This window comes from Pseudolabrys sp. Root1462 (assembly GCF_001426945.1).
GTDB lineage: Bacteria > Pseudomonadota > Alphaproteobacteria > Rhizobiales > Xanthobacteraceae > Pseudolabrys.
Window position 1 is genome coordinate 1,806,802 of sequence record NZ_LMFS01000001.1, and the last position, 114,593, is coordinate 1,921,394.

Here is a 114,593-nt window from a genome sequence, read left to right on the forward strand (position 1 = left end):
AAAAAGCCTATGTGCCACGTCCATGTGCTCGTGGTTTGATACATACGCCGGCTTGCTACGAGAGGTAGGGGGAGTTCAATGATCGGTCGTCTCAATCATGTCGCCATCGCCGTGCGCGACATCGCCAAAGCTGCGGCGGTTTATCGCGACACGCTCGGCGCCGATGTCTCGGAGAAGGTGGCGCAGCCGGATCACGGCGTCTTCACCGTGTTCATCAATCTGCCGAATACGAAGATCGAATTGCTCGAACCGATGGGCGAGGGCTCACCGATCGCCAAGTTCCTCGACAAGAACCCGGACGGCGGCATCCATCATGTCTGTTACGAGGTTGACGACATCATTGCCGCGCGCGACACGCTCAAGAAGCAGGGCGCACGCGTGCTCGGCGACGGCGAGCCGAAGATCGGCGCACATGGCAAGCCGGTGATGTTTCTGCATCCGAAGGACTTCTGCGGCACGCTCGTCGAACTCGAACAGGCATGAATCGCGCCTGACCGGGAAAAGCGGGTGCCGGTTTTCTGATAAGGCGATGCGCAAGGGAAGATCATGAGCACAACGACCATCGTCGCGATTTATGTTCTCATCTGGTGGGTGACGTTGTTCGCCGTACTGCCTTGGGGCGTGCGCAGCCAGCACGAGGCGGGCGCTTTCGAAGCCGGTACGGATCCAGGCGCACCGGCGACGCACACAATGTGGCGCAAGATTCTCTACACAACGGTGATCGCGACCGCGATCTTCGGCGCGCTCTACGTCGCTTATACGCGCGATCTCATCCCGTTCGGCTTTCTCGAACGAGTTTCCCAGCCGCCGCATTCGTGAGTCGGCGGGCCACGGCGCCAGGCGCGATCGTGCACGCAAAAAAAGAGCAGGGCACTTGCCCTGCTCGGTCTTCTGTAGCTGTCTCTCAGCCTCGATTTAATTGGCTTTTTTGAGCTTTGTTATCGAGGCGGCTGCGGTTTCGCGCCGGAGACTTTCCTCCCAAGACTTGGACCGTTTGTCGGAGCGCTGGTCTTGCTGCCAGCCATCCTGCCACTCGGCTTGAAGAATGCTAACGGATGGAATCAGGTGTGTCACCTGCATTCGTTGCTGCACTGCGTTATTACAATCGGCGCGTCGAGTACCGTCGCCGTGCCTTTTCTTTCGATGATCACGCGAGCGGTCCACACGCCAGGCGATTGTATACGCAGGTTCTCAATCACCCATGTTCCGTCTGGTAATTGCCGGGCATCGTGCCGGATACCGGCTGCACCGGAAAAGGTCGGATCGAGCGCCAATTGCACGCGATCAGCGGCAAACGGCGCGTAGTCCTCGTGCCACAATCGGATGATCGCGGCCGAGGTGCCGGCGTAACCGGGGTCGATGGTGAGATCGGCCATCACCACCTCGGTGTGGATATGGACGAAAGCTGCATCCGGATTAATCGCTGCCGTCGGCTTGTGCAGGTGGCTGGCCGGGGCAAGCGTGCCGAGAATGCCGACGAGCACGAGAATTCCCAGTCCCAACACGGTCTCGACCAGAGTTGTGCCGGCGAGGGCGTCGAGCGCGCCCCGCCCGGGCAGCCGCGAGGTGAGCCGGTAGCGGTTGAACGCCGCCAACCCCAGCATGGCCGCGAACAGCGCCAGTTTCAGCACCAGCACGCGGCCGTAGGCGGACGCCAGGAGGTCCGTCGGCCACCCTAACAGTACGGCGCTGTTGATGATGCCGCTGGTCAGGAGCGCCAGAACGCAGCCGATCGCCAGCAGCGAGAAGCGCCGGGTCACGCGGGCGGCCAGATCGCCCGGCGCCGGGGCGCCGCGGCTCCAGACCAGCAGTGAGGCGAAAGCCGGCAGGCCGCCGAGCCATAGACTGGCGGCGATCAGGTGCGCCACATCGGAAATGAGGTGAACGGCGCCGAGCAGCCCGGTCCCGGCGCCGGCATGGCCGGTCCAGGCGATCGCCCCAGTCAGCGCCGTTGTCGCCCCGACCGCCGGCCAGCGTCCGCGCGGCAGGGCCAGCGCCGCCGCGGCCAGCACGACGAGCGCCAGCCGGATGATGGCGATCCGTCCGAACCGGGTATCGGTCACTACCGAGATGAGGCCGCCATCGCCGAGTGCCTCGCTGACCGGTAAGGCGAGGATGCGCGCGGCAACGAGGGCGAACCACAACACGCCCGAGAGAAGCGCCACCGCGAGCGCCGCCGCCGCGAAACGGCGGAACTGGCGATCGAGGCCGTCGAGGCGGCCGACGAGCAGCATAAACGCGGCCGTGCCCAACGCCGCCAAGCAGGCGGCGAAGTGCACGGCACGAACGATGGCGAGCGGCTCGGGCATCGGCATCGGGTCGGCTAGGGCGCGACGGTGAAAGTGAAGCTGCCCTGGCTGCGGTGGGTGTCGACCGAGAGCACCTTCCACACCACCTTGTAGGCACCGGCTTGCAACGCTTTCAGCTTCACCTTGAGCACGGCGGCGTTGTCGGCGGCGCCGGTAGCTTTGCCGTCTTGCACCGCGGTGCCTTTGGCGTCTTGCACCACGATCGAGGAGAACTTCGGCTCGACCGCTTCGGTGAACCACAACGACACCTCACTCGGCGCTTGCGCCACCTTGGCGTCGACCGCGGGCTGGGCGTGGTCGAGATGGGCGTGCGCCAGCGCAGCGCCTGGCAGGAGCGCAAGTAAGATTCCGCCCAACAAAATTCGTATGACGTTTCGCATGGGGTCAGTGTCCTTTGCTGGCAGCGGGGATGAGCTTGATGGCCGGCGCCGGTTCGCCGAGATGTTCGTCCGGTTTGCCGGCCGATGGAACCTGCACCCAGCGATGCTCGCCTTTCTGACAAGTCTGAGTCACAGGAAAATACAAGGTCGTTCCCGGCGTCAGTTCGCCGGCGACGAAGGTCTGCAGAATAAACTCGTCGAAATAGCCGTCCGGCAGCGCGCCGCCCGACCAGACGATCTCCTTCGGTCCTTCGGTGAACTTGGCGCCGTGCAGGAAGCTGTAGGGCTTGGCGTAGGCGCCTCGTTTGATTTCGATGGTCCAGCCTGGCTTGACCATCGGCTTTACCGAGATCACGCCTTCGGGAATCTGCACCGCGATCTTGACCGTCGGCGAACCGTCGCAGCCATGCGGTACGGTGAGCACGGCCTTGTAGAACGAGCCGATAGCGACTTCCTTCTTGTCGAGTGTGACATGCGCGGAAGCGATGTTGAACGTGCTGAGCGAGAGAACGGCAACGAACGCGCATGACGGCATGCGGCCGCGCCAACGGATGTTGGTCATGAGTTCAGTCCTGTTCGATGAGCTGTGATGAATGCGGCGCAAAAGCCACAACGACAATCACGCGCTCAGCGGAGGACCTCGGGCCGAATGCTGATGAGAAACGACGCCGGTCGAGCGTGCTGCGTCCACCGGACGCAGCACGCGCAGCAGTCTGCCGGGCTCGAGGACGCCGGCGAGCACCGCGTCCGCGGCACTCGACGCCACCGGCGCGACGCCGCATAGCGTGCAGTGATCGCAGGCCTTGCTCGGTTTTGCCGGCTGACCGGCTGGCGATTGATCGCCTTCAACTGTCGCCTGATCAACGATGCTGTGGCAGATGGCGGTGAGGGGATCGAAGCTGGCGCCGACGGGCACCGGGCCGAGCGCGGCCCACAGAATCGCATTCAGCGCGACCGAATAGATCGCCAGTACCGATACGATTTTGCGCCAACCGAAACGCATGATTGCTCGTTCCACCGGCCGGTTACCTATCATTAACTTTTCAATACTGCCAGCCTCCGGTTTGGCTTCGCTGCAACGTTCTCGATAAGGCTGGATAACACTGCGGTTAATCGGCAGTTAACTCGGTTCCGCCTAAGTAAACGCATTCTAAATGACGCGCTGATTCCAGTGGCGTCACGGCAGGATGCAGGGTCCTTCGGCATGTGCGGATTTGCGGTCGCGATCGGATGGCCCGAGGCGGAGACAACCGTGGCCCGCCTGATCGACGGCATCCAGCACCGCGGCGACGTCACCGATCCGCTGCTCACCCCGCTGCCGAACGTCGCGATGTGCACGCGCCGTCTACGCATCGTCGATGCCGAGCACGGCACCCAGCCGCAGATTTCGTTTTATGGCCGTCTCGCAGTGTCGTTCAACGGCGAGATCTATAACCACGTCGAACTGCGCCACGAGATGGAAGCGCTCGGCGTCGGCTTTCGCACCCATTCTGACACCGAAGTGCTCGCCAATGCGCTGCAAGCCTGGGGCTATCGCGCTCCGGAGCGGCTCAACGGCATGTACGCCTTTGTCGCCGTCGATCTTACGAATGGCGAGTTTCTCGCCGCGCGCGATCCATTCGGCGTCAAGCCGCTTTACGTCATGCAATCCGGCACGGGCTTCCTCTTCTGCTCCGAAATGAAGCCTCTGCTCGACACCGTGCCGGTCGGCGACGTCATGATGCTGCCGCCGGGCTACGCGCTTTCGCGCAAGAACTGCGCGCGCTACCGCTCGCCGGTGTTTCCGCGGCTCGATGCGCCGGTCGAAAGTTCGCCCCAGGCGCTCGATGCCATCCTGCGCGGCGCAGTCGAGCGGCGCATTCCGCCGGGCCTGCCGGTCGCCACTTGGTTCTCCGGCGGCATCGATTCAACCTTGGTCGCGCATTACACGCGTCAATTCCGCCCCGAGGCGCCCGGCTATTTCGTCGGCGGGCCGGACGCGCCGGACTATCGCTACGCCGAGGCTTATGCCGAAAAGACCGGCTACGACCTGCGCATCGTGCCGTTCGATCCCGACAGTGCCGACACCTCCGGCGCCATCGACGATGTCGTGCTGGCGACGGAGTCTTTCGAGCCGAATCTGATCCGCGGCGCGCTGGGTTCGATGGCGGTGAGTAAGGCCATGCATCGCGACGGCTTCCGCGTCGGCCTGTGCGGCGAGGGCGCCGACGAACTGTTCTGCGGTTACGCGCCGCTCGAGATCGCTTTTCACGACAGCCCGGCCGACGGTGTCGTGTTCCGCGACGAATGCCTGTCGCTGATGCACCGCGTCAGCCTGCAGCGTGTCGATCGCGCGTCGATGCGTCAGTCACTGGAGATGCGCGAGCCGTTCCTCGATCCCGCCGTGGTCAATTACGCGCTCGGCCTGGCGCCCTCGGCGCTGGTGCGCGAGGTGAACGGCCTGCCGAGCGGCAAGATGCCGCTGCGCGAACTCTATGACCTCTATCCGGATGAACTGCCGGCCACGATCCGGGACCGTAGCAAGATCGCCTTCGGCGAGGGGGCGGGCCTCGAGACCGGGAAGGACGGCTGGGCGCGTCGCTTCGAGGAGTTGGTTTCCGACGCCGACTTCCGCGATGGCCAGCGCCAGTTCGGGGCCTTCCGGGTCCAGTCCAAGGAAGAGCTGTATTACCTACGCAAGCTCGCAGAGGTCATCGACGTCAACCGGGTCCCGTACCTGAAGGACCGCGCCTGGATTTCCTTCCCGGTGAAGGAACACCTGGAAAAACTCAAGGCCTACGCGCATTTCAGTTTGTAGCCTTGTCATTCCGGGGCGCGGTTCTTTAGCCGCGAGCCCGGTATCCATACCCGCGGTGCCGGCGATTATGGATTCCGGGCCCGCCACTTCGTGGCGTCCCGGAATGACATCTTAGGCTTGTCTTTTCCGCCCCGATCCGCTTTCACTCACTCCCTGTTTCACTCAACAAAAAGCCGGCTCCGATCCCATGCGCCTGTCCCGTTATTTCCTGCCCACGCTCCGCGAACCGCCGCGCGAGGCCGAGATCGTTTCGCACCGCCTGATGCTGCGCGCCGGCATGATCCGTCAGGAGGCCGCCGGCATCTACGCCTTCCTGCCGCTGGGGCTGCGGGTGCTGAAGAAAATCGAGCAGATCGTGCGCGAGGAGCAGGACCGCTCCGGTGCCATCGAACTCTTGATGCCGACCATGCAGTCGGCCGAGCTGTGGCGCGAGAGCGGCCGCTACGACGCCTATGGCAAGGAAATGCTGCGCATCAAGGATCGCCACGAGCGCGAGATGCTGTTCGGGCCGACCAACGAGGAAATGATCACGGAGATCTTCCGCGCCTCGGTGCGCTCGTACAAGGATCTGCCGAAGAACCTCTATCACATCCAGTGGAAGTTTCGCGACGAAGTGCGGCCGCGTTTCGGCCTGATGCGCGGACGCGAATTTCTGATGAAGGATGCCTATTCGTTCGACGCCGACGAAGCCGGCGCACGGCACTCCTACAACAAGATGTTCGTTGCCTACTTGCGTACTTTCAAGCGCCTCGGTCTCACCTCGATTCCGATGCGCGCGGATACCGGCCCGATCGGCGGCGACCTGTCGCATGAGTTTATCGTGCTCGCGGACACCGGCGAGTCGCAGGTGTTCTGCCACAAGAACTATCTGGACATGGCGGTGCCGGACGCGAACGTGAACTTCGACGACATCGCCGGCCTGCAGAAGACGGTCGATCAGTGGACGTCGCTCTATGCGGCGACTGAAGACATGCACGAAGCCGACAAGTTCGCGGCCGTGCCGACGGATGCTCAGGTCTCGGCGCGCGGCATCGAAGTCGGTCACATCTTCTACTTCGGCACCAAGTATTCTCTGCCGATGAAGGCGGTCGTCGCGACAGCCGACGGCAAGGAAGTGCCGGTACACATGGGCTCCTACGGCATCGGCCCGTCGCGGCTGGCCGCGGCGATCATCGAGGCCTCGCATGATGACGCCGGCATCATTTGGCCGGAGCCCGTGGCGCCGTTCAAGGTGGCTCTCTTGAACCTCAAGCAGGGCGATGCCGCGACCGATGGCGCCTGCGAGCAACTGTACGCCGAGTTATCGGCCAAGGGTGTCGAGGTTCTGTATAACGACGTCGACGAGCGCGCCGGCGCCAAGTTCGCCAATGCCGATCTCATCGGCCTGCCGTGGCAGGTCATGGTCGGTCCGCGCGGGCTCGCCGAAGGCAAGGTCGAAATCAAGAACCGCAAGACCGGCGAAAAGGAACAGATTTCGCCGGCTGCCGCCCTGGATCTGCTGACGCGCTGATCCGCGGCCCGGGGAACCTAGCCCGAAAAAATGGCTCGAAAATTTTCGCCCGCCGTGTCGAATCCGGCCGGGCCCATTCGTCGTGGGGATAGAGAGGCTGAAAACCGGCCTCCGAACCAACGGAGATAAGACAATGCGCGTGATGGTTATGGTCAAGGCCACCAAGGATTCCGAGCAAGGCGTCATGCCGACCACGGAACTTTTAGAGGCCATGGGCAAGTACAACGAAGAGCTGGTGAAGGCGGGGATCATGCTGTCCGGCGACGGCCTCAAGCCGTCATCGCAGGGCAAGCGCATCGCCTTCGACGGCCCGAAACGGTCCGTCATCGACGGGCCTTTCGCGGAGACGCGGGAACTGGTCGCCGGCTACTGGATCTGGGAAGTCAAGGACATGGCCGAAGCCGTCGAATGGGCGAAGCGCTGCCCGAACCCGATGCCGGGGCCGAGCGAACTCGAAATCCGCCCGTTCTACGAAATGGCCGATTTCGGTGAGGCCGCGACGCCGGAGATCGTCGACCGCTTCGAGCGCCTGCGCGAGCAGTCAAAGAACCGCTAGAGCCATCTGAGCCAGCCGCCAGGGAGATGCGACAATGCGCGTTATGGTGATCGTCAAGGCGACGCAGGACTCCGAGAACATGGGCAAGCCCAAGGCCGCCGATCTCGCAGAGATGGGCAGGTTCAACGACGAACTGCGCAAGGCCGGCGTCCTGCTGACGGCCGACGGGCTCAAGCCATCGTCTACCGGCAAGCGCGTCGCCTTCGACGGCGCCAAGCGAACGGTGACCGACGGTCCCTTTGCCGAGTCGCGCGAACTGGTGGCCGGCTTTTGGATCTGGGAGGTCAAGGACATGGCCGAGGCGGTTGAATGGGTGAAGCGTTGCCTCAATCCGATGCCCGGACCGAGCGAGATCGAAATCCGGCCGATCTGGGAAATGTCGGATTTCGCCTGAGCCCGAGACCCGCTTGCCACGCACCCCGCTTGTCACTTAATCGGGGTGCGTGGCCGACACCGATATCCATCGCAGCGTCGAAACCGTCTTCCGCATCGAGCAGGCGCGGCTGATCGCCGGCCTGACCCGCATGGTGCGTGATGTCGGTCTGGCCGAGGAACTGGCGCAGGACGCGCTGGTGACGGCGCTGGCGGAATGGCCATCTTCCGGCGTGCCGGATAATCCGGGTGCTTGGCTAATGGCGGCCGCCCGGCGCCGTGCCATCGACCGTCTGCGCCGCGCCAAAATGCAGGAACGTAAGCACGCCGAAATCGGCCGCGACCTCGACGAGGGTCGTGACGCCGTCGATCAGATCGACGCCGCGCTGGATGACGACATTGGCGACGACCTCCTCAACCTGATCTTCATCGCCTGTCACCCGGTTCTGTCGCCGGATGCTCGTGTCACTCTGACGCTGCGCCTGATCGCCGGCCTGAGCATCGCGGAAATCGCACGCGCCTTTCTCACCACCGAGCCGACCGTGGCGCAGCGCATTACTCGCGCCAAGAAGACGCTTCAGGAATCAGGCGCTGCCTATGAAGCGCCGCGGGGCGAGGAGCGGGCGCGTCGTCTCACCTCGGTGCTCGAGGTTATCTACCTGATCTTCAACGAAGGTTATGCGGCCACCGCCGGCGACGATCTGATCCGGGCCGATCTGTGTACAGAGGCGCAGCGGCTCGGTCGTATCCTCACCGGCATCGCGCCGCACGAGCCGGAGGCCTTCGGCCTTCTGGCGCTGATAGAGATCCAGGCCTCGCGGTTGAAGGCCCGCGTCGGTCCGGACGGCGCGGCGATCACGCTGCCCGAGCAGAACAGGGCCCTTTGGGACCAGCTTTTGATCGGCCGCGGGCTCGAGGCCCTGGCGCGTGCCGAAACGCTTGGCGGCGCCGACGGCGCCTACGCGCTGCAGGCCGCAATCGCCGCCTGTCATGGCCGGGCGCGCACCGCCGCGGACACCGACTGGCGCCGCATTGCGTCGCTCTATGACCGGTTGCAGGAGGTCATTCCGTCGGCGGTGGTCGATCTGAACCGTGCGGTCGCCCATAGCATGGCCTTCGGTCATGAAGCCGGGCTGGCGCTGCTGGCGCCGCTCGAACAACAGGAGATTCTGCGGGACTACCTGCCGCTGCCGGCCGCCAAAGGTGACTTTCTGTACCGTGCCGGGCGTTATGCCGAGGCGCGCGCCGCCTTCGAGGCGGCCGCCGCACTGTCGCGCAATGCCGCCGAGCGGAATTTCCTGTTGAAGCGGGCTGCCGCCTGCGGTCCGGCGCGGCCGGTGACCTTGGAATAAAGCTGTGACCCGGCTTGGGTTTTCCGCCCACGAAACCGCCCGAATCGTGTGAAAACCCAAGCCCCATGGGACCCATATTCAGATGACCGAGCCCACCGGCACGCGGCCTTTCTCACAGTTCGAATGGATGCTGTCGCTGCGCTATCTGCGCGCGCGCCGCAAGGAAGGGTTCATTTCGGTCATTGCCGGGTTTTCCTTCCTCGGCATCATGCTCGGCGTCGCCACCCTGATCATCGTCATGGCGGTGATGAACGGCTTCCGCGCCGAGCTGCTCGACAAGATCCTCGGCCTCAACGGCCATTTGTTGATCCAGCCACTGGAAAAGCCGCTGACCGACTGGGACGAGGTTGCTCAGCGCATTTCGCAGGTGAAGGGCGTGCGGCTGGCCGCGCCGATCGTCGAAGGCCAGGCGCTGGCATCGTCGCCATTCAATGCCGGTGGCGTCCTGGTGCGGGGTATCCGCCTGAAGGACCTCGAGGGCCTGCCGTCGGTCGTCAACAACGTCAAGCAGGGCACGCTCGGCGGCTTCGACGACGGGCAGGGGGTCGCCATCGGCCGCCGCCTCGCCGATCAGCTGTCGCTGCGCGCCGGCGACAACATCACGCTGGTGTCGCCGAAAGGCGCGGTGACGCCGATGGGCACGACGCCGCGCATCAAGGTCTACAAGGTCGCGGCCGTGTTCGAGATCGGCATGTCGGAATACGACAGCGCCATGGTCTTCATGCCGTTGAAGGAGGCGCAGGCCTATTTCAACCGTGCCGGCGACGTCACCGCGATCGAGGTCTATACCGACAATCCGGACAAGGTCCTGCAATACCGCAAGGAAGTGCAGGACGCTGCCAAGCGGCCGATCTTCATCATCACCTGGCAGCAGCGCAACGCCACCTTCTTCAACGCGCTGCAGGTCGAGCGTAACGTCATGTTCCTGATCCTGACGCTGATCGTGCTGGTGGCGGCGCTCAATATCGTCTCCGGCCTCATCATGCTGGTGAAGGACAAGGGCCAGGACATCGCTATTTTGCGCACCATGGGCGCCAGTCAAGGCGCGGTGATGCGCGTCTTCCTGATCACCGGCGCCTCGATCGGCGTGGTCGGCACGCTGTTCGGCTTCCTGCTCGGCATTGTGGTGTGCAAGAACATCGAGAGCATCCGCCAGTTCCTGTCCTGGCTCACCAACACCGAACTGTTCGACCCGACGCTGTACTTCCTGTCGAAGCTGCCGGCCCAGATGGATGCCGGCGAGACCACCGCCGTGGTGCTAATGGCGCTGATCCTGTCGCTGCTCGCGACACTCTATCCATCCTGGCGCGCGGCGCGTCTCGATCCGGTGGAGGCGCTGCGTTATGAGTGACGTCATGGTCGAGACCGAGGAAGTGACGATCGAGGCCGAGGCGCCGCAGGACATCCCGATCCTGTACCTGCATCAGGTCGAACGCCATTATAACCAGGGCGAGACGACGCTCGACATCCTGCGCGGCGCCGAGCTGGCGCTGTGGCCGGGCCAGTCGGTGGCGCTGGTCGCGCCGTCGGGCGCTGGCAAGTCGACGTTGCTGCACATCGCCGGTCTGCTCGAACATCCAGATCATGGCGAGGTCTATATTGGCGGCCAGGCGACCGCCAACCTGCCGGATGCCGAACGCACGCGCATCCGTCGCACCGACATTGGCTTCGTCTATCAGTCGCACCACCTGTTGCCGGAATTCACGGCGATGGAAAACGTCATGCTGCCGCAGCTCATTCGCGGGCTCGGCCGCAGCGAGGCGAAGAAGCGGGCGCAAGAACTCCTCGACTATCTGGGGCTCAAAGCCCGCGTCAGTCACCGGCCGGCGGAAATGTCCGGCGGCGAGCAGCAGCGAGTCGCCATTGCCCGCGCCGTGGCCAATGCGCCGCGCATTCTTCTCGCCGACGAGCCGACCGGTAATCTCGACGTCAAGACCGCCGAGCACGTCTTCGCCGCGTTCAATCAGTTGATCCGCGCCTCGGGCCTGTCCACTATCATCGCCACGCACAACATGGACATCGCCGCGCGCATGGATCGTCGCGTCACGATCAGCGATGGGCTGGTGGTGGAGCTGGACTGAGCGTCAGGTCTGCCGGAAATACGGCTGGCTTTTCAATTTCAGCAGCAGCACCGGGAACGCCATCAGCAGCGCGCCTGCGATAAACGCCGATAGCGCGGTGCCGAGGGTCAGCCGGCCTTCGGCGTGGGCCCGCGCGAACATGGCGACGCCGAGCGGATAGAAGAACAGGACGGCCGTCGTCAGCCCGGGCGAATAGCGGCCGCGCGTACGCAGAAACGGCCAGACGTGGAAGAACGTCGCGTTGATCAGCATGAGCGCCGCGTAAGCGAGCGGTCCCAGTACGAAGGTCGGCGCCAATTCGGCCCGGGCGAAGCCGAGGATCACGACGACCGCATTGGTCACGTAAAAGTCGGACCACTCGACGGGCAGGCCGACGACCGCGCGGGCCCAGTTGCGCCAATCGAGGCTGAATTCTTCGAGGATGTGGGCGGCGTAGGCGGCGAGCGCCAGCCAGGCGAGCTCGGTGAGCGGCATTCCGGCAAATTATCAGATTCGATAGAATCTCCGTGGTCGCTCAGAGCGGGCCATAGGCCAATACGCAGCGGTACCGTCAGAGGGCAAACGGTATCGCTTGGCGCGATTGACCCGCCGTTGGCGCACAAAGTGTCATTATTTCAACTACTTAGATAGACCGCAAGATTCAATTTGACAAAAGAACAGACCGCGAACTATGTTCTCTCTACGTTCTTGTTGGAGGGTGTCATGTTCAAGATCGTCGTTCAGGAAGCCGCCACGCTCGCCGCCCTGTCGCTCTTCGTCGGCATGGTCGCCATCTGGTCCCAGGTGATTGGAAACCTGTGACCCGGGAATTTTGACCGGCAACCTCTGCAACGGAATGCGCCGGGCTCTGCCTCCCGTCGTACTCCCAAGTTCGTTCTGCGTCCTGTCTGCCTTTGCTGCCTGTTCTGTGTCTGCTGCTTCTGTCCCCTGTGCGTAGCGTAGCCCGCGTCTAGTCATGTCCGGCCGGCGTTCCCCGACGCTTCCGCCGGCATGACGGGTCGGCCTCCGAAGGCCGGTGTCAAAGCCGGTTTCGGAATGCCGGTTTCCAAGTAACGGTCTGGGGATCGGACCGCTGCATGGAACCGGCTGACGCCGGGGTGGGATTGGGGGCGGCTGTGTAAAAGCCGCATAGGCGGCTGCCTTGCCGCCGCGAGGGTGGACGAGGGCGCCGCACGTCCCCACTGTGGGTTGGCCGAGAGAATCATTCCGGCCGCGAACCTCACCTTCTGACTTGCCATCGGACTTGCCAAATGGCCGACCTCGATTTCGTGCATCTGCACGTCCATTCCGCCTATTCGCTGCTCGAGGGCGCGCTGCCGATCGTCAAGCTCGCCGACCTCGCAAAGGCCGATAAGCAGGCCGCCATCGCGCTCACCGACACCGACAACATGTTCGGTGTCCTCGAATTCTCCGAGAAGATGGCGGGCTCCGGCATTCAGCCGATCGTCGGCTGCGCCCTGGCGATCGACTTCGGCGACACCGAGAACGGCCCCCGTGCGACCCTCGCCGCCAATGAGCGCCAGCGCATCGTGCTGCTGGCCGCGAGCGAGGAGGGCTATCGCAGCCTGATGCACCTCAACTCGCGCGCCTTCATGGAGTCGCCGCCGAACGAGCCGCCGCGCGCCAAGTTTGAGTGGCTCGAGGAGGAGCGCGACGGCATCGCCAAGGGTGTGATTGCGCTGACCGGTGGCCCGAGCGGTCCGCTCGACCGCGTCATCGCCGCCGGGCAGAGCCAGGTCGCCGCGGCGCGGCTCGACCGGCTCACCGCATTGTTCGGCGACCGCCTTTACATCGAACTGCAGCGCCATGGCACCGCGGTCGAACGCAGCGTCGAGAAAGTCCTGATCGATCTCGCCTACGACCGCGACATCCCGCTGGTCGCGACCAACGAGCCGTTCTTCGCCAAGGCATCCGATTACGAGTCGCACGACGCGCTGATCTGCATTGCCGAGGGACGCTACGTGTCGGACAGCGACCGGCGCCAGCTCACGCCCGAGCACCGCTACAAGACCCGCGCCGAGATGGTCGCTCAGTTCGCCGACCTGCCGGAGGCGATTGCCTCGACGGTCGAGATCGCCCAGCGCTGCTCGTTCCGCCCGAAGACCCGCAAGCCCATCCTGCCGCGCTTCGCGGCCGGCGAGGCCGCCGACGAAGCGACTGAACTGCGCCGGCAGGCCGAGGCTGGGCTCACCGGGCGCATCGCGACCGCGGGCATCGCCGAGGGTTTCACCGAGAAGGACTACCGGGACCGGCTCGACTTCGAGCTCAACGTCATCGAGAAGATGAAGTATCCCGGCTACTTCCTTATTGTTTCTGACTTTATCAAATGGGCCAAGGATCACGGCATCCCGGTCGGTCCGGGCCGTGGCTCCGGCGCCGGCTCGCTGGTGGCCTATTCGCTGACTATCACCGACCTCGATCCGTTGCGCTTCGGCCTGCTGTTCGAACGCTTCCTCAATCCGGAACGCGTGTCGATGCCCGACTTCGACATCGACTTCTGCCAGGACCGCCGCGAGGAAGTGATCCGCTACGTCCAGGATCGCTACGGCCGCGATCAGGTGGCACAGATCATCACCTTCGGTACCTTGCAGGCGCGCGGCGTGCTGCGCGACGTCGGCCGCGTGTTACAGATGCCCTACGGGCAGGTCGACAAGCTCTGCAAGATGGTGCCGCAGAACCCGGCTGCGCCGATCAGCCTGGCCAAGGCGATCGAGGACGAGCCGAAGCTGCAGGCCGAAGCCGAGAACGACCCGACCGTGGCGCGCGCCTTCGCCATCGCCAAGAAGCTCGAGGGTCTCACGCGCCACGCCTCGACCCACGCCGCCGGCATCGTCATCGGCGACCGGCCGCTGAACGAACTGGTGCCGCTCTATCGCGATCCGAAGTCCGATATGCCGGTCACCCAGTTCAACATGAAATGGGTGGAGCAGGCGGGGCTGGTGAAGTTCGACTTCCTCGGCCTCAAGACCCTGACCACCCTGAAGACCGCGGTCGAACTGCTCAAGAAGCGCGACATTCACATCGATCTCGGGGCCATCCCGCTCGATGACAAGAAGACCTACGAATTGCTGGCCCGCGCCGAAGCGGTCGGCGTGTTCCAGTTGGAAAGCCAGGGCATGCGTCGCGCGCTGCTCGACATGCAGCCTGACCGCTTCGAGGACATCATCGCGCTGGTCGCGCTCTATCGGCCGGGCCCGATGGCGAATATTCCGACCTATTGCGCGCGCAAGCACGGGCTGGAGACGCCCGACTACATCCACCCGAAACTGGAGCCGGTGCTGAAGGAAACCTTCGGCGTCATCGTCTACCAGGAGCAGGTGATGCAGGCGGCGCAATTGCTCGCCGGCTATTCGCTAGGCGACGCCGATCTGCTGCGCCGCGCCATGGGCAAGAAGATCCGCGCCGAAATGCAGAAGCAGGGCTCGATCTTCGTCGAAGGCTGCGCCAAGGCCGGTATCGAAAAGGCGCAGGCCGAGGCGATCTTCGAACTGCTCGAGCGTTTCGCCGATTACGGCTTCAACAAATCGCACGCCGCCGCCTACGCGCTGGTCGCCTATCAGACCGCCTACATGAAGGCGAATTACCCGGTCGAATTCCTCGCCGCGTCGATGACGCTCGATATGGGCAACACCGACAAGCTGTCGGAATTTCGCGCCGAGGCCGAGCGTCTCGGCATCAAGGTCGAGCCGCCGTCGGTCAACCGCTCCGCCGTCGAGTTCGGCGTCGAGGGCAACACCATCATCTACGCGCTCGCGGCGCTGAAAGGCGTCGGTCGTCAGGCCGTGGAGTCGATCCTCGAGGCGCGCGGCAACAAGCCGTTCGCCGATCTCGGCGATTTCGCCGCGCGCATCAACCCGCGTGCCGTCAACAAGCGCGTGCTCGAAAGCCTGGCGCAGGCCGGCGCTTTCGACGAATTCGACAAGCACCGCGCCCGCGTCTTCGGCGCGCTCGACAAGGTCATGGGCATCGCGCAGCGCACGCATGAAACGCAGGCCGTCGGCCAGAACGATTTCTTCGGCGGCTCCGGCAAGGCCGAGCCGATCGCGATGCCGAATGTCGAACCCTGGCTGCCGGCGGAACGGCTCAAGCGCGAATACGAAGCGATCGGTTTCTTCCTGTCCGGCCATCCGCTCGACGATTACGCCGCCGTGCTCAAGAAGATGCGGGTGCAGAGCTGGGCGGAATTTTCCAGAGCCGTCAAAAGCGGCGCCACCGCCGGCAAGGTCGCCGGCACCGTGGTGTCGCGCCAGGAGCGCCGCACCAAGACCGGCAACAAGATGGGCATTTTCGGCCTGTCCGATCCGACCGGCGCCTATGAAGCGGTGATCTTCTCCGAAGGCCTTGCCGAATATCGCGATCTGCTCGAACCGGGGCGCGCCGTGCTCATGGTGCTGTCGGCGGAAGTGCAGGGCGACGATGTGCGCGCCCGCATCCAGTCGGCGGAACCGCTCGACCAGGCCGCTGCCAATCTGCAGAAGGGCCTGCGCGTGTTCCTGCGCGACGGCGCGCCGCTCGAGGGCGTCGCCAAGCGGCTGGAGCCGGTGCCTGCGCGGGCGAGCGGCGCCGGCGAGGTCAGCATGATCCTGATGCTCGCTCAGGGCACGGAAGTCGAGGTCAAGCTGGATGGTCGCTACAAGGTCTCGCCGCAGATCGCCGGCGCCATCAAGGCGGTGCCCGGCGTGGTGCAGGTCGAGGCGCTGTAGGGCCGCGTCGATGGCACGGTGGGCTATGGGTCCCGGGTCTCGCGGCCGTGCTAGCCCGGGACGGGCCCCTCGACCTTGCTTCCCGCGATTCCGACCTATATAAGCCCGGCACATCACTCACGCGGATGGTTGGCTCGCGGTCCCGACAATGGACCGAAAGAGCCGTCCGGTGGCCAGATTTCCTTTGATAATCAAAGGCTAATCCATGGCTCACACACCCTCCGCGGCGGATCAACCGGAGAATATCTATGGCTCTTCCTGACTTCTCGATGCGTCAGCTGCTCGAGGCTGGCGTGCATTTCGGCCACCAGTCGCACCGTTGGAACCCGAAGATGGGTCAATACATCTTCGGCACCCGCAATAACATTCACATCGTCGACCTCGCCCAGACCGTGCCGATGCTGCACGCCGCGCTGCAGGCCGTGTCGGATACCGTCGCCAAGGGCGGCCGCATCCTGTTCGTCGGCACCAAGCGCCAGGCGCAGGACGCCATCGCCGATGCCGCCAAGCGCTCGGCGCAGTACTACGTCAATTCGCGCTGGCTCGGCGGCACGCTGACCAACTGGAAGACGATCTCGGGTTCGATCTCCCGCCTGCGCAAGCTGGAAGAGATCCTGAACTCGGCGGACGCCGGCGGCTACACCAAGAAGGAACGCCTGACGATGCAGCGCGAGCGCGACAAGCTCGACCGCTCGCTCGGCGGCATCAAGGACATGGGCGGCGTGCCGGACCTGCTGTTCGTCATCGACACCAACAAGGAAGACATCGCGATCAAGGAAGCGCGCCGGCTCAACATCCCGGTCGCCGCGATCGTCGATACCAACTGCGATCCGGCCGGCATCACTTACGTCGTTCCGGGCAACGACGACGCCAGCCGCGCCGTCTCGACCTATTGCGACCTGATCGCCAAGGCGGCGATCGACGGCATCGCGCGCGCCCAGGGCGAGCGTGGCGTCGATATCGGCGCCTCGGAAAAGCCGATGGCGGAAGTGGTGCCGGCCGCGCCGGCCTCCGCCGGTCTCGGCTTCGAGCCGCTGCCGGGTCCGCGCGGCGTCGCCGACGACCTCAAGAAGCTGCCCGGCGTCTCGGGCGCGATCGAAAAGCAGCTCAACGACCTCGGCATCTTCCACTATTCGCAGATGGCCGAACTGTCACCGACCGCTGCGCATAATGTCGGCGAAGAAGTCGGTCTGCCGGGCCGCGTCGATGGCTGGGTCGCCAAGGCCAAGTCGATGCTGGCGGAAGCCGAATAACAAATCGAACGGCGCCGGCGCCCCCATCGGGCGCCGGTCTCTCGCTTCCCGGATTGGATGACGTCACCGGCCAAAGTTCTCTTTGCCGGCATTGACGGTCGAAGGATTGAATTGATGGCAAATATCTCAGCACAGATGGTCAAGGAGCTCCGTGAATCGACGGGCGCCGGCATGATGGATTGCAAGGCCGCGCTCAGCGAGACCGCCGGCGACATGGCCGCGGCGCAGGATTGGCTGCGCAAGAAGGGCCTGTCGAAGGCCGCGAAGAAGGCCGGCCGCGTCGCCGCCGAAGGCCTGATCGGCATCACGGTCAGGGGCGCCAAGGGCGTCGTCGTCGAGGTCAACTCGGAAACCGATTTCGTTGCGCGCAACGACCTGTTCCAGGGCCTGGTCAAGATGAGTGCGGACGTCGCGTTCGACGTCGGTACCGATGTCGAGAAGATCAAGGCGACCAAGGTCGGTTCGATCACCGTGGCCGACGCGTTCAACGACACCATCGCCAAGATCGGCGAGAACATGACGCTGCGCCGCGCGGCTGCGGTGGAAGTGTCGAAGGGCGTCATCGGCTCCTACGTGCATACCTCGGTGTCGGAAGGCCTCGGCAAGATCGGCGTTCTCGTCGGTCTGGAATCGCCCGGCAGCACCGACGAGCTCCAGGCGCTTGGCCGTCAGCTCGCCATGCATGTCGCGTCGTCGAACCCGATCGCGCTGGATCCGTCGGGCGTTTCGGCCGACGTCATCAAGCGCGAGAAGGACGTGCTCGCCGACAAGTTCCGTCAGCAGGGCAAGCCCGAGAACATGATCGAGAAGATCGTCGAGTCCGGTCTGAAGACCTTTTACAAGGAACAGACCTTCCTCGAGCAGCCCTTCATCTTCGACGACTCCGGCAAGAAGAGTGTTGCCCAGGCCGTGAAGGAGGCCGAAGGCAAGGTCGGCGGTCCGATCAAGATCACCGGTTTCGTGCGCTACGCCCTCGGCGAGGGTATCGAGAAACAGGAGTCCGACTTCGCCGCCGAAGTGGCGGCGGCCGCGGGCACCAACTGATGAAATGGAGCGGCGGTGCTTTCAAACACCGCCGCTTCCGCAAGAAGAGGGCTGCGGCCGATGGCTGATCCCATCTACAAGCGCGTCATCGTCAAGTTGTCTGGCGAGGCGCTGTCCGCCGACAAGGGTTTCGGCATCGATCAGCCGACGGTCGAGCGCATTGCCACCGATCTTGCGGCGACCGCGAAGCTGGGTGTCGAACTCGGCGTCGTGGTCGGCGGTGGCAACATCTTCCGCGGCGTTGAAGTGTCAAGCCGTGGCGTGCCGCGTCCGGTCGGCGACACCATGGGCATGCTTGCGACTGTGATGAACTGCCTCGTGCTGGAAGCCGCCATCGAGCGCGCCGGCTGCGAGGCGCGCACCCTGTCGGCGCTCGCCATGACCGCTGTCTGCGAGACCTACAACCGCAAGCGCGCGGTCAAGAACCTTGCCAAGGGCCGGGTTGTTCTGCTCGCCGCCGGTACCGGCAATCCGTTCTTCACGACCGACACCACCGCGGTGCTGCGGGCGGCGGAACTGGACTGCCAGGCGGTGCTGAAGGCGACCAATGTGGACGGCGTCTACACCGCCGATCCGAAGAAGGACCCGGCGGCGAAGCGCTACGAGCGCGTCAGTCATCAAGAAGCGATCGAAAAGGATCTGCGGGTTATGGATGGCGCCGCCTTCGCGCTTGCCCGCGAGAACCGGTTGCCTATCATTGTCTTCTCGATGGCGGACAAGGATGCGATCGGGAAGGTTCTGCGCGGCGAGGGGCGTTCGACGCTGGTCGGCTAGTCGAATCTTCGGGTTCGATCTAAAGCCGGCCGGAGGCCAGTGCGGGTTGCCAACCTGACAATTGTCGCGCTTGTTTCCGCGGCGGCTCAAAAAGTAGAGGAAGCGTCATGGCCAATGCCACTCATGACATGAACGAGATCAAGCGCCGCATGGCCGGCGCCAGTGCCGCTCTCAAGACCGAACTGTCGGGTCTGCGTACCGGCCGCGCCTCGGCGCATCTCCTCGATCCGGTGATGGTCGAGGCGTACGGCCAGCAGATGACGCTCAATCAATGCGCCAGCGTCACCGTGCCGGAGCCGCGGCTGATCGCGGTCAACGTCTGGGACAAGTCGTTGGTCAAGGCGGTCGAAAAAGGCATCGTCGATTCCAATCTCGGTCTGTCGCCCGCCACGGAAGGCCAGACCATTCGCCTGCGCATTCCGGAATTGAACCAGGACCGCCGTAAGGAACTGGTCAAACTGGCGCACAAATATGCCGAGGCCGCGCGGGTCGCGGTGCGCCACGTCCGCCGCGATGCGCTCGATACGCTCAAGAAGCTCGAGAAGGATCACGGCAAGGACGAGATCGAGCGCTTTACCGCCGACATTCAGAAGGCGACCGACGCCGGCATCGCCGAGGTCGATCAGTTGCTCGCTGCCAAGGAAAAGGAGATCCTCACGGTCTGAGGTCGCGCCAGCATGTCCGACGCCCCGCATACGCCGATCGCCGCTGCCGATGTGCCGCGGCACGTCGGCATCATCATGGACGGCAATGGCCGTTGGGCGGCATCGCGCGGCCTGCCGCGGGTCGAGGGCCATCGTCGCGGCGTCGAGACGCTACGCCGTACCATCCGTGCCGCGGGCGAGATCGGTATCAAGTTCATCACCATCTTCTCCTTCAGCGCCGAGAACTGGTCGCGTCCGGCGAGCGAAGTCGGTGAGCTGATGGGGTTGTTGCGGCGCTTCATTCGCAACGACCTCGCCGAGCTGCACAAGAGCGGCGTGCGCGTGCGCATCATCGGCGAGCGCGACGAACTCGAACCGGACATTGCCCGCCTGCTCACAGAGGCCGAAGAGCTCACCAAGGGCAACACCAATCTGACGCTGGTGGTGGCGTTCAATTACGGCTCGCGGCAGGAGATCGTGCGCGGCGTGCATCGCGCGATGAAGGCGGTGGCCGAAGGCCGGCTCAAGGCTGACGACATAACCGCCGACACTTTCTCGGGCTTTCTCGACGCGCCCGACATCCCCGATCCGGATCTGATCATCCGCACCAGCGGCGAACAGCGGCTCTCGAATTTCCTGCTGTGGCAGGCTGCTTACAGCGAGTTCGTTTTCGTCCCGACTTTCTGGCCGGACTTCGATCGCGCCGCGTTGGAAGCGGCCATCGGCGAATTTCGCCAGCGCGAGCGCCGCTTCGGCGGCCTCGTCGCCAAGACGGGATCCTGAAATCGTGCGGCCGGTCGACGATGCCGCACATCCGCTCTCTGGGCCGGCTCAGCACGATACGCCTTCCGCTGCGAAAAAAGCCGGCGTCAGCAATCTGGTTCTGCGCGTAGTCTCCGCCGCAGTGATGGCACCCATTGCGCTTGGCGTCGCCTATTGGGGCTCGTGGCCGTTCGCGGTGTTCTGGGCCGCGGCCGGCATTGCGGTGTTGTGGGAATGGATCACTTTGGTCGCCGGACGCGATCATAAGTTGATGCTGTCGTCTTGCGGCGGTGCCGTCGCAGTCGCGGCGGTGCTGGCGTGGCGCGAGCGGCCGCTGGTTGCGCTGCTCATCGTGGCGCTTGGCGCGCTGGCGTCATCGATCGTCGCACCGCGCAAGGACCGCTTCTGGATACTCGCCGGCATCGCTTATGCCGGGACCATGATGCTGGCTCCGATCGTGCTGCGCGGCGAAGAATGGCTTGGCTTCATCGCTATCGTGCTGATCTTCACCATCGTGTGGACGACCGATGTGCTGGCTTATTTTACCGGCCGCGCCATCGGCGGTCCGAAACTGATGCCGTCGGTGAGCCCGAAGAAGACCTGGTCTGGCGCGATCGGCGGCACCCTGGGCGCTATCATTGCAGCGGTTCTTGTCGCCGCGCTGTTCGGCGGCTTGAACAAGACGGCGATTGCAGGACTGGCGCTGGTTCTCTCGGTGCTGTCGCAGGCCGGCGATCTGCTGGAGTCACACGTCAAGCGTCACTTCGGCGCCAAGGATGCCAGCACGCTGATCCCGGGCCATGGTGGTGTGATGGATCGGCTCGACGGCTTCTGGGCCGCCGTGGTCGCAGCGTGTTTGATCGGTTTGTTGCGCGGCGGTCTCGATGCGCCCGCGCGCGGACTGTTGCTGTGGTGAGCGACGTGAACGTGATGGGCAAGGGCGGCTTGGCTTCGCCGAGGGTAGCGCCCGCATCGCCGCGGCAGGTCGCAGTGCGTAGTGTCAGCGTGTTCGGCGCCACCGGTTCGATCGGCGCCAGCACCATCGACCTCATCAAGCGTTCGCCCGAACGTTTCCGCGTCGAGGTGGTGACGGCACACCGCAACGTGCAAGCGCTGGCGCGCATCGCGCGCGAGGTCGGGGCCCGCATGGCGGTGCTGGCCGATCCCGCGGGCTTCATTGAACTCAAGGATGCGCTCGCCGGCACCGGAATCGAAGTCGCGACCGGCGAGGCGGGGCTGATCGAAGCGGCGCAGCATCCGGTCGATTGGGTGATGGCTGCGATCGCCGGCTCGGTTGGTCTGAAACCGACAATGGCGGCTATCGAGCGCGGCGCCACAGTGGCGCTTGCCAACAAGGAATGCCTTGTCTGCGCCGGCGCGCTGTTCATGCGCCGGGCCAAAGCCTCCGGCGCGACCGTGCTGCCGGTGGACAGCGAGCATAACGCGGTATTCCAGGCGCTGGGCGCCGGGCGGCGGGACGATGTCTCCAAGATCATCATCACGGCCTCGGGCGGTCCGTTCCGTACCTGGACGCTCGATCAGATCCGCGGCGCGACCCTTGAACAGGCGCTGCGCCACCCGAACTGGTCGATGGGACCCAAGGTCACCGTCGATTCCGCGACCTTGATGAATAAAGGCCTCGAAGTCATTGAGGCGCACCACCTTTTCAATCTCGGTCCGGACGAGATCGAGGTGCTGGTGCATCCGCAATCGGTCGTCCATGGCATGGTCGAATTCCGCGACGGTTCGGTCGTAGCGCAGCTCGGTCCGCCGGATATGCGGGTACCGATTGCGCATTGTCTGGCCTGGCCGGAGCGCATCGATGGCCCGGTAAATCGCCTCGATCTGGCGGCACTGCGCGATTTGACCTTCGAGAAGCCGGATTTGGCACGATTTCCGGCCTTGGCGCTCGCCTGGCAGGCGATGGCCACAGGTGGGTCGGCGCCGACGGTTCTTAATGCCGCCGACGAGGTGGCGGTCGCCGAATTCATCGCCGGCCGCATTGGCTTCCAGACCATTCCGGCGCTGGTCGAAAAGACGCTCGAAGCGGCTGACAGGCGCGGGCTTCTGGACGAGCCGGCAAGCGTCGAGGCGGCGCTCGCCATTGACCATACTGCGAGAACCCTGGCCCGGGATCTCTTGCTCAATAATGCCGTAAAGGCATTCTAGTCACCTTTGCGCCATATTGGCGCTTCGCGCCTTGGGACGAGGAATTACGATGGGCATTCTGGAGCAACTGGGCGCATTCGGCGGCGGGGCCGCCGGCTATATCGTGCCGTTCCTGTTCGTCCTTACCATCGTGGTCTTCTTCCACGAGCTCGGCCACTTCCTGATCGCCCGCTGGTGCGGCGTCGAGGTCACGGCGTTTTCGCTCGGCTTCGGCCCGGAAATCATCGGCTTCAACGACCGCTATGGCACGCGCTGGAAGCTGTCGGCCATTCCGCTCGGCGGCTATGTGAAGTTCGTCGGCGATGACAACGCCGCCAGCGTGCCAGATTTCGACGCGGCCGCGGCCATGACCGAGGAACAGAAGCAGGGCTCTTTCGCGCATAAACCCGTGTGGGCCCGCGCTGCCGTCGTCGCCGCCGGACCGATCGCCAATTTCATCCTGGCCATCGTGATATTTGCCGGCCTCTTCATGGTCGTCGGCAAGCCGAGCATGCTGCCACGAGTCGATCAGGTGATTGCCGGCGGAGCGGCAGAGGCGGCCGGATTCAAGCCCGGCGACCTCGTGCTGTCGATTGACGGCGAACACATCGGCAGTTTCTCGGACATGCAGCGCATCGTCAGCATGAGCGCTGCTCGTCAGCTCAAGGTCAAGGTCGAACGGGACAAATCGATCGTCACCTTACAGGCGACGCCACAGCTCAAGCGCGACAAGTTCGGCAACGAACTCGGCGTGCTCGGCATCAGCCGGTCCGTCGCGGCCGGCGACATCACGACGCAGAAGTTCGGACCGGGCGAAGCTGTGGTCGAGGGCGCCAAGCAGACCTGGATGATCGTCGACCACACCTTCTCGTACATTGCGGGTATTTTTTCCGGGCGCAACTCCGCCGATCAGCTCGGCGGCCCGATCCGGATCGCCCAGGTCTCGGGGCAAGTGGCCGCCAACGGATTCGGCCCCCTGATCAACCTGGCGGCCGTCCTGTCGGTATCGATCGGGCTGCTGAACCTGTTCCCGATCCCCTTACTCGATGGCGGCCACCTTTTGTTCTACGCCGTCGAGGCCGCCCGCGGCCGTCCTCTGTCGGAAAGGGCCCAGGAAGTGGGGTTCCGCATCGGACTCGCGATCGTTGTCATGTTGATGATTTTTGCAACCTTTAATGACATCCTGCACTTGGCCACCTCATAATCGTTGCCCTGGGGCAACTTGATGAGGGGAAAGGGAAAGTTCGGCCGGCGGTTTCGTTTGCAGTGCTTGCAAAACGCTGTAAAAAGCTCCGACGACGGGCCTTGAGAGTCGGTCGGGCCATTTGCGGTGACGGCCGCAAGGACAATAAAGGGCGCGTTGCGCATGGGACTTTGTGTGCGGGTTGTTCGGGGACTGACCCTCTCTCTGTTGGTCCTCGGTGGAATCCTTGTTGGTTCCGCCGGGCTGGCCGTTTCGGCGTCCACTGTTGCCGTCGCGCAGTCGGCGAATTCCATCGTGGTCGAAGGCAATCGCCGGGTCGAGACGGAGACCGTGCGGTCCTATTTTAGGCCCGGCCCCGGCGGCCGCCTGGGGCCTGCCGAAATCGACGAGGGGCTCAAGGCGCTTTACGCGACTGGCCTGTTCTCGGACGTCCGCATCAACCATGCCGGCGGCCGCCTTGTCGTTACCGTCGTCGAAAACCCGGTCATCAATCAGGTCGCGTTCGAAGGCAACAAGAAGGCCAAGGACGACCAGCTCAAAGCCGAAGTGCAGTCGAAGCCGCGCGGCACGCTGTCGAAGCCGACCGTGCAGGCCGACGTCCAGCGCATTATCGACATCTATCAGCGCACCGGCCGGTTCGACGTCAGCGTCGTGCCGAAGATCATCGAATTGCCGAACAACCGCGTCAATCTCGTGTTCGAAATCAAGGAAGGCGAGAAGACCGGCGTCAAGGAAATCCGCTTCATCGGCGCCAAGGCTTTCTCGTCAGGCCGCCTCAAGGACGTCATCAAGACCGTCCAGACCAACTTCCTGAGCTTCCTGCAGACCACCGACATTTATGATCCGGATCGCGTCGAAGCCGACCGCGATCTCCTGCGCCGCTTCTACCTGAAGCACGGCTATGCCGACGTGCGCATCGTTTCCGCTGTCGGCGAGTACGATCCGGCCAGGAAGGGCTTCGTCATCACCTTCACGATCGATGAGGGTGCGCAGTACCACGTCGGCACCGTCGATGTGATCTCGAACGTGCGCGTGCTCGACCCGTCGCTGCTGCGCAGCAAGGTCAAGCTGTCGCCCGGCAACGTCTATAATGCCGATCTCGTCGAGAAGAGCGTCGAGGGGATGGCCATCGAAGCGGCGAAGAACGGCTATGCCTTCGCCAACGTTCGCCCGCGCGGCGAGCGCAAGCCCGAGACCCACACCATCAATCTCGCTTTTGTGGTCGAAGAGGGCACGCGCGCCTACATCGAGCGCATCAATGTTCGCGGCAACATCCGCACGCGCGACTACGTCATCCGCCGCGAATTCGATATCGGCGAGGGCGACGCGTATAACCGCGCGCTGATCGACCGCGCCGAGCGCCGGCTGAAGAACCTCAACTACTTCAAGACCGTGAAGATCACGACCGAGCCAGGCTCGGCCCCCGACCGCGTCATCGTCAACGTGAACGTCGAAGAGCAATCGACCGGTGAATTCTCGATCGCGGGCGGTTATTCGACGGCCGACGGCTTCATTGCCGAAGCCAGCGTCGCCGACCGCAACCTCATGGGCCGTGGTCAGTTCGCCAAGGCGGCGGTGACCTGGGGTCAGCGCACCCGCGGCGTCGAGTTGAATTTCGTCGAGCCGTACCTGCTTGGCTACCGCATGGCGGGCGGCGTCGATCTGTTCGCGCGCAAGAATGATGCGTCGAACTCGGTCTCCTACGACATCACGACCTACGGCACGAACCTGAAGCTCGGCTTCGCGCTCACCGAAGAGCTGTCCTTCGCGCCGCGTTACTCGATCTATCGGCAGGAAATCACCCTGCCGGACCAGTACAATAACTGTATCTCGACCTCGACGGCGATGTTCTCGCCAACCCCGGCGGGCTTCCATTCGCACACGCCCGGCGCGGTGCGGCCCGGCGACGAGTGCTACAGCGACGGCGAAGCTTCGCTGGCGGTTCGCAAGGAACTGGCCAACGGTCCGGTGACTGTGTCGATGCTCGGCTACACCACCGCCTACAACACGCTCGACAACAACAAGAACCCGACCAGCGGCCTCTATGCCGAACTGAAGCAGGACTATGCCGGCGTCGGCGGCGACGTGAACTTCATCCGCACCACCGCTGAAGCCCGCACCTACTACGAAGTGGTGCCGGATGTGGTCGGCGTCCTGAAGGTCCAGGGCGGCAACGTCTCGGGCTGGGGCAGCAAGGATCTGCGCATGCTGGATCACTTCCAGATGGGTCCGAACCTCGTCCGCGGCTTCGCGCCCAGCGGCCTCGGTCCGCGCGATCTGACCGCTGGCACCAACAACGACTCCCTCGGCGGCACGCACTTCTGGGGCGCCAGCGTCGAATTCCAGACGCCGCTCTACTTCCTGCCGAAGGAAATCGGGATCAAGTTCGCCACCTTCGCCGATGCGGGTAACGTCTGGGGCTATGAGGGACCGACGTCGTGGAACGTCACCGGTGAAACTCTCAACGTCGGCCTCGACGGCATCAGCAAGACTCGCGCCTCGGTGGGTGTCGGTTTGATCTGGGATTCGCCGCTCGGACCATTGCGCTTCGACTTTGCCTACCCGCTGAAGAAGTACTGCGAGAACTCCCCTGGTGGTGGCGAAGTTTGCGACCGCACGCAGGTGTTCCGGTTCGGCGGCGGCACGAAGTTCTAATCGTAGCTCCGCCGAAAGAGCCGGGCGACACGGAAGTCTGGATCCGGCGGGATCGCGGCATTATTGGCTGTGATCCCGGCCGGCCCCTGCAGTGGGTGTCGGACTTTCAGCGTGGCATGGCGGCAAGAGCAAATGAGCGAGCCGGTATTCCTCCGCGAGTCGGGCGGTCTGACGCTTGATGAAATCGTGCAGCTGACGGGCGCCAAAGCGCCCGACGGCGCTGTTGGCAGCCGGCGGATCGTCAATGTCGCCGCTCTGGATCGCGCTTCGCCCTTCGATATTTCATTTTTCGACAACAAGAACTTCGCCAAGGATGCAGCGGTCAGCCATGCCGGGCTGTGCCTGACGCGGCCCGAGCTCGTTTCGCTGCTGCCGCCACGGGTGACCGCCTTGACCGTGCGGGACCCTTTCCGCGCCTTCGTGCTGGTGTCGCGGGCTCTGTTCCCCCATGCACTGCGCCCTGTGTCGCTCGCGTCGTCCGGCGCCACCGCGGGCGCACACATCCATGAGACCGCCCGGCTCGAAAGCGACGTCATCGTTGAGCCCGGTGCCGTTATCGGCAGCGGCGTGGAGATCGGCAGCGGCACCGTGATCGGCGCCAACGCGGTGATCGGCACTGGCGTGCGCGTGGGCCGGGATTGTTCCATCGGCGCGACCACCGTGCTCAGCAACGCACTGATCGGTGATCGCGTGATCATCCATCCGGGCTGCAAGATCGGTCAGGACGGTTTTGGCTTCGTCATGGGCGGCGGCGGCCATCTCAAGGTCCCACAAGTCGGCCGCGTCATCATTCAGGACGATGTCGAGATCGGTTCCGGGACGACCGTTGACCGGGGGGCAATCAGGGATACGGTGATCGGCGAGGGCACCAAGATCGACAACCTGGTGCAGGTCGGCCACAATGTGTCCATAGGACGGCATTGCGTCCTGGTGGCTTATGTGGGTATTTCCGGCAGCGCGACGCTGGAAGATTTCGTTGTTTTTGGCGCCCGGGCCGGTGCGGTTCCAAGCGTTACCGTCGGCGAGGGTGCGATGATCGCGGCCAGCAGTAATGTCGCGACCGATGTTCCACCCGGCGTGAAATGGGGTGGTTCGCCGGCCAAGCCGATGCGGCAATGGTTGCGGGAAATCATGTTGGTCAAACGGCTGGCGCAGGCCAAAGGCGATGACGCTGCGGCTGCCGATGAGTGAGAATATTAGGATGGATACTATTGCCACGACGCTCGAGGCGGCCGACATCGCGACAGTGATGGAGCTGTTGCCGCATCGCTATCCGTTTCTTTTGGTCGATCGCGTTGTAGATATTCGTTCGGACGAATATGGCTGCGGCATCAAGAACGTCACGATCAACGAGCCGCATTTTCAGGGGCACTTCCCAGGCAATCCGATATTCCCCGGTGTGCTGATGATCGAAGGCATGGCGCAGACTGCGGGCGTTCTGTGTATTGCCGCGACGTCGTCGCGCCAGCCCAAGTCGGTCTACTTCCTCACCATCGACAATGCCAAATTCCGCAAGCCAGTGCGTCCCGGTGACACGCTCAAATATCACATGACGCGCACCGCGCGGCGCAAGGACATGTGGTGGTATCACGGCGTCGCCAAGGTCGGTGACGTTGTCGTGGCCGAGGCAGACCTCGGCGCGATGATCTCCGACCGCTAGGCGCCTCGAAGGCATCATCATGGGCGATCCTAAGGCCGATCCCGGCGCCGCGTCGGCAACCGACATCGATCCAACGGCGCGCGTCGCGTCCGGCGCCGTTATCGGCGCGGGCGTGCGCATCGGACCGTATTGTACCGTCGGTCCCGACGTGAAACTCGGCACCGGCGTCCGTCTCGTCTCGCATGTCAGCGTGACCGGCCATACCTCGATCGGCGAGCGCACCGTGGTTCAGCCGTTCACGTCTCTCGGCACGGCCCCGCAGTCCTTTGGTTATCGCGGCGGCCCTACGACGCTGACGATCGGCGCTGAATGCGACATCCGCGAACACGTCACCATGAACATCGGCACGGAGGATGGCGGCGGCGCCACCACCGTCGGCAACAAGTGTTTCTTCATGGTCGGCAGCCATGTCGGCCACGACTGCCACGTCGGCAATAACGTCGTCGTCGCCAACAACACGCTGCTCGGCGGCCACGTCGAAGTCGGAGATTTCGTCGTGTTCGGCGGCGGTGCCGCGGTGCGTCAGTTCGTGCGGATCGGCGAGGGCGCCATGCTGGTCGGCCTCTCTGGTATCCGCGCCGACGTCATTCCGTGGGGCATGGCGCAGGGCCCGCTCGCCTTTCTGGTTGGCCTGAACGTGGTCGGCATGCGCAGGCGCGGCAAATCGAAAACCGATATTCATGCCCTGCGTTCGGCCTATCGCGCACTGTTTTTTGGTGACGGCGAATTCCGCGATCGCCTGCCTAAGGTCGAAGCCGAATTCGGCGGCAGTCCGCTGGTCGATCGCATGTTCGAATTCATCCGCGCCGGCAAGCGGCCGCTGACCATGGCGAGCCATCGCGATGAGGCGGACGGCGAGCCATGAGCGTCGTCGTGGCCGCGCCGCAAGACGGACCGCTGGCCATGATCTGCGGCGGCGGCAGCCTGCCGATGGCGGTTGCCGACCTGGTCCGCGCTCGGGGCCGGGAGGTCGTGCTGTTTCCGCTGGTGGGTGCCGCCGAGGGATTGCCGGTCGAGCGCTATCGGCATCACTGGATCTATATCGGCCAGATCAGCAAGTTCATGAGACTTGCCCGCGCCGCCGGTTGTCGCGACGTCGTCTTCATCGGCGCGGTGATCAGGCCGTCGCCGTGGCACACCCGTTTTCAGCTGCGCGACCTTTTGTTGTTGCCGCGCGCGCTCAAGGCGTTCCGCGGCGGCGATGATCATCTGCTGTCGGGCATGGCCCGGCTCCTGGAGGACGAAGGTTTCACGCTGCGCGGGGCGCATGAGGTGGCGCCGCAGATTCTCGCACCCGAAGGCGTCATGGGCGCCGCTCAGCCGGGCGAAGCCGATCGCACCGATACGGCGTTCGGCATGGCCTATCTCGATGCAGCGAGCCCATACGACATCGGTCAGGCGGTGGTGGTCGCCAATCGTCACATCCTCGCTGTCGAAGCGGTCGAAGGCACCGATCAGATGCTGACGCGGGTCGCCGAACTGCGCAGCAACGGCCGCATTCGCGCGGCCAAGGGTGGCGTTCTGGTGAAGGCGCCCAAACGCGGGCAGGACCGTCGCTTCGACCTGCCGTCGATTGGACCGCAGACCGTTGAGGGCGCCGCGCGCGCCGGCCTTGCCGGCATCGCCGTTGTCGGTGGCGCCACCGTTGTCGCCGAGGCCGACACGCTTGTGGCGAATGCAGATCGGGCCGGTATCTTCATTCTCGGCTTGCCGCCGGGGTCATCGCCATGACGGCGGTGGCCCGCAAGCCGCAGGTCTATTTGGTCGCGGGCGAGGATTCCGGTGACCGGCTCGGCGCGGCGCTGATCCGCGCGCTGCGCCGGGCCCGCCCCGACATCGAATTCTCGGCGGTTGGCGGCAGCCATATGATCGACGAGGGCGTGCCAAGCCTGTTTCCGCTCGGCGAGCTGGCCATTATCGGCTTTGCCGCGATCGCCAGGAGCCTGCCCGCCATCCTCAAGCGCATCACACAGACGGCCGACGCCGTCGTCGCGGCGAAGCCGGATCTGCTCGTCATCATCGACAGTCCGGAGTTCACGCACCGTGTTGCCCGCAAGGTGCGAGCCCGAGCGCCGGAGATTCCAATCATCGACTATGTCTGCCCGTCGGTGTGGGCGTGGCGGCCGTGGCGGGCGCGTTCGATGCGCGCTTATGTCGATCATGTGCTGGCGCTGCTGCCGTTCGAGCCGGAAGCCATGGCGCGGCTCGGCGGGCCGCCGACCGATTTCGTGGGTCATCCCTTGGGCGAGCAGGTGAGCGAACTGCGTCCTGAGGCGGGGCCGGCCAGCCGCCTCACGGGACAGCCCCTGCTTCTGGTCTTGCCCGGGAGCCGTTCGGGCGAAGTCCGACGCTTGGCGGACGTTTTTGGCGCGGCGCTGGGCCAGCTGGCGGCCCGGGTCGGGCCGTTCGAGGTGACCGTGCCCACCGTGCCGCGCCTGGAGGCTGTCGTCCGCGAATCCGTGGCGCGTTGGCCTGTCCCGGCCCGGATTGTGACCGAGATCGGCGATAAGCACGCCGCGTTTCGACGCGCGAGGGCAGCCCTCACCAAATCCGGCACGTCGACCCTCGAACTGGCCCTGGCGGGGGTGCCGATGGTGGCGGGCTATCGGGTCTCGCGGCTGGAGGAGTGGGTGGCCCGTCTCATGATCAAGGTGCCGTCCGCGATCCTCGCCAACCTGGTCCTTGGGGAGAACGTCGTCCCTGAGTTTCTGCAGCAGGACTGTACGCCAGAGCGGCTCGCTGGGGCCCTGGCGCCGCTCATGAGCGACACGCCGGAGCGGCGGCGCCAGGTTGAGGCCTGCGCCGGGCTCGACCGCATCATGGGCCTCGGGCAGGGCGCACCGAGCGACCGAGCGGCCGCCATCATACTGGCGGCGCTGCCCGAATTTAACCTTGAACCCCGCGAAAAAGTAGCATCCGGTCCGCGGACGGCGTAGTTTGAACTTTCCGTTCCACACGTTATGTCCCTGGCACACGAAACTGGAACCGAGTCCTTTGCCTGTCCCCTCCCGCGCGTCCATCACCGCCGTTCATGGCTATGTCCCCCCGGACGTGCTCACCAATGCCGACCTTGCGCAGATGGTCGATACGACCGACGCCTGGATCACCGAGCGTACCGGCATCAAGGAACGGCACATCCTCAAGGGTGAGGGCCTCGGCACCTCGCACATGGGTGCGGAAGCGGTCCGCGGGCTGCTGCAAAAGACCGGCACCCACCCCAGCGAGATCGACCTCCTGATCTGCGCGACGACGACGCCGGACATGCAGTTCCCGTCGACCGCGAACCTGATCTGCGACATGGTCGGCATCAACAATATCGGTTCGTTCGACGTGCAGGCCGCGTGCTCGGGCTTTCTTTATTCGTTGACCATCGCCTCGCAGTTCATCGCCACGGGCACCGCGCGCAAGGTGATCGTGGTCGGCGCCGACAAGATGTCGTCGATCATGGACTATCAGGATCGCGCGACCTGCGTCATTTTCGGCGACGGTGCCGGGGCCGTGCTGCTCGAGCCCAACAATCAGGGTTATGGCATCATGGATGCGCTGATCCGTTCCGACGGTTCGGGCTCGATCCACTTGCACCAGAAGGCCGGCGGCAGCCGCTTGCCGGCGAGCATCGAGACGGTCACGAAGCGCCAGCACTACGTCTATCAGGAAGGCGCGGCGGTTTATAAATACGCCATCGCCAAGATGGCCGAGGTGTCCGGCGAGATCATGACGCGCAACAACCTGCGCGGTGATCAGATCGACTGGCTGGTGCCGCACCAGGCCAACAAGCGCATCATCGAGTCGACGGCCGAACGTATGGGCCTGTCGATGGACAAGGTGATGGTGACGATCCACAAATACGGCAACACCACCAACGCCACGATCCCGCTGTGCCTGTGCGACTACGAGTCCCAGCTCAAGCCGGGCAACAAGCTGGTGCTGGCAGCCTTCGGCGGCGGCTTCACCTGGGCCGGTGTCTACGTGCAGTGGGGCTATGATGGTGGCAAAGCGCCGAAACTCAACGGCAAGGCCGGCCACGCCTGATCACTGATGATGGTGATGATGAACGGATCGCCAGCGGCATTCTGAAAAAGCCGCGGCGGGGGAAGGAAGCGCTATGGCGAAACATCGCGTCGGCATCATCGGACTGGGCATGGCGCTCAAGCCGCATCTCACGAGCCTCGAAGAACTCTCCGACCGCGTCGAGATTGCCGCCTGCTTCACGCCATCGTCCGAGCGGCGCAAGGCGTTCGCCGCAGCCAGCCCGCATCCGGTTGTTGATAGCGTCGATGCTGTTCTCAACGACAAGACGATCGATGTCGTCTTCATCCTGACGCCACCGATGTCGCACCTCGATCTGGTCGAGCAGTGCGCCGCCGCCGGCAAGCACGTGCTGCTCGAAAAACCGATCGATTTCACCAGCGAGCGCGGCGCAAAACAGGTTGCGGCCATGTCAAAGGCCGGCAAGAAGTTCGCAATCATGCTGCAGCATCGCTTCCGCGATGCCTCGCGCAAGTTGCGTGCGGCGGTGAAAAGCGGCGAGCTTGGCGAACTGGTCTCGGCCTCGGCCTCGATCCGCTGGTGGCGGACCCCGGAATATTTCGCCCAGCCGGGCCGCGGCATGAAGGCACGGGACGGCGGTGGCGTGCTGATCACGCAGGCGATCCACACGCTCGATTTATTCCAGAGCCTGACCGGGCCGGTCGCGCGTGTCACGGCGTTCGCCAAGACCTCGCCGCTGCGCAAGATAGATACCGAGGACATCGCCGCGGCCGCTGTCGAATTCGGCAACGGCGCCATTGGCACCATCGATGCGACGACCGTGTCCTATCCGGGCTTTCCGGAGAAGCTCGAGCTCGCTTGCGCCAACGCCACTGCGGTACTGAATGCCGAAACGCTGGATATCTATTACAAGAACGGTCGCCACGTGCATCACGAAGGCGCGGCGTCAAAGAGCGGCGGCGCCGATCCGATGGCCTTCCCGAATGACGCTCACAAGGCGCTGATCGTCGATTTCCTTGACGCCATCGACGGCAACCGCGAGCCCGAAGTCAGCGGCGCGGAGTCGCTCAAGGTCATGCGGCTGATCGAGGCGATGCTGGCGTCGGCCGAGCAGGGCCGGCCGGTTGCCCTCGGCTGACTTCGACTGCGTCACTGATTGCCATTGTTGCGCTAAATCAACGTCCCCGCGTCGGTATCGGGCTAACCAGCCCGTGCGGCCGTCACACTACGTGACGAGGACCGTGGTTCAGCCAGCAAAGGCATTATAGGCGTGGACAAGACACGAGCCTGGTTCCTGTGGGGCGTCATCGCGGCCGTGATCGTTGCCGCCGGGTATGGCGCGTGGCGCTGGTATGGCGCACCGCCGCTGCCGCCGGGGATTGCCAGTGCCAATGGCCGCATCGAAGCGACCGAGATCGACATAGCGGCGAAGACGCCGGGGCGGCTCAAGGACATCATGGCCGACGAGGGCGACTTCGTCACTGCTGGGCAGGTGCTGGCGCGGATGGACACCGAGGTGCTCGAGGCGCAGTTGCGCGAGGCGCAGGCGCAGGTCAGGCGCGCCACCATCTCCATCGATACCGCGCGCAGTCAGGTGGTGCAGCGGCGGGCCGAGAAAGAAGCGGCCACCGCCGTGGTCGCGCAGCGCAAAGCTGAGCTTGACGCCGCGCAGAAGCGCTTTGAACGCTCCGACCAACTGGCGAAGTCCGGCAGCGGCTCGATCGAGAACCTCGACAATGATCGCGCCCGCTACGAAGGCGCCAAGGCGGCGGTGAGTGCGGCCGAGGCCCAGGTCGCGGCCGTCACCTCCGCGATCAGCGCGGCCGAGGCCCAGGTGATCGATGCCGAAGCCGCGGTCGACGCCACGACGGCGACGGTCGATCGCATCAAGGCCGACATCAAGGACAGCACGCTGGTCGCACCGCGCGACGGCCGCGTGCAATATCGTGTGGCGGAGCCCGGCGAGGTGCTAGGCGCCGGCGGCAAGGTGCTCAACATCGTCGATCTTAGCGACGTCTACATGACCTTCTTCTTGCCGACCGGCTCCGCCGGCCGGGTCGAGATCGGCAGCGACGTGCATCTCGTCATCGACGCTATCCCTCAATACGTGGTGCCGGCGCGCGCGACCTTCGTCGCCGATGTCGCCCAATTCACGCCGAAGACGGTCGAGACGGCCGAAGAGCGGCAGAAGCTGATGTTCCGCATCAAGGCCAGGATCGCACCGGACCTGCTGCGCAAATATATCCGCCAGGTCAAAACCGGCCTGCCAGGCACCGCTTATGTGCGGCTGAACCCCGAGGCGAAATGGCCGCCGCACCTCGAGACCAAGCTGCCGCAATGAACGGGCCCGTGACCCCGGCGCCTGTTGCCCGGCTGCGTGACGTCGGACTGCGCTACGGCGCGGTGCAGGCCCTCGCCGGCATTACGCTCGATCTCGCTGCGGGCCGCATGGTCGGACTGATCGGACCTGACGGCGTCGGCAAATCGAGCTTGCTGGCGCTGGTGGCCGGCGCCCGCCGCGTGCAGAGCGGCGAGGTCGTGGTGCTCGGCGGCGATATGGCGAAGGCCAGCCACCGCGGCGCGGTCTGTCCGCGTATTGCCTACATGCCACAAGGTCTCGGCAAGAACCTCTACGCCATGCTGTCGGTGCGGGAGAATATCGATTTCTTCGCCCGGCTGTTCGGCCAGGATGCGGCCGAGCGGGAGCGCCGCATCGCCGCGCTGACCGAGAGCACCGGGCTGGCGCCGTTCCTTGACCGCCCCGCCGGCAAGCTGTCGGGCGGCATGAAGCAGAAGCTCGGCCTGTGCTGTGCGCTGGTGCACGACCCGGACTTGCTCATTCTCGATGAGCCGACGACCGGCATCGATCCCTTGTCGCGCCGACAGTTCTGGGAACTGATCGGCCGCATTCGCGCCGGCCGGCCGTCGATGAGCGTCATTGTGGCCACGGCCTATATGGAGGAGGCCGCCGGCTTCGACTGGCTGATCGCCATGAATGCCGGGTGCGTCATGGCCGAAGGCACGGTCGACGATCTGTTGCATCGGACGCAGACCACCAGCTTGGAAGCCGCCTTTATCAGCCTGCTGCCGGATGAGCAGCGGCGCGACCATCGCGCCGTGGTGCTCAAGCCGCTGCCGGCGGATCGCACGAACATTGCCATCGAGGCGCGCGGCCTGACCATGCGCTTCGGCGATTTCGTCGCCGTCGATCACGTCAGCTTCAGCATCCCTCAGGGCGAGATCTTCGGCTTCCTCGGCTCCAACGGCTGCGGCAAGACGACGACCATGAAGATGATGACCGGGCTGTTGCCGCCGAGCGAGGGCGAAGCTCGGCTGTTCGGCCTCGCTGTGGATCCGAATGATATGGAGACGCGCCGGCGCGTCGGATACATGTCGCAGGGCTTCTCGCTCTATGGCGAGTTGACGGTGCGGCAGAACCTCGAACTGCATGCGCGCCTGTTCCAGATGCCCGCCGAGCAGATTCCGGAGCGCGTCACGGTGGTCGCGGAGCGTTTCGGGCTTGCCGGCCTCATGGACATGTTGCCCGGGCAATTGCCGCTCGGTCAGCGTCAGCGCCTGTCGCTGGCGGTCGCCATGATCCACAAGCCGTCGCTGCTGATCCTCGACGAGCCGACGTCCGGCGTCGATCCCGTTGCGCGCGACGCGTTCTGGCAAACTTTGATCGACCTGTCGCGCAACGACGGCGTGACCATCTTCATCTCGACCCATTTCATGAACGAGGCCGAACGCTGCGATCGCATTTCGCTGATGCACGCCGGCAAGGTGCTGGCCAGCGACACGCCGGCGGCGCTGGTCGCCAGACGCGGCGTCCGCAATGTCGAAGAAGCTTTCATCGCCTATCTTGAGGACACCGGCGAAGAGGCCCATCCGGATGCCGGACGGCTCTCCCTCCCGGCGGCCACGGCGCGGCCGGCGCCGCGCTTCTTCGAGCCGCGGCGCGTTCTGAGTTATGCCCGGCGCGAAACGCTCGAACTGCTGCGCGATCCCATACGCGCCACGCTGGCGCTGGTCGGCAGCATGATTCTGATGTTCGTCATGGCTTACGGCATCACCATGGACGTCGAGAACCTGACCTTCGCCGTGCTCGACCGCGACCAGACCACCACCAGCCAGAACTTCGTCCTCAACATCGAGGGCTCGCGCTATTTCACCGAGCGGCCGCCGATCACCGACTATGACGATCTCGACCGTCGCATGCGGGCCGGCGAGATCACCCTGGCTATTGAGTTGCCGCCGAATTTCGGCCGTGACCTGCGGCAACCGCGTGCAGATCGGCGCCTGGATCGATGGCAGCATGCCAATGCGAGCGGAAACGATCGAAGGCTACGTGCAGGCCATGCACCAGGAGTGGCTCGGCGCTGCCGGCGGCATGGCCGTGCCGGTCAACATCGCCATCCGCTACCGATACAACCCGGACGTCAAAAGCATCGTCGCCATGGTGCCGGCGGTGATCCCGATGCTGCTGATGCTCATTCCGTCGATGCTGACCGCGCTCAGCGTCGTGCGCGAGAAGGAACTCGGCTCGATCATCAACTTCTACGTGACGCCGACCACGCGGCTTGAATTTCTGCTCGGCAAGCAACTGCCATACGTCGTGCTGGCAATGCTGAATTTCCTGCTGCTGACGCTGCTGGCGGTCACTCTGTTCGGCGTGCCGCTAAAGGGCAGCTTCGCGGCGATGTCCGCCGGCGCGTTGCTCTATGTCGTTTCGGCCACCGCCATGGGGCTGCTGATGTCTTCATTCATGAGGAGCCAGGTCGCCGCCGTGTTCGGCACCGCGATCGTCACCTTGATCCCGGCGACGCAGTATTCCGGCTTCATCGAGCCGGTGTCGGCGTTGGAGGGCTTTGGCGCCATTGTCGGCGCCGTCTATCCGACCACGCATTTCCTGATCATCTCGCGCGGCGCCTTTGCCAAGTCGCTGGGCTTTGCCGAATTGCAGGCGTCGTTCGTGCCATTGGCGCTGGCGGTGCCGGTGCTGATCGGGCTTTGCGCCATGCTGCTGAAGAAGCAGGAGAGCTGACGATGCGGCTAGCCAACATCGTCAATCTCGGCATCAAGGAACTGCGCAGCCTCGGTCGCGACCGCGTGATGCTGGCGCTGATCGTTTATGCCTTTACCGGCGCCATCTACACCGCCGCGACCGCCATGCCCGAGACGCTCAACAAGGCCTCGATCGCCATCGTCGATGAGGACCGCTCGGCGCTATCGACGCGTCTCGTCGCCGCGTTCTACCCGCCACATTTCAATCCGCCGATCCTGATCAGCGCCGCCGAGATGGACGCACGGATGGACAACGGCTCGATCACGTTTGCGCTCGGCATCCCGCCGAACTTCCAGCGCGACGTGCTGGCCGGCCGCAAGCCCGACATTCAGCTCAACGTCGATGCGACGCGGGTCAGCCAGGCGTTCGCCGGCGCCGGTTACATCCAGACCATCGTCGCCACAGAGGTCGCCGCCTTCCTGCAGCATTACCGTGCGGCGACCGTGCTGCCCGTCGATCTGGCGCTGCGCATTCGCTACAACCCGGCCCTCAACAAGTCGTGGTTCGGCGCCGTCATCGAGGTCGTCAATCAGGTCACGCTGCTGTCGATCGTCCTGACCGGCGCGGCGCTGATCCGCGAGCGCGAGCATGGCACCATTGAGCACCTGCTGGTCATGCCGGTGACGCCGTTCGAAATCATGGCCGGCAAGATATGGGCGATGGCGCTGGTGGTGATCGCCGCCTGGACAACGGCGCTGGTTCTGGTGGTGCAGGGCCTGATTGGTGTGCCGGTGCAGGGCTCTCTGGCGGTGCTGCTGGTCGGCGTTGCGGCCAACCTGTTCGCCACCACTTCACTCGGCATCGTGCTGGCCACGCTCGCGCGGTCGATGCCGCAGTTCGCCCTGCTGGTGATTCTGGTCATCGTGCCGCTGGAAATGCTGTCGGGCGGCATGACGCCGCGCGAAAGCATGCCGGCTGTCGTGCAAACCATCATGCTGGCCGCGCCGACCACGCATTTCATCATGCTGTCGCAAGCAGTGCTGTTCCGCGGCGCCGGGCTCGCCGTGGTGTGGCCGCAGTTGCTGGCACTGATCGCCATCGGCGGCGTGCTGTTTGGCATCGCCCTGACGCGCTTCCGCAAGGTGATCGGGGAAATGGTCTGAGCCAAGCGCTCGGCAATAGAAAACGGCCGGGCGATGAGGCCCGGCCGCGGTATCGATGGCGACGAAAGTAGTTACTTGCGCCGTGAGGTCGGCACGTAATCGCGTTCGGTGGCGCCGGTGTAGAGCTGACGCGGTCGGCCGATCTTCTGCTTCGGATCCTCGATCATTTCCTTCCACTGCGCGATCCAGCCGACGGTGCGCGCGACGGCGAACAGCACGGTGAACATCGTGGTTGGGAAGCCCATCGCCTTGAGCGTGATGCCCGAATAGAAGTCGATGTTGGGGTAGAGCTTCTTCTCGATGAAGTACTCGTCATGCAGCGCGATGCGCTCGAGCTCCATGGCGACGTCGAGCAGCGGATCGTCCTTGATGCCGAGTTCAGCGAGGACCTCGTGGCAGGTCTTCTGCATGATCTTGGCGCGCGGATCGTAGTTCTTGTAGACGCGGTGGCCGAAGCCCATGAGACGGTAGCTGTCGCTCTTGTCCTTGGCGCGACGCACGAATTCCGGAATGCGATCGACAGTGCCGATTTCGCTCAGCATGTTGAGCGCGGCTTCGTTGGCGCCGCCATGTGCCGGGCCCCACAGACAGGCGCAACCGGCCGCGATGCAGGCGAACGGGTTGGCGCCCGACGAACCGGCAAGGCGCACGGTCGAGGTCGAGGCGTTCTGCTCGTGGTCCGCATGCAGGATGAAGATGCGATCCATCGCGCGCGCCAGCACCGGGTTCGGCTTGTACTCCTCAGCCGGCACCGCAAAGCACATGTGCAGGAAGTTCGACGCGTAATCGAGATCGTTCTTCGGATAAACGAAGGGCTGGCCGACCGAATACTTGTAGGCCATGGCCGCGAGTGTCGGCACCTTGGCGATCATCCGTAGCGACGCGATCATGCGCTGGGTCGGATCCGAGATGTCGGTCGAGTCGTGGTAGAATGCCGACAGCGCGCCGATCGAGCCGGTCATGATTGCCATCGGATGGGCGTCGCGGCGGAAGCCCTGGAAGAACCGGCTCATTTGCTCATGCACCATCGTGTGGCGCGTGACGCGGTAGTCGAAGTCGGCCTTCTGCGCGGCGGTCGGCAGTTCCCCGTACAGCAGCAGATAGCAGGTCTCGAGGAAGTCGCCGTGCTCGGCGAGCTGGTCGATCGGGTAGCCGCGGTACAGCAGCACGCCTTCGTCGCCGTCGATGTAGGTGATTTTGGATTCGCAGCTTGCCGTCGAGGTGAAGCCGGGGTCGTAAGTGAACATGCCGCTCTGGCCGTAGAGCTTGGAGATGTCGAGGACATCCGGCCCGATGCTGCCCTTGTAGATCGGCAGGTCGTAATTCTTGTTACCGACGGTGATCGAGCCGGTTGCTTTGTTGGCGTCCGTTTTGGCGTCCATGGTCGAACCCTCGGATTTCGGAGCGGCGATGCGCTACTTTATTGGCCTTAAGCCGGACGGGGACGGCGCCAGGGAGGCGCGAGAGGCATCCAGCCTGCATTTCGGTAGCCCATCCGTGTTTGCGCTGCAAGATCGCGCAAACGCAGGGGCTGCCTCGCATATGGGCATGGATTTCGTCGCGGAAAGATTGACGCCGGGAGAATTTAGCCGGTCCGGCGCCGACGCCTCAGCCCGCGGCCTGGTCGCGCAGGCGGGCCAGGCTCTCGATTCGGCCCAGCACGGCCAAAACGTCGAAAATCGGCGGTGAGGTGGTCTTGCCGGTGAGCGCTGCGCGCAGCGGCTGCGCCACTGCGCCAAGCTTGACCGCCGCGGTTTCGGCAAAGCTGCGGACCACCGCTTCGATGGCCGGCCCGGTCCATTCAGGAACCGTCTCCAGCGCGGGGATCAGCTTGCCCAGAAGGGTCTTCGCTTCGGGCGTCAGCAGGCCCCTCGCCTGATCGGTCATGTCCAGCGGCCGGCCGGCCCAGACGAAGCGCGACGCTTCGAACAGCTCGATCAGAGTCTTTGCGCGTTCTTTCAGGCCGGGCATGGCGATCAGCAGCTTGTCGCGCAGTATCGGGTTCATCTTGTCGGCCAGCGCCTGTCCGTTCGGGATGAAGGGCAGCACGTCTTCCAGCGCCTTGAGCAAGTCGGCGTCCGGCATCTGTCGGATATAATGGCCGTTCAGGTTATCGAGCTTGGCCAGGTCGAGCCGCGCCGGCGCGCGGCCGATCGACGGCAGATCGAAAGCGGCAATCATCTCCTCGGTCGAGAAAATCTCCTGGTCGCCGTGCGACCAGCCGAGGCGGACGAGATAGTTCCGTAGAGCCGCGGGCAGGTAGCCGAGCGCGCGATAGGCTTCAACGCCGAGGGCGCCGTGGCGTTTGGAGAGCTTGGCGCCATCCGGCCCGTGGATCAGCGGGATATGCGCCATGGTCGGCACCTGCCATCCAAGCGCCTCGTAGATCTGGGACTGGCGGGCGGCGTTGGTCAGGTGGTCGTCGCCGCGGATGATGTGGGTGACGCCCATGTCGTGATCGTCGACGACGACCGCCAGCATGTAGGTCGGTGAGCCGTCTGAGCGGAGCAGGACCAGATCGTCGAGGTCGGAATTCTGCCAGATGACGCGACCCTGGACCTGGTCCTCGATGACCGTCTCGCCGGTCGTCGGCGCCTTGAGACGGATTACCGGCTTGATGCCCGCCGGCGCCTCAGAGGGATCGCGGTCGCGCCACAGGCCGTTATACAGCTTGGAGCGGCCTTCCTTGCGGGCCGCCTCACGCATGATCGTAAGCTCTTCCTGCGACGCGTAGCAGCGGTAGGCCTTACCGGCGGCGATGAGTTGCTCGACCGCTTCGCGATGGCGGTCGGCGCGGGCGAACTGGAAGATCGGCTCGCCTTCCCAGGTCAGGCCGAGCCAGCTCAGGCCGTCGAGGATGGCGTCGATGGCGGCATCGGTCGAGCGTTCGCGGTCGGTATCCTCGATTCGCAGCAGCATCTTGCCGCCGAAGTGGCGGGCATAGAGCCAGTTGAACAGCGCCGTGCGGGCGCCGCCAATATGGAGGAAGCCGGTCGGGGAGGGTGCGAAACGGGTGACGACAGGTGCGTTCATCGCGCGCCCTGTACCACAGGTCCCGTCACGAGTGGCAAGCCATTTGACATCGAGGTAACCGACACGTCATTGGGGGGCCGGGCAATGCGGCGTCCGGCGGGGCGCGGGCCCGGTCTTGAGCGGCAGGTTTGGAAAAAGCATGGCGAGCGACGACAAGTCTTTGGACAATACCGCGGCGGGCGAAGCCGGCCGCGACTTCATCCGCGATATCGTGGCGGCCGATCTCGGCAGTGGCAAGGTCGGCACCGTGGTCACCCGCTTTCCGCCGGAGCCGAACGGCTACCTGCATATGGGCCACGCCAAGTCGATCTGCCTGAATTTCGGCGTTGCCGCCGAGTTCGGGGGCCGCTGCCACCTGCGCTTCGACGACACCAATCCGGTCAAGGAAGAGCAGGAATACATCGACGCCATCCAGCGCGACGTGCACTGGCTCGGCTTCGATTGGGGCCAGCATCTCTATTACGCCTCCGACTATTTCGAGCAGCTTTACGCCTGGGCTGAGGACCTGATCCGCGCCGGCAAGGCATACGTCGACGACCAGACGCCGGAGGAGATGCGGATCGCCCGCGGCACGCTCACCGAGCCGGGCAAGAACTCGCCGTTCCGCGACCGTTCGGTCGAGGAGAACCTCGATCTGTTCCGCCGCATGCGCGCCGGCGAGTTCCCGAACGGCGCCCGCGTGCTGCGCGCCAAGATCGACATGGCGTCAGGCAACATCAACCTGCGCGACCCGGTGATGTATCGCATCCTGCATGCGCATCACCCGCGCACCGGCACGGCGTGGAAGATCTACCCGAGCTACGACTATGCGCACGGCCAGTCGGATGCGATCGAGCACATCACGCATTCGGTCTGCACGCTGGAATTCGAGGATCACCGGCCCCTGTACGACTGGTTCATCGCCAATCTCAAGGTGCCGTCGACACCGCATCAGTACGAATTCGCGCGGCTCAATCTGACCTACGCCGTGCTGTCGAAGCGCGTGCTGACGATGCTGGTGCGCGACAAGCACGTCTCCGGCTGGGACGATCCGCGCATGCCGACACTGGCGGGCTTGCGCCGCCGCGGCGTACCGCCGGCGGCGTTGCGCGATTTCGTCAAGCGCATCGGCGTCGCGAAGGCCAACAGCACAGTCGATCTCGGCATGTTCGAGTTTTCGATCCGCGAGGTGCTCAACAAGACCGCGCAGCGTCGCATGGCGGTGCTGAAGCCGCTCAAGGTCGTGATCGAAAACTATCGGGAAGGCCAAGTTGATGAGCTGGATGCGGTCAATCATCCCGACGACCCGGCCGCCGGCACGCGCAAGATCAAATTCGGACGCGAACTCTTCATCGAGCAGGACGACTTCATGGAGAACCCGCCGAAGAAGTTCTTCCGGTTGTCGCCCGGCATGGAGGTGCGGCTGCGCTACGCTTATTTCATCACCTGCAAGGAGGTGGTGAAGGACGCTGCTGGCAACATCGTCGAACTGCGCTGCACTTACGATCCGGCGACGCGTGGCGGCAATGCGCCGGACGGCCGCAAGGTGAAGGCGACGATCCACTGGGTGTCGGCGACGGACTCGGTGCCGGCTGAAGTGCGCCTCTACAACCCGCTGTTCGTAAAGCCCGATCCGACCGGGGGCGAGGGCTTCGAGAAAGATCTCAACCCGAACTCGCTCGAGGTCCTGAGCAATGCGCGGCTCGAGCCGTCGCTGGCCGAGATGAATATCGCCGATGCGATCCAGTTCGAACGCAACGGCTACTTCTGCCGCGACAAGGATTCTTCGCCCGGCAAGCCGGTGTTCAACCGCACGGTCGGCCTGCGCGACACCTTCGCCAAGGAAGTTGGCAAGTAAGCCGATCCGTGGGGAGGCAACGCATGGCCTTCGTCGTCAGACGCCTCACCGAGGACGATGCCGAGGCGCTGCGAACGCTACGTCTCGAAGCCTTGCAGACGGTGCCGGAGGCGTTTCTCTCAAGCTACGAAGAGGAAGCCGCCAAGCCGTTCGCATGGTTCAGGACGGTGGCACGCGGCCCCGATCGCAACGCGATTTTCGGCGCCTTTGAAGACGGCGTGCTCGCGGGTATGGCCGGCTTCGTAGCTGGCGAGCGGGTGAAGGAGCGGCATAAGGGCACCCTGGTCGGCGTCTATGTGCGACCCTCGTTGCAACGGCAGGGCGCCGGCCGCGCGCTCGTCGAAGCCGTCATTGCCCACGCCGCGACGCGGGTGACTGTGCTGGAGGCAACGGTGAGCGCCAGCAATCATCCGGCCGTCGCGCTCTACCGGAGCCTCGGTTTCATCCGCTTCGGTACCGAGCCAAAGGCGGTGCAGATCGGCGGTCGGTTCCTCGACAACGACCTGCTGCAAATCGACTTCTCCGGCAGGCCCAGCTAAAGGCGCCGCGCCGGGCCGTTCACAACCGTTCTCCTAGCCACAACCTGTGGCTGCCGTAGCATCGTCTCGGTTGTGGGCGGGTGGCGTCATGGCGGGGCATGCGTCAGGAGGTCCGGGGAAACGAGCGGTCGCCGGCACCATCGCCGCGGGCCGCGGCGCCGGTCAGACCGTGCCACAGGGCGTCGCCTGGGCTCTGCGGGCCCGCCAGACACTTGTAGGATGGGCGGCCACCGAAATCGCGCCGGGCCGCCTCTTGCCGGGGCTACCGGTGGCCTTTGGCGCCGGCATCGCGATCTATTTTACCGCCGATCGGGAGCCCGCCTGGTGGGCCGCCTCGGCTGTGGCAACGCTTGCCCTGGCCATGGTCTTCGCCGCCCGCCGCCATCCGGTCGGATTTCCGCTGGCGCTGGCGGTGGCCGCGATGGCCTGCGGTTTTGCGATCGCGACTTTGCAGACGTTGCGCATCGCACATCCGGTGATGCAGGCCGCAACCTGGCAGGCGCAGGTTGGCGGTTTCGTCGAGATCAGGGAGGAGCGGGCGCGCAGCGACCGCGTCGTCGTCCGCGTCGAGCGCTTCGAAGCGCCACGCATCGCGCCCGCGCCGGAGCGCATCCGCGTCTCGGTGCGGAAGGACACCGCGCCCGCGGTTGGCGCCTACGTATCGTTCAAGGCGCACCTGGCGCCGCCGCTGGCGCCCCTCAGGCCCGGCGGTTACGACTTCGCCCGCGACATGTATTTCCAGCAGATCGGCGCATCGGGCTGGGTCCTCGGCAAGATCATCGTTGAGCCGAAGCGGTCTACGGAAGGCTTGTGGCTGCGTTACGCCGCGGTGCTCGATTCCATTCGCGACGGCATGGACAACCGAATCCGCGCCGTACTCCCGGGCGATCGCGGCTCGATCGCGTCGGCGCTTATCACCGGCAAACGCGACGCCATCTCGCCGCCGGTCAACGACGCCATGTACGTCTCCAGCCTGGCCCATGTGCTATCGATATCCGGCTATCATATGGCAGTCGTCGCCGGCATCGTGTTTTTCGTGATCCGAGCCGCGCTGGCGCTGTTGGCATCGCTCGCCATTCGCAGGCCCATCAAGAAGTGGGCCGCGGCCGGCGCACTGCTGGCTGCGACGTTCTATCTGCTGCTGTCGGGCTCCGAAGTTGCGACCCAGCGTTCCTACATCATGATCGCGATCGTGCTGTGCGGCGTGATGCTTGATCGTCCCGCGGTTACTTTTCGCACCTTGAGCGTCGCCGCGTTCGCCGTGCTCATCATTGCGCCGCAATCTCTGGTGCATCCCAGCTTCCAGATGTCATTCGCGGCGACGTTGGCTCTGGTCGCGACCTATCAGCATTCGCTGCTATGGAAGGTTGATGCCGACAACCCGTGGGCCGCGCGTTTAGCGCTGTGGGGCGGGCGCGAAGCGGCCAGCCTGATCATCGCCTCACTCGTCGCTGGAATGGCGACAACACCGTACGCCGCATTTCACTTCCACCGCATCGCGCCTTACGGCGTGCTCGCCAATCTGCTGGCGATGCCGGTCGTGTCGGTGCTGGTCATGCCGATGGGCATTATCGGCGCGGTGCTGATGCCACTTGGCCTCGATGCCCCGTTTTGGAAATTAATGGGCTTCGGTCTCGACTGGATGATGGCGGTGGCACTGTGGGTCGCGCGTTTGCCCGGTGCGGTAGGCCCGATGCCGGCCTTCGGCATGGGGGCGCTGGCCTTGGCGACCGCCGGCCTGTTGCTGATTTGTCTGCTGCGCTCGCCGCTGCGCTGGAGCGGCGCCGCCGTGCTGGCGGTCGCGATTGGCTGGGCGCTGGCGACTCCGCGGCCTGATGTTCTGATCGCCGCTGATGGCCAGACCGCGGCTGTCCGCGGCAAGAGCGGCCATTGGCTGTTCCTGCAAAAGGCGCGCGACGGCTTTGCTGCGAAAGAGTGGCTACTGGCCGATGGCGACACCCGTCCGGCCGACAGTGCTGCTTTGAACGATGGCGTCCGCTGCGACGCCATTGGCTGCACCGCGAGCCTTCGCGACGGGCGCATCGTAGCCTTTGCGCTCGCCGTCGACGCGTTCGAGGAAGATTGCCGGCGTGCAGCCGTCGTTGTCTCGGCGATCGATGCGCCCGACGATTGCGCGGCGTTGATCATCGATCGTCGTGCGTGGCGACGGGATGGCGCCACCGCGCTTTACGCCGCCGGCGAGCGCTTTGTCACCGAAGTGGCGCGGCCATCGACGGCCGACCGGCCGTGGGCACGTACGCCTGTCGCCGTGAACGAACGTCAGTCATCCATCCGCCGGACCGCGGTGCCGGATGCGACGCCCGGATTAGATGCGATAGAGGCTGGTGACTGAGGCACTGCGTTCATTCCCGGGGACAGCAGGGAATCCAGAACGCCGCCAAGGCAAATCTTGTTGTGGAGTTTGGGGCCCCGCTTTCTCGGGGACGAGCGGATTTTTAGTCTCAATACCGCCGGAACATCGCGACCATCTTGCCCTGAATGCGTACGCGGTTCGGCGGCAGGATGCGGACTTCGTACGACGCGTTGGCCGGTTCAAGCGCGATGGAGGCGCCGCGGCGGCGGAAGCGCTTCAGCGTTGCTTCCTCGTCGTCGATCAGGGCGACGACGATGTCGCCGGTGTCGGCGTTTTCCGAGCGGCGGATGAGCGCGATATCGCCGTCGAGAATGCCGGCGTCGATCATTGAGTCGCCGCGCACTTCGAGGGCGAAATGCTCGCCTGCCGTGAGGAGCTCCGGAGGCATGTTGATGACGTGGCTCTTGGTCTGGATTGCCTCGATCGGCGTACCGGCGGCGATGCGGCCCATGACCGGCACCGAGATCGAACGCGCCGAGTCATCCTCACCTGCAGGCACCGGCCGTACCTTGCCGAGGTTGCCCTCGATGACGCTGGGGTTGAAGCCGCGGGCGCGGCCACTGCCGCCCATGCCGTGAGCGACCGATTCCGGCAGCTTGATTACCTCGATGGCGCGGGCCCGGTTGGCGAGGCGGCGGATGAAGCCGCGCTCCTCCAGGGCCGTGATCAGGCGGTGGATGCCCGATTTCGAGCGCAGGTCCAGCGCATCCTTCATTTCGTCGAAGGAGGGCGGAACACCGGCCTCGGTCAACCGCTCGTGGATGAAGCGCAGGAGTTCGAATTGTTTGCGGGTCAGCATCGCCTGTGGTCTCCCGGTCGCGGATGAGCGCCCCGGTATTAGGCAGGGCTTCTGGGAGGACTCATCCGAAACAAAGCATGAACGGACACTATCTGTTCGATATGTGTTCCGCAACCACTTAATTTGGCGTGAACAACTCTAAAGGCCGCTAAAACGCGAACTTAAGGATGCGGCAGCGTTCGCCGGCCTTGGCCGCCGGGGCAAAAGGCTCGCGAATCAAGAGCCCGCCGGCGCGTGCCAGCGGCGCCATAAGGGAGCTGTCCTGGACCGGTACGGGGGTTGCAATCGGGCCATCCGGACCGGATTCGAGGGTGGCGCGGAGGTAGTCGGCGCGTTCGTCGTTTTCCGGGAGATCGCGGCCAAGAATGGCAAATTCCGGCATGGTGACGACGTCGCTGCGGCCCGACAGCGTGCGGATGAGAGGCGTCAGAAACAGGAAGGCGCAGACATAGGACGACACCGGATTGCCCGGCACGCCGAGCACATGCATGGCGCCCAAACCGTCCCGGGCAAAGCGGCCATGCATCATCGGCCGACCGGGGCGCAGCGCCACGCGCCAGAAGGACAGATCGAGACCTTCCGCCTTCAGCGCCTTCTGCATCAGGTCGTGATCGCCGACCGACGCGCCGCCGCTGGTCAGAAGGATATCGACCCCGGCGTCGCGGGCCCGGCGGATCTTGCCGGCGATGTCGTCGAGGTCATCCCGGGCGATGCCGAGGTCGGTCACCGTACCGCCTTCGGCGCGCACCAAGGCGGACAGCGCAAAGCCGTTCGAATAGACGATCTCGCCCGGCTTCAAGGTGCCGCCCGGCATGATGAGTTCATCGCCCGAGCCGAGCACCGCGACATGCGGGCTTCGGTGCACCGCGAGCCGCGGATAGTTCATGGCCGCCGCCAGCATCAGGTCGCGGTCGCTGAGGCGGCGGCCTTTGGCGAGCAGCGTGTCGCCCTGTTTGAAATCAATGCCGGCGCCGCGAACATTGCGGCCGCTCGCGGTCGGCTTCTGCACGGTGACCTTATCGCCGTCGCGCGCCGTGTGTTCCTGGATTACCACGGTGTCGGCACCGGCCGGCATCACGCCGCCGGTGAAGATGCGCGCCGCCTGGCCCGCGCCGACGGCGCCGTCAAATGGATGCCCGGCCGCGACTTCGCCGATCACCGTGAGCGTCACCGGCACCTGCGCGACTTCGGCGCCGCGCACGGCGTAGCCGTCCATCGCCGAGACCGCGTCGGGAGGCTGCGTGCGCAAGGCGGAGAGGTCAGTGGCAAGGACACGGCCGAGAGCGTCGTCGAGGCTGACGTCCTCGGTCGGCAGCGGCGCGGTGTCGGCCAGCACCCGCGCCAGCGCTTCGGCGACCGGCATCAAGGCCATGACTTCTTCCAATCGCGTATGATCTTGTCCGAAAACCGGTCCCTAATTTTCGGGATCATGCGCCGGCTTCCGCCTTGTACGGCCCCGACTTGCCGCCGGTCTTCTCCAGAAGGCGGATGCCCTCGATGCGCATCGACTTCTCGATCGCCTTGGCCATGTCGTAGATCGTCAGGCAGGCGATCGACACCGCGGTCAGCGCCTCCATCTCGACGCCGGTCTTGCCGGTCACCTTCACCGTTGCCTGGACGAGAAATCCGGGCAGGGAGTGTTCAGGGAAGATATCGACTTCGACCTTGGTGATCGGCAGCGGGTGGCAGAGCGGGATCAGGCCATGGGTGTGCTTGGCCGCCATGATGCCGGCGAGCCGCGCGGCGCCCAGCACGTCGCCCTTCATGGCGTTGCCGGCGATCACCTTGTCGAGGGTCGCCTTGGTCATGATGACCTTGCCCTCGGCCAGCGCCATGCGCTCGGTCGGCGCCTTGGCCGAGACATCGACCATGTTGGCGCGGCCAGACTGATCGATGTGGCTCAACCCCGAGGGCGCAGGGCGCTTGCCGGCCTTCTTTTTCGTTTTCGCCGCGGCTTTGGCTTTGGCCATGGGCTTACTCCGCCGCGGCATGGCTGGAGCGGGTGAGCAGATTGCGGGTCGCCGCGGCGACGTCGGTCTGCCGCATCAGGCTTTCGCCGATCAGGAAGGTCGAAATGCCGACGGCCTCGAGTCGGGTGAGGTCGGCTGGGCCGAAGATACCGCTCTCGCCGACGATCACCCGATCCTTCGGGATTCTCGGGGCCAAACGTTCGCTGACGGCGAGCGAGGTCTCGAAAGTACGCAGGTCGCGATTGTTGATTCCGATCAGGCGCGATTTCAGTTTCAGTGCACGGTCGAGTTCATCTTCCGCATGAACTTCAACAAGAACGTCCATGCCATATGAAAAGGCTGAATTTTCCAGATCCGCGGCCAGACCATCATCGACCGCCGCCATGATGATCAGGATGCAGTCGGCGCCCCAGGCGCGGGCTTCGGCGCACTGATAGGGCTCGAACATGAAATCCTTGCGCAACGCCGGCAGCTTCGTCGCCGCCCGCGCGGCGGTCAGGAACTCCGGCTTGCCCTGGAAGCTCGGGGCGTCGGTCAGCACCGACAGGCAGGTAGCGCCGCCTGCCTCGTAGGCCCTGGCCAGGGCCGGCGGGTCGAAATCGGCGCGGATCAGTCCCTTGGACGGGCTGGCCTTCTTGATCTCGGCAATCAGGGCGTATTCTCCTTCGGCAACCCGGGTCTCGATGGCCCGCAGGAAGCCGCGCGGCGGCGGCAGCGCTTTCGCCTCGGCCTCGAGGTCGGAAAGCGAGCGGGCGCGTTTGGCCGCCGCGATTTCCTCGCGCTTGTACGCCTCGATCTTCTTCAGGATATCGGCCATCGGCTTTGCTACCGCGTGATCGTGTTCAAAACCGGCCGCCACCGGATGGAAGCGGCTATTCCTCGGTTTCGCAGGATACCGCAATCAACCGGTCCAGCCGACCCTCAGCTTCGCCGGAATCGATCGATTTGGCGGCCAGCGCCACGCCCTCTTTGAGGTCGCTGGCCTTGCCGGCGACGATCAGCGCGGCGGCGGCATTGAGCAGGGCGACGTCGCGGAAGGTGCTCGGCTTGCCCTTCAGAACGTCGAGCAGCGCCTTGGCATTGGTGTCGGCATCGCCGCCCTTGAGCGCTTCCGGCTTGCCGCGCGGCAGTCCGGCGTCTTCCGGCGAAATCTCGAAGCTGCGGATATTGCCGCCCTTGAGTTCGGCGACGCTGGTGGTGCCCGAGGTCGTGATTTCGTCGAGGCCGTCGGAGCCGTGGACCACCCACGCCGATTGCACGCCGATATTGTGCAGCACCTGTGCCATCGGCTCGATCCACTGCTTCGAAAAGGTGCCGACCATCTGCCGCTTCACCGAGGCCGGATTCGACAGCGGTCCGAGCAGGTTAAAAATCGTGCGCGTGCCAAGCTCGACGCGGGTCGGGCCGACGTTCTTCATCGCCGGGTGATGCGCCGGCGCGAACATGAAACCGATGCCCGCCTTGGCGATGCAGCGGCCGACTTCGTCGGGCGTGAGGTCGATCTTGACGCCGAGGGCGCCGAGGACGTCGGCGGAGCCTGAACGCGACGACAGCGCGCGGTTGCCGTGCTTGGCAACAGGCACACCGGCGCCGGCCACGATGAAGGCGGCGCAGGTCGAGATGTTGTAGGAGCCGGAGGCATCGCCCCCTGTACCGACGATATCGACCGCGTCGGACGGCGCCTTCACGCCCAGCATCTTCGCGCGCATCGTGGTCACCGCGCCGGTGATCTCGTCGACAGTTTCGCCGCGTACGCGCAGCGCCATCAAAAGACCGCCCATCTGCGACGGCGTCGCTTCGCCCGACATCATGCGGTCGAAGGCATTGGCCGCTTCGTCGCGGGTGAGGCTGGCGCCGGTTGCGACCTTGGCAATCAGCGATTTGAATTCGTCGGCCACGGCGTCTCCTCAACTCGCCAGATGCGCGGGCTCGCGGGAGCCGGCCTGGCGGGCGGCGGCGCTCGATGTCGCGCGGCCTTGTTTCTTGTTCCACTCGGCCGCGATGGCCAGGAAGTTATCGAGCATCAAGTGGCCATGCTCGGAGGCGATGCTTTCGGGATGGAATTGCACGCCGTGCAGCGGCAGTTTTTCGTGCGCCATACCCATGATGATGCCGTCGGCGGTGTCGGCATTGACGCGCAGGCCCGCGGGCAGGGTGGTGCGATCGACGATCAGCGAATGGTAGCGCGTCGCCTGGAACGAACCGTTGATGCCGCGAAACACGCCGGTCGCGTCGTGGCGAATTTCCGACAACTTGCCGTGCATCATCTGCGGGGCGCGGATCACCTTGCCGCCGAAGGCTTGGCCCATGGCCTGATGGCCAAGGCAGACGCCGAGCATGGGGATCGTGGCGGAGGCCTTGGCGATGAGGTCGAGGCAGATGCCGGCTTCGTTCGGCGTGCAGGGGCCGGGCGACAGGACGATCGCTTCCGGCTCCATCGCCATCACGGCGTCGCTCGAGATCTTGTCGTTGCGATGAACGATGACGTCCGCCCCCAGCCCGCCCAGGTAGTGGACGAGGTTGAAGGTGAAACTGTCGTAGTTGTCGATCAGGATGATCATGTTTCGGGCCCGGTCAGGGTCTTAAAGGCTGGGGGCCTGAGGGGTCAAGGCGGCTTCCTCCGCGTCATTCCGGACGTCGCGAAAGCGGCGATCTGGAATCCAGCCATGGGCACCGCGGCTGCGTCTGGATTCCGGGTTCGCGGCAAAAGGCCGGGCCCCGGAATGACGAAATTCAGGCCTTATGAATCGGGTCGATCCACGCGACGTTTTCCGGCTTTTCGACCGGCTCGATGTCGAGATTGACCACGACCGCTTCATTGTCGGAGCGGACCAGAACGCATTCGAGCACCTCGTCCGGGCTGGCATTGATCTCCTGGTGCGGCACGAAGGGCGGCACGTAGATGAAATCGCCCGGACCGGCCTCGGCGACGAACTCGAGGTTCTCGCCCCAGCGCATACGCGCCTTGCCGCGCACCACGTAGATGACGCTTTCGAGCTCGCCGTGGTGATGGGCGCCAGTCTTGGCGTTGGGGTGGATGGATACGGTGCCGGCCCAGATTTTCTGCGCGCCGACGCGGGCGGCGTTGATCGCCGCCTTGCGGTCCATGCCCGGCGTTGAAGCCGTGTTCGGATCGAGCGAGTTGCCCGGGATTACGCGGACGCCGTCGTGCTTCCACTTTGGCTCGCGCGAGTGATCATGCGAGTGATCGTGGTCGTTGCCCATCGATGCTTCTCCTTTATCCGCTCGCCCCGCGAAAGCGGGGGTCCAGATTTCTTCGCCAGCGCTGGATGGCATGAGCGGAGTATATATGAACCGTCTGTCGTTATTGCCCGCGCTTGGCCGTGCTGGCGAAGCGCCGCGCTTCTTCGGCGGCGCGAAACAGGGCTTTGGCCTTGTTGACGCATTCCTGCTGTTCGGACGCCGGATTGGAATCGGCGACAATGCCGGCGCCGGCCTGGACGTACATCTTGCCGTCCTTCACCAGCGCGGTGCGCAGCACGATGCAGGTGTCCATCTCGCCGGCGGCCGAGAAATAGCCGACGCAGCCCGCGTAAAGACCGCGCTTTTCCTTTTCCAGTTCGTCGATGATCTGCATGGCGCGCACCTTCGGCGCGCCGGACACGGTGCCGGCCGGAAAACCTGCGGCGAGGGCGTCGAGCGCGTCGTATTTCGAATCGAGTTTGCCCTCGACGTTCGAGACGATGTGCATGACGTGGCTGTAGCGTTCGATGAAGAACTTGTCGGTGACTTTCACCGTACCGATCGCGGCGACGCGGCCGACATCGTTCCGCCCAAGATCGAGCAGCATCAGATGCTCGGCGCATTCCTTCGGATCGGCCAGGAGTTCCTCCTCGAGCGCCTTGTCCTCATGCGGCGTCGCACCGCGCGGTCGCGTGCCCGCGATCGGGCGAATGGTGACGACGTCATTCGACACCTTGACCAGAATTTCCGGGCTCGAGCCGGACACGGCAAAGCTGCCGAAGTCGAGGAAGTAGAGGTAGGGCGACGGATTGGTGCGGCGAAGCGCCCGGTAGAGCGAGAACGGCGGCAGCGAGAACGGCGCCTCAAAGCGCTGCGCCAGCACGATCTGGAAGGCGTCGCCGGCGGCGACGTACTCCTTGGCCCGCTTGACCATGTCGGCGTATTCCGCCGGCGTGGTGTTCGACACCGGCGGCACGTCGAGCGGTCCCTCATCGTATTCGGCCAGCGATTTGTCGAGCGGCCGGTCGAGCGCATCAACCACCGCTGAAAGACGTTCGGTGGCACGCGTCAGCGCCACCTTGGCATCGACGCCTTTCTCGGGCCGCACCGGGGTGACGACGGTGATCGAATCCTTCACCGCGTCGAACACGACGATCAGCGTCGGCCGCATCATAATCGCGTCCGGGATGCCGATCGGATCCGGCTTGTCGGCCGGCAGTTCTTCAATCAGCCGCACCGTGTCGTAGCCGAGATAGCCGAAGACGCCGGCGGCCATCGGCGGCAAGGTTTCCGGCAACTCGATACGACTTTCGGCGATCAACGCGCGCAGCGCAGACAACGGCGGCTCGGCGCAGGGCGTAAAGGCGTCCGGCCTGGCGCGCGCGCTGCGATTGATCTCGGCCTTGTCGCCATGGGCGCGCCAGATCAGATCGGGCTCGATGCCGATGATCGAGTGGCGGCCGCGCACGGCGCCGCCTTCCACCGACTCGAGCAGAAAGCTCATCGGCTTGCCGCCGCCGAGCTTCAGGAAGGCCGAAACCGGCGTCTCGAGATCGGCGACGAGGGTGGTCCACACCACCTGAGGTTCACCGCGATTGTAACGTTCCGCGAAGGTGCTCTCGGACGGTTCGATCTGCATCGCGGCTTGTCGCGCCTACTGGTTGGTCTGTCCGCCGACGACCTGATTGACCGCCTGCTGATTGATCGACACGCCGACGTCGCTCTCGATCCGGGTGATGTACTGACCGATGATGTCGTCGGCGTAGGAGTTCTGCAGATTGGCCTTGAGCTGTTCCGGGCTCGCGCCCTGCGGATCGATCGGCGGCACGCTGACGTCGGTAACGCGGAATAGGTAGCGGCGATCGCCATTGTCGCTGTCGGCGACGCCGGCTTCACCCTTGCCGGTGCTGAAGGCGGCTTCGGAAACCGCCGGCGGCAAACCGGCGGCGGCGCGGCCGCGCTGCAAGCCGAACGCGGTCTCGACCTTCAGATTGTTCTCGGTCGCGAGCTGCGCCAACGGCGTGCCCGACTTGAGCTTGCCGAGCATGTCCTCCGACGTCGCCTTGAGACGCTTGGCGATCTCATCGTTGCGCCAGCGCTCGGTCACCTGGTCCTTGACCTCGTCGAGCGTGCGATCGCGCGACGGCGTGACGCCGGTGACGTCGTAATAGAGGTAGCCGCCGTCGGGCAGTTGCAGCGCTTCGTTGTCGACGCCGACATCGGTGCCGAACACCGCGCTGATGGCATCGGGCGAACGCGGGATGGCGGTTACCGGTTTGCCGTCCGGACCGCGGCCCGAACGATCGACGCCGTCGATCTGGGTGACCTTGAGATTGAGCTTCCGAGCGGCCTCGGCGAGCGTCGAGCCGGCGGCGCGCTCGTCTTCGATCTTGTCGCGCAGATCGTTGATGTCGTTGCGGGCGCGCTGTTCGGCGATCTGCTGCTTGATCTGCGGCGCGACCTCTTCGTAGGTCTTCTGATTGCCGGCTTCGATCTTCCCGACCGTGAGCAACACGGTTCCGAAGGTGCCTTTGACCGGGGCGCTGACCTCGCCGGATTTGAGCGAGAAGGCCGCACTGGCGACCGCCGGATCGATGATCTCGCTCTTGGCCACCAGACCCAGATCGGTGTCGCCCGGCTTCAGGCCGCGCTCCTTGACGACATCGTCGAAGCTGGCGCCGCCCTTGATCTTGGCTTCGGCGGCGGCGGCATCCTCGGCGTTCGGGAACACGATCTGGCGGACTTCGCGCTTCTCCGGCGTGCCGAAACTGTCCTTGCGCTGATCGTAATAAAGCTTCGCGTCGGCCTCGGGCACCGCATCGGGCTTGGCGAGTTCGGCCGGCGTCAGGGCGAGCAGGGTGACCTTGCGATATTCCGGCGCGCGGAACGTGACCTTGCGGGCCTCGAAATACTTGGCGAGGTCGTCGGCGGTCGGCTGCGGAATGTCGCCGGCCTGCGCGGCGCCGAGTTGGATGTATTCGATCGAGCGGCGTTCGTTCTGGAAGTGGTTGACCGCATCGAGCATCGTCTGAGGTACGGCGAGGTCGCCGCTCACGCTCTGCGCGATCTGGCGGCGCAGCAGCACGTTGCGCTGTTCGGCGACGTAACGCTGCTCGCTGAAGCCGGCGTTGCGGATGATCTGCTCGAAGCGGCCGCGGTCGAACTGGCCGTTGAGGCCCTTGAAGTTCGGATCGGCCATGATGCGTTCGGCGATCGCCTTGTCGGAGAGGCCGAGCCGCATCTTGCGGGCTTCCTCATCGAGCGTGGTTTCCGCGACCAGTTGGCCGAGGAAGCGCTGGTCGAGGCCGAGTCCCCGCGCCTGGTCCGGCGTGATCGGCCGGCGCAGCTGCTGGCCGAGCTGCTGCAGCTTGTCGGTGTAGTACTGGCGGAATTGCTCGATCGTGATTTCGCTGCCGCCGACCTTGGCGACCGAATTGGCGCCGAACCCGCGGAAAATGTCGCCGATGCCCCAGATCGCGAAGGACAGGATCAGGAAGCCCATGACCGTGCCCATGATGGCCTTGCCGACCCAGGTGGACGACGCTTTGTGAATTCCGCGGAGCATGGATGTTCCGTTTGTTGGTTCCGTTGGGCCTGGGATCGGCGGCCGCGCCCTTATAGGGAGGCACCCAACTCGTTGCAACGCCGAGAAGATCGGCCGTCACGGCGGCTAAATTGCCGTACACTATGGCGCAGCAGGCCCGCCTTTGCTAACCGCAGACGAAAGTCAGGCGGAAACAGGGTGATAAGCAATGGCGTCGGGGCAGATCAAACCGCTGGTCGCGGGCAACTGGAAGATGAACGGCTTGGCGGCCTCGTTGGCCGAACTTGAAGGCATCAGGCAGGGCGCCGCTGAACTGGCCGGCACCGCCGAGCTGATGATCTGCCCGCCGGCGACCTTAATCGCGCGATTTGCCGCAGCCGCCAAAGGTTCGCCGCTCGCCATCGGCGGCCAGGACTGCCATGCCAAGGCCTCCGGCGCGCATACCGGCGACATTGCCGCCGAAATGCTGGCGGACGCCGGCGCCACCGCGGTCATCGTCGGCCATTCGGAGCGGCGCACCGACCACAAGGAAAGCAATGCCGACGTCAAAGCCAAGGCGGAAGCCGCCTGGCGGGCCGGCCTGGTCGCCATCGTCTGCGTCGGCGAACAACGCGCCGAGCGCGAAGCCGGCAAGACCCTCGATATCGTCGGCGGCCAGCTCGCCGGTTCGCTGCCCGACGGCGCGACCGCGGCCAATCTGGTGGTCGCCTATGAGCCGGTCTGGGCCATCGGCACCGGTCTGACCCCAACTGCCGCCGACGTCGCCGAGGTCCATGCTTTCATCCGCAAGACCCTGACCGCGCGCTTCGGCGCAGCGGGTGCGGGGGTGCGCATTCTCTATGGTGGCTCCGTCAAACCCTCGAATGCCAAGGAGCTTCTGGGAATTGCCGACGTCAACGGCGCATTGGTCGGCGGGGCGAGCCTCAAGGCCGCGGATTTTCTCGGGATCGCCGCGGCTTACCGCTAGGGGACGCTAACGGCCTTCGAACAGGGCCCGCTCCCGCCGCATGAGATCGACCAGATAGTCGGACACCGTGCGGACCGGAGATGCGTTGCGGGCGTCGTTGCGCGTGAGCAGCCACAGCTCGCGATCGGGCGGCTTCTGCGGCAACGCGAGACGTACGAGTGTCGGTTCGGTTGCCGCAAGGAAGTGCGGCAGCACGGCAATGCCCAGGCCGGCGCAGGCGGCGGCAATCTGCCCCGTTTGATAATTGCTGCGAAAGCCGATCCGAACTCCGCGAAAACGCTCGGCCAGCCAGCGCGCTTCGGGAAACTGTGCGCCGGCTTCGTCGAAACCGATGAGTGTCGGCGTCGCACCGTCGTTCAGCCGATCGCGCCATTCCGCCGTGCCGTAATACCCGTATCCGACCTTGGCGACGCGCCGCCCTAGAATGCCGCCACGCTCCGGCCGGCCGAGGCGCAGCGCGATGTCGGACTGGTGGCGGGGCAGACTGACGCGGGAGCGCTCTGTTGTGACCTCGAAATCGAGCGCGGGATGCATCTCCTGCAACGGCTTGAGCCTGGCGATCACATACGAGGCGACGCTCGGCGTTGCTGTCATGCGCACCAGGCCGGCGAGGGCCGGCGCTGCCTGCAACATCTTAAGCGCGGCTGCCGACTGCTCCATGGCGGTGGCCGCTTCGAGGGCCTGCCGTCCAGCCGCCGTCAGTTTGTAGCCGGTCGGACGGCGCTCCAGCAGCTTGGCGCCGAGCGTCTGTTCGAGATTGGCGAACCGCCGCGCCACCGTCGCGTGATTGACCGCAAGTGCGCGAGCCGTCGCCGAAAGGCTGCCGTGCCGGGCCAGCGCGGCAAAAACACGGACGTCGCTCCAGTCCAGCCCTGTGTAAAAACGATCAGCCATTGATCGAAGTTAGCGAATTCCTGCGCAGCCGGCGAGCCCTTATCGCTTTCACCGGCCGGCGAAACGCCCGGCACAACATAGGTGAAATGATGACAACCATCAGTGCACTCGATCCGCATCCCCGACGCCGCGTGCGCGTCGCCGGAACGGAAATCAGCTTCGTTGAGGTGGGTAGCGGCGACCCGATCGTCTTTCTGCACGGCAATCCCACGTCGTCCTATCTCTGGCGAAATATTCTGCCGCGTGTCAGCGACCTCGGCCGTTGCCTCGCACCGGATCTCGTTGGCATGGGGCAGTCGGGGCCTTCGCCGACCGGGTCCTATCGCTTCGCCGACCATGCGGCCTGTCTCGATGCGTGGTTTGAAGCGCTTGGCCTTACGGACAGCGTCACGCTCGTCCTGCACGACTGGGGCTCGGCCCTCGGCTTCAACCGCGCCGCGCGGTTTCCCGAACAGATCCGCGCGATCGCCTACATGGAAGCCATCGTGCAGCCGCGCCGCTGGAGCGACTTTCCCGACGGGCGCGATCAGATTTTTCGCGCGCTGCGATCGGACAAAGGCGAACGGATGGTGTTCGACGACAATTTCTTCGTGGAGACGGTGTTGCCGAAGAGCGTCTTGCGTCAGCTCAGCGAAGACGAAATGACGGCTTACCGTCAACCGTTTCTGCTGCGCGAAACACGCCGGCCCACCCTGGAATGGCCTCGCCAGCTTCCGATCGACGGCGAGCCGGCCGACGTCGTGGCGATCGTCGAGCACTACGGTGCCTGGCTGGCGGCATCGCCGGTCGCCAAGCTCTTCATCAACGCGGAACCAGGGGTGCTGATTACGGGCCGGGCGAGAGAATTCTGCCGGACCTGGCCCAATCAGCGCGAGGTGACGGTCAAGGGTAGCCATTACCTCCAGGAGGATTCCCCCGCGGAAATTGGCGCGGCGCTCCGTGCCTTTCTGCTGGATAACCGGGCCGCAGCCTGAGCGGCGGCGAGGATCGGCCGGCCGGGACCAGGTTCCGGCCGGTCAGCCGGGCCCGACCTGGAAATAGGGGATTCTCAAGCTGCCGCCGCGATTTACTGCGGGCAGGGTGGAAATCGCCGGCGCGATCGTGTAGAGACCGCCGCGAATTCCTATATAGCGGGCTGGACGCGCCGGAATTGGCAGCGACCTGCCGGGCTTTAAGCAGATTTTGCAAACGGACGCCTCGAGATGCAGCACGTCGTAATTGTCATTCACCTGATGCTGGTGCTCGCCCTGATCGGGGTGGTGCTGCTTCAGCGCTCCGAAGGCGGCGGGCTCGGCATTGGCGGCGGCGGCGCCGGCAGCTTCATGTCGAACCGCGGCGCCGGCAACGTGCTGACGCGGGCGACTGCGATCCTGGCGGGCCTGTTCTTTGCGACCAGCCTGATCCTTTCGATTCTCGCCGGCATGAACCGGGCCCCGACCTCGATCCTGCAAGGCAATAATCCGGCGGCGCCGGCCAGCGCACCGGGTTCGACCCCGCCGCTTGGCACCGGCGGTGGCGGACTTCTGAATCAGCTCGGGGGCGGCCAACCGGCCGCGCCGGCAGCACCCGCGGCGCCGGCTGCGCCCTCCGGGCCCCAAGTCCCGCAGTCGAAATAGCAACTGACGAAGGGCCGGACGTTCCGGCCCTTCTGACTTTTGGAACATGTCGAAGGAGATCAGGCGAGGGCGCTCGCGCGTCCGGCGGCCGGATCGGATATGGCGTTAACAAACCAATGCAAGCACTGACGACCACGGCACTTTTTCCCGCTACGCACAGGCGCGGGGCAGCTTTTCGATTTTCGCTCTCCCCGAATCGATTCGCGACGGCTAGAGGTTAGGCCCCATGGCGCGGTACATTTTCATCACCGGCGGCGTGGTCTCTTCACTCGGCAAGGGTCTCGCTTCCGCAGCTCTCGGTGCGGTCCTGCAGGCGCGTGGCTACAAGGTCCGCCTTCGCAAGCTAGATCCCTATCTCAACGTCGATCCGGGCACGATGTCGCCCTATCAGCACGGCGAAGTCTTCGTCACCGACGACGGCGCCGAGACCGATCTCGACCTCGGCCATTACGAGCGCTTCACCGGCAATCCGGCAACCAAGCGCGACAACATCACCACCGGCCGCATCTATCAGGACATCCTCACCAAGGAACGGCGTGGCGATTATCTCGGCGCCACCATCCAGGTCATTCCGCACGTCACCAACGCCATCAAGGACTTCGTCCGCGACGGCAATGACGGCTACGACTTCGTGCTGGTCGAGGTCGGCGGCACCGTCGGCGACATCGAAGGCCTGCCGTTCTTCGAAGCGATCCGCCAGTTCGGCAATGACATGCCGCGCGGACACGTGATCTACATTCACCTCACCCTGCTGCCCTACATCCCCAGCGCCGGCGAACTCAAGACCAAGCCGACGCAGCACTCGGTGAAGGAACTGCGGTCCATCGGCATCCAGCCGGACATCCTGCTGTGCCGCACCGACCGGCCGATTCCGCAGGGCGAGCGCCGCAAGCTGGCGCTGTTCTGCAACGTGCGCGAAAGCGCCGTCATCGAGGCGCGCGACGTCGACAACATCTACGCCGTGCCGGAAGCCTATTCGGCCGAAGGCCTCGATCGCGAGGTGCTCGCCGCCTTCGGCATCGAGGACAAAGCGGCGCCGCACCTGGCGCGCTGGCACGAGATCAACGAGCGCGTGCGCAATCCGGAAGGCGAGGTCACAATCGCCATCGTCGGCAAGTACACCGGCATGAAGGATGCGTATAAATCGCTCAACGAGGCGCTCAGCCATGGCGGCATCGCCAACAAGGTGAGGGTCAATCTGGAGTGGATCGAGTCCGACGTGTTCGAGCACGAGGATCCGGCGCCGTTCCTCGAGCAGGTCAACGGCATCCTGGTGCCGGGCGGCTTCGGCCAGCGCGGCGCCGAGGGCAAGATCAAGGCGGCGCAGTTCGCGCGCGAGCGCAGCGTGCCGTATTTCGGCATCTGCTTCGGCATGCAGATGGCCTGCATCGAAGCGGCGCGCAATCTGTGCGGCATCACCGATGCCAACTCGACCGAATTCGGTCCGACCTCCGAACCCGTGGTCGGCCTGATGACCGAATGGCTGAAGGGCAATGCGCTCGAGAAGCGGGCTGCGAATGGCGACCTCGGCGGCACCATGCGCCTCGGTGCTTATGAGGCGATGCTGAAGCGTGGCAGCCGCGTCGCCGAGATTTACGGATCAACCGAGATCTTCGAACGCCACCGGCACCGCTACGAAGTGAACACCGCGTACAAGGATCGCCTCGAGCAGCACGGCCTACGCTTCTCCGGCATGTCGCCCGACGGCATTCTGCCGGAAATCGTCGAGTACGAGGATCACCCCTGGTTCATCGGCGTGCAATTCCACCCCGAGCTGAAGTCACGACCGTTCGAGCCGCATCCGCTGTTCTCGTCCTTCATCGGCGCGGCGGTGGATCAGAGCCGGTTGGTTTAGCCCGCCGCTGAAAAAATAAATGGCCGCGGAGCGCGGCTCCGCGGCCATCTTCTTATCCGTCGTCAGGCTTCTTTGGCCTCGAGCAGGCCGCTGGCGAACAGCCAGCCGGCGAGGCCGGCACCGATCAGCGGTGCCGCGATGAACAGCCACACTTGGCCGAGCGCTGCAGGATTCCCGGCCGCGCCGACGATTGCCGGACCAAGCGAGCGCGCCGGATTGACCGACACACCGGTGACATTGATGCCGACGATGTGGATCGCGGTCAGCGTCAAGCCGATGGCGAGACCGGCCAGTCCGTGGATGTGGGTCGGATTGTTCTTCTGCGTGACGCCGAGAATGCAGACCAGGAACAGGAACGTCGCGACCGCCTCGAAGACGAAGGCCGACGTCATGTTGTATTCGCCAAGATAGCCTGCGCCCCAGCCATTCTGGCCGAGCCCGCCGTTCCAACCGGACGCCTTGCCCGAGAGGATGAAATACAGGACCGCCGCGCCGACGATGGCGCCCAGCACCTGAGCGATCGCATAAGTAATCAATTCACCGAACGACATGCGGCCGGCAACGAAGACGCCGAAACTGACGGCCGGGTTGACGTGACAGCCCGAGATCGGGCCGATGCCGTAGGCCATTGCAACAATCGCCAAGCCGAACGCGAAAGCGATGCCCAGCACGTCGATCGCGGTGGCACCTTTGCCCATGCCGGCGATAACGGCAGCGCCGCACCCGAAGAAGACCAAAGTGAATGTGCCGATGAACTCCGCGAGTGGTTTTTGCATTGCAGTGCCTTCCATGTGATTCCAATGCGGCACATTGGCGTCAAAGGCGTGTCATGTCATGAGCTGCGGTGTGCTCTTCAACAGTCTGCTCTGATATTAAGGAGCGGATCTGCCGCACCTGCGAACTGTTCTAAATAATCGAGCCTACCGTGAAACGGTCCGTGCGTGACCTTGGCGGCTTTGACGCGATGCTCGATGACGGTGGCCTTGTTCGCGCGGTGGCCACGCGGTATCTCTGGCGCCGCGTTCCCGATTGCAATCAACCGCCGCCGGAGATTGATCATGATTTACGAGCTTCGCGTCTATCGCTGCATTCCCGGCAGGTTGCCGGCGCTGCTCAAGCGCTTCGAGAATGCGACGCTGAAGCTCTGGGACAAGCACGGCATCAAGCAGGCCGGCTTCTGGACCACGGTGATCGGCGAATCCAACATGGATCTGACCTACATGCTGAAGTGGGAATCGCTCGCCGAGCGCGAGCGTCTGTGGGCGGCCTTCATGAGCGATCCGGACTGGCAGTCGGCGCGAGCTGAGTCGGAGAAGGACGGCCAGATCGTCGCCAATATCACCAGCAGCTTCCTGCAGCCGACCGCGTTCTCGGCGGCGAAATAGCGGCGCGATGCCTCGAGGTCTCGATCATATCGTCCATGCGGTGCGCGACCTCGTCGTCGCCGCCGCGCTTTATCGCGATCTCGGTTTCACCGTCGGCGCGCGCAACAAACATCCGTGGGGCACGCATAACCACGTTGTGCAGTTTCCTGGTTTCTTCATCGAAATCCTGATGCTCGCCGAGCCGGATAAGCTCGACAATGGCGGCTTCTCGCAGGAGTTCGGCATCTACAACCGCGACTTCGCGGCGCGGCATGAAGGACTGTCGATGCTGGTGATGGAGTCGCACGACTCCGACGCCGACGTCGCGGCCTTCAAGGCCGCCGGCATCGCCGCATCCGAGAAGATGCGGTTCGAGCGCGAGGGTAAACGGCCCGATGGCACGCCGGTTCACGTGGCCTTCTCGCTTGCATTTGCGCGGGACAAAGGGGCGTCAGAGGCGCGTTTCTTCACGTGCCAGCAGCACTATCCGCAGAACTTCTGGAATCCGGCATTCCAGCAGCACGCCAACGGCGCCACCGGCATCGGCGATATCGTCATGGTGGCGAACGAACCGGCGCGGCACCGCGACTTTCTGCAGGCCTACACCGGCGCGGCGGCGGTCTCCGCCGAGCGCGGCGGCTTGCGGGTCGAGTTGCCGCGCGGCGCGATAGACGTCCTGACCCCCGATGCCTACACGGCGCGATACGACCTTTCGCCGCCGGATACATCGAACGGGCCGCGCCTTGCCGCCATGCGCTTTGCCGGGTCCTGGTCCGAGCGCCGCCGGCTGGTCGGCGCGCTCGGCGCAGGCCTTATATTCGGCCGGGATTGACCCTGACCGGACGCGGTCGCATGGTCCGCGCCAACCGGGAGCACGAGATTGGATCAGAGCCTCAAGCCTAATGCGGTCGTCGAGATTGGCTTCGGCAATGTGCGGTTCGGCAATGACTTGCCGCTGACGCTCATCGCCGGCCCTTGTCAGCTCGAGAGCCGGGCGCACGCGCTGGAGATGGCTTCGGCCTTGAAGGAGATCGCTGCGAGGACGGGCGTCGGCCTCGTCTTCAAGACCTCGTTCGACAAGGCCAACCGCACCTCGGCCTCGGCCGCGCGTGGCGTCGGGCTCGAGGCGGCGCTGCCGGTTTTCGCCGAGATCCGCGAGACCCTGAAGCTGCCCGTACTCACCGACGTGCATGACGCCGACCAATGCGCCATCGCCGCGGAGGCGGTCGACGTGCTGCAGATCCCGGCGTTCCTCAGCCGACAGACCGATCTGTTGATCGCGGCCGCCAGAACTGGCCGCGCCGTCAACGTCAAGAAAGGCCAGTTCCTGGCGCCCTGGGACATGAAGAACGTCGTCGCCAAGATTGTCGGGGCCGGCAATCGCAACGTCATGCTCACCGAGCGCGGCGCGTCCTTCGGCTACAACACGCTGGTCTCGGACATGCGCGCGCTGCCGATCATGGCGCGCACCGGCGCGCCGGTGATCTTCGATGCCACGCATTCGGTACAGCAACCGGGCGGGCAGGGTACTTCATCGGGCGGCGAGCGCGAATTCGTGCCGGTGCTGGCGCGTGCCGCCGTCGCCGTCGGCGTCGCCGGCGTCTTCATCGAGACGCATCAGGATCCCGATCACGCGCCGTCCGACGGACCCAACATGGTGCCGCTCAAGGACATGGAGGCGCTCGTCAAGCGCCTCGTGGCGTTCGATCGCCTCGCCAAGGCGTGACACGGGCTTTGTGCTGTCGCAGAACCGTCATTGAACTGTGATGATTGCGAGAGGTCCGCGGGGAGCCATCTCATGTCCGTCATTGCCAGTGTCGAGCAACTCGAAGCCCTGTACGGCACGCCCGGCGAGGCTTCGACCGTCAAGGAAATCGACTGGATCTCGCTGGAGTATCGCCGGCTGATCGAGGCCTCGCCCTTCGCGGTGCTCGCGACCGTCGGGCCGGAGGGCCTCGATTGCTCGCCGCGCGGCGACCGGCCCGGTTTCGTCCGCATCGCCGATGAGCGGACGCTGCTGCTACCGGACCGGCGCGGCAACAATCGCGTCGACTCGCTGCGCAACATCGTGCGGGACCCGCGTTGCGCGCTGCTGTTCATGATTCCCGGCGCCGGCACCACTTTGCGCGTCAACGGCCGCGCGCAGCTCAGCATCGATTCGCAGTTGCTGGCGTCCTTTGCCGTCGGTGAGAAGGCGCCGCGCTCGGTCATGGTGTTCACGGTCGAGACGATCTTCTTCCAGTGCGCCCGCGCGATCGTACGGTCCGATCTGTGGAACCCGGCGACTCATGTCGCCGTGGAAACCCTGCCGACGCCCGGGCAAATCCTCTCCGCGCTCAGCGAGGCCAAGGTGGGCGGCGAGCGCTACGACCAGGAATGGCCGGAGCGGGCGCGGCTGAGCCTGTGGTAATTACAGATTGACGCGCGACAGCGGCGGCGAATAAGGGCAATGCAGCCCGGCCGCTCGTTTTTCCCACGCCACATCGCTAGTGTGCCCGCGGTCGAAAGGACCAGACCGCATTCATGAACCGCGTCATCACGATCATCGCTTTCGTTTCGTTTGCCGGCGCGATGTTCACCCGCTCGGTCGACCCGATCATTCCGCAGATCGCCGACGGCCTCGGCACCGACGCGGCCACCGCCGCGCTGCTGTCCACGGCTTACGCGCTGCCTTACGCGATCGTTCAGCCTGCGCTTGGCCTGCTCGCCGACATGTTCAATAAGGCGCGGCTGATGCTGATCTGTCTGGCCATCGTCGCGGCCGCGACCCTTGCCGGCGCGCTGGTGACGAGCTTTCCGCTGATGATGGCGAGCCGCGCCATCACCGGCATGGGTTCGGGCGGTCTCGTCCCGATCGCCTTCGCCATTCTCGGCGATCTCGTCCCGGTCAATAAGCGGCAGGTGGCGATGGGCCGCCTTCTGTTTGCGATCATGAGCGGCAATCTGTTGGGCGCGACGGCGGCCGGTTTTATCGGCGATCTGTTGGGCTGGCGCGCCGTGTTCACGGTGATGGCGGTGCTCGGCTTCGTCATTCTTGCCGCGGCCTTCTACGGCCTTCGCGGCGTCGGCCAGCGCGGCGGCGGCTTCGATGTGGCTGTGATCCGATCCGGCTACAGCGCCATCTTCACCAACCCTTTGGCCAAGTTCTGCTTCACCGCGGTCGCCGTCGAGGGTGCGTTGATGTATGGCGTATTCCCGCATCTGGCCGCGCTGTTTCACGATATGGGCGAGACGCGCGCTTCAATCCCGGGCCTGGTCATCGGCGGCTTTGCTCTCGGCGGCGTGCTTTACAGCATTCGCGTGAGCCTGCTGCTGCGCCTGTTCGGAGAAAACTGGATGATGCGGATCGGCGGTCTGCTGATGGGGCTTACCGTCGGCTTCATCGCACTGCGGGCGCCTTGGCAGGCCGACGTCGTCGATTTCGCCATTCTCGGGCTTGGCTTCTACATGCTGCATGGCGTGATCCAGATCTACGCCAGCGAGCTTGCGCCGGCCGCGCGCGGCTCGGCGATGGCGCTGCACTCGTTTTTCTATTTTCTCGGACAGGCCGCGGGGCCGGCGATCTACACCTTCGGCTTCGGCGTCGCCGGCGTCACACCGATGCTGATCGGCGCCGGCGTGCTTCTGATCTTGAACGGCGTCGTCACCGCGCACTATCTGCGGCGGCCGGCGTCTGCGACTTAGCCCCGACCTCGATAAGGCGCGACGCCCTGATCAGGGATCCAGACGCCGGTAGGCAGCTTGCCCGTCTGCCAGAACACGTCGATCGGCATGCCGCCGCGCGGATAGAAATAGCCGCCGATGCGCAACCAGCGCGGGGCGAGCAGGGTCTTCAGCCGCTTGCCGATGCCGACGGTGCAGTCCTCATGGAACGAGCCGACATTGCGGAAGCTGTTGAGGTACAGCTTGAGCGATTTGGATTCCACCAGCCATTTGTTCGGCACGTAGTCGATGACCAGAATCGCGAAGTCGGGCTGGCCGGTGACCGGACAGATCGAGGTGAATTCCGGCATCGTGAAGCGGGCGACGTAGTTCGCGTCCGCATGCGGATTGGGGACGCGGTCAAGCCGCGCCGCCTCCGGCGAGGCGGGCTGCGCGACGGAGTGTCCGAGCTGAAGCGACGCGGAGGATGTTCTTCTTTTGGCCATGGGCTGTCATTGCCGGGCCACGATTGGCTGGTCAAGGGGAGCGGCGAACCGAAGCAAGGCCTCTTTGCCGCCGGGCGGCCATCCTGTAGAAGCGCCGCAAATCACCCATCCAGCCGACCGGAAACCTTCCATGACCGCCATTATCGACATCGTTGGCCGCCAGATTCTCGACAGCCGCGGTAATCCGACCGTGGAAGTGGACGTGCTGCTGGAAGATGGCTCGCTGGGTCGCGCGGCCGTGCCGTCAGGAGCCTCCACCGGGGCGCATGAGGCGGTCGAGCTGCGCGACGGCGACAAGAGCCGCTACCTGGGCAAGGGCGTCCTCAAGGCGGTTGAAGCCGTCAATGGCGAGATCTACGATGCCCTCGGCGGCATGGATGCCGAGAGCCAGGCCCAGATCGACGAAACGCTGATCGCGCTCGACGGCACCGCGAACAAAAGCCGTCTCGGCGCCAACGCCTTGCTCGGCGTGTCGCTGGCCACCGCCAAGGCGGCGGCGATTGCCTCCAACTTACCGCTGTACCGCTATGTCGGCGGCACCTCGGCGCGGCTGCTGCCGGTGCCGATGATGAACATCGTCAACGGCGGCGCCCATGCCGACAACCCGATCGACTTCCAGGAATTCATGATCATGCCGGTCGGTGCGGCGAACTTTGCCGATGGCCTGCGCATGGGCGTCGAGGTGTTCCAGACCCTCAAGAAGGCGCTGCACGACGAAGGTCACAACACCAATGTCGGTGACGAAGGCGGCTTCGCGCCGAACTTGAAGTCGGCCGAGCAAGCGCTTGATTATGTGATGAAAGCCATCGAAAAGGCCGGCTACAAGCCGGGCCAGGACATCGCGCTGGCGCTCGATTGCGCCTCGACCGAATTCTTCAAGAACGGCGCCTATGTCTACGAAGGCGAGGGCAAGACCCGCTCGATCGCCGAACAGGCCAAGTATCTCGCCCAGCTCGCCGCCAACTACCCGATCATCTCGATCGAAGACGGCATGTCGGAAGACGACTTCGACGGCTGGAAGCAGGTCACCGATCTCATCGGCAACAAGGTTCAACTCGTCGGTGACGACCTGTTCGTCACCAACGTCAAGCGACTCGCCGATGGCATCAAACAGGGCCTCGGCAACTCGATCCTGGTCAAGGTCAACCAGATCGGCACGCTCACCGAGACCTTGGCCGCGGTCGAGATGGCGCATAAGGCGGGGTACACGGCGGTTATGTCGCACCGCTCCGGCGAGACCGAGGACTCGACCATTGCCGACCTCGCGGTCGCTACGAACTGCGGTCAGATCAAGACCGGCTCGCTCGCGCGGTCGGATCGCACCGCCAAGTACAACCAGTTGCTGCGCATCGAAGAGCAGCTTGGCGCGCAGGCGCAGTATGCCGGCCGCGCCGTCGTGAAGGCTCCGCGCTAGTCCTGGAGCTTTGCTAAAGTGATGCCGCAGGCTGACTGACGGCTTGTCATTGGGGCCGAAAGACCCCAGGTTGCGGAGCCATATCGTGCAGCCAGAGGTTCCGTATGGACCAGACCGTATCCATTGCGCGTCATGATCGCCTGCGTGCGGTCGATGCCCTGTCGGATTACGTGGCGCGTTCGATTGACGGCGCGCGGGCGGTGGAGAAGCCCTTCTTCCATCTCGAGTTCGATCACGTCTTTCCCGACGATCTCTATGGCCAGATCCTGGCGCTGATGCCGGAGAGCGACGATTACCGGCCGATGCACGGCCGCAGCAAAGGTCACGACCTCGAGGACGGCACTCATACCCGGGTCAAGATCGATCTGTTTCCCGAATACATCCGCAACCTGCCGGGGCCGAAGAAGGCGCTGTGGGATCTGGTCGGCCGCGCGCTGTGCTCGGAGAAAGTCAAGCAGGCTTTCGTGCGGCGCTTGGCGCCCGGTCTGTCGAAGCGGTTCGGGGCGGACTTCGCCAAGGTCGGGCTCTATCCGATCCCGATCCTGACGCGGGACATCCCCGGCTACCTGATCACCCCGCACACGGACACACACTGGAAGGGTATTACCGTCCAGTTCTATCTGCCAGCGGACGACGCCAACACTGACGTCGGGACCATCTTCCACTCCGTCGAGCCGGACGGCTCGAAGCCTCGCCACAGCCAGATGCGTTTCGCCCGCAACAGCGGCTATGCCTTCGCGGTCGGCAGCGACACGTGGCACTCGGCCGATCCGGTCCACGCCGGAGTCAAAACCCGCGATTCGATCCTGCTGACCTATTTCGTCGATCGGGACGTGCTCCAGGTCCTGCGCAATCGGGGCAAGCGGCTGGGCAATTTCCTGCTCAATGAGGTCCGGCACCGGGTTTGAAGCGGCCCATTAAACCGCCTTTAACGCGGTTGCGGCAATTTGGCGCCCGCCATGGTTTCGCACCGCCGCCGCCGCACCATCCTGACCGCTATAGGTCTTTATCTGTTTGCCGCCGCTTTCGTCGGCTACTTTGCGGTGAATGCCTTCACCGGCAACCATGGCTTGCGCGCGCAACAAGAAATCGAACAACGCCTCGCGCGGATGCAGGCGGAACTCGACGAGGTCAAGGCCGAGCGGACGGTCTGGGAGCGGCGGGTCAGCCTGCTGCGCTCGGACAAGATCGATCCCGATATGCTCGACGAACGCGCCCGGGCCTTGATCGGCTTTGCCGATCCGCGCGATGTGACGCTGCTCCTGGCGCCGCGCTAAGTCTTCTTCAGTCCGGAAAGCCCATCGTGCCGCGCGTTGCTGCGTTGCACCTGCGGGGGTGTGCCGCTTCCGCGCCTCGGTTATTTACGGTATGGGTCGGGTGGGATCGAAAGGTCGCGCCCAGCCTCGACCGTTGTGACGAAGGGTGTGCGCACGATTCCGGCGCGGCGCGCGTCAATTACGAAAAGATCGTGCGCGCACAAAATGTTACCTACGGTTCTGCTTAGGCCCGCAAAGGGCAATTCGTCTAGGGAGTGCCAATGCCGGCCGCCACTGCCACCGCCAGCGCTGCAACCGACGCGCCGGGCCCCGTAACCCCGATCGTCGAGTTCTCCAAGGACCAGGACCTTTCGGCCTACAAGACCATGCTGACGATCCGCCGCTTCGAGGAGAAGGCGGGTCAGCTTTACGGCATGGGCCTGATCGGCGGTTTCTGCCATCTCTACATCGGCCAGGAAGCCGTCGTCGTCGGCATGCAGATGGCGCTGAAGGACGGCGATCAGGTCATCACCGGATATCGCGATCATGGCCACATGATCGCCTGCGGCATGGAAGCCAAGGGCGTGATGGCCGAACTCACCGGCCGCACCCATGGGTATTCCAAGGGCAAGGGCGGCTCGATGCACATGTTCTCGAAAGAAAAGGGCTTCTTCGGCGGCCACGGCATCGTCGGCGCTCAGGTGCCGCTTGGCACCGGTCTGGCCTTCGCGAACCGCTATCGCGGCAACGACAATGTGTCGGTCGCGTATTTCGGTGACGGCGCGGCCAACCAGGGCCAGGTCTACGAGAGCTTCAACATGGCCGAGCTCTGGAAGCTGCCGGTCATCTACGTGATCGAGAACAACCGTTACGCCATGGGCACGTCATCGACGCGCTCCTCGGCCGAGACAAACCTGTCGCGGCGCGGCGTGTCGTTCAAGATCCCGGGCGAGCAGGTCGACGGCATGGACGTGCGCGCCGTGAAAGCCGCGGGCGACAAGGCCGTTGCCTGGTGCCGCGCCGGCAAAGGCCCCTACATCCTCGAGATGCTCACCTACCGCTATCGCGGCCACTCGATGTCGGATCCGGCGAAGTACCGCACCCGCGAGGAAGTCGACAAGGTGCGCACGACGCATGATCCGATCGACATGGTGCGCCACCGCATCGTCGAAAAGAAATTCGCCAGCGAAGACGAACTCAAGAAGATCGACGGCTCGGTGCGCGACTACATCAACGACGCCGCGGAATTCGCCACGCATGATCCCGAGCCGGATGTCTCCGAGCTCTACACCGACATTTACCGTTAAGCCGCGTTCGAGCGCGTGACAGGACACCAGTAGCGCCCATGCCGACCGACATTCTCATGCCTGCGCTTTCGCCCACGATGGAGAAGGGCAACCTTTCCAAGTGGCTGAAGAAAGAGGGCGACACGGTGAAATCCGGCGACATCATCGCCGAGATCGAAACCGACAAGGCAACCATGGAAGTGGAAGCCGCCGACGAGGGCACGCTCGGCAAAATCCTCGTTCCCGAAGGCACCCAGGACGTTGCCGTTAATACGCCGATCGCCGTGATCCTCGGCGACGGCGAAAAGGCCGGCGACATCAAGCGCAGCGAGCCGAAGGCTGAAAAGCCGGTCGCTGAAAAGGCGAAGGAAGACGCGCCGTCCGCCGAAAAGGCCATCGCAGAAACGAAGGCGCCGCAGAAGGCCGAGACCGCACTCGCGCCGCCGCCGGTTCAGGCCGCCAACGATCCGGCGATCCCCGAAGGCACGGAGATGGTTTCCATGACCATGCGCGAAGCCTTGCGCGACGCCATGGCCGAGGAGATGCGCGCCGACAAGGACGTCTTCGTCATGGGCGAAGAGGTCGCCGAATATCAGGGCGCCTATAAAGTGACGCAGGGGTTGTTGCAGGAGTTCAGCGACCGCCGTGTCATCGATACGCCGATCACCGAGCACGGCTTTGCCGGCCTCGGCGTCGGCGCCGCGCTCGCCGGCCTCAAGCCGATCGTCGAATTCATGACCTTCAACTTCGCCATGCAGGCGATCGACCAGATCATCAACTCGGCTGCCAAGACGCTGTATATGTCCGGCGGCCAGATGGGTTGCCAGATCGTATTTCGCGGACCGAACGGCGCGGCGGCGCGCGTCGCCGCGCAGCACAGCCAGGATTACTCGGCGTGGTATTCGCACGTTCCGGGCCTGCGCGTGATCGCGCCGTCCAATCCGGCCGACGCCAAGGGCCTGCTCAAGGCGGCGATCCGCGATCCCAATCCGGTGATCTTCCTCGAGAACGAAATTCTCTACGGCCAGTCCGGTCCGGTGCCGAAGCTCGATGACTTCGTGCTGCCGATCGGCAAGGCGCGCATCGCGCGCGCCGGCAAGGATGTCACCATCGTCGCTTGGTCGATCGGCATGCGTTATGCGCTGGAAGCCGCCGAGACTTTGGCGAAGGAAGGCATAGACGCCGAGGTCATCGATCTGCGCACGCTCAAGCCGATGGATACCGAGAGCATCGTCGAGTCGGTGAAGAAGACCGGCCGCCTGGTCACGGTGGAAGAGGGCTGGGCGCAGTCCGGCGTCGGCGCCGAGATCGCGGCCCGGATGATGGAACTGGCGTTCGACTATCTCGACGCGCCGGTCGTGCGCGTCACCGGCAAGGAAGTGCCGATGCCTTACGCCGCCAACCTCGAGAAGCTCGCGCTGCCGTCGGCCGCGGAAGTGGTCGAGGCCGCCAAATCCGTCAGCTACAAATAATCCGTCTGTTACCGGTAGGCTTGTCTCATGGCGACCAACATTCTCATGCCCGCGCTGTCGCCCACGATGGAGAAGGGCAACCTCGCCAAGTGGCTCAAGAAGGAAGGCGACAAGGTCAAGGCCGGCGACATCCTCGCCGAGATCGAGACCGACAAGGCGACGATGGAATACGAGGCGGTCGATGAAGGCACGCTCGCCAAGATCGTCGTCCCCGAAGGCACGCAGGACGTCGCCGTCAATGCGCTGATCGCGGTGCTCGCCGCCGATGGCGAGGACGTCAAGGCGGCCGCTGCCGGCGCCGCCAGCGCGGCGAAGGCGGAAGCGCCAAAAGCCGAAGCGAAAAAGGAAGAGGTCAAGAAGGAAGAGCCGAAGAAGGCCCAAGCCGCGCCCGCTGCCGGTTCTTCAGCGGCCAAGCCGACAGCCTCGGCTGCGCCTCCTGCCGCGGCCGCGCCGGCTGCCGCCGCATCCGGCGCCCGCGTCTTCGCATCGCCGCTCGCGCGCCGTCTGGCCAAGGACGCCGGCATCGATATCTCGCGTATCTCGGGCTCGGGGCCGCACGGCCGCGTCATCGCCCGCGACGTCGAGGACGCGAAATCCGGCAAGGGGCTAAAGGCAGCGCCGGCCGGCTCTCCGATGGCCGCCAGCGCACCGGCTGCCGCTCCGGCAATGTCGGATCAACAGATCCTCGGCCTCTACGAGCAGGGCTCTTACGAGAGCATTCCGCACGACGGCATGCGGCGTACCATCGCGCAGCGGCTGACCGCCGCGACCAATTCGATGCCGACCTTCTACCTGACGGTCGATTGCGACCTCGGCAGACTGATGGCGGCGCGCGAGGATATCAACGCCGCGGCCGGCAAGGACAAGGACGGCAAGCCGGCCTACAAGCTGTCGGTCAACGATTTCGTCATCAAGGCGATGGCGATCGCGCTGCAGAAGATTCCGGAAGCCAACGTGTCGTGGACTGAAGCGGCGATGCTGCGCCACAAGCACTCCGACATCGGCGTTGCCGTGGCGCTGCCGTTCGGTCTGATCACGCCGATCATCCGCCAGGCCGAGATCAAGACGCTGTCCGCCATCTCCAACGAGATGAAGGACCTCGCGGCCCGCGCCAAGGCCAAGAAGCTCAAGCCGAACGAATACCAGGGCGGCTCGTCATCGGTGTCGAACCTCGGCATGTACGGCATCAAGGATTTCACCGCGGTGATCAATCCGCCGCAGTCGTCGATCCTCGCGGTCGGCACCGGCGAGGAACGCGCGGTGGTGCGGGGCGGTCAGATCGTCGCCGCGACGATGATGAGCGTGACGTTGTCGTGCGATCACCGCGCCATCGACGGCGCGCTGGGCGCCGAGTTGATCACCGCGTTCAAGAAGCTGATCGAAAACCCGGTGATGATGGTGGTGTGACGTCCGTCATTTCGGGGCCCCGCGACACGGCGAACCCGGAATCCAGAAACGGATGCATGAGCGAATTGTCTGGATTCCAGGTTCGCGCCTGCGGCGTGCCCGGAATGACGGAAAAGGATAAGGGCCATGGCCGATACCAATTTCGATATCATCATCATCGGCGCCGGGCCGGGCGGCTATGTCACCGCCATCCGCGCCGCACAGCTCGGCTTCAAGGTCGCGGTGGTGGAGCGCCAGTTCCTCGGCGGCATCTGCAACAACTGGGGCTGCATCCCGACCAAGGCGCTGCTGCGCTCGGCCGAGATCTATCACTACATGACACACGCCAAGGATTACGGCCTGGCGGCTGACAACGTGAAGGTCGATCCGGCTGCCGTGATCCAGCGCTCGCGCAATGTCGTCAACCGGCTCAACACCGGCGTCGGCTTCCTGTTCAAGAAGAACAAGATCACCACGATCCGCGGCGAGGCGACGATCGACGCGCCCGGCAAGATCACCGTCAAGGCTTACGACTCCTCGCTAGTCGCGAACCTGCCGAAGGATGCCCTCGGGCCGGGCGCCTATCAGGCCAAGCACATCATCGTCGCCACCGGCGCGCGGCCGCGCGTGCTGCCGGGCCTCGAGCCGGACGGTAAGCTGGTCTGGACCTATTTCGAGGCGCTGGCCGCAACGAAATTTCCGAAGTCGCTGCTGGTCGTCGGCTCCGGCGCCATCGGCATCGAGTTCGCTTCGTTCTATCGTACGATGGGCGCCGAGGTGACCGTGGTCGAAGTGCTGCCGCAGATCCTGCCGGTGGAAGATGCCGAGATCGCCGGCATCGCCCGCAAGCAGTTCGAGAAGCAGGGCATGAAGATCATCGCCGGCGCCAAGGTCGCCAAGCTCGACAAGAAGGCTGACAGCGTCACCGCGACGATCGAGGCTGACGGCAAGAGCAAGCAGATCACGGTCGACCGCGTCATCGCCGCCGTCGGCGTCGTCGGCAATGTCGAGAACATCGGGCTCGAAAAGCTCGGCGTGAAGCTGGAGCGCGGCGTCATCAAGATCGACGACTATTGCAAGACCAACGTGCCGGGCATCTACGCCATCGGCGACGTCGCTGGTCCGCCGATGCTGGCGCACAAGGCCGAGCACGAAGGCATTGTCTGCGTCGAGGCCATTAAGGGCCTGCATCCGCACCCGATGGACAAGCTAAAGATTCCCGGCTGCACCTACTGCCATCCGCAGATTGCCTCGGTCGGCCTCACCGAGGCCGCCGCCAAGGCGAAGGGCCTCGACATCCGAGTCGGTCGCTTCCCGTTCATGGGCAACGGCAAGGCGATCGCGCAGGGCGAGGACCAGGGCCTCGTCAAGGTGATCTTCGACAAGAAGACCGGCCAGCTGCTCGGCGCGCACATGGTGGGATCGGAAGTCACCGAACTGATCCAGGGCTTCGTCGTGGCGATGAACCTCGAAACTACTGAAGAAGAATTGATGCACACCATCTTCCCGCATCCGACGATTTCGGAGACGATGAAGGAAGCGGTGCTCGATGCTTATGGGCGCGTGTTGAATATGTGATCCTGTCATTCCGGGGCACGCGCGGAGCGCGCGAACCCGGAATCCAGAGGCGTACGCAGTGCTTGTGGCTGGAGTCCGGGTTCGGCCCGTTGGGCCGCCCCGGACTGACAGCGAGAACCGGGACAGCAATCATGGCCAAGTACAACTCGATCCTCGAAACCGTCGGCCGCACGCCCTGCGTGAAGATCAACAAGCTGGGGCCGAAAGGCATCAATCTTTACGTCAAGATCGAAGCCTTCAATCCGCTCGGCTCGGTCAAGGATCGCCTAGCGCTCGGCGTCATCGAAGCCGCCGAAAAGTCCGGTGAACTCAAGCCCGGCATGACCGTGGTGGAAGCCACTTCCGGCAACACCGGTATCGGCCTTGCGATGGTCTGCGCCGCCAAGGGCTATCCGTTGGTGGTAACCATGGCGGAGACGTTCTCGGTCGAGCGCCGCAAGCTGATGCGTTTTCTCGGCGCCAAGGTGGTGCTGACGCCGGCCGCCGGCCGCGGCTTCGGCATGGTCGAGAAGGCGCAGGAGCTTGCCAAGGCGCATGGCTGGTTCCTGACGCGGCAATTCGAGAATGAAGCCAACCCGGACATGCACGAGCGCACGACGGGCCCCGAGATCGTCGCCGACTTCAAGGACAGCGGTCTCGACTACTGGGTGACCGGCTTTGGCACCGGCGGCACCTTCAACGGCGTGTCGCGGGTGCTCAAGCGCGAGATGCCGAACACCAAGATCGTGCTGTGCGAGCCGGCCGACGCGCCGATGATCTCGACGCACACGCCGCAGGAGCGCAACGCCGACGGCACGCCGGCCAAGCCGAACGCCGCGTTCAAGCCGCATCCGATGCAGGGCTGGTCGCCGGACTTCATCCCGAAGATCACCGGCGAAGCGGTGGACAAGGGCGCGGCGAGTGAGGTCTTGACCATCGCGGGGCCGGAGGCGCTGAAATACGCCAAGGATCTGGCGCAGAAGGAAGGTATCTTCGTCGGCATCACCGCCGGCGCGACGCTCGCCGGGGCGCTCAAGATCGCCGAGAAGGCCAAGCCCGGCGCGACCATTCTCGCCATGCTGCCGGATACCGGCGAGCGTTATCTCTCGACGCCGCTGTTCGGCGACGTCGGGGCCGACATGAACGACGACGAGATCAAGATTTCGCAGTCGACGCCGGGCCAGCAGATGCCGCCGAAGACGGCCTGATACCGGCACAGCACAAGGGGGCTCAGATGAGTGTCATTGCCTGGATCGTGATCGGCCTGATCGCCGGCTGGCTCGCGAACGTCATTCTCGGCGGCCGTGGTGGTCTCCTGGCCAATCTGGCCGTGGGGCTGGTGGGCGCCATCGTCGCCGGCGCCATCCTGCCGCGGCTCGGTATTTTCATCGCTCAGGATTTCCTCGGCAACATCATCAGCGCCACTATCGGCGCGGTGATCTTCCTGTTCATCTGGCGGGCGATCCGCGGGGCATGACCGCAGGGCGGAACTGGCCTGCCTTGCGGCGCGGCCCCCCGAACCGTAAGTAACAGGCATGGCCGTCGTCCTCGACCTGATCAACAACCCGCGCCCCCGGCACCCGGAGAAGGCGCATCGCCCGGATTCGGTCCAGCCGCCGAAGCCGGACTGGATTCGCGTCAAGGCGCCCATTTCCAAGGGTTACGCCGAAACGCACGCGCTGATGCGCGAGAGCAAGCTGGTCACTGTCTGCGAGGAAGCAGGTTGCCCGAACATCGGTGAGTGCTGGGAGAAGAAGCACGCCACCTTCATGATCATGGGTGACACCTGCACGCGGGCCTGCGCGTTCTGCAACGTCAAGACCGGCCTGCCGGGGGCGCTCGACGCGGCGGAACCGGAACATGTCGGCCAGGCGACCGCCAAGCTCGGCCTCAACCACATCGTCGTCACCTCGGTCGATCGCGACGATCTCGCCGACGGCGGGGCGCAGCATTTTGCCGAGACCATTCAAGCCATCCGCAAGAACGCACCGGGCACCACCATCGAGATTCTGACGCCCGACTTCCTGCGCAAGGACGGCGCGGTCGAGGTTGTTGTGGCCGCCAAGCCCGACGTGTTCAACCACAATCTAGAGACCGTGCCGTCGCTCTATCTGACGGTGCGGCCGGGCGCGCGCTACTTCCACTCGCTGCGCCTGTTGCAACGCGTGAAGGAGCTCGATCCGTCGATGTTCACCAAGTCCGGCATCATGGTCGGCCTTGGCGAAGAGCGGAACGAGATTCTGCAGGTGATGGACGATCTGCGCTCGGCCGGCGTCGATTTCCTCACCATCGGTCAGTACCTGCAACCGACCAAGAAGCATCACGAAGTTAAGCGCTTCGTGCCGCCGGACGAATTCAAGTCGCTCGAGACCATTGCCTATTCCAAGGGCTTCCTGATGGTGTCGGCGTCGCCGCTGACGCGGTCCTCACATCATGCCGGCGAAGACTTCGCGCGGCTGAAGGCGGCGCGGCAAGCGCAGCTTTCGCGTTAGGCGATGCCGCAATTCACGAACAAGCGCCGCGTGCGCCATGCCGCGGCCGACATGTTCGACCTCGTCGCCGACGTCGAGAAATATCCGCAGTTCGTGCCGCTGTGTGACGGCCTGCGCGTGAAGAGCCGCACCGAGAAAGGCGAGGGCGTCATCGTTTTGGTGGCGGCCATGACGGTCGCCTACAAGATGATCCGTCAGACCTTCCTCAGCCGCGTGACGCTCGACAAGCCGAACCTGAAGATCGTCGTCGAATATCTCGACGGCCCCTTCAGCCGGCTGCAGAACCGCTGGAGTTTCGTGCCGACCGGGGACAATAGCTGCGAAGTCGAATTCTACATCGATTACGAATTCCGCAGCCGCACGTTCGGCATGCTAATGGGCGCGGTGTTCGACACCGTGTTCCGCAAGATGGCAGCCGCCTTCGAAGAGCGGGCCGACAAGGTCTACGGCACCGGCAACCGCGGTGCCTAAACGGCCGCACCATCTGGTGCTCCATCTACACCGGAGCGTGCCGGACGGGGCCTATCGCCGCGGTCTGCTGTTTCTCCTCAGCGTCGGGTTGCCTTTCCTGGCCGGGCTGGGCCTGAACGATCCAGCCGGCGCATTGCTCGGTGCAATGACCGGTCTCATCCTGTCCTTCGGCGACGACGACGGACCGTTGCAGCGCCGCCTGATGCTCGTCGTCTACATCGCAGGCGGGGTCGCCCTCGGCGGCGCAGTCGGCATTCTGCTGCATGGCTTTGCCTGGCCGATCTGGATTGTGTTCGCGCTTGCGACCTTCGCCAGCGGCTGGTTTCTCGGCGTCGGCAAGGCGCAGACGCTGGCCGCGCGCTTCGGCGCCATGGCGCTGGTCGTCACCAGCGGCGCGCCGGCATTTCATCCGGCCGAACTCGGCTACGCCGGCGGCGCCGTGCTCTGCATCGCGCTTCTGCGTATCGTCGATCATCTCGTTTTCGGGCCGTTGGCACAGCAGAAGCCGCGACCACGCCGCGTGCCGTCCGGCGGCTGGCTGCGCTTTGCGCTGGCTTACGCCGCGGCGGCGAGCGTCAGTCTGGCCATCGGCGTTGGCGTCGATCCGGGCAGAGCCTTGTGGGTGGTGGTGACGACATTGGTCGTTATGCAGCCGGACGCGCGGGCGAGCTACGTCCTGATCGTTCAGCGTATCGCCGGCACGGTGCTCGGCGTTGTCGCGGCCTTTGCCGTGACCAGCCTCGTGCCGCCGCACTGGGCGATCCTAGCGCTGGTTCTCGCGGTGGCGGCGCTCATCCCGCACCATCTGCAGAATCGCTATTGGCTGCACACGGCCCTGATCGCCCTGCTGGTGCTGCTTATCTATGACCTCGGCACGGCCGACCCTCGTGTCGTGGCCGGCCTCCTGGTCGAGCGCCTGCAGGACGTGCTGCTGGGCGGCGGCATCGCGCTGATGGGAACGCTGGTGGCCTTTCCGCGCAATCCGCCACCGGAAGAAGGCTGAAGGCGTCAGCCGTTCAGCCACCAGACAGAGGCATTGAGCAGCGTCGCGAATGCGACCCAGAACGCCAGCGGTGCGATCACGATGCCGGCGGCGCGATCGAGCCGGAAGAAAGCAACAACGGTCGCGATGACGAGGACTAACTGCGGCACCACGTTGATGAGACCGAGCAGCGGCGAATGCGCCGCAAAGAACATCCACGACCAAGCGGCATTGAAGGCCAGTTGAATGTAGAACAGAGCGAGCGCTCTCGACCTCTCGGCCGACGGCGCGAGGCGGTGGATGCGAAATGCCGCGTACGCCATGAGCACGTAAAGCGCGCTCCAGACCGGCCCGAATATCCAGTTCGGCGGATTGAAGGGCGGCTTGAGCAGGTTCGCGTACCACGGCGCGAGATTGGGGAAGGTCGCGATCTGGCCGAGGATGGAAGCGGCTACCACCGCGGCAACCGGAATAGCGATCGCCGGCCAGAAGCGGGCGCCTGTCGCAGTGACGTTTCCTGTCATTGTTCGGCGACCTCTTTCAGCATCGCCAACGCCTGAAGCACGGATTCGTGCCGCACCGCATCGCGGCCGATCTCGCCGTAGCGCTTGGCGGCGTGCATCGATGTGCCGTCACGCGACACGGCGGCGAAATGCACCAGTCCGACCGGCTTTTCGTCGGAGCCGCCGCCGGGGCCGGCAATGCCGGTAATCGATACCGCAAGATCCACCTTGCATTTCGCCAGCACGCCATTGGCCATCGCCTCGGCAGTCTGCCGGCTGACCGCGCCGTAGCGCTTCAGCGTCTCCGGCGGCACGCCGAGCATCTCCTGCTTGGCCTCATTCGAATAGGTGACGAAGCCGCGATCGACGACGTCCGACGAGCCGGCGATCGCCGTCAGGGCGCCCGCCACCAGACCGCCGGTGCAGGACTCCGCCGTCGCCACGGTGAGGCGGCGCTCGCGGCAGGCCTCGAGCACGGCAATGGCGGCGAAGTGCAGGTCGTCATTCATGAGACGCTCCAATCCTTCAGGACCAAGGCAATCTGATGGTGGCCGTCGCATAGGCGGCGATTCCTTCGCGGCGTCCGGTGAAGCCGAGCTGTTCGCTGGTGGTCGCTTTCACGGCGACACGATCGACGGCGATGCCGGCAATGCGCGCGATCGATTGACGCATGGCGTCGCGGTGCGGGCCGATCTTCGGCGCCTCGCAGACGATGGTGAGATCAAGATGCGCGATGCGGCCGCCGCGCTCCGCGACGCGGTCGCAGGCGAATTTGAGGAAGCGATCGGAAGCCGCGCCTTTCCATTGCGGATCGCTCGGCGGGAAATGCGAACCGATATCGCCATCGGCCAGCGCGCCGAGCAGGGCGTCGGTGAGGGCATGCAGACCGACATCGGCGTCGGAGTGGCCGGTCAGTGTCTGACTGTGCGGAATCTTGAGACCGCCGAGCCAGACATGATCGCCGGGGCCGAACGCATGGACGTCGATGCCGGTGCCGGTGCGCACGTCGCTCAAAGCCGCCCAATCCATTGCCTCCGCGCGCATGAAATCCTCTGCATGGGTGATCTTGATGTTGCCGCTCTCGCCCTCGAAGACGCGGACCTGCATGCCGACCCATTCGGCCAGCGCGGCGTCGTCGGTGAAGTCGTTGCGGCCTTCGCGCGCGGCCCGGCGATGCGCCTCGAGGATCGGCGCGAAGGCGAATGCCTGCGGCGTCTGCACCGCCCGCAACGTGCTGCGATCTAGGGTTTCGCCGACATGGCCGTGGCGATCGACTGCCTTGATGGTGTCGGTTACGGCCAAGCCCGGAATGGCCGCCCCCGTCTCCGGCGCCGCGGCGATGGCGCGGGCGATCAGGTCGTTGCTGGCGAAGGGGCGGGCGGCGTCGTGGATCAGCACGATGTCCGGCTGCTCGCCGGCTAGCGCCTCCAGCCCGGCGCGCACCGAGGCCTGGCGGGTATCGCCCCCATGAACCGGCCCCCGGAGGCTGAGCCCCTCCGCGGCTTCCCGGTAGGGGCCCTCGTCGCCGGCCCGAATAACCGGCTGGATGGCATGGATCAATCCACAGCCCGCAAAGCGCGCCAGGCAACGCCGCAGGGCCGACTGGCCGCCGATGGGCCGGAACTGCTTGGCCAGATCGGGGTCGCCGGCTCGTGTGCCACGGCCGGCTGCCACGATTACGGCTGCGATTTTCGCCATAGTTCGAAGGTCCTGCCGCTTTTCTCGGCCCAAGGCATTAGCGCGTTCGCCCTGTCATGCCAAAGCGCTATCTCCGGTATCCGACGCTCGTTCGGAGGCTTGGAATTGGGGGAGCCGGTCTATGATATTGCACTGCAGCACTTGCGCGAGGTGCGAAAATGGCTAAACTCTATGCAGTACGAGGTAGAGCCTAAATGCTAGGCAGCAGCCCGATGGTGGGTGACATAAACGTAATTTATGCCGGTTCGCTGGATGTCGGCGGTGTCAGTATCCCGAACCGCGTCGTCTTGGCGCCGATGTCGGGCATTACCGACGCGCCCATCCGCCGCCTGGCAGAGCGCCTGGGGGCAGGCCTGGTGGTCTCCGAGATGACCGCCTGCGCCGGGCTCGCCAAAGGCGAGCGCGAGGCGGGCGTGCGCAGCCAAGGCGCGGGCGTCGCCATCAATGTCGTCCAGCTCGCCGGCTGCGAAGCCCGCTGGATGGCCGAGGGCGCGGCAATTGCCGAAGCCAATGGCGCACGCATCATCGATATCAACATGGGCTGTCCGTCGAAGCAGGTCACCAACGGCGCCTCGGGATCGGCGCTGATGCGCGATCTCGACCACGCGTTGACGCTCATCGAAGCGACCGTCAACGCCGTCACCGTGCCCGTCACGCTGAAGATGCGGCTCGGCTGGGATGCCGACAGCATCAACGCGCCCGACCTGGCGCGCCGCGCCGAAAATGCCGGCGTCAAAATGATCACCGTGCATGGCCGCACGCGCTGCCAGTTCTACACGGGTAATGCCGATTGGCAGGCCGTGCGCGCCGTCAAGGATGCCGTCACCGTGCCGGTCGTCGTCAATGGCGACATCCGCAGCTACGACGATGCGATCGACGCGTTGCGTCATTCCGGCGCCGATGCCGTGATGGTCGGCCGCGCGGCGCAGGGACGGCCGTGGTTTCCGGGGCAGGTGGCCCGTTTCCTCGCCACCGGCGAACGCGGCGAGGCGCCGGCGCTGGCGACCCAGCTTGAACTGATCGACGCGCTCTACGCCGAACACATCGAGCATCACGGCGTCGCCATCGGCCGCCGCCACGCGCGCAAACATCTCGGCTGGGCGCTCGACGTCGCCGCCGATACCGCGGGCGTTTCGCCCGAGCTGCTGAAAGTCCATCGCACGCGCGTGCTGACCAGCGAACGGCCCGACGAAGCGCGCCGTCTGCTCGCCGACGCCTATGACGATTTCGCCTGGAGGGCCGCCGCATGAGCCCGGCGCAAGCCCAACCCAACGCCGGCAGTCCGCTGACCGTCACCGCCGATGCGATGCTCAACGCATTGCCGCATCCGGTGATCATGATCGCGCCTGACGGCCACGTCGCCGACGCCAATGTCGCGGCCGAGCAATTCTTCGAATCCTCGATCCCGATGCTGCGCCGGAATTTCCTGCGCGACCTGGTGCCGTTCGGTTCGCCTCTGCTGACTCTGGTCGAACAGGTTCGCCGGAGCGGCTCCGCCGTCAACGAGTACAAGGTCGATCTCGCCACGCCGCGCAATCCGGGCGAACGGCTGGTCGATCTGCACGTCGCACCAGTCTCCGAATATCCCGGCCATGTGCTGGTGATGCTGCAGGAGCGCACCATCGCCGACAAGATGGACCGCCAGCTCACGCATCGTGGCGCCGCGCGGTCGGTGATTGCGCTCGCGGCCATGCTGGCGCACGAAATCAAGAATCCGCTGTCCGGCATTCGCGGCGCGGCTCAATTGCTTGAGCAATCGGCCGCTGATGAAGACCGCCAGCTCACCACGCTGATCTGCGACGAGACCGACCGCATCGTGAAGCTGGTCGATCGCATGGAGATCTTCGGCGACGAGCGCCCGGTCGAGCGCGAGCCGGTCAACATCCACGTCATCCTCGATCACGTGAAGCGGCTGGCGCAGTCCGGTTTTGCCCGCCACATCAAGTTCGTCGAGGAATACGACCCGTCTTTGCCGCCGGTGCTGGCCAATCGCGACCAGCTCATTCAGGTGTTCCTGAACCTCGTCAAGAACGCCACCGAGGCGATCGGCGAGGAGGCGAGCGACGGCGAAATTCAGCTCACCACCGCGTTTCGTCCCGGCGTGCGGCTTGCCGTGCCCGGCACGAGCGCGCGGGTCTCATTGCCGCTCGAATTCTGCGTGCGCGACAATGGCCCCGGCGTGAGCGAAGACCTGATGCCGCATCTTTTCGATCCCTTCGTCACCACCAAGCCGACCGGCAGCGGCCTCGGGCTTGCGCTGGTGGCTAAGATCGTCGGCGATCACGGCGGCATCATCGAATGTGAATCGCAGCCGCGGCGGACCACTTTCCGCGTGCTGATGCCTGTTTACAACGGCGGCGGCGGTGTCGATGACGCCGCACCCGCAGCAGAAGCCTCGAGGTCATAACCGATGCCGACAGGAAGCATCCTTGTCGCCGATGACGATGCCGCGATCCGCACCGTCCTCAATCAAGCTTTGTCGCGCGCCGGCTACGAAGTGCGCTCGACCGGCAATGCCGCCACGTTGTGGCGCTGGGTCAACCAGGGCGACGGCGATCTGGTCATTACCGATGTGGTGATGCCGGACGAGAACGCCTTTGACCTCATCCCGCGCATCCGCAAGGCACGTCCCGATCTGCCGATCATCGTCATGAGCGCGCAGAACACGTTCATGACCGCGATCCGCGCCTCCGAGCGCGGCGCCTACGAATATCTGCCGAAGCCGTTCGACCTCAAGGAGCTGATTGGCATCGTCGGCCGCGCCCTGTCGGAGCCGAAGGAGCCGCGCACGCAGCCGGCCAAGCCGGAGGAATTCGACGCCATCCCGCTGGTCGGCCGCTCGCCGGCGATGCAGGAAATCTACCGCGTGCTGGCGCGTCTGATGCAGACCGATCTCACCGTGATGATCACCGGCGAGAGCGGCACCGGCAAGGAACTGGTCGCCAAGGCGCTGCACGACTACGGCAAGCGCCGCGCCGGCACCTTCGTCGCCATCAACATGGCGGCGATCCCGCGCGACCTGATCGAGTCCGAACTTTTCGGCCACGAGAAGGGCGCCTTTACCGGCGCCAATACGCGCTCGGCCGGTCGCTTCGAGCAGGCGGAAGGCGGCACGCTGTTCCTCGACGAAATCGGCGACATGCCGATGGAAGCGCAGACGCGCCTGCTGCGCGTCCTGCAGCAGGGCGAATACACCACCGTCGGTGGCCGCACGCCGATCAAGAGCGACGTGCGTATCATCGCCGCGACCAACAAGGATCTGCGGCTGCAGATTCAGCAGGGTCTGTTCCGCGAGGATCTGTTCTTCCGCCTCAACGTCGTGCCGCTGCGCCTTCCTCCGCTCAGGGAGCGTACCGAGGATATTCCCGATCTCATCCGCCACTTCTTCGCCCAGGCGCAGCGCGAAGGGCTGCCGCCGAAGCAGATCGATCAGGCCGCGCTCGATCGCCTCAAACGGCATCGCTGGCCGGGCAACGTGCGCGAGCTGGAGAACCTGGCGCGCCGTCTTGCCGCGCTCTATCCGCAGGAAACCATCACCGCGGCCGTGATCGAGAGCGAACTGGCGCAGCCGGCGCTACCGGCCGGCGGCGACGAACCGCGTGGCGAGGAGTCGCTGAGCGGCGCGGTCGAGCGGCATCTTTCGAGCTACTTCGCCGGCTTCGATGACGGCCTGCCGCCGGCAGGGCTCTATCATCGCATCCTGCGCGAGATCGAATACCCGCTGCTCACTGCGGCGCTGGCAGCGACGCGCGGCAACCAGATTCGCGCCGCCGACTTGCTCGGCGTCAACCGCAACACCCTGCGCAAGAAGATCCGCGACCTCGACATCCAGGTTTACCGCGGCGGGAATTGATTGATCCGCCCGTAGCGCGGGCGGATCAATCCGGCGCACCGTATCCGCATTCCGCCTCGCGCCATGGACCTGCAAGCCCAGTGTCAAACCTGTGCCTACTTGCCCCAAATGCGGGCGCCGCTAGATAAGCGGCAGTCCCGCATTGGAAATCGGCATGGCACAAATCGAACTCGGTCTCGACACGTTCGGCGACATCACCGATGGGCCTGACGGTCAGCCACTGCACGCAGCGCAGGTTATCCGCAACCTGATCGATGAGGCAGTGCTGGCCGATGAAGCCGGTGTCGATTTCATCGGCGTCGGCGAACATCATCGCGCCGACTTCGCCGTGTCGTCGCCCGAGATGGTTCTGGCGACGATTGCCGGGCGCACCAAACGCATCCGCCTCGGTTCTGCGGTGACCGTGTTGTCGTCGGACGATCCGATCCGCGTCTATCAGCGCTTTGCCACGCTCAATGCCGCCTCGAACGGACGCGCCGAAGTCATCCTGGGCAGAGGTTCGTTCATCGAGTCGTTTCCGCTGTTCGGCTTCGATCTCAACAAATACGAAGAGCTGTTCAACGAAAAACTCGATCTGTACGCCGCGGTGCTGAAGCAGGAGTCCGTCACCTGGCAGGGCGCGACGCGGCCACCGCTCAAGAACCAGAGCGTCTATCCCAAGCTCGACGCGCCGCTCACAACCTGGATCGGCGTCGGCGGCACGCCGGAGTCGGTGATGCGCGCGGCGCATTATGGCTTCCCCATGATGCTCGCCATCATTGGCGGCGATCCGAAACGCTTCGCGCCTTATGTCGACCTCTACAAGCGCGCGCTCGGCGAAATGAAAAAGCCGGAGCTGCCGATCGGTGTGCATTCCCACGGATACATCGCCGAAACCGACGCGCAGGCGAGGGAAGACCTGTTCGCCGACTACAAGCGCATGCGCGACAAGATCGGCGCCGAGCGCGGCTGGCCGCCCTTCGGCAAGGCCGAGTTCGAGCGTGAGATCGAAGGCGGCTCGCTCTATGTCGGGTCGCCCCAGACAGTGGCCAGGAAGATTGCCGGCACCGTCCAGGCGCTCGGTGCAGCGCGCTTCGACATGAAGTATTCGGCCGGCCCGCTGTCGCACGACAAAATGATGCGCTGCATCGAGCTTTACGGCCGCAAGGTCGCTCCGATGGTCCGCGAGATGGTCGGCTGACTGCCGCCAGCGCTCCACAACTGCCGCCTCAAGTGCGGGCGTCGCGCCGCAGTCTTGTCGCAATTCGGCAACATTGTTGTATAAAAGCATCAGTGCTGGTCTGGGCCGCCTCCGATTCCCCTGGGCTCGCTCCGCCGGCGAAGCGCCGCTCGCGCTCCGCCGCCTGACCGAATTCTGTCAATAAATCAGAGCCAAGACCGTTTGCATGAGCCTCGATCAGGCCACGTCCGCCGAATTGTCCGGAGTACCGACGCCCACCAAACGCGAGGGCGCCCGTGTTGTCGGTCCTATCGCCGTAGGACTGGCGCTGCTGTCGGCCTTCGTCACCTTCGTCGTGCTGGCCGACCTGACACCGATCGCGCCGACCCACTACGTCGTCGTCTCGCTGCTGCTTGCCAACGCCACGACCGTCGTCCTGCTGCTCGGCATCATCGTGCGCGAGGTCTGGCAGGTGGTGCAGGCGCGGCGTTCGGGCCGGGCGGCCGCTCGGCTGCATGTCCGCATCGTCGGCCTGTTCTCGATCATCGCCGCCGCGCCGGCGATCCTGGTGGCGATCGTCGCCAGCGTCACGCTCGACCGCGGTCTCGACCGCCTGTTCTCGACCCGCACCCGCGCCGCGATCGAAAACTCGCTGATCGTGGCCGAAGCCTATTTGCGCGACCACGCGCAGATCGTCCGGTCCGACATTCTGGTGATGGCGTTCGATCTGTCGCGCTCGAAACCAGTCATTGAAGAGAATCCCGAGCAGCTCAAGCAATTCCTCACCTTCCAAGCCGCGGTGCGCGGGCTTGCCACGGCGATCGTATTCGACGGCGACCTCAAGGAGGTGGCCCGCGCCGATACGCGCGTCAACCAGACCTTCGCGTTGCCGCCGCGCGAGGCGTTGCCGACCATCAGCGACAAGGAACCGCAGCTCGTCCTGCTGCCGGACACCAATTACGTCGCGGCCATGATCAAACTGCAGAACTACGACAACCGCTATCTCTACGTGACGCGGCTGCTCGATCCGCGCGTCGTGCCGCAATTGCGCGAGACGCGGGCCAGCGTCTCGGAATACGTCGCCATCGAGCAGCGGCGCTTCGGCGTTCAGGTCGCGTTCGGCCTCATGTACACCGTGATCGCGCTGATCGTGCTGCTGTCGGCAGTTTGGCTCGGCTTCAACTTCGCCAACAAACTGGTGGCGCCGATCCGCCGGCTCATCGGCGCCGCCAACGCCGTGTCGGAAGGCAACCTGTACGTCCGCGTGCCCGTCCGGCAGTCGGAAGGCGATCTCGCCCATCTCGGTGAGACCTTCAACCGCATGACCCAGGAACTGCGCACCCAGCGCGACGACCTGGTGCGCGCCCGCGACGTCATCGACACCCGCCGCATTTTCACCGAGGCCGTTCTGGCCGGCGCCAGCGCCGGCGTCATCGGCGTCGACAGTTTCGGCAATGTCAGCATCCTCAACCGCTCGGCCGAGAAGCTGATCGGCTTCAGCGAAGCCGAGGCGATCGGCAAGCCGCTGATCGAAGTCTTCCCGGAGCTGTCCGGCATCATGCTCACCGCCAAGCACGGCGGCCGCACTCAGGATCAAGTGACCATCAACCGGGCAGGGCGCGAGCGCAACCTGTCCGTCCGGGTCACCAGCGAGCGATCCGGCGCCTCCGACCACGGCTACGTCATCACGCTCGACGACATCACCGAACTCGTCACCGCGCAGCGCTCCTCGGCCTGGGCCGACATCGCCCGCCGCATCGCGCATGAGATCAAGAACCCGCTGACGCCGATCCAGCTCTCCGCCGAGCGGCTGCGGCGCAAATACGGCAAGGTGATCGTCGAGGACCGCGCTGTCTTTGAACAGTGCACCGACACCATCATCCGTCAGGTCGACGACATCCGGCAGATGGTCGATGAGTTCTCGAAATTTGCGCGCATGCCGAAGCCTGTCATCGCCGGCGAAGACATCGCCGATACCGTCCGGCAGGCGGTGTTTCTCCAGCGCGTCGGCAATCCGGATCTCGATATTTCCGCCGAGATCGCCGAGGAGCCGATGCCGGCGCAGTTCGACCGCCGCCTGATTTCGCAGGCGCTGACCAACATCATCAAGAACGCGACCGAAGCGGTGGCCGCCGTGCCGGCCGAGGAACTCGGCAAAGGCATCATCCGCGTCTTCGCCGCGCGCGAGGGCGACGACGTCGTCATCGATATTGTCGATAACGGCATCGGTTTGCCACGCGAAAACCGCAACCGTCTGATGGAGCCTTATGTAACGACGCGCGAGAAGGGCACCGGCCTCGGTCTCGCCATTGTCGGACGCATTCTCGAGGAGCACGGCGGCGGGCTCGAACTACGCGACGCCAGCGACAAAATCCCGGGCCAGCGCGGCGCCTGGATGCGCATGCGCTTTGCCGCCGCCGGCAAGCCAGCGGTGCGCGCTGCCAGCGAAACCGAAACGACCGCGGTAGCGGTTGCCGAAAAGACGACCAACGAGTGAACGCCGAATGAGCGCCATGTCCTCCGAGATTCTCATTGTCGACGACGAAGCCGATATCCGCGATCTGGTCGCCGGGATCCTGGAAGACGAGGGCTTCAGCGCGCGTACGGCGCGCAATAGCGACGATGCGTTGGCGTCGATCGTGACGCGCCGTCCGAACCTGATCTTCCTCGATATCTGGCTGCAGGGTTCCAAGCTCGACGGCTTGCAGCTGCTCACCATTCTCAAGGGCGAGCATCCCGAGATTCCGATCGTGATGATTTCGGGCCACGGCAACATTGAAACCGCGGTCGCCGCCATCAAGCAGGGCGCCTACGATTTCATCGAAAAGCCGTTCAAGGCCGACCGCCTGGTGCTGGTCGCTGAACGCGCGCTGGAGACCTCGCGGCTCAAGCGCGAGGTCCGGCACCTCAAGCAACTGGCGCCGTCGCCGTCGATGCTGATCGGCCAGTCGCCGTCGATGTCGAGCCTGCGCCAGGCGATCGACCGCGTGGCGCCGACCAACAGTCGCGTCCTCATTGTCGGGCCGTCCGGCGCCGGCAAGGAACTGGCCGCGCGCACCATGCATCAATTGTCGGCACGGGCGAGCGGACCCTTCATCGTCATCAACGCCGCGGCGATCACGCCCGAACGCATGGAGACCGAGCTGTTCGGCGTCGAGGCCAACGGCGCCGAAGCGCGCAAGACCGGCGCGCTGGAAGAGGCGCATGGCGGCACGTTGTTCATCGACGACGTCGCCGATCTGCCGCGCGAGACGCAGAACAAGATCCTGCGCGTGCTGGTCGATCAGACCTTCAGCCGGGTCGGCGGCTCCAGCAAGGTTGCCGTCGATGTCCGCATCGTCGCTTCCACCTCGCGCAACCTGGAAGCGGCGATCGCCGAGGGTGAATTCCGCGAGGACCTCTATCATCGTCTGTCGGTCGTGCCGATCCGCGTGCCGCCTTTGTCGGAGCGGCGCGAGGACATTCCATCGCTGATCGATTACTTCATGGATCAGATTTCGCAATCGACCGGCTTGCCGAAGCGGCGCATTGGCGAAGACGCCATGGCCGTGCTGCAGTCGCATAACTGGCCGGGCAATGTCCGGCAGCTGCGCAACAACATCGAACGGCTGATGATCCTGGCCGGTGGCGATCCCGATGCCGTCATCAATGCCAGTATGCTGCCGCCGGACGTCGGCTCGATGGTGCCGGCGATGCCCAATGGCAACGGCGGCGAGCAGTTGATGGGTCTGCCGCTGCGCGATGCGCGCGAGGTGTTCGAGCGCGAATATCTGGTGGCGCAGATTTCCCGCTTCGGCGGCAACATCTCGCGCACTGCGGAGTTCGTCGGCATGGAACGCTCGGCGCTTCACCGGAAACTCAAAGCGCTGGGAATTGGATAACGTCGCATGTCGCGCATCGCTTACGTCAACGGCCGTTACCTGCCGCACGGCGACGCCGGAGTCAGCGTCGACGATCGCGGTTTTCAGTTCGCCGACGGGGTCTATGAAGTCTGCGAGGTGAGGGGCGGCAAGCTTGTCGACGAACGCCGCCATATGGCGCGCCTGCAGCGCTCGCTCGACCTGCTGCGGATGGACCGGCCGATGTCCGTTGCGTCCCTCGCCATCGTGATGCGCGAGACGATCCGGCGTAATCGCGTGAGCGACGGCGTCGTCTATGTGCAGGTCACGCGCGGCGAGATGCGCCGCGACTTTCCGTTTCCGCCGGCCGGCACGCCGCCAACCTTGGTGGTGACCGCGCGCACCAACAATCTCGCCAGAATCGAGGCTCAGGCGGAAGCGGGCATCGCGGTGATTACCGTGCCCGACGATCGTTGGCGTCACGTCGATATCAAGTCGGTGTCGCTGTTGCCCAATGTGCTGGCCAAGCAGACGGCGCGGGACAAGGGCGCCCGCGAGGCTTGGCTGGTCGACGCTCAGGGGCGCGTGACCGAGGGCGCCTCGTCCACGGCCTGGATCGTGACCCGGGAGGGCGTCCTGGTGACGCGGCCGCTCGCCGGCGACATCCTGCCGGGCATCACCCGCTCGGTGCTCATCGACCTCGTGAAGGCGCAGGGGCTGCGCTTCGAAGAACGTCCCTTCACCGTCGAGGAGGCCTATGCCGCGCGCGAAGCCTTCGTCACCTCGGCCAGCCAGTCGATCATGCCGGTGGTCGAAATCGACGGCCGTCCGGTCGGCAACCGGGCGCCGGGCACGGCGGCCTCGGCGCTGCGCCGCGACTATCACAGCAAGGCGGAGTTCACCTGACGGCTTGGGATCAGCTCCGCTCGCTGCTGCGGTATCTAAGAAAATCGTATCTATTCAGTGACTTGCTTCGAAAAAGCGCAAGTTCCGCTTGCACCGGACAGCGCACTACCATCTAATGGGCACTCCCGGGCCTCGGCAGCGCCGCCTCCAGGGGATGGGCGCAACGACCTGCAGAGGACTAAAGGGCAACGATTGTCTCGCGCGTTAAGATGCGAGCTAAAAAATGGACCACGGCCATGGCAGCCGATCGAGCGCAGAACTTACAAGACACGTTTCTCAATCACGTCCGAAAAGCAAAAATTCCGCTGACCATCTTTCTGGTCAATGGTGTGAAACTGCAAGGCGTCGTGACCTGGTTCGATAACTTCTGCGTCCTGTTGCGCCGGGACGGGCACTCGCAGCTTGTTTATAAGCATGCGATCTCGACCATCATGCCCGGCCACCCGATCCAGTTGTTCGAAGGCGGCGAAGAGCCGCTGACGCCGGAAAAGGCTTAGTTGGAAGCACGCGAACGCGACAAAGGCACGGACACTCTGACCCCTTCGGGGTCGGGCAGCGGCCGTGCGATCGTCATCGAGCCCTGGGTGCGCATGCCGGGCGGCCGCGGTGCCGCGCATCTGGCCGACACGCGCACGCCCGAGGCGCGGCTCGAGGAGGCGATGGGTCTTGCCCGCGCCATCGATCTCGATGTCGTCGAAGGCGCGCTCGTGCCGCTGCAGGCGATCAAGCCGGCGACTTATGTCGGCTCCGGCAAAGTCGATGAAATGGCCGGCCTCGTGAAGAGCCATGAGGCGTCCGTGGTCATCATGGACTGCCCGATATCGCCGGTGCAGCAGAAGAATCTGGAGAAGGCCTGGAACGCCAAGGTCATCGATCGCACCGGGCTGATCCTCGAAATCTTCGGCCGACGCGCGCGCACCAAAGAAGGCGCGCTGCAGGTCGAACACGCGCACCTGACTTATCAGAAGGGCAGGCTGGTGCGCTCCTGGACCCATCTCGAACGTCAACGCGGCGGCGGCGCCTTCCTCGGCGGTCCGGGCGAAACCCAGATCGAATCCGATCGCCGCATGTTGTCGGACAAGATCATGCGGATCGAAGCCGAACTCGAGAAGGTCAAGCGGACGCGCAAACTGCATCGCGACAGCCGCAAGCGCGTGCCTTATCCGATTGTTGCGCTGGTCGGTTATACCAACGCCGGCAAATCGACGCTGTTCAATCGCGTCACGGCGGCGAGCGTGCTGTCGGCCGACATGCTGTTCGCGACCCTCGATCCGACCTTGCGCGCCATCGACCTGCCGCGCGGCACGCGCATCATTCTGTCGGACACCGTCGGTTTCATCTCCGATCTGCCGACCATGCTGGTCGCGGCGTTTCGCGCGACGCTGGAAGAGGTAATCGAGGCCGACATCATCCTCCATGTGCGCGACATGTCGCATGAAGACACGGGCGCGCAATCGGCCGACGTCGCCAAGGTGCTCGGTGAACTCGGTATCGAGGCGACCGACCGACGCATCATCGAAGTCTGGAATAAGATCGACGCGCTCGATGCCGACGGCCGCGATCGCATCCTCAACCTCGCCGGACGCCAGCCCTCGGACCGGGCGCCGGTCGTGGTCTCGGCCTTGACGGGCGAGGGTATCGACGGCCTTTTGACGGCTATCGAAACCCGGCTTGGCGAAAGCCACCAGACCCTGACGGTGTCTCTCGATGCATCGGATGGTGCGGGCTTGAGTTGGCTCTATCGCCACGCCGAGGTGCTCGACAATCGCACCGACGACAACGGCCAGATGGAAGTCACCGTCCGCGCTACGCCCGACAAGGCGGCGCAGGTCAGGGCGAAGTTTCTGTAGTCCGTCGTGCCGGACACCGGCGACGCGGGGTTACTGCTACTCCGCCTGCTTCGCCTGATCCCACAGCGCATCCATTTCCGCGAGCGTGGCGTCCTGAGGCGTTTTGCCTTGCGCCGCCAGTGCGCGCTCGATGGCTGTGAAGCGGCGCTCGAATTTGGCGTTGGTGGCGCGCAGGACAGCTTCCGGATCGGCGTTCAAGTGGCGCGCCAGGTTGACCACGGCGAACATGAGGTCGCCGACCTCGGCGGCGGCTTCGTCGTTCTGCGCGCGATCGAGTTCGGCCTCGATCTCGTCGGCTTCCTCGCGGATCTTGGCCAGCACCGCACTCGGATCGTTCCAGTCGAAGCCGACGCGGCCGGCCTTCTGCTGAAGCTTCAGTGCACGCGTCAACGCGGGCAGGGCAACCGGTACGCCGTCCAGGGCGCTTGGCGGCTTTGGCGGATGACGTTCGGCGCGTTCCGCCTTTTCCTCCGCCTTAATGCGCTCCCATTGGCTTTCGACCGACTTGGCGTCCTGACCGCCGGCATCGCCGAACACATGCGGATGGCGACGGATCATCTTGGTGGTGATGGCCTCGACCACGCCACCGAAATCGAAGGCGCTTTCTTCCTCGGCCATTCGGGCGTGGAAGACGACCTGCAGCAGCAGATCTCCAAGTTCGTCCCGCAGGTCATGAAGATCGCTCCGCTCGATGGCGTCGGCGACCTCATAGGCTTCCTCGATCGTATAGGGGGCAATGGTCCGAAAATTCTGTTCGAGGTCCCACGGGCAGCCGGTGACCGGCGTGCGCAGCGCGGCCATGATCTCGATCAGACGGGCAATGTCGCGGGATGGCTTCACGGGGGCTCACTCGGGCTGTGGCGTCGGAGACGGTGTCTGGGCGAACCTAGCGGCGCAGGCCGGCTGTGGCGCGGCAGGCCGCAGGCTTATCCAGAGACTTCGCCAACCCCGTCGGCCTTAATCAGATTCGCATAAGACATATTATGGAATATATTAGGCGCCTCGGAAGGTCCAAGAGCGAATGCGACAGTTCAAGACTACTACGTATTTTATTGAAATCACGCGGCTTTACCGACTGAACTCAGGCCTCAAACACCATGCCATCGTAGGCCGGCTCGATATGCTCCGGCAGCGTGCGCCTTAGCGTCTGATAGTCCAGATCGGTGTGCATGTCGGTCAGGATGGCGCGCCGCGGTTTGATCTCGGCGATCAGCGCCAGCGATTCCTCGAGGTTCATGTGGCTCGGATGCGGCGCCTTGCGCAGCGCATCGACGATCCAGATATCGAGGCCGCCGAGCGCCGCGACGCTGTCCGGCGGCAGCCGCTTCATGTCGGTCGAGTAGGCCACGTCGCCGAAGCGGAAGCCGAGCGAGACGATGTCGCCGTGATCCTGCAGAAACGGCAGAACCTCGATGGGCCCACCCTGCCCGTGGATCGTCAGCGGCTGGCCCGCGGTCACGCGGTGTTCGGCCAGGATTGGCGGATAGCTGCTGCCGGCCGGCGTCCTGAAGCAGTAGCCGAAGCGGGCGTGCAGGGCGATGGCGGTCGGCTCGTCCATGTAGACGTCGACGCGGCGCCGGTGCATGACGAACATCGGCCGCAGATCGTCGATGCCGTGGGTGTGGTCGGCGTGCTCGTGGGTGATCAGGACGCCGTCGACCCAGTCGACGCCGGCGCCGAGGAGTTGCTCGCGGATATCCGGGCCGCAGTCGATCAGAACGCGCGTTACCTTGTCCGGGGCGGCAATGCGCTCAACCAGCAGCGCGCAGCGCCGGCGGCGGTTCTTCGGCTCGTTGGGATCGCAATCGCCCCAGCCCAGCGCGACGCGCGGCACGCCCATGGATGAGCCGCAGCCGAGGATGGTGAAGCGCAGCGTCATCCGGCCTTCCTGACGTCGTTCGGCAGAACCCTCGGCACCTTGGAGAACAGCCGGAAGAAGTTCTCGGTGGTCTGCCGCGCGATCTCCGCTTCCGACACGCCGCGCGTTTCCGCCAGCACCTTGGCGGTGTTAACGACGTAGGCCGGCTCGTTGCGTTTGCCGCGGTACGGGATCGGCGCCAGGAAGGGCGAATCCGTCTCGACGAGGATGCGTTCGGCGGGCAGGTCGCGGGCGATGTCGCGCAGCGCCTCGCCGTTCTTGAAGGTGATGATGCCGGTGAAGCCGATATAGAGCCCGAGTTCGATGGCCTTGAACGCCAGCTCGCGGCCGCCGGTGTAGCAATGCAAAACGGCCGGGAAGGCGCCCTTCCCGATTTCCTCGGTCAGGATCGCGGCGCTGTCGGCATCGGCCTCGCGCGTATGGATGACCAGCGGCAGCCCGGTCTGGCGCGCCGCCGCGATGTGCCGGCGGAAACCGGTCGCCTGGGCGTCGCGCGGGCTCTTGTCGTAGTGATAATCGAGCCCGGCTTCGCCGATGGCGACGATCTTCGGGTGCTGGCTGAGCCGCACCAGCTCTGCGACGTCGATATCCAACTCCTCGGCGGCATTGTGCGGATGAGTCCCGACCGAGGCAAAAACGTCAGGATATTTCTCAGCGACCGCAATGACTTGTGCCAGCTTCTTCACCCGAGTTGAGATCGTCACCATGCGCCCGATCCCAGCCGCGCGGGCGCGGTCGACGATCTGGTCGAGCTCGGGCGCAAATTCCGGGAAATCGAGGTGGCAGTGGCTGTCGACGAGCATCACGGCTTTTTCGGCTCGTTCTTCGGTTTTTTGGGTTCTTTGGGAGGCTGGGCGGCGTCCCCGGCCGTCTCGGGCTCCACATAGCGCGGAAACACGCCCTGCGGCGCCGGCAGAGCCGAGCCGGGCGCAATGCGCTTGCCGCCTTCCAACGCCGTGAAGTCGCGCTCGCCCGCCGGGATGGCGAGCAGGTCGAGCAATTTGCCGGCCGACACCGGCATCACCGGCTGGGCGAGGATCGCCACCTGCCGGATGATCTCGGCCGTCACGTAGAGGATGGTCCCTTGCCGCGCCGGATCGGTCTTGGCCTTGGCCCAGGGCGCCTCCGAGGCGAAGTAACGGTTGGCGTCGGCCACCACCGACCACACCACGTGCAGCATGTGATGCAGCTGTTGCGTCTTCATGTGCTCGCGCGCCGCCGGCAGCATGGCGTCGGCCGCGGCGAGGATGGTCTGATCCTCCGGCGTGAATTCGCTCGGCGTCGGCAGCGTGCCGCCGAACGCCTTGCCGACCATCGACAACGAACGCTGCGCCAGATTGCCGAGATCGTTGGCGAGATCGGCATTGATGCGGTTGACGATGGCTTCGTGGCTGTAGCTGCCGTCCTGGCCGAACGGCACTTCGCGCAGGAAGAAGAAACGCATCTGATCGACGCCATAGGCTTCCGCCATGGCGAACGGATCGACGACGTTGCCGACCGACTTCGACATCTTCTCACCGCGGTTGAACAGGAAGCCGTGGCTGAAGATCCGCTTCGGCACCGCCACGCCGGCCGACATCAGGAAGGCCGGCCAGTAAACCGCGTGAAAGCGCACGATGTCCTTGCCGATCACGTGCAGCGCGGCGGGCCAGTAACGCTTGAATTTCGGGTCGTTTTCGTCCGGGAAGCCGAGGCCGGTGATGTAATTGGTCAGCGCATCGACCCACACATACATGATGTGCTTGGGGTTGCCGGGCACCGGAATGCCCCAGTCGAATGTGGTGCGCGACAGCGACAGATCCTTCAGGCCGCCCTTCACGAAGCTCGCGACCTCGTTGAGCCGCTCCTTCGGCAGCACGAAGTCCGGCACCTTGGCATAGAGCTCGAGCAGCTTGTCCTGGTACGCCGACAGCTTGAAGAAATAGCTCTCCTCCTCGACCCATTCGACCGGCGTGCCGGTCTTGGTGGCGAGCCGGGTGCCCTGCTCGTTCAGATGGGTCTCGTCCTCGGCGTAATAAGCTTCGTCACGCACCGAGTACCAGCCGGCATATTTGTCGAGATAGATGTCGCCATTGGCCTCCATCCGCCGCCAGATTTCCTCCGACGAGCGGTAGTGACGCTCTTCCGTCGTGTGGATGAAGTCGTCGTTCGAAAGGTTCAGCATCTTCACCATGGCCTCGAAGCGCGGCACGTTCTGGTCGCGCAACTGCCGCGCCGTCATGCCGAGCTTGGCGGCCGTCTGCTGCATCTTCTGGCCGTGCTCGTCGGTGCCGGTGAGGAAATAGACGTCGTAGCCGTCGAGCCGCATGAAGCGCGCAATGGCGTCGGTCGCGATCGCCTCATAGGCGTGGCCGATGTGCGGAACCCCGTTCGGGTAGGAGATGGCCGTGGTGATGTAAAAGGGCTTACGGTCTGACATTGCTTCGTTTTTTCGGGAGGACGCCGTTCAGGGCCTAGTCGAGTCAAGGGGTTAGGTAACAACCGGCGAGAAGCGGGGCAAGCTGCCGGCTCCGCGCCGACGTCAAAGCCACCCTGTCGAGTCTCCCGCATAGGCTGTATGCTGGCTGCGTTTCACCCGGCTTAGTGGGAGACCGACATGACGTCCAGTGCTCTTCCGAAGTCCAGACTGCTTATGCTGTGTGGCCTCACCGCTTCAATCGGGCTGGCCACCGCCCTGCCCGCCGTCGGCCAAAGCGGCGACGATCCGGTCCAGGTTTCACTGGTGCCGCAGGATTTCTCCGACTGCTCCAATGCCAATGTCAAAGCCAACGGCGGAGAAACGCCCGGCGGCACCGTCGTCCTCGTCCGCCGTAACGACGGCTCGATCGATCTCAAGGTCGGCATCACGGCAACCCCGGACACCAAGTACAATTTCTATCTCAAATGCGTGCGTCAGCTCGGCGTCATCACGACCGGTGACGAGGGCACTGGCGAGGCCGCTTTCACGATCCCGCCGAACACCGTCGGCAAGACGTTCGCCTTCGACATGTATCCCGATGGTGCGCCTGCCGGTAACAAATTCCAGAGCGTCCAGGTGCAGATGAACTGAGCCGCGCGACTGTCGACGGTCAGGATGCGTTCTACCAGGTGCCGAACACCCGCTCCGCGGCATAGCCCAATGCAGCGGTGTACCGCGGCTCGCTGTCTTCGCCCTTCGGCGTGTTGCGCGGCCGGCTGTAACCGCCGGCATAGCGCTTCGGCGAAGCGCTGATGCCCTCAGCCTGCAGCGCGGCGGTCTTCCACGACGTGCCCTTGAGGTCCGTCACGACCACCATCTTGTCGACCTTGCCGTCGAGGAAAGCGGTGAGGAACTTGTTGTAGTCCTTGAACGAGACGCAGCCGTTCGACTGCCCGGTCGGCCCGATCATATAGGTGTGCGCCAACATCCCGTCGCGACCGAACATCCGCTCGCCATAGACCGGATTGAGACGGACCGCGCGCACGCCGTGGAACAGCTTTTCGCGCTCCGTCAGCACATAGACGTTGGGCGGCGTCGGGCCGCGCATCCGCACCTTGATGTAGCGCGGATCGTCCATTTTCTCGCCCATGCCGGAATGCGCTTCGAGGCGCGAACCATCGGGCATATGCACGATGCCATTGGTGATGTCGTAGACCGCAGTGCGGCTCACCGAGTCCGGCGTCACCGACGGGATCGACACCGGCGCCGACAGTTTCGGCATGGCGATGGCCTTCGGCTCGGCGCTGGCGACATCGGCCTTAGCCATGGTGCGGATCTTGGACGCCGGTTCAGGCGGCGAGACGGCCTCAGGTTGGGCGATGGCTTCCCTGGTCACCGGCTCCTTAGCGATGACCGGCTCGGCGTTGATTTCAGGCCGTGCAGGCGGCACCGGAACGTTGACCGCTTGCGGCGCCACCTTGGGATCGAGGCTGGCCACGACATTGTGCGGCACCGGCGCTTCGGCCGGCGGTTCAAGCTTGGCGACCGCCGGAGCGGCGGGCCGATCGAGTTCCGCGCGCACTTGAGCGAGCTTGGCCGGCAGCGGGCGTGGTAACGGAATGACGGCCGGTCGCGCGCCACGTTGCGCGGGCGTCGGTGGGGCCACTGCCTGCCTGCCCTGCTCGGCGATGAGCGGCTTGGTACGGTCAATATATGCTGTCGACCAGGACGACGCGGCGGTGCGCGCCCGCGGCTGCGACGACGGTTCGTAGGGCACCAAGGCCAGCGCCGCCGGACCGCTCGGCAAACGAACGCGCGGCTGCACGGCGCTGCTGGCCATCCAGCCGGCGGCGAGGGTCACCGCGATTGCCGCCGTGCCGAGCGCGGCGACCGCGCCCAGTCCAACGACCGAGCTGCTGACAATGCCGCGAAGGACGTGTCGTTTGGCACGCGATGACGCGCGTCGATCGTCGACCCACGAAGCATCGAAACAGGCGGCGGCCGAAGTGGTCATGCGATACGCAACTCGAACTCGACAAGCGGCCTGACGCCGACATTCCAAGGGTTCTCGTGTGCGTTACGATGCGGGGATTAAGGTTAAACGACCCTTAAACAACGGAAGAATTTGATGATTTTTGTAATCTTGCCCGCGGCGCACCTGGCCTGACGCGTGGCGCTCGGGCGGTGTTCGCAGGCCGACGACTCGCGTAGCGTTCCATGATGAAAAAGCTTCGCTACGCTCTCGCCGCGGCGTCATTAATCGCCGGTCTTGTCGTCGTGCAAAGCGGCCACGCCGCGCCGATGAAATGTTCGGGCGAGGAAGCAACCTGCCGGCAGGCCTGCGCCCAGACGGCAAAGACCACACTCACGACATGCCTGACGACATGCGGCGTCAGGCGCTCGGCCTGCATGCGTACAGGCTGCTGGGACAACGGCCAGCAACGCTACTGCGGCCTGGCCAAGCAATAGCGCACGCCCGTCCAGGCGCACAGCCAAGCATCACCGGGCAGCAAGCTGAAGCACCAGCCGGGATCGCTGATGCCGCTGGCGTTGGCATGGTTGTACGGATCTACCGCACCGCGTTATTTTTAAGGAAGTGTCATCCGAATCGCTTACCTTCGTGGTCATGGCGGTTCGTCGATTGCGGATCGAAGGCGCTACCAAATGGACCGGGACTCGAGTGCTCCCGGACGCCAGAGCGCTAGCCGCCACCCCTCGCAGACCCAGCATCGCTTTCACTCGGCGCCCCAAGCGCCGGGAACTGGCACGCGCGATGCATAGTTCCGTTTATGCCAGCAAGAGGCGCTGGCGCCTGCGACCCACAGCAAGTCCACCAGAAGGAGTCGGCCTTGGGTAAGAACCTGAACAAGAAGAGACGTCGTCATGAACGCTTGTCTGGGACAGCCGAGATTATCAACTTCCAGAACAAGTTCGAGGCTGAACGAATCCTGCCGCCGATAAAAGCGCTCAACGCTACCCAAGCCGAATACCTCGAAGCCCTGCGCAAATTCCCCCAGGTGATCGTCCTGGGCCCTGCCGGAACCGGCAAAACCTGGATCGCGGCCACCCATGCCGCCGACCTGCTCCGCAACCGCCAAATCGACAAGATCATCCTGACGCGGCCCAACGTGCCCTGCGGCCGCTCACTCGGCTTCTTCCCCGGCTCGCTCGAAGACAAGTTCGCGCCATGGGCGGCGCCGGTGATCGAGACCATCAAGGAACGCGTCGGCAAGGCCGCTTATGATATCGCGCTCAAGAACGGTGCTATCGAACTGGTGCCGTTCGAGGTGATGCGCGGCCGTTCGTGGAAAGGCGCCTTCGTGCTGCTCGATGAGGCTCAGAACTCGACCCCGGCTGAGATCAAAACCTTCCTCACCCGCATCGGCGAAGATTGTACCGTCGTCATCAATGGCGACGTCAGTCAGTGCGACCTTACCTCGGGCAGCGGCCTGCGCACAGTGATCGAGCTGATCGACAGCCAGAACCTGCCGGTTCCGGTCGTCGAATTCACCCGCGCCGAGATCGTCCGTTCCGGCATCTGCGCGATGTGGGTCAACGCTTTCGAGGAGGCCCGGCTGTAAACGACGGTATATCCTGCTCAGTGGAATGGCCGGAGCGGGCCACGTTCCGGCCATTTTTCCATAACGTATCTGCGGGTGTGAAATCTGCATCATCGCGGTTGAACAAACCGCGCCGCCGCGCCATATAACGCTGTGGATTGTCCCACCAAGATTGACGACCCCCCAGGAGCGAAAATTTGAGTCAATTCAGACACCCCGACGCTTTTGAGCGCCGGAACAATGCCGCTGCCGTCAAAAAGGCGATGCTGGAAAAATTCCGCGCCGCGACCCAGGATCCCGACCTCGAAATCAAGCGCCAGGAGCGCCTGGCTGTCGCCCAGGCCCGCGCCGAGCGCCAGGCTCAGCGCGATGCCGAGCGTGAAGCCGAACGCAAGGTTCGCGAAGCCGAGGCAGCCCGTCTCGCCGCCATCGAGGCGGAGCGGCAGGCGCAGTTGAAGAAGGAAGCCGAGGAACTCGCAGCTCTCGAAGCCGCGGACCAGGCTGCCGCCGGTGAGGCCCTGCTCGCTGAGCAGAAGGCCAAGCGCGACGCCCGCTATGCCGCGCGCAAGGCCGCGAAGAAGAACAAGAAGCGCGGCTACTAAGTCGCCGCGCCTTCAGTTCACCGATCATGTCGCCGGCCCTGGAGGCCGGCGATTGCTTTTGTGCGCTTGCCTTCCGACCATCGGTTTGAACTTCAAGCCGCCTGCGACGCCACCTCGCGAATCGTAGTTCAATTGTCTGCCGTCATCCCGCCGCCGATACCTCAGCGCCGTTATCCGGTCGCTGCGCGTTGGCATCCAGCGCCCGCGCGCGGGTCTGTTCAAGAACGAACAAGCGAATCGCGGATGACAGGTTTCCCTGCTGGCGCTGCATGTCGATGCTGCCGACGACGGACGACAGGGTGACGCGCTGATGACCGGCGATGCGTTTCAGTTCCTGCCAGAATGCCTCTTCGAGACTGACGCTGGTCTTGTGTCCGCCAATCACGATGGACCGCTTGATGACCAGCGATTTCACTGGGCTTCCCCTTTGTAGCGACATCTTCCCCTCGTATTGGATCGCACGCGTGCGATCAGTATTCGGACGCCGGTCGAGCCAGGCTGTGACCGCCGACACATCGGGCGCTCACGTTTGCCAATCAGCGGCATTTCACATTCCCGAATTGATATTAATCGGGCGACCGACAAATGCCGAGTGTTTTCGCAGTTTTCCCCGGCCCTATTGCGATGAACATGTTTATTAAATTGCGCGACGAATACACGCGGTAGTCGTGCCGCCGTGCGGGGTCGCGATAGGTCGGATCGTTACGAGATGTTTATTCATAGCGCTACAAACACGGCGCAGCATCACGCTTGCCGCACGGCTTTTGCGCGTGCCGAATATGAATTTGTCTTCAGTGCGAACGTATTCGTGGCGGCTGCCGGCGCCATTGAAGGCCGAATTACCGCGCGGTCTTGGCCAGCTCGCCGAACACTGTAAACACCAGCGGCTTGCGCTCGAGGTTGTAAGCATCGACGTCGCGCGCAGCCCGGTTCACCCTCTCCCAGGCTTCGGCGGCCTTGTTTAACCTGGCGACATCGTTCGCCTGCGGCTGGAGCTGCGCTGACAGCCATCCATTGACCATGTCCATGAAGGTCGCCAGCGCTTCCGGATCGGTTCCGGACAGCGCGTCGCCGAGAGCGTGCAGCGCGCGAGGATCCGGATTGGGCAGTTGCGCCATGAGGTCGAGCACGCGCTGGCGCAGGGCGAGCGCCTTCTCGTCGAGAAAACGCAGCGCCCGGCCGACGCTGCCGTCGGACGCCTCGGCCGCCTGGACGAGTTCCGGATCATCGGCATTGCGGCCGGTCGCGGCGGCGAGCGCCCGCACGACGTCGTCGCGATCGAGCGGCCGCAGCAGCAGTCGCCGGCAACGCGACCGGATCGTCGGCAATTCCCGTCCCGGCGAATGACTGATCAGCAGCAGCAACGTGCGCGGCGGCGGCTCTTCGAGGATTTTCAGGAGCGCGTTGGCACCCTCGCGCTGCAGGTCGTCGATGGCATCGACGATGGCGATACGCCAGCCGCCCTCGGCGGCCGTGGCGCCGAAGAAGCCGACGGTCCGCCGGACGTCGTCGACGCGAATGGTGGTGAAGAGCTTGCCGGTTTGCTCGTTAACGACGCGCTCCAGCACCAGAAGATCGCCCTGAGCGCGTGCGGCCATGCGGCGCGTCACCGGGTGGTCGCCGGCAACGCCGAGCGACTCTGCCGCCTGCACGTCCGCCGCGGCGGGATCGGGATGCGCCAGTACGAAACGCGCCAGCCGGTAGGCCAAAGTCGCCTTGCCGATGCCCGGCTGGCCGCCGATCAGCCAGGCATGCGGCATGCGGCCGGAGCGATAGGCATTCAGCAGCGTTTGTTCGGCATCCTGATGTCCGAACAGCACCGTGGTCGTGCTCGGCGCCAGCGCCTCACCCTCGTCGCGGTCCTCGCTCACGGCGTGACAGCTTCCGCAGGTTGCGGGACATCCAGCAGCCGTTCTTGGACGGCCTGCCAGATTCGCTCCGACACGACGTCGCGCGGCGCGCGGCCGTCGATTACGGCAAAGCGCTTCGGCTCGCGCGCGGCGATATTCAGGAATGCCTGGCGCAGCTCCTCGTGAAACTCGACCGACTCCGCTTCGAAGCGGTCGGCGACGCCGCTGCCGCGCCGTGTCTTGGCGCGGGCGAGCCCGATATTGGCCGGCACGTCCAGAAGAATGGTGAGATCCGGCATGGCTTCGCCGACAGTGACGCGCTCCAGCGCCCGGATCAGCTTCATATCGACCTTGCCCAGCGTGCCCTGATAGACGCGCGTTGAGTCGACGAAGCGGTCGCACACCACCCAGCGTCCCGCCTGCAGCGCCGGCAGGATCGTCGCCTTGACGTGGTCATCGCGCGCGGCGGCAAACAGGATGGTTTCGGTTTCGGTGCCGAGCGGCTTGGCGATGCCGGACAGGATGATGTGGCGGATGATCTCAGCGCCCGGCGAGCCGCCGGGTTCGCGTGTCAGTACGACATCGAGGCCGCGCGCCTTGAGCGCTTCGGCCAGCGCCGCCGCGTGCGTTGACTTTCCCGAGCCCTCGCCGCCTTCGAAGGTGATGAACTTGCCGCGCCCGCTCATAGCTTCTGCGCACCGGCACGAAACAAGCCGATCATCAGTTCGGCGACGGCATCGACAGCCCGTTGCGACAGCGAGCCCTGCGCCACCGCTTCGGCCGCCTTCAGCGGCATGTTGAGGATCACCTTGTCGTTGCGCCAGACCCGCAATTCGCCGATCGCCTGATCCTTGGCGATCGGCGCCGGCACCGGCCCATTGTAGACGATGCGCGCGACCAGCCGGTCGCCGCCGGCCTTCGGCATCATGACCTGAACCAGTCCCGGCGCGACGAGAGGCACACTGCTTTCGGCGCCGCCGAAAACCTTGGCGTAACCGATGGTCTGGCCTTCGGCGAACAGGATGCGGTGCTCGAAATTCTTGAAGCCCCATTCCAGCAGTTTGCGGCCGTCCTCGGCGCGTTCCTTCGGCGAACTGAGCCCGTTGACCACTTCGACGAGGCGGACGCCGTTCTGCACCGCCGAACCGACCAGGCCATAGCCGGCTTCCTTGGTGAAACCGGTCTTCAGACCGTCGGCGCCGATATCCAGCGCCAGCAGCGGATTGCGGTTGGGCTGCTTGATCTTGTTCCAGGTGAAATCGCGTTGGCCGTAGATCGGATAGAGGTCGGGATAATTGAGAATGATCTGCCGCGCGAGAATGCCGAGTTCGCGGGTCGTCACCTGTGTGCCCGGATCGGGCAAACCGTTGGAATTGGCAAAGGTCGATTTGGGCAGGCCGATTTCGCGCGCGCGCTGCGTCAGCTTGGCGGCGAAGGCCGCTTCGGTGCCCTCGAGCCCTTCGGCCAGCACGATGCAGGCATCGTTGGCCGACTGGATGATCAGCCCGTGAATCAGCGAATCGACGCTGATGCGGCTATGCAGCGCCGCGAACATGGTCGAGGTGCGCGACGGCGCGCCGCCCTTGCGCCAGGCGTTCTCGCTGACCGGAAATTCGTCAGTCAAATTGAGCTTGCCGGTCTTGATCAGGTGGAAGACGTATTCCGCCGTCATCAGCTTGGCGAGCGAGGCCGGAAAGATCATGACGTCCGGATCGCGCTCGAACAGCACGCTGCCGTTCTCGGCATCGATCAGAATGGCGTGCGGCGCGTTGATCGGCGGATCATCCTTCTTCGCCGGATCCTTGCGGGCGGCAAGGCCTGACGCTGGCCGATGAGCGAGTCCCGAGCCCGGGCGATGCGCCTTGGTTGCCGCCAGCACCGGCGCGCACAGTGCGGCGACGATGAACGCCGCCACCACCAGCCGGACCTTGGGACCTTTCACCAGCGCCGCCATGACTGTTCGATCTGCTCCGCTCGCGCCACGTAACCGCCCAAAGCCTTCGAGAACGGCCATAGACCGGCTCCCGGGCAAAATGGCGCTGCTATCGCGGGATTGGAAGGGCCTAATAGAGGCCGCGGCCGCTCAGTAACCCCGCCTGGTTATCATAGCGGACCGGGGCGTAGGCCGAAACCGGCGAAACCGCCGGGGCACTGGCGCGGGCGACGGTATCCACCGCGGGCTGGCGGATGGCAGCCGGCAGATCCGGCGGCGGCGCGGTGGTCGCATCGTCCTCGGGCTCAACCGCGGCGACGCGCTGGACCGGCGCCGGCTTGGCCGACGCCTGCGCGGCGCGCGGCAGTTCGCTCATCGGGCGGGAATCGAAATAAGGCGCGAAGTCCTTGGACGAGGCCACCTGCACCTTGGCCGCCGGTTCGTTGCCGTCGCGGAGTGTCGCGGCCAGCTTGCGATCGTCGGAACCGGCCAGCGGCGCGCGGCCAACATATTCGACCTTCACCTTGGCCAGGCCCTGCCCGTAGAAACCGAGCAGCTTGGCGGTGCGCACCGACAGGTCGATGACGCGGTTGCCGACATAGGGCCCGCGATCGTTGACGCGCACGATGATCGACTTCTTGTTGCGCAGGTTGGTGACCCGCGCATAGGACGGTAGCGGCATGGTCGGATGCGCCGCCGTGATCGAATTCATGTCGAAGACTTCGCCATTGGCCGTGTAGCGGCCATGGAAGTCGTCGCCGTAAAACGAGGCGAAACCCTCGGCCTTGTAGTTGGCATCCTCTTCGGGGACGTACATGCGGCCGGCGACCGTATAGGGCTTGCCGACGCGGTAGCGGCCGCCGCCCTTCGGCACCGGCTCACCGGGCTCGACGACGCGCGGGCTCGAGGCTACGCCCCATTTCGGATCGATGCGGGACGAACTGCCCGAACAGTTGGCGAGCAGCAGCGAGCCGATGACGAGCGCCGACAGGCGCGCGCACAGGCCGATCCGGCCGCTCTCCCCCGAAACTGGCATGCCTGGAATGGTGTCCCCGACTGACTTGGACGGCCACATTAACCTCAACGCCGGCGATTTTGAACCCCGCCGGCGCAGTCTTGGTAAACGATTGGTTCCAATCGGGGTTTTCCCCCGATTCAAGACAAATCGCTGATGTCCGGGATACTTAAAGCCGCGGTTTCTTGCAAGGGCGGCCGGCTTCGACCATCGAACTAACGCGACGGCGCACGCGCAACGCCCTCGGGCGGTAGCCTGCTGCGGCGCCCGGCGTGCCGCTTCACGCTTTGCCCAGATTTTTCCGCGCGATAGCCAGCAGTAGCAGGCCAAAGCCAAAAAAACGCAGAATGAATACGACGGTCTTGTCGTCATGCAGGAAGTCGAAAGACACCGAAAGACTCTGGCTGATTGCGAAAAGCATGAAGGACAAGCCGAAGGTCGCAAACAGCGAGTCGCCCGTCCGCTTCCAGAAGCGGAAAAAGAAGAGAGCGGCAATCAGATATCCGGCCGTGATCATTCCGGAGAGAAACGTCGCCATCAGTCGATCTCCCAGATGAAGCCGTAAACCAGCGTCGCCACGGCGATCAGCGTGACCGTCAGGCGCAGGATCTGCAGGTCGATGGCCTCCGGCAGGAAGACCAGATCGACGATTACCAGAAAGTTGTTCAGCGCCAGCAGGACGAAGCATGCCGCGGTCCACAGCAGAAGGGGCGTGCGCGCCCGTAAATAACTTCGCACCAAAAGGCCGCCACAGGCCGAGCTGGCCGCAAAGCAGAGAAAATAGACCATCATCGCCACGGGGCTGCTCATTCTTTGATCCTGAATGCGTCTGACAGCATCTGGAGTTTAGAGTTGGGGGAATTCACGATACTTCGCATCACGAGCGTGGGCTTGACCGCATAGAGCCGCTCAAGATCGGCAATAAGCTGCTCGGCATGGCCGACGGCAGCGTACCGATACTCGTCACGCTCCTCGCGCACGGCGAGCCCGGCCGCGGTGAGGTTGTTCAACGCCTCGATCACGACGACGCGGCTGCTCCGCAGTTCCTTGATGATATCGGCCGGCGTCCAGCTTCGCGCGCTCCGGCGCAGCAGCAGCAGCAGTTCAAGCGCCCATACGGACCTGAACGACGCCCCGGCATATTCAAGGACCTCTGATTCCGATTTCATGCCATCACGATCACAATGGCCACCTCGCCGTCTCATTGCGGGCAGTGCCCGAGCGATTTGGACGAATATGTCAGGCCGTCTTCAGGCTGGCCTGCTCATCGCCGGGGGGCGCGGTCTTCCACTCGATGACGATGCCAAGCATCGTACCGAGCTGACGTTGCAACGTTTCACGCGTGATCGGCTTTTGCAGGATCGGCGTGCCTGTGAACCGGCCGTCCAGACTCTCGGCACCATAGCCGGTCACGAAAGTGAACGGAATGCGGCGCTCGACGAGAAGCTCGGCGACCGGATAGACGAACTTGCCGCCGAGATTGAGGTCGAGCAGCGCGCCGTCGAATTCACCGGTTGCCTCCGCCAGCGCCTCCTCCAGCGTGCAGCAGGGACCGACGACGAGCATGCCGCAGTCGGTCAGCAGTTCGCGCATCATCAGCCCGACGATCGCTTCATCCTCGACGAGGAGGATACGCTTCGTCGTACCGGCCGGCAGCCGGATGAGATTCTTCGACGGTTGGGGCGCCTGATCGACTCTCTCGAGCGGTATCCGCAAGGTGCATTGCAGGCCGGTTGGGCGCCAGTCGAACGCGACATCGCCGCCGATCTGATGCTTGATGCCGGCATTCATGATCTTGGTGCCGAAGCCGTGCGATGTCGGCGGATAGACGGGAGGCCCGCCCGCCTCCGTCCACACCATCGTCATGACATTGCCGTTGACCGACCACTCCACCGCGAGCATTCCTTCGGCGACCGACAGCGCTCCGTATTTGACCGAGTTGGTCGCAAGTTCATGGAGCGCGAGCGCCAGGCTCTGCGCGCGTTCCGGCGCCAGTGTGACCGCCGGGCCGTCTGTGCGCACGCGCGAACGATCGGACCCGCGATAGGGCGCAACTTCTTCGACCACGAGACGCGTAACATCTGCACCCTGCCAGCGGGTTTCGGACAGCAGCGTGTGGGCCTGGGCGAGCGCCTGGACACGCCCCTCGACAGCCTTGACGTAGTTCTCCTTCGAGTCCGACCGTGTCAGCCGCACGATCGCCTGCACGACGGCCAGCGCGTTGCGGGCTCGATGATCCACCTCGCGGGCCAACAGGAATTGCCTCTGCTCCGCCTTCTTCCGCTCGGTGATGTCGAGCGCGGTGCCGATGATGCGGACGCACCGACCTTCCTCATCGAAAATTCCGCGCCCTTTGGCCGCGACCCAACGGACGATGCCGTCCTCTTTGCCAATGGTCCGATATTCGACATCGTAGAGAGCGCGCTTGTCCCGGTCGCAGGATGCGTCGAAGGCCGCACAAGTGGCTTCCCTGTCGTCCGGGTGAATGCCGTCGAAGAAATCGGCCATGCTCACCGGGACATCCGCCGAGATGCCGAACATCGCCTTCACGCGCGGCGGCCAGAACAAGGTGTTGCTGACGTTATCGACATCCCACAGGCCGATCTCCGCCGCCTCTGTGGCAAGCCTCAACTGGTGTTCGCTCTCCTGCAGGCGCGCGGTCGAAGCCTGCAATGCTGCCGTCCGCTCCGCGACACGGCGCTCAAGATCCTGGTTGAGCGCCTCGAGCTGCCGCGTCTTCCTGTAGAGTTCGGCGAAGACCTTGACCTTGGCACGCAGCAGTTCGGGGACTACCGGCACCGGAACATAATCGACCGCTCCCATCTCGTAGCCGCGGAGATAATCCGTGTCCGTGAGATGAATGGCCGAGATGAAAATGATCGCCGTGCGCTGGAAACGCGGATGATCGCGGATCATCGCCGCCAGCTCGAACCCGTCGAGATCCGGCATGCACACGTCGACGAGAACGACGGCGATCTCGTTCTTCAGCAGAATCTGCAAAGCGTCCGTGGCCGACGCGGCCTGGATCAAATTCTCACCCAGCTCCCGCAGCACGACCTCATAGCTCAGCAGCTTGGCCGGCTGATCATCGACGAGGAGGATGTTGACCCTTTCATGTTCAATCATGGCCGCTCACCGATGCAGCCACATCCGCAGCATGGTCAGCAGCTGCTCTGTGTTTACCGGCTTGGCGAGATAATCCGACGCGCCCGCCTCCAGACATTTCTCGCGATCGCCTTTCATCGCCTTGGCGGTCAGGGCCACGATCGGCAATCGACGAAATTCATTGCGCGCCCGGATGTGCTCGATCGTCTCGTAGCCGTCCATTTCCGGCATCATGATGTCCATCAGGACAATCGCGATGTCAGGATTTTGGCCGATCAGCTCGATCGCCTCGCGCCCGGTGGTCGCCGTCAGCACGTGCATGCCATGCCTTTCGAGAACACTCGAGAGCGCGAAGATGTTGCGCGCATCGTCGTCGACAAGCAGCGCGGTCCGGCCGACGAGATCCTCGTCCGAGCTGTTCAACCGTTCAAGCATGCGCTGCTTTTCGGGCGGCAGCTCCGAAATCACCCGGTGCAGGAACAGAGCGGTCTCGTCCAACAGCCTCTCGGGCGATTCCACGCCCTTAACGACAATGCTGCGCGCCATTGTGTGCAGTTGAGCGTCCTCCTCCGCGCTCAGTTCGCGGCCCGTGAAAACGACAACCGGCACCTCCGACAGCGAACTTTCTTCGTGTAGACGCGCCAGGACATCGAACCCGCTCATGTCCGGCAGTCGCAGATCGAGAACGACGCAATCGACGATCTCGTTGCGTAGGGCGGCGAGCGCCGCCTCGCCGGACTGGGCGCCGATGATCTCGATATCGTCGTGCCCGAGCAACTCGGAAATGCTCAGCTGCTCGGCGGCATTATCCTCCACGACAAGGAGCCGCTTCCGCTTGCGCGCGGAATATTCCTTGATGCGGGTGAGAGCGTCCTTGACCCCCTCCGTCGTCGTCGGTTTGCTGACGAAGGAGAAGGCACCGCGTGCAAGGCCGTGCTGGCGATCCTCGTCCTGCGTGACGATTTGTACCGGGATATGCCGCGTCAGCGGGTTCTGCTTCAACTGGCTGAGGACATTCCAGCCAAGCATGTCGGGCAGGAACACGTCGAGCGACACCGCAGTCGGCTGATACTGTTTGGCAAGCTCGATGGCCTGATTGCCGCTCGTCGTCAAAAGGACCTTGAACCCCTTGTCTCGCGCCAGGTCCACGAGCACACGGCCGTAGTGCGGGTCGTCCTCGACGATCAGCAGAATTGAATCGCCCGGTTCCAGACGCGCCCGATCGTCATCGATGGCTTCGGCAATCCGTTCCGGCGGCAGAAGGATCGGCGCGGCGGATTGCTGACGGCCATTACCATGGTCGGGGCGCCCACGGCCCGGGATCGCCGAACCCACATATTGCAGTGGAAGAAAGAGCGTGAACGCGCTGCCGACGCCGGGCGTGCTACGCAACTGGATTTCGCCGCCGAGCAGCGCCGCGAGTTCGCGGCTGATCGCGAGTCCGAGACCGGTGCCGCCAAATTTCCGGCTGGTTGAGGCGTCCGCCTGCTGAAACGCTTCGAAGATGATCTTCTGTTTCTCTGGCGGAATACCGATGCCGGTGTCGGTCACCTCGAAGGCGACAACGCCGCCGGCCTGGCTGAGGACGGGATGAACGGTGCTCCAGCCTTCAGTCACGCGAGAGACAGAGAGCTTGACGCTGCCACGCGAAGTGAACTTGAAGGCGTTCGAAAGTAGGTTCTTGAGAACCTGCTGCAAGCGTTTCGAGTCGGTCGTGATGCTGCGCTCGAGTGCCGGATCGACGTCGATCTCGAACGACAATTCCTTTGCATCGGCTTCATGCCGGAATGGGCGGCCCACAGCATCCAGGAGATTGGCGAAAAAGATCTCTTCGGCCTCGACGCTGACGGTGCCCGACTCGATCTTGGACAGGTCGAGAATGTCACTGATTAAGTTGAGCAGATCTGTGCCCGCGCCGTGGATCGTGCGGGCGAACTCGACCTGCTTGGCGCTGAGATTGCCGCTTGGGTTTTCGCCCAGCTGCTGGCCCAGGATGAGGATCGAGTTGAGCGGCGTGCGCAACTCGTGCGACATGTTCGCAAGAAATTCGGATTTGTACTTGGACGTGAGTGCAAGTTCGGCGGCCTTTTCCTCGAGTTCGCGGCGGGCCTGTTCGATTTCCTGATTCTTGCGCTCGACTTCTACGTTGCGCTCGGCGAGTTGCTGCGCCTTCTGCTCGAGCTGCTCGTTGGTTTGCTGCAGCTCCTTCTGCTGCGATTGCAGTTCGGCCGCCAGCTGCTGCGACTGCTTGAGAAATCCCTCGGTTCGCATCGTCGCCTCGATCGAGTTGAGCACGATGCCGATGCTCGCCGTCAGTTGCTCGAGGAATGCCAGTTGCAGTGGCGTGAAGGAATCGATCGAGGCGAGTTCGATCACGGCCTTGACCTGATTTTCGAACAGCACCGGCAGCACGACGATGTTCCGCGGCGCCGTCTGGAACAACGCCGATGAGATTGGAACGACCGATTCCGGCACGTTGGCGACCAGCAGACGGCGTTTGTCAGCGGCGCACTGGCCGACCAGGCCGTTGCCGAGCTTCAGGTTTGATGGATGGCCGCCCTCCTCCATGCCTGCATACGAAGACAGCAGGCGAAGGCGCGGACCATCGTCTGCCTCCATCTGATAGATGACGCTCTGCTGCGCGTTGACGAGCGGCGTCAGCTCGGTGAGCAGCAGCCGGCCCACAGTGCCGAGGTCGCGCTGGCCCTGCAACATGTTGGTGAATTTGGCGAGGTTCGTCTTCAGCCAGTCCTGCTCGGTGTTGCGCTCGGTCGTGAGGCGCAGGTTGCCGATCATCGTATTGATGTTGTCCTTGAGCTCGGCCACTTCGCCGCGCGCATCGACCTGAATCGATCGTGTCAGGTCGCCCTTGGTCACGGCGGTCGCCACTTCGGCAATCGCGCGGACCTGGGTCGTCAGGTTCGCCGCAAGCAGGTTGACGTTGCCCGTCAGGTCCTTCCAGGTGCCGGCGGCGCCGGGCACGTTGGCCTGACCGCCGAGGCGGCCTTCGACGCCGACTTCGCGGGCGACCGTGGTCACCTGATCGGCGAAAGTGGCGAGCGTTTCGGTCATGTTGTTGATGGTTTCGGCGAGCGCGGCCACCTCGCCTTTCGATTTCACCGTCAGGTTCTGCTTGAGGTCGCCGTTGGCGACCGCAGTGACGACCTTGACGATGCCGCGCACCTGTTCAGTCAGGTTCGCGGCCATCACGTTGACGGTGTCGGTCAGATCCTTCCAGGTGCCGGCAACCCCAGGCACTTCGGCCTGACCGCCGAGCTTGCCTTCCGTGCCCACCTCGCGAGACACGCGCGTCACTTCCGAGGCGAAGGAGTTGAGCTGATCCACCATGGTGTTGATGGTGTTCTTCAGCTCGAGAATTTCACCCTTCACGTCCACCGTGATCTTGCGCGAAAGGTCGCCGCGCGCCACCGCGGTGGTGACTTCGGCAATGTTGCGGACCTGCGTCGTGAGGTTTGCAGCGAGCAGGTTGACGTTGTCGGTCAGGTCCTTCCAGGTGCCGGCGACGCCCGAGACGTTGGCCTGGCCGCCAAGACGGCCCTCGGTGCCCACTTCACGCGCGACGCGCGTCACTTCGCCGGCGAAGGACCGCAACTGGTCGACCATGGTGTTGAGCGTTTCCTTCAACTGAAGGATTTCGCCGCGAACATCGACCGTGATCTTCTTCGACAGGTCGCCGGAGGCGATAGCGGTCGCCACCTCGGCGATGTTGCGCACCTGAGCGGTCAGGTTCGACGCCATGAAGTTGACGTTGTCGGTCAGGTCCTTCCAGGTGCCGGCCACTTCCGGCACCTGCGCCTGGCCGCCGAGCTTGCCTTCGGTGCCGACTTCGCGGGCCACGCGCGTCACTTCCGAGGCGAAGGAGTTGAGCTGGTCCACCATGGTGTTGATGGTGTTCTTCAGCTCGAGAATTTCGCCCTTCACGTCCACCGTGATCTTGCGTGAAAGGTCGCCGCGCGCGACGGCTGTCGTCACCTCGGCGATGTTGCGCACCTGGGCGGTAAGATTGCCGGCCATCGAATTGACGCTGTCGGTCAAGTCCTTCCAGGTACCGGCGACGCCCGGCACGTTGGCCTGTCCGGCCAGCCGACCTTCCGTGCCGACCTCGCGCGCGACGCGCGTCACTTCGCCCGCAAAGCGGTTCAACTGGTCGACCATCGTGTTCAGCGTTTCCTTCAGCTGAAGGATCTCGCCGCGCACGTCGACGGTGATCTTGCGCGACAAGTCGCCGTTGGCGATCGCAGTCGCCACCTCGGCGATGTTGCGCACCTGGCCGGTCAGGTTGCCCGCCATCGAGTTGACGCTGTCGGTCAGGTCCTTCCAGGTGCCGGCGACGCCCGGCACTTCCGCCTGGCCGCCCAGCTTGCCCTCGGTGCCGACCTCGCGCGCCACGCGCGTCACTTCGGACGCGAAGGCGTTGAGCTGGTCCACCATGGTGTTGAGCGTTTCCTTCAGACGAAGGATTTCGCCGCTCACGTTCACCGTGATTTTCTTCGACAGGTCGCCTTGCGCCACCGCGGTCGCCACATCGGCGATGTTGCGCACCTGGGCGGTGAGGTTCGACGCCATGGAATTGACCGAGTCGGTCAGGTCCTTCCAGGTGCCGGCAACGCCACGCACCATCGCCTGTCCGCCCAACTTGCCCTCGGTGCCGACCTCGCGCGCCACGCGCGTCACTTCGCCGGCAAACGCATTGAGCTGGTCCACCATCGTATTGATGGTGTCCTTCAGCTCAAGAATTTCACCCTTGACGTCCACGGTGATCTTCTTCGACAGGTCGCCGCCCGCCACCGCGGTGGTGACTTCGGCGATGTTGCGGACCTGTGCCGTGAGATTCGACGCCATCGAGTTGACGCTGTCGGTCAAGTCCTTCCACGTGCCGGCGACGCCGAGCACGTTGGCCTGTCCGCCCAATCGGCCTTCGGTGCCGACTTCGCGCGCGACGCGGGTCACCTCGCCGGCAAAGGCGTTCAATTGGTCCACCATCGTATTGATGGTCTCTTTCAACTGAAGGATTTCGCCCGAAACGTTGACCGTAATCTTCTTCGACAGGTCGCCGCCGGCGATGGCGGTCGCAACCTCGGCGATGTTGCGGACCTGCGCCGTGAGGTTGGACGCCATGAAGTTGACGTTGTCGGTCAGATCCTTCCAGGTGCCGGCGATGCCGGGGACCTGCGCCTGACCGCCGAGCTTGCCCTCGGTGCCGACTTCGCGCGCGACACGCGTCACTTCCGACGCGAAGCCGTTGAGCTGGTCGACCATCGTGTTGATGGTGTCTTTCAGCTCGAGAATTTCGCCGCGCACATCGACGGTGATCTTGCGCGAAAGGTCGCCGCGCGCCACGGCCGTGGTCACCTGCGCGATGTTGCGGACCTGGTCGGTGAGATTGCCGCACATCGCATTGACGGAGTCGGTCAGATCCTTCCAGGTGCCGGCAACGCCGGGAACGATGGCTTGGCCGCCGAGCTTGCCTTCGGTGCCGACTTCGCGGGCAACGCGCGTCACTTCCGACGCAAACGAACGCAGCTGATCGACCATCGTATTGATGGCTTCCTTGAGCTGCAGGATTTCACCGCGGACGTCGACGGTGATCTTCTTCGACA

Annotated in this window: 102 protein-coding genes and 2 pseudogenes (2 of these 104 only partly in view); 67 read left to right on the plus strand and 37 right to left on the minus strand. The window is 64.5% G+C overall.

Annotated elements, in window-relative coordinates; all coding sequences use genetic code 11:
• The 3 genes from ASD45_RS08945 to ASD45_RS08955 all read left to right on the plus strand — a co-directional run.
• A protein-coding gene (locus tag ASD45_RS08945) for a ribonuclease J (RefSeq protein ID WP_056911170.1) crosses the window boundary here: on the plus strand, positions 1-39 show its end. The gene continues 1,644 nt to the left of window position 1, outside the view; 39 of the gene's 1,683 nt are visible here — the last part of the coding sequence; the start codon falls outside the window, past its left edge; the stop codon is at positions 37-39.
• Positions 40-78: 39 nt separating this feature from the next.
• Positions 79-483 (plus strand): methylmalonyl-CoA epimerase, encoded by a 405-nt coding sequence (gene mce, locus ASD45_RS08950; protein WP_056911171.1) that lies wholly within the window; start codon positions 79-81, stop codon positions 481-483.
• 63 nt (positions 484-546) lie between these two features.
• A complete protein-coding gene (locus tag ASD45_RS08955; RefSeq protein ID WP_056911172.1) occupies positions 547-819 on the plus strand; it encodes a DUF1467 family protein in 273 nt (90 codons plus the stop codon).
• A gap of 251 nt (positions 820-1,070) precedes the next feature.
• Here ASD45_RS08955 and copD read toward each other — a convergent pair whose 3' ends face one another.
• Genes copD through ASD45_RS08975 form a run of 4 tightly spaced genes read right to left on the minus strand, consistent with a single transcriptional unit; the run spans position 1,071 to position 3,692 of the window.
• Entirely contained in the window at positions 1,071-2,309 is a 1,239-nt protein-coding gene (gene copD / locus ASD45_RS08960) for a copper homeostasis membrane protein CopD (RefSeq protein ID WP_162249402.1), read from the minus strand.
• A gap of 14 nt (positions 2,310-2,323) precedes the next feature.
• Positions 2,324-2,689: a copper homeostasis periplasmic binding protein CopC gene (gene copC / locus ASD45_RS08965; protein ID WP_082540732.1), complete on the minus strand. Its 366-nt coding sequence runs from the start codon at positions 2,687-2,689 to the stop codon at positions 2,324-2,326.
• A 4-nt stretch (positions 2,690-2,693) separates the two neighbouring features.
• Positions 2,694-3,251: a DUF1775 domain-containing protein gene (locus ASD45_RS08970; protein WP_082540733.1), complete on the minus strand. Its 558-nt coding sequence runs from the start codon at positions 3,249-3,251 to the stop codon at positions 2,694-2,696.
• Positions 3,252-3,308: 57 nt separating this feature from the next.
• Positions 3,309-3,692: a DUF2946 family protein gene (locus ASD45_RS08975; RefSeq protein WP_056911175.1), complete on the minus strand. Its 384-nt coding sequence runs from the start codon at positions 3,690-3,692 to the stop codon at positions 3,309-3,311.
• 249 nt (positions 3,693-3,941) lie between these two features.
• Here ASD45_RS08975 and ASD45_RS08980 point away from each other — a divergent pair, with 249 nt between their 5' ends.
• The 7 genes from ASD45_RS08980 to ASD45_RS09010 all read left to right on the plus strand — a co-directional run bounded on the left by ASD45_RS08980 (position 3,942) and on the right by ASD45_RS09010 (position 11,357).
• On the plus strand, positions 3,942-5,486 hold the full coding sequence (locus tag ASD45_RS08980) for an asparagine synthase-related protein (protein WP_162249403.1): 1,545 nt from the start codon (positions 3,942-3,944) through the stop codon (positions 5,484-5,486).
• Positions 5,487-5,673: 187 nt separating this feature from the next.
• On the plus strand, positions 5,674-6,996 hold the full coding sequence (gene proS / locus ASD45_RS08985) for a proline--tRNA ligase (RefSeq protein ID WP_056911177.1): 1,323 nt from the start codon (positions 5,674-5,676) through the stop codon (positions 6,994-6,996).
• Between the two features lie 133 nt (positions 6,997-7,129).
• Complete coding sequence (locus ASD45_RS08990; protein WP_056911178.1) at positions 7,130-7,552, plus strand: YciI family protein; 423 nt, start codon at positions 7,130-7,132, stop codon at positions 7,550-7,552.
• 34 nt (positions 7,553-7,586) lie between these two features.
• Positions 7,587-7,946, plus strand: a complete 360-nt coding sequence (locus ASD45_RS08995; protein ID WP_056911179.1) for a YciI family protein — start codon at positions 7,587-7,589, stop codon at positions 7,944-7,946.
• Between the two features lie 49 nt (positions 7,947-7,995).
• On the plus strand, positions 7,996-9,276 hold the full coding sequence (locus tag ASD45_RS09000; protein ID WP_056911180.1) for a sigma-70 family RNA polymerase sigma factor: 1,281 nt from the start codon (positions 7,996-7,998) through the stop codon (positions 9,274-9,276).
• An 82-nt stretch (positions 9,277-9,358) separates the two neighbouring features.
• Positions 9,359-10,627: a lipoprotein-releasing ABC transporter permease subunit gene (locus ASD45_RS09005; protein ID WP_056911181.1), complete on the plus strand. Its 1,269-nt coding sequence runs from the start codon at positions 9,359-9,361 to the stop codon at positions 10,625-10,627.
• Positions 10,628-10,631: 4 nt separating this feature from the next.
• Positions 10,632-11,357: an ABC transporter ATP-binding protein gene (locus ASD45_RS09010; protein ID WP_056911182.1), complete on the plus strand. Its 726-nt coding sequence runs from the start codon at positions 10,632-10,634 to the stop codon at positions 11,355-11,357.
• A gap of 3 nt (positions 11,358-11,360) precedes the next feature.
• Here the strand turns inward: ASD45_RS09010 and ASD45_RS09015 are convergent, their stop codons facing one another.
• On the minus strand, positions 11,361-11,831 hold the full coding sequence (locus ASD45_RS09015) for an HXXEE domain-containing protein (protein WP_056911183.1): 471 nt from the start codon (positions 11,829-11,831) through the stop codon (positions 11,361-11,363).
• 776 nt (positions 11,832-12,607) lie between these two features.
• Between ASD45_RS09015 and dnaE the strand changes: the two genes are divergently transcribed.
• The 20 genes and pseudogenes from dnaE (at position 12,608) to ASD45_RS09115 (ending at position 38,362) form a co-directional block, all read left to right on the plus strand.
• On the plus strand, positions 12,608-16,060 hold the full coding sequence (gene dnaE / locus ASD45_RS09020; RefSeq protein ID WP_056911184.1) for a DNA polymerase III subunit alpha: 3,453 nt from the start codon (positions 12,608-12,610) through the stop codon (positions 16,058-16,060).
• Positions 16,061-16,308: 248 nt separating this feature from the next.
• Positions 16,309-17,313: a 30S ribosomal protein S2 gene (locus ASD45_RS09025; protein ID WP_056911185.1), complete on the plus strand. Its 1,005-nt coding sequence runs from the start codon at positions 16,309-16,311 to the stop codon at positions 17,311-17,313.
• 114 nt (positions 17,314-17,427) lie between these two features.
• Positions 17,428-18,357: a translation elongation factor Ts gene (gene tsf / locus ASD45_RS09030; protein WP_056911186.1), complete on the plus strand. Its 930-nt coding sequence runs from the start codon at positions 17,428-17,430 to the stop codon at positions 18,355-18,357.
• Between the two features lie 60 nt (positions 18,358-18,417).
• Positions 18,418-19,131, plus strand: coding sequence for a UMP kinase (gene pyrH / locus ASD45_RS09035; RefSeq protein ID WP_056911187.1), 714 nt, complete (start codon positions 18,418-18,420; stop codon positions 19,129-19,131).
• Positions 19,132-19,238: 107 nt separating this feature from the next.
• Positions 19,239-19,796, plus strand: coding sequence for a ribosome recycling factor (gene frr, locus ASD45_RS09040; protein ID WP_056911188.1), 558 nt, complete (start codon positions 19,239-19,241; stop codon positions 19,794-19,796).
• Between the two features lie 12 nt (positions 19,797-19,808).
• Entirely contained in the window at positions 19,809-20,558 is a 750-nt protein-coding gene (locus ASD45_RS09045; RefSeq protein WP_056911189.1) for an isoprenyl transferase, read from the plus strand.
• Between the two features lie 4 nt (positions 20,559-20,562).
• Positions 20,563-21,453: a phosphatidate cytidylyltransferase gene (locus tag ASD45_RS09050; RefSeq protein ID WP_156380775.1), complete on the plus strand. Its 891-nt coding sequence runs from the start codon at positions 20,563-20,565 to the stop codon at positions 21,451-21,453.
• A gap of 14 nt (positions 21,454-21,467) precedes the next feature.
• Positions 21,468-22,706, plus strand: coding sequence for a 1-deoxy-D-xylulose-5-phosphate reductoisomerase (dxr, locus tag ASD45_RS09055; protein ID WP_056912672.1), 1,239 nt, complete (start codon positions 21,468-21,470; stop codon positions 22,704-22,706).
• A 49-nt stretch (positions 22,707-22,755) separates the two neighbouring features.
• Complete coding sequence (gene rseP, locus ASD45_RS09060; RefSeq protein ID WP_056911191.1) at positions 22,756-23,889, plus strand: RIP metalloprotease RseP; 1,134 nt, start codon at positions 22,756-22,758, stop codon at positions 23,887-23,889.
• Between the two features lie 162 nt (positions 23,890-24,051).
• Positions 24,052-26,544 (plus strand): outer membrane protein assembly factor BamA, encoded by a 2,493-nt coding sequence (gene bamA / locus ASD45_RS09065; RefSeq protein WP_082540735.1) that lies wholly within the window; start codon positions 24,052-24,054, stop codon positions 26,542-26,544.
• A gap of 132 nt (positions 26,545-26,676) precedes the next feature.
• Positions 26,677-27,735 (plus strand): UDP-3-O-(3-hydroxymyristoyl)glucosamine N-acyltransferase, encoded by a 1,059-nt coding sequence (lpxD, locus tag ASD45_RS09070; protein WP_056911193.1) that lies wholly within the window; start codon positions 26,677-26,679, stop codon positions 27,733-27,735.
• 10 nt (positions 27,736-27,745) lie between these two features.
• Positions 27,746-28,204 carry a 3-hydroxyacyl-ACP dehydratase FabZ gene (gene fabZ / locus ASD45_RS09075; protein ID WP_056911194.1) on the plus strand — a complete coding sequence of 153 codons (459 nt, stop codon included), beginning with the start codon at positions 27,746-27,748 and terminating at the stop codon, positions 28,202-28,204.
• A gap of 19 nt (positions 28,205-28,223) precedes the next feature.
• Positions 28,224-29,069, plus strand: a complete 846-nt coding sequence (gene lpxA, locus ASD45_RS09080) for an acyl-ACP--UDP-N-acetylglucosamine O-acyltransferase (RefSeq protein ID WP_056911195.1) — start codon at positions 28,224-28,226, stop codon at positions 29,067-29,069.
• Complete coding sequence (lpxI, locus tag ASD45_RS09085) at positions 29,066-29,935, plus strand: UDP-2,3-diacylglucosamine diphosphatase LpxI (protein WP_056911196.1); 870 nt, start codon at positions 29,066-29,068, stop codon at positions 29,933-29,935. The genes lpxA and lpxI overlap by 4 nt, the downstream gene beginning before the upstream one ends.
• Positions 29,932-31,140 (plus strand): lipid-A-disaccharide synthase, encoded by a 1,209-nt coding sequence (lpxB, locus tag ASD45_RS09090; RefSeq protein WP_056911197.1) that lies wholly within the window; start codon positions 29,932-29,934, stop codon positions 31,138-31,140. The genes lpxI and lpxB overlap by 4 nt, the downstream gene beginning before the upstream one ends.
• Positions 31,141-31,198: 58 nt before the next feature.
• Positions 31,199-32,236: a beta-ketoacyl-ACP synthase III gene (locus ASD45_RS09095; RefSeq protein ID WP_056911198.1), complete on the plus strand. Its 1,038-nt coding sequence runs from the start codon at positions 31,199-31,201 to the stop codon at positions 32,234-32,236.
• A 73-nt stretch (positions 32,237-32,309) separates the two neighbouring features.
• Positions 32,310-33,332, plus strand: a complete 1,023-nt coding sequence (locus ASD45_RS09100; RefSeq protein ID WP_056911199.1) for a Gfo/Idh/MocA family oxidoreductase — start codon at positions 32,310-32,312, stop codon at positions 33,330-33,332.
• A 177-nt stretch (positions 33,333-33,509) separates the two neighbouring features.
• Positions 33,510-34,535: an HlyD family efflux transporter periplasmic adaptor subunit gene (locus ASD45_RS09105; RefSeq protein WP_244485446.1), complete on the plus strand. Its 1,026-nt coding sequence runs from the start codon at positions 33,510-33,512 to the stop codon at positions 34,533-34,535.
• Positions 34,532-37,238: pseudogene (gene rbbA / locus ASD45_RS09110) on the plus strand (ribosome-associated ATPase/putative transporter RbbA). The gene ASD45_RS09105 and the pseudogene rbbA overlap by 4 nt, the downstream one beginning before the upstream one ends.
• Positions 37,239-37,240: 2 nt before the next feature.
• Complete coding sequence (locus ASD45_RS09115) at positions 37,241-38,362, plus strand: ABC transporter permease (RefSeq protein WP_056911201.1); 1,122 nt, start codon at positions 37,241-37,243, stop codon at positions 38,360-38,362.
• Between the two features lie 71 nt (positions 38,363-38,433).
• Here the strand turns inward: ASD45_RS09115 and gltA are convergent, their stop codons facing one another.
• Positions 38,434-39,744, minus strand: coding sequence for a citrate synthase (gene gltA / locus ASD45_RS09120; RefSeq protein ID WP_056911202.1), 1,311 nt, complete (start codon positions 39,742-39,744; stop codon positions 38,434-38,436).
• Positions 39,745-39,970: 226 nt separating this feature from the next.
• Positions 39,971-41,395, minus strand: a complete 1,425-nt coding sequence (gene gltX / locus ASD45_RS09125; protein ID WP_056911203.1) for a glutamate--tRNA ligase — start codon at positions 41,393-41,395, stop codon at positions 39,971-39,973.
• 139 nt (positions 41,396-41,534) lie between these two features.
• On the opposite strand from gltX, the gene ASD45_RS09130 reads away from it, so the two are divergent.
• The 3 genes from ASD45_RS09130 (at position 41,535) to ASD45_RS09140 (ending at position 46,124) form a co-directional block, all read left to right on the plus strand.
• Positions 41,535-43,232 (plus strand): glutamine--tRNA ligase/YqeY domain fusion protein, encoded by a 1,698-nt coding sequence (locus ASD45_RS09130; RefSeq protein WP_056911204.1) that lies wholly within the window; start codon positions 41,535-41,537, stop codon positions 43,230-43,232.
• 23 nt (positions 43,233-43,255) lie between these two features.
• A complete protein-coding gene (locus tag ASD45_RS09135; protein ID WP_056911205.1) occupies positions 43,256-43,771 on the plus strand; it encodes a GNAT family N-acetyltransferase in 516 nt (171 codons plus the stop codon).
• 88 nt (positions 43,772-43,859) lie between these two features.
• Complete coding sequence (locus ASD45_RS09140) at positions 43,860-46,124, plus strand: ComEC/Rec2 family competence protein (RefSeq protein WP_056911206.1); 2,265 nt, start codon at positions 43,860-43,862, stop codon at positions 46,122-46,124.
• A gap of 109 nt (positions 46,125-46,233) precedes the next feature.
• Here the strand turns inward: ASD45_RS09140 and lexA are convergent, their stop codons facing one another.
• From lexA to ASD45_RS09185, 9 genes are all read right to left on the minus strand, one after another.
• A complete protein-coding gene (gene lexA, locus ASD45_RS09145; RefSeq protein ID WP_056911207.1) occupies positions 46,234-46,944 on the minus strand; it encodes a transcriptional repressor LexA in 711 nt (236 codons plus the stop codon).
• Between the two features lie 148 nt (positions 46,945-47,092).
• Positions 47,093-48,316, minus strand: coding sequence for a gephyrin-like molybdotransferase Glp (gene glp, locus ASD45_RS09150; RefSeq protein WP_056912673.1), 1,224 nt, complete (start codon positions 48,314-48,316; stop codon positions 47,093-47,095).
• 55 nt (positions 48,317-48,371) lie between these two features.
• On the minus strand, positions 48,372-48,914 hold the full coding sequence (gene moaC, locus ASD45_RS09155) for a cyclic pyranopterin monophosphate synthase MoaC (protein ID WP_082540736.1): 543 nt from the start codon (positions 48,912-48,914) through the stop codon (positions 48,372-48,374).
• A 4-nt stretch (positions 48,915-48,918) separates the two neighbouring features.
• Entirely contained in the window at positions 48,919-49,731 is an 813-nt protein-coding gene (gene trpC / locus ASD45_RS09160; RefSeq protein ID WP_056911208.1) for an indole-3-glycerol phosphate synthase TrpC, read from the minus strand.
• A gap of 55 nt (positions 49,732-49,786) precedes the next feature.
• A complete protein-coding gene (gene trpD / locus ASD45_RS09165; RefSeq protein ID WP_056911209.1) occupies positions 49,787-50,812 on the minus strand; it encodes an anthranilate phosphoribosyltransferase in 1,026 nt (341 codons plus the stop codon).
• A 9-nt stretch (positions 50,813-50,821) separates the two neighbouring features.
• Positions 50,822-51,475, minus strand: coding sequence for an aminodeoxychorismate/anthranilate synthase component II (locus ASD45_RS09170; RefSeq protein ID WP_056911210.1), 654 nt, complete (start codon positions 51,473-51,475; stop codon positions 50,822-50,824).
• 172 nt (positions 51,476-51,647) lie between these two features.
• Positions 51,648-52,139: a cupin domain-containing protein gene (locus ASD45_RS09175; RefSeq protein WP_056911211.1), complete on the minus strand. Its 492-nt coding sequence runs from the start codon at positions 52,137-52,139 to the stop codon at positions 51,648-51,650.
• 100 nt (positions 52,140-52,239) lie between these two features.
• Entirely contained in the window at positions 52,240-53,757 is a 1,518-nt protein-coding gene (gene trpE, locus ASD45_RS09180) for an anthranilate synthase component I (protein WP_056911212.1), read from the minus strand.
• A 15-nt stretch (positions 53,758-53,772) separates the two neighbouring features.
• Positions 53,773-55,683 (minus strand): SurA N-terminal domain-containing protein, encoded by a 1,911-nt coding sequence (locus ASD45_RS09185; protein ID WP_056911213.1) that lies wholly within the window; start codon positions 55,681-55,683, stop codon positions 53,773-53,775.
• Positions 55,684-55,870: 187 nt separating this feature from the next.
• Here ASD45_RS09185 and tpiA point away from each other — a divergent pair, with 187 nt between their 5' ends.
• Positions 55,871-56,629: a triose-phosphate isomerase gene (gene tpiA / locus ASD45_RS09190; RefSeq protein WP_056911214.1), complete on the plus strand. Its 759-nt coding sequence runs from the start codon at positions 55,871-55,873 to the stop codon at positions 56,627-56,629.
• Positions 56,630-56,635: 6 nt separating this feature from the next.
• Here tpiA and ASD45_RS09195 read toward each other — a convergent pair whose 3' ends face one another.
• The gene (locus ASD45_RS09195; protein ID WP_056911215.1) at positions 56,636-57,523 is read right to left on the minus strand and encodes a LysR family transcriptional regulator; all 888 of its coding nucleotides are present in this window, start codon (positions 57,521-57,523) and stop codon (positions 56,636-56,638) included.
• Between the two features lie 86 nt (positions 57,524-57,609).
• Here ASD45_RS09195 and ASD45_RS09200 point away from each other — a divergent pair, with 86 nt between their 5' ends.
• The 3 genes from ASD45_RS09200 (at position 57,610) to ASD45_RS09210 (ending at position 60,994) form a co-directional block, all read left to right on the plus strand.
• On the plus strand, positions 57,610-58,497 hold the full coding sequence (locus tag ASD45_RS09200) for a haloalkane dehalogenase (RefSeq protein ID WP_056911216.1): 888 nt from the start codon (positions 57,610-57,612) through the stop codon (positions 58,495-58,497).
• A gap of 228 nt (positions 58,498-58,725) precedes the next feature.
• Positions 58,726-59,139, plus strand: coding sequence for a preprotein translocase subunit SecG (gene secG, locus ASD45_RS09205; RefSeq protein WP_056911217.1), 414 nt, complete (start codon positions 58,726-58,728; stop codon positions 59,137-59,139).
• Between the two features lie 226 nt (positions 59,140-59,365).
• Positions 59,366-60,994 carry a CTP synthase gene (locus tag ASD45_RS09210; RefSeq protein WP_056911218.1) on the plus strand — a complete coding sequence of 543 codons (1,629 nt, stop codon included), beginning with the start codon at positions 59,366-59,368 and terminating at the stop codon, positions 60,992-60,994.
• Positions 60,995-61,056: 62 nt separating this feature from the next.
• On the opposite strand, the gene ASD45_RS09215 is transcribed toward ASD45_RS09210, so the two are convergent.
• Positions 61,057-61,770 (minus strand): MIP family channel protein, encoded by a 714-nt coding sequence (locus ASD45_RS09215; protein WP_056912675.1) that lies wholly within the window; start codon positions 61,768-61,770, stop codon positions 61,057-61,059.
• Positions 61,771-62,052: 282 nt separating this feature from the next.
• Between ASD45_RS09215 and ASD45_RS09225 the strand changes: the two genes are divergently transcribed.
• The 5 genes from ASD45_RS09225 (at position 62,053) to ASD45_RS09245 (ending at position 66,042) form a co-directional block, all read left to right on the plus strand.
• Positions 62,053-62,379: an NIPSNAP family protein gene (locus ASD45_RS09225; protein WP_056911220.1), complete on the plus strand. Its 327-nt coding sequence runs from the start codon at positions 62,053-62,055 to the stop codon at positions 62,377-62,379.
• A gap of 7 nt (positions 62,380-62,386) precedes the next feature.
• Positions 62,387-63,190 (plus strand): VOC family protein, encoded by an 804-nt coding sequence (locus ASD45_RS09230; RefSeq protein WP_056911221.1) that lies wholly within the window; start codon positions 62,387-62,389, stop codon positions 63,188-63,190.
• Positions 63,191-63,238: 48 nt separating this feature from the next.
• Complete coding sequence (gene kdsA, locus ASD45_RS09235) at positions 63,239-64,084, plus strand: 3-deoxy-8-phosphooctulonate synthase (protein WP_082540737.1); 846 nt, start codon at positions 63,239-63,241, stop codon at positions 64,082-64,084.
• A 72-nt stretch (positions 64,085-64,156) separates the two neighbouring features.
• Positions 64,157-64,768 carry a pyridoxamine 5'-phosphate oxidase family protein gene (locus ASD45_RS09240; protein ID WP_056911222.1) on the plus strand — a complete coding sequence of 204 codons (612 nt, stop codon included), beginning with the start codon at positions 64,157-64,159 and terminating at the stop codon, positions 64,766-64,768.
• A 113-nt stretch (positions 64,769-64,881) separates the two neighbouring features.
• Positions 64,882-66,042 carry an MFS transporter gene (locus ASD45_RS09245; protein ID WP_056911223.1) on the plus strand — a complete coding sequence of 387 codons (1,161 nt, stop codon included), beginning with the start codon at positions 64,882-64,884 and terminating at the stop codon, positions 66,040-66,042.
• Here ASD45_RS09245 and queF read toward each other — a convergent pair.
• Positions 66,039-66,506 (minus strand): preQ(1) synthase, encoded by a 468-nt coding sequence (queF, locus tag ASD45_RS09250; protein WP_056911224.1) that lies wholly within the window; start codon positions 66,504-66,506, stop codon positions 66,039-66,041. The genes ASD45_RS09245 and queF overlap by 4 nt on opposite strands.
• 130 nt (positions 66,507-66,636) lie before the next feature.
• Between queF and eno the strand changes: the two genes are divergently transcribed.
• The 12 genes from eno (at position 66,637) to ASD45_RS09310 (ending at position 78,843) form a co-directional block, all read left to right on the plus strand.
• Positions 66,637-67,920, plus strand: a complete 1,284-nt coding sequence (eno, locus tag ASD45_RS09255) for a phosphopyruvate hydratase (protein WP_056911225.1) — start codon at positions 66,637-66,639, stop codon at positions 67,918-67,920.
• A gap of 104 nt (positions 67,921-68,024) precedes the next feature.
• On the plus strand, positions 68,025-68,828 hold the full coding sequence (locus tag ASD45_RS09260; RefSeq protein ID WP_056911226.1) for a hypothetical protein: 804 nt from the start codon (positions 68,025-68,027) through the stop codon (positions 68,826-68,828).
• 51 nt (positions 68,829-68,879) lie between these two features.
• Entirely contained in the window at positions 68,880-69,197 is a 318-nt protein-coding gene (locus tag ASD45_RS09265) for a septum formation initiator family protein (RefSeq protein ID WP_056911227.1), read from the plus strand.
• A gap of 260 nt (positions 69,198-69,457) precedes the next feature.
• The gene (gene pdhA, locus ASD45_RS09270) at positions 69,458-70,483 is read left to right on the plus strand and encodes a pyruvate dehydrogenase (acetyl-transferring) E1 component subunit alpha (protein WP_056911228.1); all 1,026 of its coding nucleotides are present in this window, start codon (positions 69,458-69,460) and stop codon (positions 70,481-70,483) included.
• 38 nt (positions 70,484-70,521) lie between these two features.
• Positions 70,522-71,934, plus strand: coding sequence for a pyruvate dehydrogenase complex E1 component subunit beta (locus ASD45_RS09275; protein WP_056911229.1), 1,413 nt, complete (start codon positions 70,522-70,524; stop codon positions 71,932-71,934).
• 27 nt (positions 71,935-71,961) lie between these two features.
• Entirely contained in the window at positions 71,962-73,341 is a 1,380-nt protein-coding gene (locus tag ASD45_RS09280) for a pyruvate dehydrogenase complex dihydrolipoamide acetyltransferase (protein WP_056911230.1), read from the plus strand.
• A gap of 126 nt (positions 73,342-73,467) precedes the next feature.
• The gene (lpdA, locus tag ASD45_RS09285) at positions 73,468-74,898 is read left to right on the plus strand and encodes a dihydrolipoyl dehydrogenase (RefSeq protein WP_056911231.1); all 1,431 of its coding nucleotides are present in this window, start codon (positions 73,468-73,470) and stop codon (positions 74,896-74,898) included.
• Positions 74,899-75,029: 131 nt separating this feature from the next.
• Positions 75,030-76,085: a cysteine synthase A gene (gene cysK, locus ASD45_RS09290; RefSeq protein WP_056911232.1), complete on the plus strand. Its 1,056-nt coding sequence runs from the start codon at positions 75,030-75,032 to the stop codon at positions 76,083-76,085.
• A 26-nt stretch (positions 76,086-76,111) separates the two neighbouring features.
• Entirely contained in the window at positions 76,112-76,354 is a 243-nt protein-coding gene (locus ASD45_RS09295) for a GlsB/YeaQ/YmgE family stress response membrane protein (protein ID WP_056911233.1), read from the plus strand.
• A gap of 58 nt (positions 76,355-76,412) precedes the next feature.
• On the plus strand, positions 76,413-77,369 hold the full coding sequence (gene lipA / locus ASD45_RS09300) for a lipoyl synthase (RefSeq protein ID WP_056911234.1): 957 nt from the start codon (positions 76,413-76,415) through the stop codon (positions 77,367-77,369).
• Positions 77,370-77,372: 3 nt separating this feature from the next.
• Positions 77,373-77,840 (plus strand): type II toxin-antitoxin system RatA family toxin, encoded by a 468-nt coding sequence (locus tag ASD45_RS09305; RefSeq protein ID WP_056911235.1) that lies wholly within the window; start codon positions 77,373-77,375, stop codon positions 77,838-77,840.
• The gene (locus ASD45_RS09310; protein ID WP_156380776.1) at positions 77,833-78,843 is read left to right on the plus strand and encodes an FUSC family protein; all 1,011 of its coding nucleotides are present in this window, start codon (positions 77,833-77,835) and stop codon (positions 78,841-78,843) included. The genes ASD45_RS09305 and ASD45_RS09310 overlap by 8 nt, the downstream gene beginning before the upstream one ends.
• A gap of 5 nt (positions 78,844-78,848) precedes the next feature.
• On the opposite strand, the gene ASD45_RS09315 is transcribed toward ASD45_RS09310, so the two are convergent.
• The 3 genes and pseudogenes from ASD45_RS09315 to ASD45_RS09325 form a co-directional block, all read right to left on the minus strand.
• Positions 78,849-79,346: a TspO/MBR family protein gene (locus tag ASD45_RS09315; protein ID WP_056911237.1), complete on the minus strand. Its 498-nt coding sequence runs from the start codon at positions 79,344-79,346 to the stop codon at positions 78,849-78,851.
• 5 nt (positions 79,347-79,351) lie between these two features.
• Positions 79,352-79,834 (minus strand): annotated as a pseudogene (locus ASD45_RS09320) (CinA family protein); the annotation flags it as partial.
• A gap of 16 nt (positions 79,835-79,850) precedes the next feature.
• Positions 79,851-81,023 carry a bifunctional 2-C-methyl-D-erythritol 4-phosphate cytidylyltransferase/2-C-methyl-D-erythritol 2,4-cyclodiphosphate synthase gene (locus ASD45_RS09325; protein WP_056911239.1) on the minus strand — a complete coding sequence of 391 codons (1,173 nt, stop codon included), beginning with the start codon at positions 81,021-81,023 and terminating at the stop codon, positions 79,851-79,853.
• Between the two features lie 212 nt (positions 81,024-81,235).
• On the opposite strand from ASD45_RS09325, the gene dusB reads away from it, so the two are divergent.
• The 9 genes from dusB (at position 81,236) to hflX (ending at position 92,630) form a co-directional block, all read left to right on the plus strand.
• Positions 81,236-82,273, plus strand: a complete 1,038-nt coding sequence (gene dusB, locus ASD45_RS09330) for a tRNA dihydrouridine synthase DusB (RefSeq protein ID WP_056911240.1) — start codon at positions 81,236-81,238, stop codon at positions 82,271-82,273.
• On the plus strand, positions 82,270-83,430 hold the full coding sequence (locus ASD45_RS09335) for a nitrogen regulation protein NR(II) (RefSeq protein WP_056911241.1): 1,161 nt from the start codon (positions 82,270-82,272) through the stop codon (positions 83,428-83,430). The genes dusB and ASD45_RS09335 overlap by 4 nt, the downstream gene beginning before the upstream one ends.
• Positions 83,431-83,433: 3 nt before the next feature.
• Entirely contained in the window at positions 83,434-84,876 is a 1,443-nt protein-coding gene (gene ntrC, locus ASD45_RS09340; RefSeq protein ID WP_056911242.1) for a nitrogen regulation protein NR(I), read from the plus strand.
• A gap of 154 nt (positions 84,877-85,030) precedes the next feature.
• Entirely contained in the window at positions 85,031-86,056 is a 1,026-nt protein-coding gene (locus tag ASD45_RS09345; protein WP_056911243.1) for an LLM class flavin-dependent oxidoreductase, read from the plus strand.
• Between the two features lie 205 nt (positions 86,057-86,261).
• The gene (locus ASD45_RS09350; protein ID WP_056911244.1) at positions 86,262-88,532 is read left to right on the plus strand and encodes a PAS domain-containing sensor histidine kinase; all 2,271 of its coding nucleotides are present in this window, start codon (positions 86,262-86,264) and stop codon (positions 88,530-88,532) included.
• Between the two features lie 16 nt (positions 88,533-88,548).
• Complete coding sequence (locus ASD45_RS09355) at positions 88,549-89,916, plus strand: sigma-54 dependent transcriptional regulator (RefSeq protein ID WP_056912677.1); 1,368 nt, start codon at positions 88,549-88,551, stop codon at positions 89,914-89,916.
• Positions 89,917-89,922: 6 nt separating this feature from the next.
• Entirely contained in the window at positions 89,923-90,780 is an 858-nt protein-coding gene (locus ASD45_RS09360) for a D-amino-acid transaminase (protein WP_056911245.1), read from the plus strand.
• A gap of 236 nt (positions 90,781-91,016) precedes the next feature.
• Positions 91,017-91,277, plus strand: a complete 261-nt coding sequence (gene hfq / locus ASD45_RS09365; protein WP_056911246.1) for an RNA chaperone Hfq — start codon at positions 91,017-91,019, stop codon at positions 91,275-91,277.
• Positions 91,278-92,630, plus strand: coding sequence for a GTPase HflX (hflX, locus tag ASD45_RS09370; protein ID WP_056911247.1), 1,353 nt, complete (start codon positions 91,278-91,280; stop codon positions 92,628-92,630). It abuts the gene before it with no gap.
• A gap of 36 nt (positions 92,631-92,666) precedes the next feature.
• Here the strand turns inward: hflX and mazG are convergent, their stop codons facing one another.
• The 4 genes from mazG to metG form a co-directional block, all read right to left on the minus strand.
• Positions 92,667-93,470: a nucleoside triphosphate pyrophosphohydrolase gene (gene mazG / locus ASD45_RS09375; protein WP_056911248.1), complete on the minus strand. Its 804-nt coding sequence runs from the start codon at positions 93,468-93,470 to the stop codon at positions 92,667-92,669.
• Between the two features lie 241 nt (positions 93,471-93,711).
• On the minus strand, positions 93,712-94,509 hold the full coding sequence (locus ASD45_RS09380) for an MBL fold metallo-hydrolase (protein WP_056911249.1): 798 nt from the start codon (positions 94,507-94,509) through the stop codon (positions 93,712-93,714).
• Positions 94,506-95,312 (minus strand): TatD family hydrolase, encoded by an 807-nt coding sequence (locus tag ASD45_RS09385; protein WP_056911250.1) that lies wholly within the window; start codon positions 95,310-95,312, stop codon positions 94,506-94,508. The genes ASD45_RS09380 and ASD45_RS09385 overlap by 4 nt, the downstream gene beginning before the upstream one ends.
• The gene (metG, locus tag ASD45_RS09390) at positions 95,312-96,928 is read right to left on the minus strand and encodes a methionine--tRNA ligase (RefSeq protein WP_056911251.1); all 1,617 of its coding nucleotides are present in this window, start codon (positions 96,926-96,928) and stop codon (positions 95,312-95,314) included. The genes ASD45_RS09385 and metG overlap by 1 nt, the downstream gene beginning before the upstream one ends.
• 177 nt (positions 96,929-97,105) lie before the next feature.
• On the opposite strand from metG, the gene ASD45_RS09395 reads away from it, so the two are divergent.
• Positions 97,106-97,558 carry a hypothetical protein gene (locus ASD45_RS09395; protein WP_056911252.1) on the plus strand — a complete coding sequence of 151 codons (453 nt, stop codon included), beginning with the start codon at positions 97,106-97,108 and terminating at the stop codon, positions 97,556-97,558.
• Between the two features lie 31 nt (positions 97,559-97,589).
• On the opposite strand, the gene ASD45_RS09400 is transcribed toward ASD45_RS09395, so the two are convergent.
• The gene (locus ASD45_RS09400; protein ID WP_056911253.1) at positions 97,590-98,921 is read right to left on the minus strand and encodes a DUF2778 domain-containing protein; all 1,332 of its coding nucleotides are present in this window, start codon (positions 98,919-98,921) and stop codon (positions 97,590-97,592) included.
• A 203-nt stretch (positions 98,922-99,124) separates the two neighbouring features.
• Between ASD45_RS09400 and ASD45_RS09405 the strand changes: the two genes are divergently transcribed.
• From ASD45_RS09405 to ASD45_RS09415, 3 genes are all read left to right on the plus strand, one after another.
• On the plus strand, positions 99,125-99,376 hold the full coding sequence (locus ASD45_RS09405) for a hypothetical protein (RefSeq protein WP_056911254.1): 252 nt from the start codon (positions 99,125-99,127) through the stop codon (positions 99,374-99,376).
• 440 nt (positions 99,377-99,816) lie between these two features.
• Positions 99,817-100,488 (plus strand): PhoH family protein, encoded by a 672-nt coding sequence (locus ASD45_RS09410; protein WP_244485448.1) that lies wholly within the window; start codon positions 99,817-99,819, stop codon positions 100,486-100,488.
• A 176-nt stretch (positions 100,489-100,664) separates the two neighbouring features.
• Complete coding sequence (locus ASD45_RS09415; protein WP_056911255.1) at positions 100,665-101,069, plus strand: DUF6481 family protein; 405 nt, start codon at positions 100,665-100,667, stop codon at positions 101,067-101,069.
• Between the two features lie 142 nt (positions 101,070-101,211).
• Here the strand turns inward: ASD45_RS09415 and ASD45_RS09420 are convergent, their stop codons facing one another.
• The 10 genes from ASD45_RS09420 to ASD45_RS09465 all read right to left on the minus strand — a co-directional run.
• Positions 101,212-101,484, minus strand: a complete 273-nt coding sequence (locus ASD45_RS09420; protein ID WP_056911256.1) for a ribbon-helix-helix domain-containing protein — start codon at positions 101,482-101,484, stop codon at positions 101,212-101,214.
• Positions 101,485-101,908: 424 nt separating this feature from the next.
• The gene (locus tag ASD45_RS09425; RefSeq protein WP_056911257.1) at positions 101,909-102,940 is read right to left on the minus strand and encodes a DNA polymerase III subunit delta'; all 1,032 of its coding nucleotides are present in this window, start codon (positions 102,938-102,940) and stop codon (positions 101,909-101,911) included.
• Complete coding sequence (gene tmk / locus ASD45_RS09430) at positions 102,937-103,605, minus strand: dTMP kinase (protein ID WP_056911258.1); 669 nt, start codon at positions 103,603-103,605, stop codon at positions 102,937-102,939. Before tmk ends, ASD45_RS09425 begins: the two co-directional genes overlap by 4 nt.
• Positions 103,602-104,873 carry a D-alanyl-D-alanine carboxypeptidase family protein gene (locus ASD45_RS09435; RefSeq protein WP_056911259.1) on the minus strand — a complete coding sequence of 424 codons (1,272 nt, stop codon included), beginning with the start codon at positions 104,871-104,873 and terminating at the stop codon, positions 103,602-103,604. Before ASD45_RS09435 ends, tmk begins: the two co-directional genes overlap by 4 nt.
• Positions 104,874-104,982: 109 nt before the next feature.
• Positions 104,983-105,888 carry a septal ring lytic transglycosylase RlpA family protein gene (locus tag ASD45_RS09440; RefSeq protein WP_056912679.1) on the minus strand — a complete coding sequence of 302 codons (906 nt, stop codon included), beginning with the start codon at positions 105,886-105,888 and terminating at the stop codon, positions 104,983-104,985.
• 259 nt (positions 105,889-106,147) lie between these two features.
• Positions 106,148-106,405: a DUF5985 family protein gene (locus ASD45_RS09445; RefSeq protein WP_056911260.1), complete on the minus strand. Its 258-nt coding sequence runs from the start codon at positions 106,403-106,405 to the stop codon at positions 106,148-106,150.
• Complete coding sequence (locus tag ASD45_RS09450) at positions 106,405-106,677, minus strand: DUF5985 family protein (RefSeq protein WP_082540739.1); 273 nt, start codon at positions 106,675-106,677, stop codon at positions 106,405-106,407. Before ASD45_RS09450 ends, ASD45_RS09445 begins: the two co-directional genes overlap by 1 nt.
• Positions 106,674-107,036: a hypothetical protein gene (locus ASD45_RS09455; protein ID WP_056911261.1), complete on the minus strand. Its 363-nt coding sequence runs from the start codon at positions 107,034-107,036 to the stop codon at positions 106,674-106,676. The genes ASD45_RS09450 and ASD45_RS09455 overlap by 4 nt, the downstream gene beginning before the upstream one ends.
• 70 nt (positions 107,037-107,106) lie before the next feature.
• Entirely contained in the window at positions 107,107-108,993 is a 1,887-nt protein-coding gene (locus tag ASD45_RS09460) for an HWE histidine kinase domain-containing protein (protein WP_082540740.1), read from the minus strand.
• 6 nt (positions 108,994-108,999) lie between these two features.
• Positions 109,000-114,593, minus strand: partial view of a HAMP domain-containing protein gene (locus ASD45_RS09465; protein WP_244485450.1) — the 3' portion only. 583 nt of this gene lie beyond the right edge of the window; the window shows 5,594 of its 6,177 coding nt (coding positions 584-6,177); its start codon lies off the right edge, out of view — the gene reads right to left on this strand; the stop codon is at positions 109,000-109,002.

What these genes read in the sequence shown, in the direction of transcription:
- rseP (WP_056911191.1), top strand. Translation starts at nt 22,756, where the DNA reads ATGGGCATTCTGGAGCAACTGGGCGCATTCGGCGGCGGGGCCGCCGGC.
- fabZ (WP_056911194.1), top strand. Translation starts at nt 27,746, where the DNA reads ATGGATACTATTGCCACGACGCTCGAGGCGGCCGACATCGCGACAGTG.
- trpE (WP_056911212.1), bottom strand. Translation starts at nt 53,757, where the DNA reads ATGCAGATCGAACCGTCCGAGAGCACCTTCGCGGAACGTTACAATCGC.
- ASD45_RS09280 (WP_056911230.1), top strand. Translation starts at nt 71,962, where the DNA reads ATGGCGACCAACATTCTCATGCCCGCGCTGTCGCCCACGATGGAGAAG.
- lpdA (WP_056911231.1), top strand. Translation starts at nt 73,468, where the DNA reads ATGGCCGATACCAATTTCGATATCATCATCATCGGCGCCGGGCCGGGC.
- ASD45_RS09460 (WP_082540740.1), bottom strand. Translation starts at nt 108,993, where the DNA reads ATGATTGAACATGAAAGGGTCAACATCCTCCTCGTCGATGATCAGCCG.
- ASD45_RS09360 (WP_056911245.1), top strand. Translation starts at nt 89,923, where the DNA reads ATGTCGCGCATCGCTTACGTCAACGGCCGTTACCTGCCGCACGGCGAC.
- ASD45_RS08995 (WP_056911179.1), top strand. Translation starts at nt 7,587, where the DNA reads ATGCGCGTTATGGTGATCGTCAAGGCGACGCAGGACTCCGAGAACATG.
- lpxD (WP_056911193.1), top strand. Translation starts at nt 26,677, where the DNA reads ATGAGCGAGCCGGTATTCCTCCGCGAGTCGGGCGGTCTGACGCTTGAT.
- ASD45_RS09305 (WP_056911235.1), top strand. Translation starts at nt 77,373, where the DNA reads ATGCCGCAATTCACGAACAAGCGCCGCGTGCGCCATGCCGCGGCCGAC.
- ASD45_RS09010 (WP_056911182.1), top strand. Translation starts at nt 10,632, where the DNA reads ATGGTCGAGACCGAGGAAGTGACGATCGAGGCCGAGGCGCCGCAGGAC.
- glp (WP_056912673.1), bottom strand. Translation starts at nt 48,316, where the DNA reads ATGGCCTTGATGCCGGTCGCCGAAGCGCTGGCGCGGGTGCTGGCCGAC.
- ASD45_RS09130 (WP_056911204.1), top strand. Translation starts at nt 41,535, where the DNA reads ATGGCGAGCGACGACAAGTCTTTGGACAATACCGCGGCGGGCGAAGCC.
- ASD45_RS09045 (WP_056911189.1), top strand. Translation starts at nt 19,809, where the DNA reads ATGTCCGACGCCCCGCATACGCCGATCGCCGCTGCCGATGTGCCGCGG.
- ASD45_RS09215 (WP_056912675.1), bottom strand. Translation starts at nt 61,770, where the DNA reads ATGCAAAAACCACTCGCGGAGTTCATCGGCACATTCACTTTGGTCTTC.
- ASD45_RS09385 (WP_056911250.1), bottom strand. Translation starts at nt 95,312, where the DNA reads ATGCTCGTCGACAGCCACTGCCACCTCGATTTCCCGGAATTTGCGCCC.
- ASD45_RS09185 (WP_056911213.1), bottom strand. Translation starts at nt 55,683, where the DNA reads ATGCTCCGCGGAATTCACAAAGCGTCGTCCACCTGGGTCGGCAAGGCC.
- ASD45_RS08975 (WP_056911175.1), bottom strand. Translation starts at nt 3,692, where the DNA reads ATGCGTTTCGGTTGGCGCAAAATCGTATCGGTACTGGCGATCTATTCG.
- ASD45_RS09210 (WP_056911218.1), top strand. Translation starts at nt 59,366, where the DNA reads ATGGCGCGGTACATTTTCATCACCGGCGGCGTGGTCTCTTCACTCGGC.
- ASD45_RS09350 (WP_056911244.1), top strand. Translation starts at nt 86,262, where the DNA reads ATGAGCCTCGATCAGGCCACGTCCGCCGAATTGTCCGGAGTACCGACG.
- proS (WP_056911177.1), top strand. Translation starts at nt 5,674, where the DNA reads ATGCGCCTGTCCCGTTATTTCCTGCCCACGCTCCGCGAACCGCCGCGC.
- ASD45_RS09100 (WP_056911199.1), top strand. Translation starts at nt 32,310, where the DNA reads ATGGCGAAACATCGCGTCGGCATCATCGGACTGGGCATGGCGCTCAAG.
- ASD45_RS09435 (WP_056911259.1), bottom strand. Translation starts at nt 104,873, where the DNA reads ATGGCGGCGCTGGTGAAAGGTCCCAAGGTCCGGCTGGTGGTGGCGGCG.
- hfq (WP_056911246.1), top strand. Translation starts at nt 91,017, where the DNA reads ATGGCAGCCGATCGAGCGCAGAACTTACAAGACACGTTTCTCAATCAC.
- ASD45_RS09345 (WP_056911243.1), top strand. Translation starts at nt 85,031, where the DNA reads ATGGCACAAATCGAACTCGGTCTCGACACGTTCGGCGACATCACCGAT.
- ASD45_RS09265 (WP_056911227.1), top strand. Translation starts at nt 68,880, where the DNA reads ATGGTTTCGCACCGCCGCCGCCGCACCATCCTGACCGCTATAGGTCTT.
- ASD45_RS09405 (WP_056911254.1), top strand. Translation starts at nt 99,125, where the DNA reads ATGATGAAAAAGCTTCGCTACGCTCTCGCCGCGGCGTCATTAATCGCC.
- lpxA (WP_056911195.1), top strand. Translation starts at nt 28,224, where the DNA reads ATGGGCGATCCTAAGGCCGATCCCGGCGCCGCGTCGGCAACCGACATC.
- frr (WP_056911188.1), top strand. Translation starts at nt 19,239, where the DNA reads ATGGCCAATGCCACTCATGACATGAACGAGATCAAGCGCCGCATGGCC.
- moaC (WP_082540736.1), bottom strand. Translation starts at nt 48,914, where the DNA reads ATGGCCAAAGCCAAAGCCGCGGCGAAAACGAAAAAGAAGGCCGGCAAG.
- ASD45_RS09005 (WP_056911181.1), top strand. Translation starts at nt 9,359, where the DNA reads ATGACCGAGCCCACCGGCACGCGGCCTTTCTCACAGTTCGAATGGATG.
- ASD45_RS09140 (WP_056911206.1), top strand. Translation starts at nt 43,860, where the DNA reads ATGGCGGGGCATGCGTCAGGAGGTCCGGGGAAACGAGCGGTCGCCGGC.
- ASD45_RS09230 (WP_056911221.1), top strand. Translation starts at nt 62,387, where the DNA reads ATGCCTCGAGGTCTCGATCATATCGTCCATGCGGTGCGCGACCTCGTC.
- mce (WP_056911171.1), top strand. Translation starts at nt 79, where the DNA reads ATGATCGGTCGTCTCAATCATGTCGCCATCGCCGTGCGCGACATCGCC.
- ASD45_RS09355 (WP_056912677.1), top strand. Translation starts at nt 88,549, where the DNA reads ATGTCCTCCGAGATTCTCATTGTCGACGACGAAGCCGATATCCGCGAT.
- tpiA (WP_056911214.1), top strand. Translation starts at nt 55,871, where the DNA reads ATGGCGTCGGGGCAGATCAAACCGCTGGTCGCGGGCAACTGGAAGATG.
- dxr (WP_056912672.1), top strand. Translation starts at nt 21,468, where the DNA reads ATGGGCAAGGGCGGCTTGGCTTCGCCGAGGGTAGCGCCCGCATCGCCG.
- ASD45_RS08970 (WP_082540733.1), bottom strand. Translation starts at nt 3,251, where the DNA reads ATGACCAACATCCGTTGGCGCGGCCGCATGCCGTCATGCGCGTTCGTT.
- ASD45_RS09440 (WP_056912679.1), bottom strand. Translation starts at nt 105,888, where the DNA reads ATGCCAGTTTCGGGGGAGAGCGGCCGGATCGGCCTGTGCGCGCGCCTG.
- ASD45_RS09260 (WP_056911226.1), top strand. Translation starts at nt 68,025, where the DNA reads ATGGACCAGACCGTATCCATTGCGCGTCATGATCGCCTGCGTGCGGTC.
- ASD45_RS09195 (WP_056911215.1), bottom strand. Translation starts at nt 57,523, where the DNA reads ATGGCTGATCGTTTTTACACAGGGCTGGACTGGAGCGACGTCCGTGTT.
- dusB (WP_056911240.1), top strand. Translation starts at nt 81,236, where the DNA reads ATGGTGGGTGACATAAACGTAATTTATGCCGGTTCGCTGGATGTCGGC.
- pyrH (WP_056911187.1), top strand. Translation starts at nt 18,418, where the DNA reads ATGGCTGATCCCATCTACAAGCGCGTCATCGTCAAGTTGTCTGGCGAG.
- lexA (WP_056911207.1), bottom strand. Translation starts at nt 46,944, where the DNA reads ATGCTGACCCGCAAACAATTCGAACTCCTGCGCTTCATCCACGAGCGG.
- eno (WP_056911225.1), top strand. Translation starts at nt 66,637, where the DNA reads ATGACCGCCATTATCGACATCGTTGGCCGCCAGATTCTCGACAGCCGC.
- metG (WP_056911251.1), bottom strand. Translation starts at nt 96,928, where the DNA reads ATGTCAGACCGTAAGCCCTTTTACATCACCACGGCCATCTCCTACCCG.
- ASD45_RS09225 (WP_056911220.1), top strand. Translation starts at nt 62,053, where the DNA reads ATGATTTACGAGCTTCGCGTCTATCGCTGCATTCCCGGCAGGTTGCCG.
- ASD45_RS09335 (WP_056911241.1), top strand. Translation starts at nt 82,270, where the DNA reads ATGAGCCCGGCGCAAGCCCAACCCAACGCCGGCAGTCCGCTGACCGTC.
- ASD45_RS08955 (WP_056911172.1), top strand. Translation starts at nt 547, where the DNA reads ATGAGCACAACGACCATCGTCGCGATTTATGTTCTCATCTGGTGGGTG.
- ASD45_RS09445 (WP_056911260.1), bottom strand. Translation starts at nt 106,405, where the DNA reads ATGGCGACGTTTCTCTCCGGAATGATCACGGCCGGATATCTGATTGCC.
- lpxI (WP_056911196.1), top strand. Translation starts at nt 29,066, where the DNA reads ATGAGCGTCGTCGTGGCCGCGCCGCAAGACGGACCGCTGGCCATGATC.
- ASD45_RS09245 (WP_056911223.1), top strand. Translation starts at nt 64,882, where the DNA reads ATGAACCGCGTCATCACGATCATCGCTTTCGTTTCGTTTGCCGGCGCG.
- ASD45_RS09240 (WP_056911222.1), top strand. Translation starts at nt 64,157, where the DNA reads ATGTCCGTCATTGCCAGTGTCGAGCAACTCGAAGCCCTGTACGGCACG.
- ASD45_RS09315 (WP_056911237.1), bottom strand. Translation starts at nt 79,346, where the DNA reads ATGACAGGAAACGTCACTGCGACAGGCGCCCGCTTCTGGCCGGCGATC.
- cysK (WP_056911232.1), top strand. Translation starts at nt 75,030, where the DNA reads ATGGCCAAGTACAACTCGATCCTCGAAACCGTCGGCCGCACGCCCTGC.
- ASD45_RS09200 (WP_056911216.1), top strand. Translation starts at nt 57,610, where the DNA reads ATGATGACAACCATCAGTGCACTCGATCCGCATCCCCGACGCCGCGTG.
- pdhA (WP_056911228.1), top strand. Translation starts at nt 69,458, where the DNA reads ATGCCGGCCGCCACTGCCACCGCCAGCGCTGCAACCGACGCGCCGGGC.
- dnaE (WP_056911184.1), top strand. Translation starts at nt 12,608, where the DNA reads ATGGCCGACCTCGATTTCGTGCATCTGCACGTCCATTCCGCCTATTCG.
- ASD45_RS09400 (WP_056911253.1), bottom strand. Translation starts at nt 98,921, where the DNA reads ATGACCACTTCGGCCGCCGCCTGTTTCGATGCTTCGTGGGTCGACGAT.
- ASD45_RS09455 (WP_056911261.1), bottom strand. Translation starts at nt 107,036, where the DNA reads ATGAAATCGGAATCAGAGGTCCTTGAATATGCCGGGGCGTCGTTCAGG.
- ASD45_RS09115 (WP_056911201.1), top strand. Translation starts at nt 37,241, where the DNA reads ATGCGGCTAGCCAACATCGTCAATCTCGGCATCAAGGAACTGCGCAGC.
- ASD45_RS09325 (WP_056911239.1), bottom strand. Translation starts at nt 81,023, where the DNA reads ATGGCGAAAATCGCAGCCGTAATCGTGGCAGCCGGCCGTGGCACACGA.
- copC (WP_082540732.1), bottom strand. Translation starts at nt 2,689, where the DNA reads ATGCGAAACGTCATACGAATTTTGTTGGGCGGAATCTTACTTGCGCTC.
- secG (WP_056911217.1), top strand. Translation starts at nt 58,726, where the DNA reads ATGCAGCACGTCGTAATTGTCATTCACCTGATGCTGGTGCTCGCCCTG.
- lpxB (WP_056911197.1), top strand. Translation starts at nt 29,932, where the DNA reads ATGACGGCGGTGGCCCGCAAGCCGCAGGTCTATTTGGTCGCGGGCGAG.
- bamA (WP_082540735.1), top strand. Translation starts at nt 24,052, where the DNA reads ATGGGACTTTGTGTGCGGGTTGTTCGGGGACTGACCCTCTCTCTGTTG.
- ntrC (WP_056911242.1), top strand. Translation starts at nt 83,434, where the DNA reads ATGCCGACAGGAAGCATCCTTGTCGCCGATGACGATGCCGCGATCCGC.
- ASD45_RS09380 (WP_056911249.1), bottom strand. Translation starts at nt 94,509, where the DNA reads ATGACGCTGCGCTTCACCATCCTCGGCTGCGGCTCATCCATGGGCGTG.
- ASD45_RS09275 (WP_056911229.1), top strand. Translation starts at nt 70,522, where the DNA reads ATGCCGACCGACATTCTCATGCCTGCGCTTTCGCCCACGATGGAGAAG.
- ASD45_RS09015 (WP_056911183.1), bottom strand. Translation starts at nt 11,831, where the DNA reads ATGCCGCTCACCGAGCTCGCCTGGCTGGCGCTCGCCGCCTACGCCGCC.
- queF (WP_056911224.1), bottom strand. Translation starts at nt 66,506, where the DNA reads ATGGCCAAAAGAAGAACATCCTCCGCGTCGCTTCAGCTCGGACACTCC.
- tmk (WP_056911258.1), bottom strand. Translation starts at nt 103,605, where the DNA reads ATGAGCGGGCGCGGCAAGTTCATCACCTTCGAAGGCGGCGAGGGCTCG.
- ASD45_RS09170 (WP_056911210.1), bottom strand. Translation starts at nt 51,475, where the DNA reads ATGATCATCCTGATCGACAACTACGACAGTTTCACCTTCAACCTCGTC.
- ASD45_RS09450 (WP_082540739.1), bottom strand. Translation starts at nt 106,677, where the DNA reads ATGAGCAGCCCCGTGGCGATGATGGTCTATTTTCTCTGCTTTGCGGCC.
- lipA (WP_056911234.1), top strand. Translation starts at nt 76,413, where the DNA reads ATGGCCGTCGTCCTCGACCTGATCAACAACCCGCGCCCCCGGCACCCG.
- ASD45_RS09135 (WP_056911205.1), top strand. Translation starts at nt 43,256, where the DNA reads ATGGCCTTCGTCGTCAGACGCCTCACCGAGGACGATGCCGAGGCGCTG.
- tsf (WP_056911186.1), top strand. Translation starts at nt 17,428, where the DNA reads ATGGCAAATATCTCAGCACAGATGGTCAAGGAGCTCCGTGAATCGACG.
- ASD45_RS09025 (WP_056911185.1), top strand. Translation starts at nt 16,309, where the DNA reads ATGGCTCTTCCTGACTTCTCGATGCGTCAGCTGCTCGAGGCTGGCGTG.
- trpC (WP_056911208.1), bottom strand. Translation starts at nt 49,731, where the DNA reads ATGGCCGATATCCTGAAGAAGATCGAGGCGTACAAGCGCGAGGAAATC.
- gltX (WP_056911203.1), bottom strand. Translation starts at nt 41,395, where the DNA reads ATGAACGCACCTGTCGTCACCCGTTTCGCACCCTCCCCGACCGGCTTC.
- ASD45_RS09295 (WP_056911233.1), top strand. Translation starts at nt 76,112, where the DNA reads ATGAGTGTCATTGCCTGGATCGTGATCGGCCTGATCGCCGGCTGGCTC.
- ASD45_RS09395 (WP_056911252.1), top strand. Translation starts at nt 97,106, where the DNA reads ATGACGTCCAGTGCTCTTCCGAAGTCCAGACTGCTTATGCTGTGTGGC.
- copD (WP_162249402.1), bottom strand. Translation starts at nt 2,309, where the DNA reads ATGCCCGAGCCGCTCGCCATCGTTCGTGCCGTGCACTTCGCCGCCTGC.
- ASD45_RS08990 (WP_056911178.1), top strand. Translation starts at nt 7,130, where the DNA reads ATGCGCGTGATGGTTATGGTCAAGGCCACCAAGGATTCCGAGCAAGGC.
- gltA (WP_056911202.1), bottom strand. Translation starts at nt 39,744, where the DNA reads ATGGACGCCAAAACGGACGCCAACAAAGCAACCGGCTCGATCACCGTC.
- ASD45_RS09175 (WP_056911211.1), bottom strand. Translation starts at nt 52,139, where the DNA reads ATGGGCAACGACCACGATCACTCGCATGATCACTCGCGCGAGCCAAAG.